This window comes from Pandoraea iniqua (genome assembly GCF_902459685.1).
Classification (GTDB): domain Bacteria; phylum Pseudomonadota; class Gammaproteobacteria; order Burkholderiales; family Burkholderiaceae; genus Pandoraea; species Pandoraea iniqua.
Genome location: NZ_CABPSF010000002.1, coordinates 688,837 through 801,479, shown reverse-complemented (window position 1 = coordinate 801,479; position 112,643 = coordinate 688,837). Strand labels below are relative to the sequence as shown.

Below are 112,643 nucleotides of genomic sequence, written 5' to 3'. Positions count from 1 at the left end.
TGGGGAGAACAGCCGGACTTATATAGGAGAGATTCATGAGCTACATGGACCCACGCCCCGAAGGGCTGAATACCCAGCCAGCGCCGCCTTCAGTGGTGGAGACGCTGACGCGCCGCACCGAGGCCGAGTACCTCACGCATGACCTCTTCATGGGCGAGGAGGCCGACATCAAGTGCCGCACCGTGAAGCTCGTCACGGCTCGCAAACCTCACGCATGCTGGCTTGGTCAGGCCCTCGGCGCAAAGCCGCACGAGATAGCCGTCGGCGAACTGCACCGGTACGAAAAGGCGTTGGTAGACGGCGACTACTGGGGCAGCTATCGCTGCTGCCTTCGGTGCATGGATGCCGAAATCGACGATGTCCAAGGCACGTCCAACGGAGACGACAAATGACCGTCTGTACGCCGATTCAACGCGTAATCGCTGCCGGTCAAGTCGATGTGAACACGCCATCCGAGTTCGAAGGGTGGTGGAGCGACGGCTATTGGATCCGAGTCGCCCAGGATGAGGACTACACCAACGACTGGTACATCACCGTCAAGCATCCGGACGGTGGGTATCTGTACGACGGCTGGTGGAGCGATAGCGGGCACCGGACCGTCGACGAGGCGGTCGCTGAAGCATTTCGCGGCGCCGAACTTCTGGTCGGTGGCGCCAAACAGGAGAACCAGAATGCATGATCTCAAGACCGTGACGTTGGCCGACGCCATCATCAAGCAGATCGCGGACCCGATGTACAAAAACTGGACGATTCCGGATGCTGTGCGCGACGCGATCAAGCGCGTTTGCGAGGACACGCCAGCCGCACAGAGCGCAGGGCAAGAGGCGGTGGCGGAAGTGCGGTCGAAGCACGGTGACCCGGAAGTGTTCGGTGAGCGCGAACTGGTCACGCTCACCGACATTCAGAAACTGCCCTATGGCACGAAGTTCTACGCCGCGCCCGTGAATGGCGGCGAGCGCGAGACCGGCTATCAACCGTATTCCGCGCACGACTTCACGAACTTGGTAGCTGAGAATTCCAGTCTGCGGCTAGACGTTCAGCGCCTCGAAAAGCAGGTGCTTCAGTTGAACGAGGAATTGCACACGGCTGACTTAGTGCGCGCCGCAGATGCGCCGCAGGTGGGAAATTTGCGCGACGACCAAGTGGAATGGGTCGTCAACGATATCGCCGAGCTTGGCGTGAAGATCGGGCAGCAATTTTTCTGGCTATACAAAGGCAGGAGCCTCGTCTACGAAGAAGCCAAGCACGATGACGGTTCGCCGATGCATTGGCGCCATGTCTTCAAGCGCGAGTTCGGCGAATGCGCTCATCCGATCAATCGCATGAACCCGGAAATGATCGGGACTGTTTCTCTTGACGATAGCGAAGACTGGCGACCTCTCCCCGATGCCCTCACGTCTCCCGCGAAGGAGCAAAAATAATGAGCGAAGTGACAATCACGGTTTCCGGCAGGGTCGGCAGCGGTAAGTCGGCGTTGCTGGGTGAAATCGAAATCCTGATGAAAGCGCTTGGCTTGCCGGTGCGATATCAGGATGCTGCGGCCGCCAAGTCCGAGAAGAACATGACGCACGCCGATTGGACGGACTCGCTTGAAATGTACAAGCCGTCAGTCATTCTGGTGGAGCAGGGGCCGTCTCCCGCAAAGGTGGGCGGTGATGAGCATGAAGCGCTTGAATGGCCTGCTCTCCCACGGTTCCCGACGCCTACCATCCGGCACGCCAATGGCAGTGGGTATTTCACCGAGCACCAGATGCGGGGCTACGCAAATGCATACGGCGAGGCGGTACGCGCCGCGCTGTCGGCGGATGGCGGGGATGGTGAACGGCTGTCGCAGATTGCGTGGCTGATCGCCAGCATCTTCGTGCACGGAGGCTTCAAGGCAGAAACTCACAACGAGCGCGAGTTGGAACGCCTGTTACGCGAGAACGGAACGTTCTTCGATTCCATCGAGGAATATGACGCCGCCATTGCCGGCAAGGCGAAGGGGGCGTGATGCGAAACTGGCTCAAGTGGATAGTTGCACGTCAGGAGATGGCGGCACTCGAACGCTATCGAGCGGCAGTGCAATGCGCGGACAGATGGCTTGCCGAGTTCCCCGATGCGGTCGATGCCCTATCGCACGTGAAAGCGTGGGGCGAAGGGAACGGCGGCGACACCGGATACGAACACAGCATCGAGAAGGTTCGCGAGCGTATGCGACGCCGGTTCGATAGCTTCAATCCCAAGGCTCACGGATTACCGCCCTACCCGACCGGTGATGTTGCAGGGCCGTGCGTATGCGGTTCATGGCCCGGCAGCGAATGCCTCAAATGCCCGGTGATACCGGCGAAGGGGGAGTGATGACTGACCGCGAACTGTTGGAACTGGCAGCACGGGCCAATTGGGCACGCGAGGTAGCAGACGATGAAATCGGCCTGCGATACAGCGAAGCCGATGATGGGATGCTCTATCTGCATGCCGACAACCAAGACCATAACGGATGCGACCGGGAATTTCGGTGGAATCCGTTGGCCGAGAATCACGACGCGTTCGCGCTCGCTGTGAAACTTCGGTTGGAAGTGGAATTTTTCGATGGGGACGGCGACATGTGGGTCAACGTCACCGGGTCGAAAAGCTACCGTGATTTGGCGCAAGAGAGCGTTTCAGACGATGCCGACTGGGAGCGCGCGGCACGCCGCGCCATTGTTACTGCTGCCGCCTCGCAGGCAGCGGAGGAGCGGAAATCGTGAAGCTGACGAAAGCTCAACGCGAGCAACTGCGCATGAAGTACGACGGCCGGTGCGCCTATTGCGGATGCGACCTTCCCGAGCGTTGGCACGCCGACCACTTCGAGCCGTGCATTCGCGACCTGAAGCGCGTGGACACTCCCAACGGCGGCGTGCGTCTCGCGACAACTACACCGCTCAGACCAGAGCGCGATGTCATCGAGAACATGATGCCTGCCTGCCCGCCGTGCAACATCAGCAAGGCGTCAATGTCGCTCGCATCCTGGCGAAATTGGCTCGCCGGGCACGTCAGCTCGCTGAACAGCTACCACCCGATCTACCGGCTGGCGAAGCAGTACGGACTCATTCAGGAGACCGGCGCGGCCGTCGTGTTTCACTTCGAGCGCGTATTACAGGAGCGGAAATCGTGATCTTCGTCATCGGCTTCGCTCTAGCCATCGTCTTCGGGACGATAGCAAAGGCAATTCAACCCGCGTTCTATGAAGAACCGGACGTACCCGATTTCGTGTGCGTGGCGCTGTTTCTCATCGGGATCATCATGATGCTGGTATCCCTCTGCATGCTGGCGTGGAGGTATCTGCCATGAGACAGAACGAGATCATTCTGGGCGACTGCCGACGCATCGTTATCTCGTGCTTCGACAAGACGGGGAACATGGTCAAGCCGTGGGCGGACGCCGGATACCTCTGCTACTGCGTCGATATCCAGCACCAAGCAGGCAAACGGCATGACGGAAATATCGTCTGGGTGGGTGCTGACATGCTCGACTGGATGCCGCCACGAGGTGATATTGCTGCCGCATTCTTCTTTCCGCCTTGTACCGACGTGGCGGTGTCTGGCGCGCGCTGGTTCAAAGACAAAGGCATCGGCTCTCTCATCATGGCGCTACGTCTGTTCGAGGCATCCGTGAAACTGGCCGAATGGTCCGGCGCACCGTACCTGATCGAGAACCCGGTGAGCACGGTGAGTTCGTACTGGCGAAAACCGGACTACACCTTTCACCCCTACGAGTTTTCCGACCTGTGCGCGGATGACAACTACACGAAGAAGACTTGCCTGTGGACCGGCGGTGGCTTCGTCATGCCGTCGGCACAGCGCGATTTCCTCTTGGGGACGCCGGATGATCGAATCCACAAAGCTCCCCCCGGCCAAGACCGAGCCGATTTCCGTAGCGCGACGCCGATGGGATTCGCACGCGCGGTCTTCTACGCGAACCACAAGCCACAAGCAATCGAGAAGGCAGCATGACCACCCACCTGGCCACGGCCGAAGCACTGGAAGAGATTCTGCGGGTTACGTCCCGCGCACGGGAGATACGATGATGAGCGCCCAACACAGCAACAAACCTGAACGCATGCTCAAGCTGAAAGACGTGATCGATCAGGTGGGTTACGGCAAGACCGCGATCTATAAGCGCGTGAAGGATGGCACGTTCCCCGCGCCCGTGAACGTCGGGTACGCGAGCCGTTGGCTTGAGTCCGAAATTCAGCAGTGGATCGCCAAGCAGGTCGCGGCGGCGCGCGGCGGTTCGGTGGAGGATGCCGATTCAGGTACGGTGCAAGCCGCGCATTGACGGTGGTATTTCTGGTGGTATCTGACAACACCGATACGCCGGGACCACCGTAAATACTGCATCGCAGGCGTTATTCAGATCCCCGCCGGCTCCACCAAAACATAGCGTATCGACGACAACGGAAGATGCGCTGATCGATTGAAAAACGGACCTTCGGGTCCGTTTTTCATTTCTGCGCCGCTATCCCTGATACCGCACAATAAACAGCGTCGCAGCCACCAACGCGGGGCAGACCGTCAGCAATGTGCCGATGATCCAGCGCGTTTGCGACATCATCATCTGACTTATCGTCGTGAATCCGGCGTGCATCTCCGAGCGGACCGCTTTGAACTCGGTGTGCATTTCGGTGCGTAGTGATTGAAGACCGGTATGCATCTCGGTGCGCACCGCTTTGAATTCCGCGTGAACGACCTTGAATTCAGCATGCATCTCCATGCGCACCGCTTGAAAACCGGCATGCATCTCCATACGCACCGCTTTGAATTCAACGTGCATTTCATTTCGCACTGCCTTGAATTCACTGTGCATCTCACTGCGCAGTGCCCCAACCTGCTCATGCAGTTCGACGCGCAAGGCGCCTGTCTCTCGTTGGAGATCGGTCTTCGTGCACAGCGTCGGCAGCACTGCCTCGATGCGTGCAACGCGTTTCGCTAAGGTCATGGGTGCATTGCCCCTCGGTGCAGCGCCCGCGCACGATTCGTCGCGTAACGACATGCGGAAAGGGGCAATGGAGAGTTTACGGAGTGTTCCCAACATAATTTCGGCTCGGGCTGGTTCAGCCCTCGCTCGCCTCGACATTCGGATACGGTGAAATCAACCCGCCAGACGCGAAGCAAAGGCCTTTGCAGCACATTCGCTCACTCGCTTACTGACGGCATTCCGTTACCGTATCGCAGAAAGCCATAGCGTTGCAGGTGCGTAGCTCGCACCTGACCTCCCCGCCAACACCTCCGCCCCGCCGCCGTTCCATCCAATTTCCCGCAACGAAAACGGCAGCGACACCCTGCATCGCATCAATCCACGAGAATCGGGTACAGGGATGCCACCAGCAGCGCCGCCGCCACACCGTTGAAGATGCGGACCGAACGGGCGTCTGTCAGCACGCGGCGCATGGCCGTGCCAAAGCCTGCCCAGAGGCCGATGCAGGGTGCGCCCAGCACGCCGTAGATCGCCGCCAGCAGCAACACATCCAGCAGATTCGAGCCGTTGGGCAAATAAGTGCTGATTGCCCCCACCGCCATCACCCACGCTTTCGGATTGACCCACTGGAACGCCGCGGCACCGAGAAATCCCATCGGCCGAGCCCGCTCGCGACTCGCGTCGTCCATCGGCCCCGAGCGCGCCAGATGCCACGCCAGCCACAGCAGATACGCCGCGCCGACAAACTTCAAGACCGTGTGAATGATAGGAAATTTGATGAAGACCGTATGCAGACCGGTGCCGGTGAGAAACACCATCAAAGCGAAGCCGCAAGCAATACCCGCCAGATGGGGCAGCGTGCGCAGAAAGCCATAATTCAGGCCGGACGCGAGCACCATCATGTTGTTGGGTCCGGGTGTCACCAGCGTGATGACAGCGAAAGCGCAGAAGGCCAGCAGTTGTTCAGTCGTCATGATCGAATACGGTTTTTTGCTGCCCCGGCAAGACCCCACGGGGCGCATCGGACCAGAAACCAGCCCGAGGATTACGGTGAGACAGCATAGGCAGTGCGTCCGCACGAATCCCGGTACAGTTCACCAAAACCGGACAGGCCTGTACTGGCGGCCAGCCATGACAGTTCGTCTTACCCCCTCACCAATCCGCCGCGAATCGGCTGAACCGACTCAACCAACTCAATCGACTCAACCAGTTGAATCGCCCGATCACACAGACCCCGCAGTGTCATGCGAAAATCGACGCCATCCGAAGCCCATTGAAAGCCCATCCAAAGCGCGCGAAATCTCTGGCGCGCCGACCGATGAAACACGCCCCGCCATGCCGCCTCGCCTGCCCCCGCTGTCTGCGCTGCGTTTGTTCGAAGCTGCCGGACGGCATCAAAGCTTCAAACGCGCCGCCGCCGAACTGCACCTCACACCCAGTGCGGTGAGCCATGGCATCGTCGGGCTGGAGCAGACGCTCGGCATCGCCCTCTTCACGCGCTCGCCGCAAGGGCTCTCGCTCACGCCCGAAGGTGTCGACTATCTCGCCTACGTGACCGAGGCATTCTCGCTGCTCATGACCGGCACACGTCGCCTGCCCACACGCGACTCGACACGTGCCATCGCCCTCACCTGCGCACCGACGCTCGCGTCGCGCTGGCTGCTGCCTCGCCTGTCACGCTTTACCCAACGCATGCCCGATGTCGACGTCACACTCGACACCTCGCGCCGGCAAGTCGGTTTCCCGACCGATGGTTTCGACTTCGCCATACGGCTGTCCCGCGCACCGGTCGCCAGCGACACGTGGCACCGGCTCTTCGGCGAACAGTTTGTGCCCGTATGCAGCCCGGCCTATCACGCCGCCCACGCAAACGCGCACGGCAAGATCGACTTGCAAGCCGTCACCCGTATTCACGTGAGCAGCGCCAGCGAAGACTGGCAAGGCTGGATCGAAGGGGCCGGCGTCGACGACTTCGACGCGCGCGGCGGCCTGAGCTTCGACAGCATTCAAATGGCCTTCGACGCGGCGATCATTGGGCTGGGCGTGGTCATCGGCCGCCGCCCGCTGGTCGACGAATATCTGGCGAATGGCGCATTGATGCCGGCACACGACATCACCACCACGTCACAAGGCGCCTACTGGCTGATTTGCGCGGACGATATCGAACCCCATCCGGCATGCACCGCCTTTCGCGACTGGGTCATCGAAGAAGCCAGCCAAGCCCTGCGATAGCCTGAATCATCGCACTGAGTGAATTTTATTCACTCGCTATATCGCATTACTCCTTTGCCACACGGAGATTCCGTTGCGAAACTTCGGTGAGGAGGATTCACCATATGACACAAACCGCATCGGCATCGCCATCGCTGCAAGGCCGCGTCACGCTCATCATTCTCGCTGGCGCACTCGTGCTGAGCGCCGCCATGGGCACCCGGCAGACGTTCGGGCTCTTCATCAATCCGTTTTCCTACGACCGTGGCGTGCCCGTCACGTTAGTCGCCTTCGCCATTGCGCTGCATAACCTCGTATGGGGGTTTGCGCAGCCGTTCGCGGGCGCCATGGCCGACCGCTATGGTCCTGCACCGGTGGTCGCCTTCGGCGCCTTTGCTTTTGCGGGCGGACTCGCGATGGCGGCCCTCGCGCCCTCGGGTGTCTGGCTCGTCATCGGGCTTGGCGTGCTGGTCGGACTGGGCATCAGTTGCACGACATTCGGCGTCGTTCTACCGGCGGTGAGCCGCGCCGTGTCCCCCGAAAAGCGCTCGATGGCCATGGGCCTTGTGAGTGCGGGCGGCTCACTCGGGCAGGTCGCCCTCGTGCCGGTAGCACAGGGACTGCGTCAGGCGTACGGCGTTTCAACGTCGCTGTTCGTCCTCGCGCTGATCCTGTGCTGCGCCGCGCCGCTCGGCTTCTTCATGACATTGCACCGACGCAAGGCGTCCGCCACGAAGGCCACGAAGGCCACGATGAAGGCCACGACGAGCGCCGCTGCATCGTCCTCATCAACAACGACGACAACCCAGCATAACGACGGCGAACACGTCTCCTTACGCGACGTCCTGTACCAAGCACGCACCCATCGCGGCTTCCAGTTGCTCACGCTCGGCTTCTTCACCTGCGGCTTCCAGCTCGCCTTCATCGCGACGCATTTGCCCGGCTATCTGCTCATGTGTCACATGCCGGTCGGGCTCGGCGCCACGGCACTCGCCCTGATCGGTCTGTTCAACATGGCCGGAAGCTGGGCCTGCGGCTGGCTCGGCGGACGCTATCGTCAACATCACGTGCTCGGCTGGCTGTACCTGATCCGGGGCGGCGCCATCGCGCTGTTCTTCCTGCTGCCGAAATCCGACACGAGTGTGGTGATTTTCGCGGCCGTCATGGGGTTGACGTGGCTGGGCACGGTGCCACTGACAAGCGGTCTGGTCGCCAAAGTATTCGGTGCACGGCACTTGGGCACGCTCTTCGGCGTGTGCTTCATGAGCCATCAGGTGGGCTCGTTTCTCGGCGCGTGGCTGGGCGGCTATGTGCTCGACGTCACCGGTTCGTACAACCTCATCTGGGCCGCCACCGCGATTCTCGGGGCCGTCGCCGCTGCACTGCACTTCCCGATTGACGACGCCAGCGTCGTGCCGCCCATGCGCCAGCCGGTCCCGGCAACGGCATAGCCTCATCAGGACATCGGAAGGTCGGGATACAGCGCCATAGCGACACACGGTCATTACCTCCGAGGTAATCGACCGTGTGCACACCGCCCGAGACAATGGCTTCACGTTTTGCCGGATTCCCCGGCCTTGTGGAGCCTGATCATGCTGACCCGACTGCCGCTTTCCTCGAATACGCTCACTGCCCGCCATCCCGCTGCCGACCACGACGCGGGCGTCGCGAGCCCCGGCAACACACCGCCGATCACCGCCTCCGGCTACCTCGCCGGCAGCGATGGCACCGCACTCTTCTACCGCGACTGGGGACACGGCAAACCCGTGGTGTTTCTCTCGGGATGGACGCTCGCCAGCGATATCTGGGCCTATCAGATGACCGCCCTCGCCGGTGACGGCTTTCGCTGCGTGGCATACGACCGTCGCGCACACGGACGCTCGGCCGACACCGGACGCGGCTATGACTACGACACCCTCGCCGACGACCTGCATGCCGTGTTGGACGCCCTCGATCTGAGCGATGTGACGCTCGTCGGCCACTCGTTCGCGGGCGGTGAAATCGTGCGCTATCTCACGCGCCACGGCATGCGACGCGTCTCACGGATCGTCTTCGTGTCACCGGCCGCCACGCCGTATCTCGTGAAGACTGCCGACAACCCCACTGGCGTGGACGCACAACTCTTCTACGCATCACTCGACGAAATGCTCACCTCGTTCCCCGACTGGATCGAACGTCGTGCCGCGCCCTATTTCGGGCCGGGCACGTCGCAAGCCGTGATTCGCTGGACGTCAGACCTGATGCTGCGCACCTCGCTGGACGCTGCCGCCGCGCTCAACCGCGTGCAAACATCGACCGACTTCCGGCCCGAGATGGCTGCGCTCGACATTCCGGCGCTGGTACTGCATGGAGATTGCGACGCGAGTGCGCCGCTGGAGGTCACCGGCCGACCGACGGCGCAGGCGATTGCGGGCGCCGTGCTCAAGGTCTACGAAGGTGGCACGCACGGCATGTACTTCAATCAGGCCGCCCGAATGACACGCGACATTCGCGAGTTCGCGAATCGCTGATCGCTGATCGCTGATCGCCGATGGTGAGAATCGGCACACCTGACACCGCCACTCGCGACGGGAGCATTCAAAGACGATGAGAATTCGCCAGTCGAAAGATCTTCGTCCAGCGTTGCGCGAGTGTGCGATTTGCCATCGGGACCGTCCACTGCGCCTGTGCGTTATGCGCGAGTTCGAGCACGAGCGTCCAACGCCCGTTGTCGGTCACCGGGTGTGCTGACGTCACATCGGAGAACACAAAACGCGACGCGTTCTCGCCCACGCGAATGGTGCCCATCTTGCGATCGGCGTCGAGGCGAAGTGCGCCCCACTCGCCTTCGATGCTCACGACGCGCTCGCCGTTGCGCCGCACGCCGTGCACCGCACGATATCGACGCACCGCATCGACTATCAGCCAGACGACGATCAGCACGCAAACGACAATCGTCACGACCGCCGCCGGCGTGCCAAAGCGCATCGCGACCTCGCCATAGAGCCGCACCGCGCCGTAGACGATCCCCGCCAGCACCACCAGTCCCAACAAAATAAACGGCACGACAACCTCCTGCATTCCACGCGATCGATCGCGCGATAAAAAAGCCCTGCCGGCAGCGCCGCCCGGCAGGGCTCCATTTCACCACAGGCGCATGGCACTTGCCCGCGAGGGCGCGCACCGTCACACCGTCATAACATCACAAGATCACCGTGCAGGCTGCGGTGCAGCGCCCACGTCCTTGCGCACCTTCGCGACCTGCGCGGCCGTCACGGCGGGTGCCGTGTTGCCCCAGCTCGTGCGCACGAACGTCAGCACATCGGCCACGTCCTGATCGGTCAGGCGATCGTCGAAGCCCGGCATCGCGTAATGCGTCGGCGCCGACTTCGTCCACGGCATTTCGGCACCGCGCAGCACGATGTGAATGAGCGAGGTCGGATCGGCCGAATTCACCGTCGAACTGAGCGCCAGCGTCGGGAAGGTCTGCGTGTAGCCCTTACCCGTGCTGCGGTGGCAGGCCGCGCAGTTGTCGATGAACGTCAACGCCCCGTTGCTCTTGTCAGACCCGGCACGCAGCGCCTTGGCCGCCGTCTCGTCATACGCGAGCGCCTTGGCGTTCGGGTCGACGGGTTTCAGCGTCTTCAGGTACTTCGCAATCGCCGTCAGGTCGTCGTCGCTCATGTACTGCGCACTGTGCTGCACCACGTCGGTCATGCCGCCGAAGGCTGCCGAATGGTCGTTACGGCCGCCCTTGAGGAACGCCGTGATATCCCCTTCGCTCCAGTTGCCCAGACCGTCGGTCACGTCGCCCCGCAAGTTCTTCGCGAGGAAGTTATCGACCACGCCACCCGAGAGGAAGGCAGTGCTGTCGTCGGTCAGCGCCTTCTCCTGCAACGCCACGCCACGCGGGGTGTGACATGCGCTGCAATGGCCCAGCCCTTCAACGAGATAGCGACCGCGTGAAATCGGGTCGTTATCCGTCGACGCAGCATCTGCCGCCACGGCCGGTGCAAACATCTTGCGCCAGAACGACAGCGGCCAGCGCATCGACATCGGCCACGGAATATCGGTCGCCTTGTTCGCCTGCGCCACCGGCTGCACACCCGACATGAAATACGCGTAGAGCGCCTTCACGTCCGCCGGACGCACCTTCGCGTACGACGTGTACGGCATGGCCGGATACAGCGTCGAGCCGTTCTTCGCAATGCCATGACGCACGGCTTTGTCGAAGTCCTCGAGACTGTAATTGCCGATGCCGGTGTCCTTGTCCGGCGTGATGTTGGTCGAATAGATCGTGCCGATCGGCGACGCAATCGGCAGACCGCCCGCAAACGGCTTGCCCTTGGGTGCCGTGTGACATGCCGCACAATCGCCCACGCGCGCCAGATACTCACCTTGCTTGATGAGCTGCGCCTGCGGGTCATTGGCCGCAGGTGTCTGCACCACCACCGCAACCGGGCCCGGCGTCGGAACCGGTGTTACAGCAGGTGCCGCCTCCTGCGCCCACGCATCGAGTGCCACGAGGGCGCCAAAGGTCAGCGAGCCTGCGGCCAGAACCAGAGCAGAGCGCTTGAGCATTGATTTTCGGATCATGGTCGCTCTCCTCAGGCCTGCACCAGCGGGCCGGCGTTCTTGAGGTACTGTTCGCGAATCGCCTTCGCAGACCAGTACGCCAGCGCCGCCACCACGCCCGTCGGGTTGTAGCCCATGTTCTGCGGGAACGCCGACGCCCCCATCACGAACACGTTCGACACGTCCCAGCTTTGCAGATACCGGTTGACCACGCTGTTCGACGGGTTCGTGCCCATGATGGCGCCACCGGTCGTGTGCGTGCTCTGGTAGACGCGCGTGTCGTAATGACTGCCCTTCTTGCGAATGGCGCGGAACACCTTCTCGGGGTTCATCGCACGGCCGACCTCTTCCATGCGGTCGCCCATATAGCCGAGCATGTTGTATTCGTTGTCATGCCAGTCGAACGTCATGCGCAGCAGCGGAATACCGTAGGCGTCTTTGTACGTCGGATCGAGATCGAGGAAGGCGTCCTGATACGACATGACCGAGCCCGAAATGCCGATGGTCATGTAGCGCTGATACGCATCGGCGATACCGGCCTTCCACTTGCTGCCCCACGACGGCGTGCCCGGCACGGTCGGCGTCATCTTGATCGGACGCCCGCCATAGCGGATGTGACGAATGCTCGCGCCACCGAGGAAACCGAGTGGCCCGTGGTCGAACTGGTCGCCGTTCAGGTCGTCCATCGACACCCCGCCCGCGCCCGTGCCGACAAACGGATTCAACTGCGTGCCCTTGGGCAGCAGCACGTTGACCGCGCCGTTCATCTGGTACGCGTAGTTCTTGCCGACCACGCCCTCGCCCGTCTTCGGGTCGTACGGCTTGCCGATACCCGAGAGCAGCAGCAGCCGCACGTTGTGCATCTGATACGCGGCCATGATCACGATGTCGGCCGGCTGCTCCACCTCGCGGCCCTGCGCGTCGATGTAGGTCACGCCCGTGGCCTTCTTGCCGTCGCTGTCGAGATTGACCTTGGTGACGTACGAATGCGTGCGCAATTCGAAGTTCGGCTTCTTGAGCAGCACCGGCAGAATGGTCGTCTGCGGCGAGGCCTTCGAATACATGTAGCAGCCGTAGTTCTCGCAAAATCCGCAGAAGTTGCACGGGCCCAGACGCACGCCGTACGGGTTGGTGTAAGGCTCCGACGTATTGGCCGCAGGCGCCGGATACGGGTTGAAACCGACCTCTTTCGCCGCCTTTTCAAATAGCGTGGCGCCGTAAGTATTTTGCAGCGGCGGCGTCGGAAACTCGCTCGAGCGCGCCCCTTCGCGCGGGTTGCCGCCCGGCACGATCTTGCCGTTCAGATTGCCCGCCTTGCCCGACGTGCCGAACACCTTCTCGGCGAAGTCGAAATGCGGCTCCAGTTCTTCGTAGCTCACGCCGAAGTCCTGAATCGTCATGCCTTCGGGGATGAACTTCTTGCCGTAGCGCTCTTCGTAGTGACTGCGCAGCTTCAGCTCTTCGGGCAGCACGCGGTAGTGCATGCCGTTCCAGTGAAAGCCCGCCCCGCCCACGCCATTGCCCAGCAGGAACGAGCCGTTCTGGCGATACGGCACGGCCAGATCGTCCGGCGCGTGACGAATCGTCACGGTCTCGCGCGCCAGCTCCTGAAAGAGCTTGCCGCGCACCGAGTATTCGAGTTCGTCGATGACCTTGGGGTACTGCGCGTCGGTCGGCGTGTCGCGCATCGCGCCGCGCTCCAGCGCGACGACGTTCAGACCGGCATCGGTGAGTTCCTGACCGAGAATCGCCCCGGTCCAGCCGAAGCCCACGATGACGGCGTCGACTTTATCTTTCTTGATCGCCATGACTTAACCCCGCTTTCCGGAAATCGACACAGGCCCGTACGGGTACTTGACGTTCGGTTGGTCGACCCAGTCCATGAAGTCGGCACGTGCCCCGGGAAAGCCCACGAGCTTCCAGCCCACCATGTCTTTGTTGCCGCCGTGAATCGGGTCGGCGAGAAAGCCTTCCTTGGTGTTGGCCAGCAGGTAAGAGAAGAAGGTGCGTGCGGGCACGCTATCGAACTCGACCTTGGCGTGCTCCATGTCGCCCAACACCGTCTCTTGGGTGGCGTGATCCAGATCGGCAAACGCCTTGTTGTACTGCTTCTTGCAGTACGCGTCGCACGCCGCGATGCCGTGGCGATAGATATCGCGCGGCGCCAGACTCAACTGGTAACCCAGCTCGGGCGGTTGATCGGTATGGAACGGCCCCTGCATATACCAGAGCTTGCCGTGACCGAACGGCGTTTCCATCTGGCCGTCGATGAACCGGGGGACATCGGCTTGCAGCGCACCCGGACCGAGTTCGTCGGCGGGAATCAGACGGTCGACCGCAGCACTGACAAAGCGCCACTCGTCGGCGGTGAAGTACTTGGGCTCGTAGGGGGTGTTCGAAGCGGCGGGCGTAGCAGGTTTGTCGCTGCTACAGGCGGACTGTGTGAGCGTCGCACCGGTGACAAGCGTCGTGGCAGGCACGATCGCCAGCACCTGACGCAAGAAGCGCCGGCGCGGTTCCTTGTCCTGTGACATGGAATTCTCCGTTTTTGTGGGGACGAATCACGCATGACAGTCAAGCGATAGCTCGCCATGCGTGAGGAAAACCTGACAGGCTATTCACCTCGCGTAGCGCATATGACGCGGGTCATTCTACCCACAAGCTACGTACATGGCAAAGCAAGAGACTATTGCGCAAATCGCGCAACATATTGATTGGAAAGGCTTGCAAATAATTAAAATATTTACTATTACGCACGCGCGATCTGTTTCGGAACACAAAACATGCGGCATGTCGGCGCGACCCCGCGTCATGAAAATGAGAACGCGCGCCGGTGAAGGCGCGCGTTCTTTTGTGTGACAGGACGTCGGGCCCGCCCTCGCTCAAGAGCGGTCCCAAGCGGACATGACGACACGGCGATGGATGACATCGCCGCGCGCTCCGGACGCGGTAGCTGCCGACGCGCTGGCAAAGTCATCGGGAAATGCAGGCAGGCGAGCGCCGGCTGGGCGACTGAGGGTGTCGAGCGTCTGCAAATGCCCGTTGACCGTTTGCAACCGGTCTCCTAGCAGAGCGAGACGATCTTCGAGAAATCCGGCGCCGCGTGGCCGTTCAACCTGATGGGCATCGCGCGACGGGCTCGACGCATTGGAGTGCGCACTGGGGCGCGTGTGTCGCAAATGCCTCAACGTGACCGGCGTCTCGGCCGGCAGTCCGACCAGTACGGCAAGTTGCTCCGCCTGAACGCGCGCGACCTTCTGCTTGACGGAAAACAAGGAGTGACTCGCGGCGGGTTTCAGAAAATAATCTCGGCCCTCCCTGACGATGCGCAACGGCGTTTCCGTGCCGCACAACGCCGGCGGAAACTGCGTCGAGGCCTGCACGCCCGTCAGCGCTTTCATCTGCGTGGTAATTTCGGCCGCCGCGTCGGACAGTGCCTGCCGGGTATGCCAGACCATTTCCCCAACGAGACGCAGCGATGCCTTGAGGTGGCGATCCGCACCGCCGCCAGACGACACCGGCATGGCTGTCTGCAACCGGGCACATAGCGTCACGAGGGCGTCCATTTGACGGTCGAGTCCATCGACGCCCACCGACACGGGATTGACCCTCACCTTTGTGAACGTGCCGGACGCAGCGGCCGACCGGCCTTGCGGCACTCGTATCCAACCGGTGCTGTCGTGCGCATGGTCTTGCATGGCGAGCGCCCACTTGCCGATAGCGGACGTCGATTGCGGCGTTTCCAACCCCCATTTCGCGGCATGCCCCGATGACGGGGGAAGCGGCAATTTGTGCAGCCGCAACGCGTCGGCAAAACGGAGGTGGCGCGCCGTGCGGGCCGACATATCCGTCGACGCCACTACCCCTCCTAGCGCTTTGCGATAGACCGCGGCCCCGGCCCCGCCGCTTTCCGTGTTCAACGACGGCCGCGAAGCGTTGGACGCGTATTTCGGACGTTCCGTCGACGTTGCACTTGCCGAACGGAAGTTCTCCGAGAACACTGCCCTGCCCATCGCGCGGCGATCGCTACCTCCCGGTACACGCCCCAGCGGCTCACTCGCCGGCAGAACGGGCCCCGGCATGCCCCTCACACTATTCGTCATATCGCTCAACTCCACGCGGGCAAACCGACGGGCTTGCCACCTCGCGCAAGGCTATGTCGATTGTGAGGGAGCGATTTTGGAAAACGGGGCGTCAGTTGCGCAGACGCCCCGCAAGGGGGCATTGCCCAAGCGCCATGCAGAACAAGCAGGACGACGCCGGGCAACATCACGCGCACGCCCCCCCCACGGATCACAAGCGCGTAGACGGCCAGAGTTTGGAAAACTCGTCATCGGGCAGCTTCGATTCGCACTCCGTGAAGGCGTCCCACATCGTGCGGGCGGGATCGATCGCCTCGGCAGCACGCAACATGATCTCGTCGACTTCAGCCATCGAGACGTCTTTTGTCATCGCCGCTTCGGCATCGAAATACAAGTCGAGCCACATCCGGTCCCGCCCACATTGGAAGAGCTGATCGTTCGCGTCGCAGCGCAGAAAGTATTTATCCAACCAGGCGTGCAACGCCAACAGTCGGCTCAGCATTTCATAAACCACCTCATCGCTCGCCCGGTAGTGCTTGTCGATCATGGTGGCGAACGGACCATAAGGGGCTCTGTCGCTGGCCAGCGCATTGGCCTCGGCTGCCGTGTGCGCAACGCCTTGCACCCGGTCTCTGGTCTCCCGTTCAGTGCTATCTCCCTCCGGAAAGCGTTTGAGTGCCTGCGCATGCGCCCGCGCGTGGGCGCCCCCGGTTTTCCAGTCGCCCGACAGGAGATCACAGAGATATCTGACCGATGATTTATCCCGTCTGAGCGGTTGCCGCGCGGTTGGCGCGACGGCCGGCGACTCGTCGTCCGATGGCGGCAGCGATCTGGGCGGCGGCGGCGGGGGTGGGGACTTGGGCCGCGATACGCGGGATAGGCGCGATGACTGGGGTTGCCGCGAGGCCGGATCCGCTTCGGGTGCGCCCATTTTAGGCAAGCCCGACATCGCGATCGTCTGCCGGCGTGCCGCCCGAGACGCCGCCGAGCGCTGTGCCGCCGGCTTGCGTGTGCGAGCACCGCCGGCCACCGGCGTCGAACCCTCGCGATGACGGGCGGCACCGCTTTGCCGATGCGGGCCGGCCTCGGCCTCGGCCTCAGGTTCGTCGTCTGCCCGATGCACCGTCACGATGTCCTCGCGTAGCGCCACGGGCGCAGGAGCCTCGATCACGTTGTCCTCCACCATGGCGTCGTCCGGTACCAGATTGGGACTGCTGTCGACACCTCCGCCGGCGCGCATTTTCTCGATCCCCTCGAGCACGGCTTCGCTCTCCTCGCGCCAGCCGACCAGCGCCGCCTCGCGTGCCTGCAACCATTGCGGGCCGTCGCCATTCCCGCCGCAGAAGCCGCGCGAACGCAGCACATCGAGCGTCACCGGCGTCGATGCGGGCAGACCCAGCAACAACGCAAGACTGGCGGTCTCCGTGCGTGCGCGCTTTTGTTTATCCGAAAAAACGGAATGCGTTGCCGCCGGCTTGAGTACAAAGTTGTCGCCTCGCCGGGCCAATCGCAGGGGGACACTCTCCCCCCCGCTCGTACGCTCCGGCTGTGCCGCGGCGGTCAGTTCGTTGAGCGTCCTCACCTCGGTGAGTTCGCGATTCAGTAATGCCAGTTGGCTGCGCAACGAGACCGTCGTCATATCGAGCGCCGAATCGCGCAAGTCGGCCAGATGATTTCGCATGCGCGCGAAATAAGGCGCGTCGACACCCCCCTCCTGCTCGCTGTCGAGTTCGCCCACACCCGCCACAAAAACGGACAGCCGACGTATCGCGTCCAACTGCGCGATATGCGCCGTGACGGGGAATTCGCGTGCATGGCGCTTCGTCGCCCAAGTGCCGGCGCGCACGTCCAACAGCGTCACGTAGCGCCCGCCCTCGAACGCGAGGACCGACGTCTCGCGGCCGGTGAACGCCTCGCGCCATTCACCCAATTGGTCGCGAATCATCACCGGCACATCGTCATCGGCCTTCAGGCCCATCGCTTTGACTTGCCGGCCGGCGTTCTGATTGGCCCACTCACGGAACGGCACGCAGACGTCGCCGTCCGGCATTCGGTAAGCGCGGGACGGATACGTCGACCACGCCTTGCGATGCGGCGCCACCAGTTGCACAACGCCACTCAGGTCGTTGTTCAGCGTGCGAGCGCCGTCGTCGCGCATCGCGAGGCTCGAGATCAGAGGGGGTGAGTCGCGCCGTGCGCCGACACCGGGGGTTTGCTCAATCATGCGATTCAGTCTCCTTGTCATCCGACCGAAGGGTCGTCTTGGCAAGGGAGACTAAATGTCTTCTCAAGTGCGGGATATCGTCCCCGAGCGCGGATTTTTGTGTTTCGACTTAACCCGCTAACCCACTAACCCGCGGCTTTGCACGGCGAAGATGGCGGCGCAGGCATGCGCCGCGCAGGGTGTGCGCTCAGAATCGCGCGAGCAATTGCCCCAGCAAGGCAGCGCCTTCCTTGCCTTTGGCGGAGTCGGCCCACAAGCGGTCGATCATCGCGCGATACATGCCCACGCCATCGGGTGACGTGGTGATGGTGGCGATGCCGGTACGCAAGTTCGGCAGCTCGCCCAGACGGAACGGCGACACTGCGACATACGCTTCACCTTCCGCCTCGAATATCTGGAATGACTCGTTGGGCATGTTGTCGCTCACGATGCCGATCTGCACGCCCGACGTATCCGCCTCGAGAAACTCGATAATGCGCGTCACTTCGCGGCGCGCCGCCATCTTGCGTTCAAGCTGCACGCCCGGCGGCAGCCCGAGCCGCCCGACAAGTCCGTGATGCAGAAACTGCTCGATCTGGCGCAGCCCGATCAGGCTGGTGACGGCCAGACGATGGCGCGAAAAACTCGCCTTGCGCTCTTGCAGAATGCCGAGCACACGATCGATCGTCGTTGCCCAATGCTTATCGGAGAGTCGCGGGGGAATGCTCTCTTCGAGCATGTGACGCAGCCATACGTCGTAATCGCTCGACGTCAGCAGAAACGAGATCGGGTCGAAATGCGCGACGATGCGCTCCGAACGGCTTTCCAGTTGGCGCATGCGCTCGAAGTAGCTCACCGCCGAATCGTGATACTCGACCTCGACGCCCAGCAGGTTCGCCAGCGACACGCCCAACAACGCCGCGAGCCGCTCCAGCGTATCGATCTTCACGATCTCGCCGCGTTCGAGCTTATAGATGGCCGCGCGCGAAATATCGAGCCGTTCGGCAACGTCTTCGCTGCGCAGTTCGGCCGCGAGCCGGTAGGCACGCAAGCGCTCGCCAATGGCCCGGAAGTTGAAACGCGCGCCTCTCGGCGCCCGGGATGTCGTCGCGGTTCGGTTCAAATCTCCCCCTGTTGGAATGCCTCGGAATGCCGCGCCGCTTCAGGGCGCTCTCACTGATGAATCAAGGACGCACAACGTCGTCGCGCGCCCTCGCAACATCGTGCCGGGATTATACCGACGCACTCTGCGCAGGTGACGACGTCGCGCCCCGCACCGCCATCTCATCGGCATTACCACGCCGTTGCTCCCCCGCTACGCCACCGTGACGCCACTGCCACGCCATTATTTTTCCGATTGTCTATTTTTTTAGACATCGGCACGATGCCGTGCAGGTCTGCCCCACACCACGGGAATGGCCGGTAGGGATCGACGTCCAGCGCAATTTTGGGGATGACCGGGCGAGCCGGCAGTGATAGCCTGCGCGCCGTCCAGAAATTTGTACACATAACAGAGGGAATGATGAAAACCTGGCACAAGGTGGCAAAGGTAGCGAAGGTGGCTGGCGCCGCCGCATTGGGCGCGGCCGCACTCGCGACGTCTGCCCATGCGCAATCGAGTGTGAGCTTCTACGGTCTGGCCGACGCCTACGTCGGCTCGGTGAAGAACCCCGGCGGCCAAGCGGCAGCCGTGCAGCAAGGCGGCGGCATGACCACGTCGTACTGGGGCATGGCCGGCACCGAAGATCTGGGCGGCGGCAACAGCGCCCTGTTCGTGCTCGAGAGCTACTTCCAGCCGAACAACGGCACCTACGGCCGCTTCTCCGGCGACAGCTTCTTCTCGCGCAACGCCTACGTCGGCCTGTCGAACACCACCGCCGGCACGTTGCGGCTCGGGCGCATCACCACGCCGCTGTATCTGGCGACGATCCAGTTCAACCCGTTCAACAACTCGTACACGTTCTCGCCGATGATCTTCCACACCTACAAGGGTCTGGGGACGCAAGGCGTCGTGGGCGACTCGGCGTGGAACAACGCCATTGCGTACACGTCGCCGGGCTACGCCGGGCTGGCGGGCACGCTCATCTACGCGACCGGCAACAGCCCGACGGACCACAGCGCCAAGAAGTGGGGCGCTGCCCTCACCTATGGCAACGGCCCGTTCGGCGTGGCCGTGAATTATCAGTACGTGAACTTCAGCAACGCCCCGGGTGACTTCGGTACCCAACTGCCGGGCGTGACGGGGCTGACGAACCAGAACACCGCGCAGCTCGGTCTCTCGTACGACTTCACCGTCGTGAAGCTGTTTGCGCAATACATGCTGGTCGCCAGTCAGGCCGCCAGCGGCAACTTCCACAGCAACACGGGGCAGCTGGGCGCCTCGGTGCCGCTGGGCCGCGGCAGCGTGCTCGCCTCGGTCGCCTACACCGGCTCGAACGGCTCGGGCGACAACCAGCGCCGCACCACGTGGGCACTCGGCTACGACTACCCGCTGTCCAAGCGCACCGATATTTACGCCGCCTACAAGTACGACCATATGAGCGACTTGTCGACCGGCCAGACCTACGGTGCCGGCCTGCGGATGAAGTTCTGAGCCTTGCCGGGGGCGCCTCGCGCGCCCTCTTCTGCGACGGTGCACGTCATGTTTAGCGCCGTCGCGGCGTCTTTCGCATCAGGGTTTCACCCAATAATTTTCGTCTTGCCTGACCCTTTAGGTTCGTTTAGTCTAAATATTTAGACAAATGGAGCACGTGATGGATTTGAAGCTCGCTTGTGCTTGGTTGCAGCGCGACACCGTCGGCCTGTCCGACATCGAAGACTTTGCCGCACGCTGCCTGAATGCCTCCCGCGCCGCCACCCGTGAATCGGCCGCGTTGCTGTTGCTCGCTCAGGCAGCGCAGGCATTTACGGAACGGCAGTCCGGCATTGCCACGAACGGCGAAACCTTTCATGCGTTTCTCGCCCACAGCAAGGCCTATGCGACGAAGCTGCGCGATGCGGCCGAAGCGTCGGACGCCAGCTTTCTCGCCACGCTCAACGATTTTGCCGCACAGTTCACCCGCGACGTTTATGCGTGAGTCTGCGGGTCAGCGCACTGTCCGACAATTTTTTTAGCCTATCCGTCTAAATATTTAGACAATTTGACGATCACTGCGGCGGCACAGCTTCGGGACTCGTCCATTCGTTCATTCGATCACTCGCTGCCCCACAGGACACGACCATGGAAGTCAACCTGAACACCCCGGGTTCGCAACGCGCCGCTGCGGCGCCGTCCGACACCGTGACGCCCTACGCATGGAAAGCGCTCGCCGGGTCCGCCATCGGTTATGCGATGGACGGATTCGACCTGCTGATTCTCGGCTTCATGCTGCCAGCGATCACGGCCGGTCTGTCGCTCACACCCGGGCAGGCAGGTGCGCTGGTCACATGGACACTCATCGGCGCGGTCGCCGGCGGCATCCTGTTCGGCGCCCTCTCCGATCGCTACGGGCGCGTGCGCATGTTGACGTGGACGATCCTGCTCTTTGCCGTCTTCACCGGACTGTGCGCATTTGCTCAGGGCTTCTGGGACTTGCTGGCCTATCGCACCATTGCCGGCATCGGCCTTGGCGGCGAGTTCGGCATCGGCATGGCACTTGCCGCCGAAGCATGGCCGGCCGCCAAACGCGCCCGCGTGTCGTCGTATGTGGCACTCGGCTGGCAGACCGGCGTGCTCGCTGCCGCCCTGCTCACGCCGATGCTGCTGATCCACATCGGCTGGCGCGGCATGTTCCTCGTCGGCGTGCTGCCGGCGCTCGTTGCTTGGGTGCTTCGCAACAAGCTGCATGAGCCGGAAGTGTTCGTGCGCCGCACCGGCAATGCCGGGGCCAACCGTTCGAATGCGTTCCGTCTGCTCGTGAAAGACGCGCAAACCACGCGTGTCAGTCTGGGCATCGTGATCCTGTGCTCGGTCCAGAACTTCGGCTACTACGGGATCATGATCTGGCTGCCGACGTTCCTCTCGCAGAAGCTCGGTTTTTCGCTGACCAAATCGGGGTTGTGGACCGCCGCCACGGTCGTCGGAATGATGTTCGGCGTGTGGGCATTTGGCCAGCTCGCCGACCGCATCGGACGCCGCCCCACGTTCCTGCTCTATCAGGCAGGCGCTGTCGTCATGGTGCTCGTCTACGCGCAACTGACCGATCCGACCGTCATGCTGTTTGCCGGCGCGCTCATGGGCATGTTCGTGAACGGCATGGTCGGCGGCTACGGCACGCTCATGTCCGAGGCCTATCCCACCGCCGCACGCGCCACCGCACAAAACGTCTTGTGGAACATCGGCCGCGCTATCGGCGGCCTGGGGCCTCTCGTCGTCGGCGCACTCGCCGTGCGCTACTCCTTCCAGATCGCCATCGCATTGCTCGCGAGCCTCTACGTGCTCGACATGATCGCCACGCGCTTTCTGATTCCCGAACTCAAGGGCACCGAACTCGAATGATTCAAGACGCACCCTGCCACTCGCCTACGGTCGCGACGCATCGCTGCCGCGTGGTGACCCATCGCGCTGTGAATGCCCGCTATCGCTATCTGCGTCTGCACGCCGACGCGCCGCTTGCCGACACCACGCGCCCCGGCCAGTTCTATCAACTCAAGTGCCCGGTGACCGATCAGGAAGCGCCGTTTTTGCTGCGCCCGATGAGCGTCTACGGCACCGGCCCCGAGCCCGGCACGATCGAGTTTCTCTACAACGTCACCGGCGTGGGCACACGTGCGCTCGCCTCGCTGGCGGAAGGCGCATCGCTCGATATCGTCGGCCCGCTCGGCAATACCTTCACGCTCGACACGCGCTGGCAGCGTGTGATGGTGGTGGCGCGCGGCGTCGGGCTGGCCACGATGGCACCGCTCGTGCAGCGCGCTGCCGCAGCGGGCATTCGACTCACTGTGGTGATGTCGGCACGCAGCGAGGCCGACCTGATGCGCGACGAGTTCCTGCGCAGCGACATGGCCCGTGAGCTGGCCGACGTGCATTGCGTGTTCGATAGCGACGGCTCGTCGTCCGTCGAGGCGGTAGAAGCGCGCGTGTGCGCCCTGCTGAGCGCCGCCCCGCACGACGCCGTCTACACCTGCGGCTCGCACCGGCTGCTGATGCTCTTGCAACGTGTGGTCGCCGGGCACCCGCAGATCGTTGCAGAAGTGGCGATGGAACAGCGCATGGCGTGCGGCATGGGCGTTTGCCTGTCGTGCGTGCGCCTGTTCGATTGCGACGGCGATAAGCAATTCCTGCGCGTGTGCCGTGAAGGCCCCGTGTTTCCGATTCGCGATGTGATTGGGGAGGTGGATTTTGGCTGATCTCCAAATGACGACGCGGCGCGCGTCCGACGACGACCAACGCACGCTTGCCGAGCTGGATCTGAGCGTTCGCATCGGCGCACTCACGCTTCGCAATCCAGTGATGCCGGCGTCGGGTTGCTTCGCCATCGAGTACCGTGAAGCACTCGATCTCAATCGACTCGGCGCGCTGGTCATCAAGAGCGTGTCGCCCGCCACCCGCGCGGGGAACCCGACGCCGCGCGTGGCCGAGACACCCGCCGGCATGCTCAACTCCATCGGCATTCCGAGCAAGGGGCTCGACGCCTATCTGCGCGACGTACTGCCGCCGTACACGCAATTCGACACGCCCGTCGTGGTGTCGGTCTCGGCCGATACCGCCGAGTCGTTCGCCGAAGCCTGCGAGCGGTTGTCGTTGCCCGAAGTCGCCGCTATCGAAGCCAATATCTCGTGCCCCAATCTCGAGGCGGACGGCATGGCGTTCGCCATGCTGCCCGAGACGACTTACAAGGCGGTGAGCGCTATCCGGCGGCGCACGAAACATCCGCTGTGGGTCAAGCTCACGCCGAATGCCGGGCAGATTGCGCAGATCGCACGGGCGGCGGAAGACGCCGGGGCCGATGCCATCGTCATGGGGAACACCGTGCTCGGCATGGCCATCGACGTGCACACGCGCCGCCCCAAACTCGGCAACGTCATGGGCGGCCTGTCGGGCCCGGCGATCAAACCGCTCGCCGTGCGGCTCGTCCATCAATGCCATCGCGCCGTGCGTATTCCGATCATCGGCTGCGGCGGCATCGAGACGGCAGATGACGCCGTCGAATTCATGCTCGCGGGCGCCACGGCCGTGCAAGTGGGCACGGCATCGTTTCGCGATCCGGCCGCGATGGGCCATATCGTCGACGGCCTCACCGCGTATTGCGCGCGGCACCAGATCGACAAACTGGCAGCACTCACGGGGGCCGTCGCCCTCGACGCCCAGCTCACCGATCGCTGGCTGCGTTTTGCCCAGCAGTCCGGGTGACAGGGGACCCCTGACGCACGCCTTCGCGATGTGTTGCGAAGCGTGCGTTGCGCCCCTTCCCCATTGATTTCGTCATTGCAGAAAACACGCTCATGAGTCTTACCGCGCTGGCCTCGCTGGCCGATCAACTTTTTACCGACCTGCGCCGTCTCGGCGACGACGGTGTCGGCGTCTCCCGCGACAGCTACGGCGCGGGCGAGAACGCTGCGGCGTCGTATCTGACCGAATGGGCCGGTCATCAGGGGCTGACGGTCACGCGCGATCGCGCGGCCAACCTGATCTTCTCCCTGCCGGGCGATGCCGGGGAACGCGACAAGCTGCCCGCCACATGGATCGGCTCGCACCTCGATTCCGTACCTCAGGGCGGCAACTACGACGGCATGGCCGGCATCATTGCGGGCCTGCTGTGTCTCGTCGAACAACAACGTAGCGGCCGCCCGACGGCGACGCCGGTGCGCGTGCTCGCATTACGCGGCGAAGAAAGCGCATGGTTCGGGAAGGCTTACATGGGGTCCGGTGCGCTGTTCGGCAAATTGAGCGACGCCGATCTCGCGATGCCCCATCGCACGCATGGACGCTCGCTCGGCGAGTGCATGGCCGAGGCCGGCGCAGACGTCGATGCGATTCGCGAAGGGGCAATGCTCTTCGATGCGTCGCGGGCCAAAGCGTGGCTGGAACTGCATATCGAACAAGGCCCGGTGATGATTGCCCGCGACATGCCGGTGGCCATCGTGCCCGGCATTCGCGGCAACGTGCGCCACAACCGTGTGTCGTGCGTGGGAGAAGCCGGTCACTCGGGCGCGGTGCCGCGCTGGCTGCGGCACGATGCGATGTTTGCCGTCGCAGACCTCATCACCCGGCTCGATGAACATTGGCGTGCCCTGCTGGAACGCGGTATCGATCTCGTGGTGACGACAGGCATCGTCGGCACCGATCCGGCGGAACATGCGATCTCGCGCATTCCGGGGCGCGTGGACTTCAGCCTCGAAGTGCGCAGTCAAAGCGCCGATACGCTCGACGTGTTCTATGAGTTGATGCGCACCGAATGCCGCGCCATCGAACGCGATCGCGGCGTGCAGTTCGTGTTCGACCGGCGGCTGGCATCCGCGCCGGCGATCATGGATGCGCAGGTGTCGTCGCTGCTCACCGAAGCGTGCCGTGCGCTCGATCTGCCGCAAGAGCGCGTGCCGAGCGGCGCCGGTCACGACGCCGCGATCTTCGCCAATGCAGGTATTCCAAGCGGGATGGTGTTCGTGCGCAACGCGAACGGTTCGCACAATCCGCATGAAGCCATGGATATCGATGACTTCATGCGGGGGGTACAAGTGCTCGAGGCGACAACGCATCGCCTCTGAGCGATACGATCGCGCGCGTGGGTTACGGCGCCAGCGCAATCACTTCGGCAACGGCGGCGGTCAGCTTCTTCGCGTAGGGCACGTGAAGGAATTCGTTCGGACCGTGGGCATTCGACTTCGGTCCGAGCACGCCGCACACCATGAACTGTGCGCTCGGGAAGCCCGCTTGCAACGTGTTCATCAGCGGAATCGTACCGCCCTGCCCGATAAACGCCACGTCCTCGCCATAGTGACGTTGCGACGCCGTGTTCAATGCGGACGACAGCCACGGCGCCACTTCCGGCGCATCCCAGCCGGAGGCCGCACCGGCATCGGACTTGAACGTCACCTTCGCGTTGTACGGCGGATCGAATTCGAGCAACGCCTTGAGTTCGGCCACCGCCTGCGCGGCATCGATCAGCGGCGGCAGGCGCAGCGACAGCTTGAATGCCGTGCGCGGGCGCAGCACGTTACCCGCGTCGGCCAGTGCCGGCAGACCGGCCGCCCCGGTCACCGACAACGAGGGGCGCCACGTCGAATTCAACAACGCCTCCTTCGGATCGGTCGTCGTCGGCAGCACCGACAGGCCGTCCTGACCGCAGGCCCACGGCATCTTCTTCCAGACGTCATCGCCGAGAATGGCGGCGGTGGCTTCGGCCTCTTTCAGCCGTTGCAGCGGGATCGGGCTGTGAAAGCCCTTGGGCAAAACGTTGCCGGTGCCCGCGTCTTCGAGCCGCTCGAAAAGCTGACGCATGATGCGAAAGCTCGACGGCGCAATACCGCCGTAGCCGCCCGAGTGAATGCCTTCGTCGAGCACCTGCACTTCCAGACTGCCGGAAATCAGACCGCGCAGCGACGTGGTCAGCCACAACTGATCGTAGTTACCGGCGCCCGAATCCAGACAGACGACCAGACTCACCTTGCCCAGCCGATCGCGCAACGCGTCGACATACGGCAGCAAGTCGTAGCTGCCCGACTCTTCGCACGTCTCGATCAAGCCGACGCAGCGCGGGCGTTCCACGCCTTGCGCATCGAGCGCGGCGAGTGCCGTCACGCTGGCGTAGATCGCATAGCCGTCATCCGCACCGCCGCGGCCGTACAGCTTGCCGTCTTCGAATTTGGGCGTCCACGGGCCAAGGTCTTTGCGCCAGCCGTCGAATTCGGGCTGCTTGTCCAAGTGACCATAAAGCACGATGGTCTCGTTGCTGCCTGAGCGCGTCGCCGGTGCTTCGAAGAAGATCACCGGCGTGCGGCCTTCGAGACGAATCACTTCAAGCTTGAGGCCCTTCACGGGCTGACGCTCGGCCCATTGGGCAGCGTCGCGCACCACGCGGTCGATATAGCCGTTGCGCGCCCAGTCGGCGTCGAAGCCCGGGCTCTTGGCAGGTACGGCAATGTAATCGGTGAGGGCGTGCAGGATTTCGTCGTTCCATTTGCGTTCGACGAATTCACGCAATGCGGCCGTGTCGAGCGACGGCTGGGTCGAGGTGACGGAGTCGTTCATGGGGGTCCTCGGAGGGTGTCCTTGGCGGATCGAGTGTCTCGGGTGCGCACGTGCGCCGGTACTGTCAGCGTCGCTCGCGAACGAGCGGCATGGCGCCATGATAGCCATTCCGGACAACTGTGGCGACCGGCCGGCCGGTCAGTTGCCGGTACCCGGCGGCCCAAAGCGGAAGATGATCTCCCCGGCGGCACCGGTGGCCTTCACGCACGTGGCGAGTTGGGTGCCCTGACCTGCCACATCGAGCGAGTGCTCGGTGTCCGACGTGTTGCAACGCCAGCTAAAGGTAATCGGCCGCTGGCAGCGGTTCTTCACCTCATAGCGGTAATTGGTCACGTCGGCAGGCAGTGCGCGAACGTTGCCACAGGCTTGTCCGGCGGCGTCGAGCGGCTCGGCCGCCATCGGCATGACGGGCGGCGGCGGGGCTGGCTGGAGTGGCTGCGCATGCGCAGACGCGCCCGCCATGGCGGCGAGCAGCGCCAGCATCCCCGTAGTCAGAATGTGGTGATAACGGCGGGCAGGCATCAGATCCAGCGCCACGCGATGGCGACAGCGCCCACCGCGACGGCGACCGAAATGGCAATGCCGAACCACGCCAACTGCGCTCGCCGTGCCCGGCGGCGGCTCGATTCCGAAGTGTCGTAAAAACGACCCAATCCGCCCGAATACAACTTTTCCCAGCGAATTTCCATGGCGCACCTCACAAATCAAACAAACCGGCCCGCAATGCTTTTCTTTTCTTCTTTATCGAAAATTTAGAGACGCAAGGCAATTCGGACAAATCCTCAGAGCCAACTACCTTGAATTCCTACATCCCGATGTCGCTTCAAGATGTCACTATTCTTGGGGAATTGCAATAGCGTCGACTTACAGGATGCCGCGCCAAAACGACGCCAGCCGACGTTTATCACGATGAGTGAAAACGTGCTTCACGCGGCATTGCGATTGTTTCCAATGGATTTTTTACGATTTGGCGGGGCGTGTGCGATTCAACCCCTTCGACACTTCAAACATCTGTAACAAAACGTTTCAAAACGGCACGAACGTTCGCTTTGATAGTTTGGCGTGACAGGCGCAGCTAAGCCGCCCGCAGAGGCGGGGGCGCTCAAATCAGAAGGGGAATGCAACGATGCGCGGCAAGCCGTCGGAAGGCGGTGCCGCGCGCGAAAGGAAGATTGGGGACTTTAGCGCCCTAGAAAGGCCGCACCAATTGACAGAAGAACGAATCCGCCGACACTACAGGCGATCGCTACCGCCAGAAGGCGTTGAAAGAGTTGCTCGCGCTCAATGGCGCTGCGGTTCGAACGGGGTTGAATGTGATGAACCGAACCCCATCCACTCGAATACACTTTTTTCCAACGGATGTGCATAAGTAACCTCGCGTTGTTTAGTGCTCGTGGCCTTTCCCATCACCGACTCCCTGATATCGAAATCGACGGGACGCAGGGCTAGTATGCGCTTCGCAAGAAAGTCGTAAACCCCTTATCGGTGTTGCGTCGCCACAAGAAAACCACCCGCTTCGAACGTTTTTCGAGACGAAAAAAGACCTCACCGAAAAGCGATTGAATGACGCGAAACCGGATTTTTGACCAAGAGTGTCAATGCGACACTTTGTCGCAGGTGCGACAAGTTGTCGCGCAACCCGCATGGATTGGGGAACGACGAGAAATGGCCGGGGTGCGCGAGGTCATCGCGACACGCGGCATGCCGCCCGATGAATTTCGGGGCGCAGTGGCCGTTGCGGCAGGTGATCCGTCGAACCGAATCACCTAGTGCGCCGCAACATCAAATGTTTGAATTAAGCATCAACACCGGGTAAATCCGGAGCGATCAGTCTGCGAAGGGATTCTTCACCTGCCGCGAGGGGGCGTCGGCGACGGGCTCGGCGTGCTCCGGCAGCTTGCCGGCCGACAGCGCCGCCACCACGGCGTCGAGCACCGTCTTCAGCGCCTGCGCCTGCCGCAGCCCTTCGGCATCGCGGCGAATCGTCAGACTTCCAAAGATGGCAACGTTGTCCGTATGGTTCTCCACGCTGAGCTCACCCAGCGAGAGCGCGTCGGCATCGTTGGCGAACGGTTGAAAGGTCGTGCTGGCCGGGGACGAAGCGGTCATCGAAGACTCCTGTGTCGGGGGAAACATCGGTTAGCGAATGATCGTGCGCAAAAAGTCGAGCACCGTCTGCACTTCGCGGTACGACGGCACCTCGGGGTCACGCTTGCGTTTGCCACCGCCCGCCGCCTTGGGTGTCGGCAGGCGCATCGCGGTGGTTTTCACCGAAGCCGGCATGCCGGGAAAGAAGTCGATGCCCGCCAGCTTCTCCAGTTCTGCCACGCTCACCACCGAATAGTCGCCGGTTGCTTCGTTGGCGACAAGGTAGGCGCCGGCCTGTCGCCGCTTCGGGTCGTAGACCACCTTATAGAGCTGCGTGGGCACCATCACCCGATTGCCGATCTGTGTGATCGATTGCCCTTTGTAGAGCGGCCCCGTGATCACGAACAACTCGCCACGGTCCTTTGCCAACGTCCGCACACTAGACTCGATACCGGCCCAGAGATAGCGATTGTTCTCGCTGTTCTGCGGCACCATGTTCGACAGCGAAAAACTCTCCGATTGCGCGCGCGCATCGGGCATATCCGCCGACGGCGCCATGTGCCCGCGGTCGTATCCCGAACGCAGGTAGTCGCGCAGTTCAGCACGCTCGCCGACGGGCAAATTCGATTCGGCGTGGAAATTGTTGACGCGGGTCATCTCGCGCGCGTCGGCCAGCCTGTCGCGTGTGAGATGTTCGGCCGACCAGAGCGGCGTACGCGTCACGCCCGAGTGCATCACGCCGAACGCACTGAAGCACACTTCGCGTGCTGCCCGTGTCATCGACGTGTTGGTGATATCGGGTGCGGTGCCCGAGAAGTAGTGATCGCCGCAAGCGGTCGTCGCGGCGAATGCACTGCCGGAGATCGCGAAAAGAGGACTGACTGCGAGTGTTGCCAATTGCCGGGCCATCGCGCGCAAGCGAGTTGCGCGCACTGCGGTGGCCGTCCGTTCAGACTGCTTCATCGCACTACTTACGGTAAGACTTGGGGGTGCGATTGTATCGGAGGAACGCTATTCGGGGGACACGTTTCCCACGCCGTAGGCGGCGCATTGCAGTGTCTGGTCCGGTGCGAGGTTGCCGCACTCGTCGGCTTGCGCGCTCGGCACGTCCCCCTGTTCCAGCAGGAAGAGGCAGAGCAGCAGCGCAAGCATGGCGAGCAATGTTTTCATCGCGGCACCTGAGTCGGGATGCCGCATTGTATGCGGGGACACTGACGGCAAACCTGTCTGAAACCCGCGAAATTGTTTCCTTTCGTTACTTTAGGGACGGCCGGGCACGCCGGCCGGACGCTCGCGTCTTCAGGGCTTCGGCACGTCGCCACGCTGTGCGACGAGGGTTGCCATCGGTTCGCTCAACGGCCCTTGAGCGCGAAGCCCTTCGACCACGCCGACGCGGTCTGCCATGGCCCGGTTCTGCGTCGCCTTGAACTTGCCTTCGATGCGACGAATCGGAATTTCCACACCGACAATTGCACGCAGCATGCCGTCGATGAACTCGGCCGGCGCATCTTCCACTGCCCACGGCGCAAGCCTGCCCTGCTCCTGCGATGTCGTCAGATCGCCGACCAACCGACGAACCCACGCAGCGTCGTCGATCAGGCGCGGCTTGCCCCAGACATGCACCGCGGCATAGTTCCACGTTGGCACCACCTTGCCGTGCTCCGCCTTGGCCGCGTACCACGATGGCGTGATGTAGGCCTGTGCACCGGTGAATGCCACCAGACAATCGTCGACATCGTTCAACGTCGGGCCGTGCGGATTGGCGCGCGCCAGATGGGCACGCAGCGTGCCGAACTCGCCTTCATCGGGATAAATCAGAAACGGAATCGGATCGGCCACCAGCCCGAGCGCACCGGCGCTCACGAGCAGGCCAAGCGGATTGGCGCGAATCAGATCGTGCAGAACTTCGGGACGATCGTCGGCAAAGGCGGCGGGCAGATACATCGATGACTCCGGGCGGAAGCGGTGGGGATGGAATAACGCCTAGCGTACGCCCAGCCGTGGCCCATCGCAAAGACCCAAATTCGATGAATTTTTTGGTACCACCGAGGGGTGGATAAGACGCGGCGGACGGCCAAAATCCTGCCGTCCGCCGTGAGAAGATGCGCAGCGGCGTCAGTCCGACGCCAGCCGATAGCCGTTAGCCGATGACGCTGGTAGACAGCGATCAGGCGTCAGAGGAACGACTTCGCCTGATCGAGCACCTTGTCGCAGACCTGACGCGTGAGTTGTTCTTTGAGCCCGCCGCCGTTCAGGTCGACGGTTTTGCCATCCGGCGAGGACAGCAGGCCCTTGGCACCATCGAGATAGCCCGGGCTTGCCGCGGGCGAGCCCGACTGCGTGCCGAGCTTGCCGAGCAGCTTGTCCTTGACGTCGGTCGCTGAACTCAGATTGCCGCCGTTGAGGTAGTTGTTCTTGATGCAGAACTGCAACACGCCGGTCGCGTTGCCGATACTGCCCGACGTCAGCGAACTTGCCGAGCCGAGTCCGCCCAGACTGCCGGCCAGACCGCCCGAATTGGACCCACCGGAATTTCCGCCGCCAATGGCGTTCTTCAGCGCATCGAGTTGCGCGTGGGCCAGCGTGGGTGCGCCGAGTGCCAGCACCAGGGCCGTGCCCATGGCGCCCATCGTGCTCAGGACTGAAAGTCGTTTCGTGCGTCGCGACATACCAACCTCCGTTATGGCGTAATGGCGAAATGGCGTAATGACGTTGCCGTGGGAAAGTCCGGCCCACTATAGCAGGCCGAACTTTCACCGGCGATCTCGCTCATCGCGGGGATTGGGTGCGCCGGCGACGCGCCTCGCTTACACCGGCAACGTGGCCGCCCCGGCAGCGCCGGTGGCATCGGCAGACTCGGGTGCCGCCACACTGGCGTCGACGCCCGCGTTTTCCTTCAACTGGAAGACGAGATGCTGACCGCCGAGCAGTTCGATACGACGGTCGCGTGCAAACTCCGCCACACCGTCGTCGAACTCCCCGGTCGTAATCAGCATGCCGCGCGCCGCGCCGATCTGCTGCATTTCGGCCAGCATGGCGCGCGCGGCGTTCATCCCCAGCCGGGGCGTATCGCGGCGGATATGCACGACCACGTCGCCACCGAAAATCGGATGCGGGTCCCACGCCCGGCAAGCCAGCATGCCGTCCTCCGTGGGCAGCAGCGGCGGTCCTTCGAAGCCATGCGAGCGCAGCAGATGGAACATCACCTGCGTGAAGTCCTTATCCGAGAGCGTCATCAGATTGAAGCGTCGATCGACGGCCACATCCGCATCGGTGACCGCCTGCGTCATATCGACCCCGGCCACCGGCGTGACGGCCTGCAACGCCTCGGGGCGTGCCGACACGCGTGCGCCGAGCGTCGTCAGATGCGTGGCCGCATCGCCCTCGGTCAACACGAGCGCAGCAAAATCGGCGCGCGATACGTGCGCACTCGCCAGGCAAAGCCGCTCGTCGCCAGCGTTGACGTAGATATTGAAGACAACGGCATTCACATGCCGCAGCGGGTCGGCCGCGAACAACTCGTACAGCGAACGCAGCAGGATCTGACGTAACGCGTTGGCGTACACCTGCGCGCGCAGCGCATCGCCGGCCGGTACACCCTGAAGCGCCTTCTCGATGCTGTCGTAGCGGTAGTCGAGCGCAATCGGCACGGCAGCGTCGAGCGTCGGCACGTCGTAGCCAATGGCGAGCAACTTGTGGTTTTCGACGTAATGCGCTGCGAGCGTCTGCTCGAACGCTTCGGGATACGGACTGCGGCTCAGCACGATGCGCGCGTAACCGGTCACGGCCGCCGCTTCACCGCGCAACAGCGCGCCTTCGAAATCGGCAACGGCGGCGTTCTGGCGAGACGCTTCCGCCCGCGCCGCCTCGGTGGCCTTTTGCTGCGCGATTTGCAGAATCATCGAGCCCTGCGTACGGCGGATCTTCGAGCCTTCGTATTCACGCTCGGCATGCACGAACTCGCTGCGTGCCTTCGAGACCGCCTGTTCATAACGTGCCGACGCACCGGGCATGGCCAGCGAGAGCCGGCCGGGCTTCTCCGGCGCGAACGTCTCCCATTCGGGCTTGGCAAGAATCTTCGGCAGATGACGGGTGTCGAGCACCGGCGGCGTGTTGCGCGCGCGCAGATCGGCCGGCGGAATGCGCAAGTCGCGCGCGAGGCCGTCGGCCAGCAGGCGCTCCAGACGTGCGACTTCGAACTTGGCGCGGGCGCCCTCGGCGGCGGCCTCGGCTTGGCGCAGGGCCAGATGCAGCCGCTCCCGCGCGGCCACGTCGGCGATGGGCGCTTCCTCAAAAGCGCGCTGGGCCTGCTCGACGGCACGGACTTCTGCCAGACTTCGCATTTGCGACTGCGCGTGCTGCTGCTCGCGCGTATGCGCGGCGCGCCAGAAGTCTCGCGCCAGACGGTCGATGATGCTGTTGAATCCCCGAATCACTGCTGCCCCCGCATGCGTTATTGATTTTGTTTTGACTGGCAAACTACCCGCACGAAAACGATAGATCTGAACTGTCTGGCCACCGCCCCTCATGACCCGCTCATGACCCACGCCATGCAGGGGACGATTGTAGGACGATGGGCATCGATCTCGCAAAAAATCTTTCCATTCCTTGCGGCAGAACAATGTCATGAGCGCAACGCGTGCGTACTGATCGTCATCAAATCGCCATGCCGCTGCCTCAGGCTTTCGCCCGGAAGTTGCATTACCGCCCGACTTACCCGAACCTGCCTCATGACTGAATTCACCCCCGGCCACGCCACCTCTACCCCGCCTAACCCGCCCAACTCGCCCAACTCGCCCAGCGCCCCCGCCTCGCCGCCGGCCGCGCCTCGCGTCAGTTTGCGCGCCGCTTGGCTAAGCGCCATCGGCTGCCTGTTGCTCGCGCTCGTTGCCATTCCATGGCTTGACCGGCCCATCGTCGAATTCGCGCATCTGCACACACAGGGCACGCGCTGGATGCAGCACATGGCCGAACTGCCCTCGCCGCTGTTCGTCGCCGGGTGGCCGGTGTTTATCGTGTTGGGCGCCGTGCTGTTCTGGCGCCGCACGTTGCCCGACTGGCTCGTCACGCTGTGGCTGGCGGGTGGCGCGGTCGGTGTGGCGAGCGTCGTCAAGCAGGCGCTGAAACTCCTGTTCGGCCGCACGTGGCCCGACACATGGACGCACAACAACCCGTCGTATCTGCATGACGGCGTCTTCGAATTTCGGCTGTTCGGCGGCGACGGTGTGGCGTATGCGTCGTTCCCGTCCGGCCACCTGACGGTGATGCTCGCCTTCGCAACCGTCGTCGCGCTGCGTCACCGCGCGTTGCGCTTGCCGTGTGCACTGGCCGTCGCGGCGACCGGCTTCGGGCAGATAGCGTCGGCGTACCACTGGACGAGCGATGCGCTCGCTGGTGCCGCGCTCGGCATTTCCATGGGGACGGTTTTCGTCGCGGCATGGGGGAAGTGGTCGCCAGCGGTGCTGGGCAAGCGCTGATGTAACCGCTGATGTAACCGCTAACGTAAGCGTTGAGCGAATCGGCGAGATCGCCGCATAATGCCGCCTTGATCTGCTGCACGGCAGAGGCCGGCACCGGGCCCGGCAGCACTGTGCGCTCGCCCGATTCATGACATTCGACCCCATACTTCCGCTTATCGTCGGCGCCTGCGTGGCCGGCTTCGTTCAAGGCCTGTCCGGCTTCGCCTTCGGTCTGGTCGCGCTGTCGTTCTGGGCATGGTCGCTCCCGCCCACCCTCGCGGGCCCGCTGGTCGCCTTCTGCTCGCTGATCGGCCAGATTCTCGGGCTGCGTGCCGTGCGCCGGTCCGTGCCGCTGGACCGATTGGCGCCCTTCGTCGTTTGCGGCCTCGTCGGCGTGCCGGTCGGCGTATGGATTCTTCGCTATCTCGACCCCGTATGGTTTCGCGCGGGCATCGGCGCCATTCTCGTCGTGTACTGCACAATCCTGCTGCTCTCGGCCCACCTGCCCCGCATCACGCACGGCGGGCGCGCTGCCGATGGCGTGGTCGGGTTCGTCGGCGGGGTGATGGGCGGCATCGGCGGGCTCGTGGGCGTCGTGCCGACGTTGTGGTGCACGTTGCGCGGCTGGGACAAAGACTTACAGCGCGCCGTCATGCAACTCTTCTTCATCGTGATGCACACGCTGACGATCATCATGTACACGGTGCATGGCGTGATCACCACGAAGACCCTCCACCTGTTCGCGATTGCCGTGCCATCGATGATCCTGCCGACGCTGGCGGGCGCGTGGGCCTACAAATTCCTCTCGGATCACGCCTTCCGCCGTATGGTGCTCGCGCTGCTCGCCTGTTCGGGTGTGACGCTGCTGGTCGGCACCGTGCCCGAATTGCTCGCGCGCTAAACAAACGGGCATCAGGCTGCGGCGTTACGATGGCAGAATCGTCCCTCCTGCCGGGCTTGCCCCCGCCGCCGTCATGCCGTTCCTCGATCGCGCCGCTGCCGGCAACGCCCTCGCCGAAGTTCTCGCCTCGCACGCCGTACTCTCGCGCTGCGCCCCGCCGCTCGTGCTGGCGATCCCGCGCGGCGGCGTGCCCGTCGCCCTGCCCATTGCCAGACAACTGAACGGTACGCTCGACGTGCTGCTCGCCCATAAACTCGGCGCGCCGCATCAGAGCGAGCTGGCCGTGGGCGCGGTCGACGAATTCGGTGGCATCTTTCTCGCCGACCATGCCTTGTCGCTCGGCGCCACCGGCGTCTATCTCACACGGGAAACGTCGCGTCAGCGGGCGTTGTTGCAGCAACGGCGTCAGGCCTACACACCGGGGCGCGGGGCGCCGCGCGTCGCGGGACAACCGGTCGTGGTGGTCGACGACGGCATCGCCACCGGCGCGACCATGACCGCCGCGCTGCGCGCCTTGCGACGGCTCGGTGCCGGGCCGCTCGTCGCCTGTGCGCCGGTCGGCGCGCACGACGCCGTGGCACGGCTCCAGCCATTGGCCGATGCCGTCATCTGCCTTGAGATGCCGCAACCGTTTTACGCCGTCAGCATCGCGTACAGCGATTTCGCACAGACCGACGACGCCACCGTCATCGCGTTGTTGCGCATGGCTGACGCGGGCCCCTGAGCACGCCGCCGCCATGAGGGCGGCAAGCACGGCCATAGCGGCGACTGGTGCGATTGCACTACACTTGAGCTTCGCGCGCTAATTCGACGGAGCCTGCTATGACGACGTCCCTGATTCTCAACGTGATCGGCCCGGACCGCCCGGGGCTGGTCAACGCCATCGCCGATCGCGCCACCGCTGCCGGTGCCAACTGGCTCGAAAGCCGACTCGCCAATCTCGCTGGGCAGTTCGCCGGCATCGTGCATCTTCAGGTCGCCGACGAGCGCGTCGCCACGCTCACGCAAGCCCTGCAAGCCCTCGAAACCCACGGGCTGCGCGTATCGGTCACCCATGCGCAAAGCGCCGCCGCCGATCCCGGTGCACGTCTGCTCCAGCTGGATCTCGTCGGTCAGGATCACCCCGGCATCGTCAAGGAAATCTCGCACGTGCTCTTTGCACGCGGCATCAGCATCGACGAGCTCGACACCGAGTGCGTCGAAGGATCGATGTCCGGCGGCACGCTGTTTCGCGCCACTGCGCGCCTTCGCGTGCCCGCCAGCGTCTCGACCGATGCGCTGCGTCAGGTACTCGAGGGGCTCGCCAACGACCTGATGGTCGACGTTGAACTCGATTCGCCCGCCGGTGCCTGAGCGCGCGCCGATGAAGAGAGCCTTCCTGATCGTTCTCACCGCCGTTGCCATCATTGCCGTTCTGTCGCTCGCCCCGCTGCCGTTCGAGCGCCAGACACATGTGACCAACGTGATCACCCTGCGTCAGCCGCCGCAGGTCGTCTACAACTACGTGACCACCCCTGCCAACTGGCCCAAGTGGCATCCGGCGTCGCTCGCTGTCGAGGGCGCGACCGATCATCCGCTCACGCTGGGCGAAGAGGTCGCGGAAGAATTCCGTCTCGCCGGACGGCACGGGATCATTCACTGGAAAGTGGTCGAGGCGCAGCCGCCACTGGAATGGCGCATTGAAGGCGAAGTCAACCGCCGCCCATCAGGCGAGGTGCGCTATAAGCTCACGCCCGACGGCACGGGCACGCGCTTCGAACGTGACTTCATCTATCGCACACCGAATCTGCTGTTTCTGGTGCTCGACCCGATCTTCATCGGGCCTCGCGTTCGGGCGGAATCGGCACAAGGCGCCTTGCAGTTGACGCAGGCCTTCGATGCGATGGCCGCTACGGCGACCGAGCCTGCCAAACCTGCTGAACCTGCTGACCCTGCCGGGCCTACTCGTTGAACGTAGCGGCCATCGTCTCGGCGGCGGCCTGAAGTTCCGGCAGATAGGTCATGAGCTTGTCCAGCGTCGAGTGCTCGGCGCTGGCTTGCACCGCAATCGCCGCACAGGCGCGGTTGCGGTCGAGCATGACCGGCACCGCGACTGCGATCATGCCCGGCACATGTTCCTCGTTATTCGTGCCCACACGGCGCTTGCGCGTCTCGGCCAGTTCGGCCCGCAAATCCTCGAGATCGGTAATCGTGTTCTCTGCCCGGGGACGCAGCGGCAGATGCGCAATCAGCTTCTCGCGCCGCGTGCGGGGCAAAAATGCCAGCAGCAGCTTGCCGCTCGCCGTGCAGTGCAACGGCACGCGCGAACCCGGCGAGAGCTTGAGCTGGCGCGACCATTCGGTCTCCACACGATCGAGATAAACCAGATCGTCGCCCGAGAGCATCGACAGGTTGCAGGTCTCGCCGAGCTTATCGACCAATTGCTGGAGAATGGCGTGCCGCGCCGCAGCCGGGCCGGCATGCATCAGCGCATTGACCGCCAGCGCACGCACGCGCGACGACGGCTCGTAGTGCCGGCTGCCCGCCTCGCGCGTCACCAGCCACGCGGCTTCCAGTTGCTTGAGAATGCGGTGCACGGTCTGTTTGGGCAGACCGATGGCGGCGACGATCTCCGCCAGCGTCATGGGCGCGCCTGCGGCGCAGAGAATTTCAAGAATGCGGAATGCGCGGACGGCCGCGGCGTTCGACTGATTGCTCATGCCGGTTTTCGGATCTTTGTAAGTGTCGTTATCAATCGCGGCGGTCTCCTCCCGCACGACACCGGCCTCGCACACCTACCGCGTTACCCGCCGCCGTGCCGTCGCACCACGACGTCCCGTTTTCCGCATTCTAGTGCCAACCGGCAGGTGCTGACGATTGGAGATAAACCCGAAGGCTGGCTCCAAAACAACACCTGCTCACCGATCCACGAATCGAACGCCATCGATTGGCATCGATCGGCCAAGCGATCAGGCCTTGCCCGACAGCACGCGCAGACGGTGAATCAGGCTGGACGTGTCCCAACGGCGGCCGCCCAGTGCCTGCACATCGCCATAGAACTGATCGACCAGTGCGGTGACCGGCAGCGACACGCCATTACGCTGCGCTTCCGCCAGACACAGGCCGAGATCCTTGCGCATCCAGTCCACCGCGAAACCGTAGTCGAACTTACCGTCGATCATCGTCTGGCCGCGATTGTCCATCTGCCAGCTGGCTGCCGCACCCTTGTTGATGACGTCGAGCACGGCCTTCATGTCGAGACCGGCCTGCTGACCGAAATTGATCGCCTCGGACAACCCCTGCACCAGCCCGGCGATACAGATCTGATTGACCATCTTGGCCAGTTGCCCGGCGCCCGCTTCACCGATCCGGGTGACGGCACGGCCATAGGCATGCAGCGTCTGCGCCACTCGATCGAAAGCGTCGGCATCGCCACCGCACATGATCGTGAGCACACCGTTCTTTGCACCGGCTTCACCGCCGGAGACCGGCGCGTCGACAAAATGCAGGCCCTGCTCGCGGGCCACGGCGTAGAGCTCGCGCGCCACGTCGGCCGATGCCGTCGTGTGATCGACGAACACCGCGCCCGGCTTCATGCCGGCATACGCGCCGTGCTCACCGAGGACCACGCTGCGCAGATCGTCGTCGTTGCCCACGCAGGCAGCCACGATATCGGCGTCGCGCGCGGCTTCGGCCGGGGTGGCCGCGTGCTTGCCGCCGTAGTCTTTCGCCCACTGCTCGGCCTTAGCGGCAGTGCGGTTATAGACAGTCACCGTGTGACCGGCGCGTTGAAGATGACCGGCCATGGGATAACCCATGACGCCCAGTCCGAGAAATGCGATGCGAAGGGGATTAGAGCTGACGGCAGCTTGCGTTTCGGGGGAAGTCACTTCGAAGGGCCTCGCAGGTAGTTTTACAGACTGAAATCCGGCGATTGCATGATGCATGCATGCGCGTGCCGGATTCGTTCGAATATCAGGGGGCTTGCGAGCCGTCATTATAGGGACGCCCGGCCCGGGCGCGCCAGCGTGATCGCCCACCCGACGGGGCATTGGGGCGATTCCGCCCCACTTTGGTGCGAACCGGCAACGGGATAAATCGCGCGTTGAAGCACCGTTGTTGCACGTAGTTGAAAAATTCTGTTTCCGTGACTGGCGTTGTTGCCGCGTTCCGATACAATGCGCGGCATGGCTGATTTTGATACCAGTTGGTCAATCCGCGTTTACTACGAGGACACTGACGCCGGCGGCGTCGTGTTCTACGCCAACTACCTTAAATTCTTTGAACGGGCCCGCACCGAGTGGCTCCGTTCGCTCGGCATCGAACAACTCCAACTGGCCCGCGATACCGGCATGATCTTCATCGTGCGCGCGACAGCGCTCGACTACCTGAGCCCCGCCCGGCTGGACGATCTCGTGGTCGTCAGGAGCCGGATCGAGCACCTCGGCGGCGCGACTGTCGAGTTTCTGCAAGAAGCCTGGCGCGATGCGCCCGACGGCAGCAGCGAACTGTTGGCGCGCGGCAGCATCAAAATCGGCTGTGTGTCGGCCGACACATTGCGTCCGGGCAGAATCCCGGCGAACGTGCGGCTCGCCATGCAATCGGCCATTGTTGCCAACAAGTCCGTCAGTGTTGCTGCACACGCCGGGAGCGGCGCGGCAGCCGCCTGATCCCAGGGACAAGAATTCCGGTCAGTCAATAACCACACCATGCCCGATCAAGACCTTTCCATTATTACGCTGGTCCTGCATGCCAGCGTGCTCGCACAGGCCGTGATGGCCCTGCTGTTGCTGCTGTCGTTGATGTCGTGGACGCACATCTTCCGCAAGATCTTCGCGATTCGCCGTGCCCGTGCCCAGACCGAGCGTTTCGAACGCGACTTCTGGTCGGGCGGCGATCTTCAGGCGCTCTACCAGAGCGCGCTCAACAACCGCCATCAGACTGGCGCGCTCGAGCGAATCTTCGAATCGGGCATGCGCGAATACATGAAGGCGAGCGAGAAAGGCCTGAACGATCCGCATGCGATTCTCGACGGTGCACGTCGTGCCATGCGCGCTTCCTTTCAACGTGAAATGGACTCGCTCGAAGCCAATCTGCCGTTCCTCGCGTCGGTCGGTTCGGTGAGCCCGTACATTGGTTTGTTCGGTACGGTGTGGGGTATCATGAACGCTTTCCGCGGCCTGTCGAACGTGCAACAAGCCACGCTCGCCAATGTGGCGCCGGGTATCGCGGAAGCGCTGGTGGCCACCGCCATCGGCCTGTTCGCCGCTATCCCTGCCGTGGTTGCCTATAACCGCTTCGCCACCGACATCGACCGGCTGTCGATCCGCTTCGAAAGCTTCATCGAAGAGTTCTCCAACATCCTGCAACGGCAGATTCACTAAGCACTCCGGGAGCGCCGAGACATGGCAGGTTCAATGCGCAACGCTCGCCGCGGCCGTCGCGCCATGGCAGACATCAACGTCGTACCGTACATCGACGTGATGCTGGTGCTGCTCGTCATCTTCATGGTGGCCGCCCCGCTGGTGGCCCCGTCGATCGTCAATTTGCCCAGCGTCGCCAACGCAAGTCCGCAGCAACAAACGCCGCCGGTCGTCGTCAATATCGAGGCCGACAACCGCGTGCTGATTCGCTATAAAGATGGTCAGAACACCATCGAACAACGCATGAGCGCGGGCGACCTGACCGGTTTCCTGCAAGGCCGTCAGGCGGCCAACCCGGATCAACCGGTCGTCATCGCCGCCGACAAGTCGGTGCGCTATGAAATCGTCATGAACGTGATGTCCGATCTGAAGGCCCAGGGTGTCAAGCGCGTGGGCCTGCTCGTCAAGCAAAAATGAGCAGCTCCGTAGCCCGTTCCGACCGCCCCATTGGCCCGCGCAAAGATGAGCGCGGCACGGGGCGGGCATTCCTCCTCGCGCTGTTCATGCACGCGCTGCTGTTTGCGCTGCTCTTCTACGGCATGCGCTGGCAGAACAGCTCGCCCGCAGGCTCCGAAGCCGAATTGTGGACACCGACCGAAGTCGCCGAGCCGACGCCGCCGGTGGTGACACCGCCGCCGACGCCAGCGCCGCCCGCCATCGCGGCGCCGACGCCGCCGGCCGAAGACGCCGACATCGCCCTCCAGCAGAAGAAGCGCAAGCAAGAGCAGCAGGCCGCCGAACAGGCTCGCCTGCTCGAAGCGCAGCAGGAAAAGGCGCGTCAGGAAGCCCTCAAGCAAAAACAGTTGGCCGATCAGCAGGCCGCCGCCGATCTCGCTCGCAAGAAGGCTGCCGCCGATGAAGCGGCGCGCCAGCAAAAACTTGCCGATCAGAAGAAGGCCGACGACCTGAAGCGTCAGAAGGAAGACGAGGCCAAGAAGGCAGAACAACAGAAGCAGCAACAACTCGCCGACGCCCAGAAGAAAGCGGACGCCGAGAAGAAGGCTGCTGAGGAAAAAGCCGAGAAAGCGAAGGCGGCCCAGCAGGCCGCCGCGCAGAAGGCCGCCGACGCCGCACGTGAGCAACGGCTTTCCTCGCTGCGCGGTATGGCCGGTGGCACCCCGGGCGCGACAGGCAATGGCCTGGGCTCGCAGGCGGGTGGCACGGGTTCGGGCGCGGGCGGCACGGCGTCTGCCGGTTATGCTGACCGTGTGCGCGCCAAGGTCAAACCGAATATCGCTTATGGCGGCGACACCGATGGCAACCCCACGGCCGTCGTCGCGGTACGTCTTGCGCCGGATGGCAGCGTACTTTCCATGCAGTTGGTGAAGTCAAGCGGCAACCCTGCCTGGGATGCCGCCGTTCAGGCCGCCATCAGCAAATCCGACCCCTTGCCGCGCGACACTAACGGCAAAGCCCCCCCGAGCGTCAACCTTCGCTTTAGTCCGAAAGGATGAGTATGTTGTCCAACGGGAACGAAAACCGAGCGTTGCAGGTCCATTTCCATCTGAGTATGGTAAAAATGGCGCTTGCCCCGCGCAACTGACCAATCGAACGCATGCGAATTTCCAGTAAATATGCATGGCGTGCGGTGGTGGCCACCTGGCTCACCGCGGCTTGCACGATCGCCCATGCGCAGACACCGCTGACTGTCGACATCACCGGCGTGGGTACCAACCGGTACCCCATTGCCGTGTCGAATTTCAAGGGCACCGCGCCGACGGACATCGTTGCCGTCGTCAAATCCGACCTGAGCAATAGCGGCCGCTTCAATCAAATCGATACGGGCGGTGCAACGGTTGGCGTGGACGACTCGGTCGATCTCGGCACGTGGAAAGCCAAGGGCGCCAACGCATTCGTCTCGGGCACCATCGCCCCGGCCGGCAATGGCAACTTCCAGGTGAGCTTCCGTCTTTACGACGCCGTGAGCGGCCAGCCGCTGGGCGGCCTCGCACTCACCTCGTCGGCGGCCAACCTGCGCCTGACCGCCCACAAGATTGCCGACTATATTTATCAAAAGCTGCTGGGCGATCGCGGCGTGTTCGCAACGCGTCTGTCGTACGTGCTGCATACCGGCTCGACCTACCAGCTCCAGATTTCGGACTCCGATGGCCAGGATGCCCGCGTCGCGTTGAACAGCCGCGAACCGATCATCTCGCCGGCGTGGTCGCCGGACGGCACCAAGGTGGCGTACGTTTCGTTCGAGAAGCGCAAGCCGGTGGTGTACATCCACGATCTGCCGACGGGCCGTCGTGCCGTGCTGGCCAATGAGAAGGGCAACAACTCGGCACCGTCATGGTCGCCGGACGGCAGCCGTCTGGCCGTGGCTCTCTCGCGCGATGGCAACACGCAGATCTATCAGGTCAACGCCAATGGCGGCGGCCTCAAGCGTCTGTCGCGCAGCGGCGCGATCGACACCGAACCGCAGTATTCTCCCGACGGTAAATGGATCTACTTCACGAGCGATCGTGGCGGTGGTCCGCAAATCTACAAGATGCCGGCCGGGGGCGAAGGTGATGGCGCTGCACAGCGCGTGACCTTCAAGGGGAGTTACAACGTCAGCCCGCGAGTGAGCCCCGATGGGAAGTTGCTCGCGTTCATCGCTCGCCAAGGCGGCGGGTTCAAGCTGTGCGTGCAGGACATGAGTACTGGCGATGTTACGGCTCTGACCGACACCAGCCACGACGAGTCACCGAGCTTTGCCGCGAACGGCAAGTACATTCTTTATGCAACGCAATCCGGGGGCCGTAAGGTTCTCGCGGCAGTATCGGTGGACGGGCAAACCCGGCAGATTCTTCAGGTTCGGGGAGGGGAAGTTCGCGAACCCTCCTGGGGCCCTTTCATGCAATAACATCAACAGCAACATCAATGGAGGCTCATATGAGTTCCCTGCTTCGTAATATCCTCGCCATCTCTTCGCTGGCCGCTCTGGCAGCTTGCTCGTCGGGCGTGAAGCTCGACGACCAGGCTAACGCCAACAAGGGTCAGACCACCACGGACGCCCGCGCTGTCGCCCCCGTCGACGCATCGGCTGACGAACTGAACAACCCGAACGGCCCGCTCGCCAAGCGCAGCGTGTACTTCGGCTTCGACGCGTACTCGGTCGATGCACAGTACACCCCGCTGCTCCAGGCACACGCTGCCTTCCTGGCCAAGTACGCACAACGTCACGTGCTGGTTCAGGGCAACACCGACCCGCGCGGCACGAGCGAGTACAACCTGGCCCTGGGTCAGAAGCGTGCTGAAGCTGTCGTGAAGGCCATGTCGGCACTGGGCGCCAACACCAACCAGATGGAAGCCGTTTCGCTGGGTAAGGAAAAAGCCACCGGTACTGACGAAGCTAGCTGGGCGCAAGATCGTCGCGCCGATCTGGCTTATTGATTGAATCGCCATGACGTCTCGTTTGCTTAAAAACCTGATCTGTGCAGCGACGCTCGGCACGACGTTGCTGAGCCCGCTCGCACATGCCGGATTGTTCGACGACGACGAGGCGCGCAAAGCGATCCTCGATATCCGCAGCCGTCTGGATTCAGACAAGCAGCGGATCGAGGGGCTCACGCGCAACGTGCTGGATTTGAACAACCAGATCCAGCAGTTGCAGCGTGATCTGGCCGACCAGCGCGGTCAGAACGAAGATCTGAAAAACCAGCTTGCGAACCTGCAACAGAGTCAGAAGGACTTCTACAACGACCTCGACGGTCGTCTGAAGAAATTCGAACCGCAGCAGATGACCGTCGGCGGCGTGACAGGCACCGTCCAACCGGGCGAGAAAGATGTCTTTGACGCCGCGCTGACGAAATTCCGCAACGGTGACTACAAGGGTGCGCAAGTGGCATTCCGGACCTTCGCGGCCAAGTATCCCGACAGCCCGTATCAGCCCGAAGCACAGTTCTGGCTTGGCAATGCGCAGTATGCCAATAAGGATCTGAAGGGCTCGACTGCGACGCTGCAAGGGGTCGTGGCGAAGTATCCGACGAGTCCGAAGGCGGCCGAATCGATGCTGGCAATCGCCAGTAATCAGGCCGAATCCGGGCAGACGGCGGCAGCTAAGAAAACGTTGCAGGATCTGGTGGCCAAGTACCCGGACACCGAATCGGCAGCGGAGGCCAAGAAGCGTGCGGCCAAGCTGAAGTAAGACGCCCCTCGGGAGGTTGTGCGAACCTGCTTCCCGTGTCAGGTCACTCGTCAAAACGTATGACGCCGCCTCAGGGCGGCGTTGTCGTTTCAAGGCGCGACACACGAGCTCAAGTAGAATACGGACTTTCCAAGCGTACGAGGCGCGGCGTCTCAGGGGATGCGCACAGGTCAACGGCCTGCGCGACATGGCGACCGCACCCGCGACGTGCATTCACCGATCGTGAAATGCGCGTCAGATAACAACAATAGCCGGCTGCGCCCCGCGGCTCGCGACCATGCATTGAACGGCCGGGCACGGCCGGTCTCGCCTCATGACAGACGTCGATCTCACTGCCATCTCCCACACCGTTGTGTGGCTCACCTTCGGCCTAGCCTTCGTGTTCGGCGCCGTCTTGCAACGCACCCACTTCTGCACGATGGGCGCCCTTTCCGACATCGTGAACATCGGTGACTGGAACCGCATGCGCATGTGGTGGCTGGCCATTGGCGTAGCCACCATCGGCACCGGCGTACTGGCCTCGCTTGGCATCATCGATCCGATCAAGGCGATCTACACGACGCCGCGCTTCACGTGGCTCTCGTACCTTGTCGGCGGCTGGTTGTTCGGCTTCGGCATGGTGCTGGCGTCCGGTTGCGGCAGCAAGACGCTCGTGCGCATCGGCGGCGGCAATCTGAAATCGCTGCTCGTGTTCGTGATGATCGGCCTGTCGGCGTACATGACGCTCAAGGGCTTGTTTGCGGTCTGGCGTGTTGCGGCACTCGACAGCGTGCAGACGACGTTTGCCACGTCACAGGATCTGCCGACGTTATTGAATGGCGTGTTTGGGGGCGACCTGCATCGTGCACAGCTGATGCTGGGCTTGGTGATTGGCGGTGCGTTTGTGATCGCCGCGCTCGCGCGCCGAGAATTCTGGACGTTCGACAACTTGCTGGGCGGCCTTGTGGTCGGCGCCATCATCGTGGCGTTGTGGTACGTGTCGGGCAAGATCGGTTACGTCGCAGAAAATCCGAACACGCTGGAAGAGAGCTTCGTCGCCACCAACTCCGGCAAGATGGAAGCGTTGTCGTTCGTCTCGCCGCTGGCCTACACGCTGTACTGGCTGATGATGTGGAGCGACACGAGCAACGTGATCACGTTGGGCATCGCGAGCGTGCTGGGCGTGATCGTCGGGTCGTTCGCTTATGCGCTAGTATCGCGCACGTTCCGGTGGGAAGGTTTTCACGGCACCGAGGACACGGCCAATCACATGGTGGGCGGCGTGTTGATGGGCTTCGGTGGCGTGACGGCGTTGGGCTGCACGGTGGGCCAAGGGTTGTCGGGCGTGTCGACGCTGGCGTTGGGCTCGTTCGTGGCGATCGTGGCGATTCTCGTGGGCGGCGTCTGCGCGTTCAAATACCAAATGTGGCGTATTGAGCGCAGCGTTTGAGGAAATTCCGCGCAGTATGCGAGTAATCATGGGCGAACTGACATATTCGCGCCATACAAGTATTGACACTATAGCGAAGTCATCGCTATAATCTTTTTCTTCGTTGGGTCGTTAGCTCAGTTGGTAGAGCAGCGGACTTTTAATCCGTTGGTCGCAGGTTCGAGTCCCGCACGGCCTACCAAACGAATTCGAAGGGCTGCACATCGTGCAGCCCTTTTTCTTTTCTGCCCGCCGCCGCACCGCCTCCCGCTTTCTTCGCAAGTCCCTCCCCTAAAGTTTCCATCGCACATGCCGAAGTAACGTTCTGGCTCCGGACGACGTGTCGGTAGATATCAGGCTGTCTGATGGAGAAGCGGGTGCGGGAAGTCGCCCCGATGAATCAATGCTGCGGAGAATAAGCATGTCGGTAAAAGCGGTACTGGGGGTTCTGATGGGCGTTGCTATCGTCAACACGGCGAGCGCCGCCGATTCGGGAAGTTGGATCACCGCGGCGGAGTCGCCCGGTTACACGTGGCAGGCAAAGAAAGGCAGCGGCGGTCTGATGAACGTCGATGGCAAGAAGAACAACGGCTACAAATATCTGTACCAGACCCGCAACAAATCGAAAGGCACTTACGAGTACGGTCAGGCCTTCGTGTTGCTGGAATCCTGCAAGAAGGGCTACGGCTACGTCTACTACAACGGCATGGAAGGTCAGTTCTTAGGCAAGGATGCCTTCGTGCGCTTCGGCCCCTCCGTCGCCGACAATCTCGGCAGCCTCGCCTGCCTCAGTTGGGATGACGACACCGGTAAGGTCTCGCGACAAGACAACGACAACGTATGGGAAGTGGGCTCGGTCGCGGAGAAATCCGGCAATCGCTACATGCTCAAGACCGATACGGTCCAACGCCGCAGCTTCAAAGGCAAACCCTCGATCGCTGCGTTGTCCCGCAAGGACGACCTGAGCAAGAAGACCTTCGCGTACAGCGAATACGTCATCGCGGTCGCCGACTGCCAACGCGGCTTCGGCACCATGTACGAACTGAATTTCGACGGCACCGTCATCGATAAATCCGACGTCGCCCTCAACGGCGACTCCGTGATCTCCGGGCTCACCGGCGCACTTTGCGGCAAGCTGTAATCCACTCCGTTCAGACTGCCGGCCACCCTATCACCCGGCCGGCAGTCCCGTCAGAACTACCTCGCTGGCAACCCGCCGCGACGGCCTCGCAGATAACCTAATACGCAAATATTGGTTTGGTTCATGTGTCGCGCTCCCTATAGTGCGTCGGGTGGCTGTTCATGCCTGTTCAGGCCACCCCGGACTATCAGACAAGCATCAGACGAGTAGTGGAAGCATGGATGAGCCTTTCCTTGACGAATGGGTGCCAGCACACCAATTCGGTGAACATGCCGCAGAAGTCATCCGCGTCGCGAACGCGCTGAAATCTTCGGCCGCGCAACGCGATCGAGACGGCGGTACGGCTTGGCACGAGCGGGAAGTGCTTCGCAACAGCGGCCTTCTCGCGCTCGCCGTCCCGCGCGACTTCGGTGGTCTCGGTGCCGACTGGCCGCTGATCTTGCGCGCGGTACGACGTCTGGCCGTCGAAGACAGTTCACTCGCTCATCTCTTCGGCTTCCAGCACCTGCAAGTCGCGTCCATCCGCCTGTTCGCCTCGCCCGAACAGCAAACCCACTATCTCGGCAACACTACTGAACATCGCTGGTTCTGGGGCAACGCCGTCAATGCCCGCGACACGCGGCTCACCGTCACACGCACGTCGACGGGGTTCGAGCTCAACGGCATCAAGAGCTTCTGCTCGGGCGCGCAAGGCTCCGACATGCTCAACATTTCGGTCACGCTGGGTGACGCCCCCGGCGATCGCCTCTTCCTCGCGATCCCCACGCAACGCGCCGGCATCACCGTCAACGACGATTGGGACAACCTCGGGCAGCGACAGACCGACAGCGGCACGATCACCTTCGATCGCGTCGCCGTGAGCGCATCGGAAGTGCTCGGCCCTCCCGGGGTCGCCAGCAGCCCACGCGCCACGCTGCGCAATCTGATCGGGCAACTCATCCTCACAGAAATCTATCTTGGCAACGCACTTGGCGCGCTAAGAGACGCCGTCGCCTACGTCAGAGAACGCGCCCGCCCGTGGGCCATGGCGGGCGTCGCTGCCGCCAGTGAAGACGCGCTACTGCAACTCCGCACCGGTGGTCTGTGGCCGCGCCTGAAAGCCGCCGTACTGCTCGCCGACGACGCGCTCGTCGAATTCGAACGCGCTTGGCAAACAGGCCTCGACCTGAGTGCGCAAGCGCGTGGCGAAGTTGCCCTGCGCATCAGTGCAGCACGCTTGCACGCCGGTCGCACAGCGCTCGACATCACCGCCGACATCTTCGAACTCATGGGCGCGAGCGCCACCACGCGCCGCGACGGCTTCGACCGCTATTGGCGCAACGTGCGCGTGCACACGCTTCACGACCCGCTCGACTATCGGCAGAAAGCGCTCGGACAGTGGCTGCTCACGGGGCAGCTTCCCGACCCGTACGGCTAATCGCCGCGCCGATGAATCGTCATGTCGACAAGACGGCATGACAAGAGAACAGTCCATTCCGGGCTGCGAAGACTGACCACGGTAACGATAAAAGAAGGTTGATCATGAGTGAGAAGTTGAGCATGGATCGTCGGGGATTCGTCAAAACGCTGGGCGCACTCGGCATGGGGTTGAGCCTCACACCGGTTGCCCGCGCCGCCGACAAAATTGTGGTCGCGGAAAGCCAAGGCTTCAGTTGGGCGATCCCGTATCTGGTGTCGAGCAAGAACTACTGGCAGCCGCAAGGCATCGAGGCGACAACGCTGGCCTTCACGTCCGGCCGACTCGCGTTCGATGCCGTGCAGGCAGGCAAAGCTCAGTTCGCCACCACCACCGACAGCGTCGTCGGGCTTGCCGGTGCCAACGGCGTCAATACCGTCATCGTGGCCGAGTTCACACGCCTGTCGAGCGGCATGGTGGTCGCAGCCCGCACCGACCGTGGCATCGACACCCCCGCGCAACTCAAAGGCAAGCGTATCGCCACCCCGCTGGGCACCAGCGGGCATTACTTCCTGTCGCGCTATCTCTCGCTGTGGGGTCTCAGTCTCAAGGACGTGACGTTGGTGAACGTGGGCGGCGGCGACGTGGTCACGGCGATCGGAAAGAATGGCGTGGACGCCTTCGCATGGGGATTCGATTCCGGCCAGAAAGCTGTGGCCGACTACCCCGGACTGGTTCGCCTGCTGCCCGACACGGGCTTGGAAAAAGTCTTCGTGAGCCACTACGTGCTGACGGCCCCGGAATCGGTCGTACGTCAGCAGCCCAAGCTGGTGGAAGGCGCCGTGCGCGCGCTGCTGGCCGCGGAGAAGTTCTATCGAGGACAACCGCAGGAAGCCGTCGCACTGGTGGCAGAACGCACGAAGACCTCAATTGCCGCCACACAAGCCGGTTTTGGCACCATGCAAGTCGGCGTGCGCCTGGACAATCGCCTGCTCGATGACCTCGTGCTCAACGGCGAATGGGCGATCAATGCCGGCTTGGCCCAGCGCCCGAAGGAAGATCTGCGCACGCTGTACAAGAAGCTCGTCTACACCGACGCGCTTAAAGCCGTCGCGCCAGACCGGGTGACACTGTCGTGAGCGCCGCCCCGCGCGCCGCAGCGCTTGCGCCGGCGACACCTGCGATCTCGATACAAGGCGTTTCGCAGCTATACACCACGCGAACCGGCGACCTGAACTGGGCGCTGACCGACGTCGATCTGGACATCAACGACCGCGAGTTCGTCTGCGCCATCGGCCCCAGCGGCTGCGGCAAAACGACGTTGCTCAACATGATTGCCGGGTTCATCAAACCGACCTTGGGCACGGTCACGGCGCACGGCCAACCGATCGAGGGGCCGGGCCCCGACCGTGGTGTCGTCTTTCAGGAATACGCGCTGTTCCCGTGGCTGTCGGCACGACGCAATGTGGAATTCGGTTTGAAGCAGCAAGGCGTCGACCGTTCACAACGGCGCGCCCGCGCAGAGGCATTGCTCAAGCTCGTCGGTTTGGCGCATGCGGGCGATCGCTATCCGTTCGAGTTGTCGGGTGGCATGCGCCAGCGTGTTGCCGTTGCGCGCGCGTTGGCCACCGAGCCACGCGTCCTGCTCATGGACGAACCCTTCGCCGCCATCGATGCACTGACGCGTGCGCTGCTGCAAGACGAACTGTTGCGCGTCTGGCGCGAGCTGAAACTCTCGATCTTCTTCATTACGCACAACATCGAAGAGGCGGTATTCCTCGCCCAGCGTGTCGTCGTCATGAGCCCGCACCCGGGACGCATCCACGACATCATCGACGTGCCCCTGCCCTACCCGCGCGAGCGCGGCGATCCGGCGTTCGGTCAAATCTACGAACGCATCAGCCGGGCTTTCGAATCACTGAACACGACGGAGAGCGCAGCGTGAGCGCCAACCCTCAATCCAATGTCGCGCACGTCGCCCACTTCACGGACACCCCTGAAGTGCGTGCGAACCCAGCGCCCCAAAGACAGGTAAGCCATCAGGACACTCTCAAACGCCGCGCCATCGAGGACGCCGTGCGGCAAAAGCGCCGCACCCGCCATTGGAGCGCCGTCGGCAGGCAGTCGCTGCTGGGCGTGCTCGGCTGCCTGATCTTTCTGGCGGTCTGGGAGGTCGGCCCCCGCTTGATCCCGGGCATCAACCTCAACATGTTCCCGCCGCCCTCACGCGTCGCGGGCGTGTTCGCCGAAATGACTTGGGGAACGGGCGAAATATGGCCACACATCGCCGCCAGCCTGCAACGCGCGCTGTGGGGCTTTCTGCTGGGCTCATCGCTCGGCGTCATCGCGGGCGTACTGACCGGTCATTTCGCCACGCTGCGTCACCTGAGCGATCCGGTGCTGCACGGGCTGCGGGCCATCCCGTCCATCGCCATCGTGCCGTTGGCGATCGTGTGGTTCGGCTTAGGCGATCTCTCCAAGGTCATGCTCATCGCATGGGGCGCGTTCTTCCCCGTGTGGATCAACACGTTCTTCGGCGTACGCGACATCTCGCCGGCGTACCTGCGTTCGGCGGCATCGCTCGGCACGCGGCCGATCGCCATCGCCCTACAGGTGGCGTTGCCAGCGGCACTGCCATTCGTGTTCGCCGGACTCCGGCAGGCGACGTCGGTCTCGTTCGTGGTCCTCGTCGCGGCCGAGCTGGTCGGCTCAGAGAAAGGACTGGGCTATCTGATTTCGTTTGCGCATCTGGTATTTCGCGTCGACATCATGTTCGTCGGCCTGATCTATCTCGGCGCGGTGGGTTTCGTGGCCGATCAGCTGTTTGCGTGGCTGCTGCACCGCATGTTTCCGTGGTACGGGGCGGAGGCGAAGCGATGACCGCCAAAGCCGATCTCATCCTGCATAGCGGGCAAGTCCTCACCATGGAGCGCGGCGCCGCACCGGCACAGGCCGTTGCCATCGGAGGCGATCGTATCGTCGCCGTGGGCACCGACGCCGAGGTGCGAGCGCAATCGCAGGCGCCCCATACCCGATCGGTGAACCTCGATGGCCGGACGGTCATCCCCGGCGTCATCGACGCGCATGCGCATATGGAGCGCGAGGGGCTGAAAACGCTGCGCCCGTCGCTTGCCCATGCGCGCCAGTTGTCCGACGTGCTCGACGTCATTCGACACGAAGTACAACGCGTTCCCAAAGGCGAGTGGATCATCACCATGCCGGTGGGCCAGCCGCCGTTCTATTTCGACGGCCCGCTGACGCTGGCGGAAAAGCGCATGCCGGACCGCTACGAGCTGGACGCCGTTGCGCCCGATCATCCCGTGTACATTCCCGGGCTGTTCGGTAACTGGGGCGTTCCGCCGGGCTTCAGCGCCCTCAATTCGCTGGCACTCGCGCGCAATGGCATCCATGCCGACACGTGCCCGGACTGCGATGGGATCAACATCGAAATCGGCGCCGACGGCAGACCTTCCGGCGTAATCGTGGAGACCAACAAGCGGCCGTTGATCGAGTTCTCCGTGTTGTCTCAGGTACCCGCCTTCGGCTTTGCCGATCGACTCGAAGGACTGCGCCGCTCGCTCCCGCTGTACCACGCCTTCGGTACGACAAGCGTGTACGAGGGCCACGGCTCCGCGCCGGAAAGCATCGCCGTCTACCGCGCGCTGTGGGAGGCGGGAGAACTGACGATGCGCACTCGCCTGTGCGTCAGCCCCACGTGGAACGATGCCGCCGAAGCGCGTCTGGCCATGCGCGACTGGTTGTCGTTTGCACGAGGCAACGGGCTGGGCGACCCGTGGTTCTCGGTTGCCGGCGTGTTCATCGGACTGGGTGGCTCGCCTGCCACCGCGCGCGCCGTGCGCAAGGTGCTGCCGAATACCGGATGGTCGGGCTTCGTCGAATGGGCCAATCGCATTGAAGATTTCAGCGACTACGCGTGGCTCGCCGCAGAATTCGATCTGCGTGTCCACAGCGTCGTGATCGACCGGTTGAGCGAGGTACTCGACGTGTTCGACGCCATCGACAAACGCTTCCCGTTAGCCGGACGGCGCTGGGTCGTGGAGCATGTGGGCCGCACCGATCCGGCAGACTTCGCGCGAATCAAACGTCTCGGCCTGCGCGTCACGACCATTCCGTTCTACATGCTCTGGAAGAATGGCGCGTCACGTCTGCAAGAACACGACAACGGCAATCACTTCGTCCCGCAGCGCACGCTGCTCGAAGCCGGCATCGACATCGCCTCGGGGAGCGACAATATTCCCGTGAGCCCCTTCAGTGCAGTGTGGGCCAGCGTCGTCAGAACAGAGCGCACGACCGGCCAGATCATTGGACTGGACCAACGGCTCACTCGCATGCAGGCGCTCGAGACGGTCACGCGCAATGGCGCGTACCTGAGCTATGAGGAATCGCTGAAAGGCACCCTCGCCGTCGGTAAATGGGCCGATCTGGCCGTTCTGAACACCGATCCGCTGACGGCTTCCGACGAAGCGCTGCTCACCGTGCAGGCCAGCCTCACACTCGTTGGCGGCCGGGAAGTTCATCGAGCCAGTGAATAGAAAAGAGGGGGCAAGCTCGCGCTAGCCCCCTCTTTCTACACAACCCGTTGCCTTCAGGCGTCCGGCTGCACACCCTTCACCGTTACCGCAGCGTGCCCGGCGGCGTCGCCATGGCGGCGCCCCGCCACTTCGCTGCTGCCCGGATCGTTAGCGGGCAGGCGGTGTTGTTCGATCCCCTGCACCACCTGAATCGCCGTCGCATCGATGCCGTCGGTGAGCGGCTTCGGATCAAGGCCGATGGCCAGCACCATCACCGCCATGGCCCCGAGCAGCGCGAATTCGCGACGGCTCACGTCCTTGAGCGACGCCACGCTCGCATTGCCAACGCGCCCGAAAATCACGCGCTTGTACATCCAGAGCGTGTAGGCCGCACTGAGCACCAGCGTCAACGAGGCGAGCGCGCCGATCCAGAAGTTGGCCTTGATGGCGCCCATCAACACCAGAAACTCGCCGACGAAACCCGACGTGCCCGGCATGCCCACGTTAGCCATCGAGAACAGCATCGCGAACGCGGCGAAACGCGGCATCGTCGCGGCCACACCGCCGTATGCGTCGATCGACGAGCTACCCGTGCGGTCGTACAACATACCCGTGCACAGCAGCATGGCGCCCGAGACGATGCCATACGAAATCATCTGCATCACCGCGCCGTCGGTGCCCATCTCCGAGAACAGGAAAAGGCCGAGCGTCACCAGCCCCATATGCGCCACGGCCGAATACGCCAGCAGCTTGCGCAGGTCGGTCTGCACGAGCGCCACAAGGCTTGCGTAGATCACCGCGATCAACGACAGCACCACCATCACCGGCGCGACGAAGTGGCTCGCATCCGGCAGCAGCGGCAGATTGAATCGCAGCAGGCCGTAGCCGCCCATCTTCAACATGCCGAGCATAACGGCTGCGCCCGTCGGACCATCGAGGTGAACGTCGGGCAGCCACGTATGTACCGGCCACATCGGTACCTTGACCGAGAACGCGCCGAGGAATCCGATGAACAGCATCACTTGCACCGCCAGCGGCAGATGCAGCTCGTGCCAGCGCGCGAGATCGAAGCTCTGCGTCTGCATGTACAGATACAGCATCGAGAGCAGCATCATCAGCGAGCCGGTCAGCGAGAAGAAAAAGAACTTCACCGCCGCGCGCGTGCGATTGGCGCGCCCGTACACACCGATCAGCAGATACAGCGGCAGCAGCGTGGCTTCGAAGAACACGAAGAACAACATGCCGTCCTGCGCCGTGAACACGCCCTGCATCAGCCCGGAGAGCACGAGGAAGCTGCCGAAGTAGGCGCTCATGCGCGTGGTCACCGCGCGCCACGAGGCCAGCACCACGATGATGGTCGTCACGCCGGTCAGCGCCACGAGCCAAAGCGAGAGGCCATCGATACCGACGTGCCACGATGCATCGAACGACGAGATCCAGCGGAAGTGCTCGACGAATTGCATATCCGCCACGCGCGTGCGAAAGCCGCGCACGAGCGGAATGATCGGCAACGCAGCGACCACGGCGGCGGCGAGCGATGTCCAGCGTACGGCGTTGGGATGGCGGTCCTGCCCGAGCAGCATGATGAGCGCGCCGGCCAGAATAGGTGTCCAGATAAGAAGCGACAGGATGGGAAACATGGGGGGAGAGTCCTGGTGTGCTGCAACAAAAACAGAGAGCAGAAGCTCTCCATCGACGCAGCCAGGCACGAATCGACCCCGCACGCATCACCCGTGGCGATGCGCGCTAATCAAGGCATATCAATGCCCGCAGGAAGGGACGCCAGGCGCGGCGGCGTCAATGAAGGTCGCAAGCATACGCGGCTCGAAAACATTTTGCACCGCAGCAAATTTTACAAATGATTGCGAGCGCATTTTCCGACCGGCCGGTCGATGAATGAGGGCGTACGTGCAGCCCCGCCCCGCAATGTCCACCGGTGGACGCCGTGCAACCCGTGACGATGTCAATCGTGCGCCGCGTCGATTTCGTCAATAGCGCATTGCGGAAAATGCAGGGATTGGGGGGTGACGCGTGGGCAGAGAAACGCCCACGCCGTGCGGAGGATGTTGAAGCGGTAGGCGGTAGGCGGTAGGCGTTACGCCTTCGGCCGGCGCAGATCGAACATCGGGCCGATTTCGGCATAGTCGCCGAGATAGCCGGCGCGCATCACCGGATGCGCCTTGAAGGTATCGAAGGTGCCGTCGTCGCGCAGAAACTCACGGCGGATATGCACGCCGACCACTTGCCCGAGCGCCAGCCAGTTGTTCATCGGCTTGCCATCGAGATCGTGCAGCCGAACCACCTGCAACAGCTTGCACTCGAGCGAGGCGGGCGACTCGGCCACGTGCGGCACGTCCACGTTGACGCCGGGGGCTTTCGTCAGCCCGGCCAACTCGAACTCGTCGACATCGCTCGCCACCGGTGCGGAGGACTTGTTCATCTGCTCGACGAGCGACTTGCTGGTCAGATTCCAGACGAACTCGCGCGTCGCTTCAATATTCGCGATCGAATCCTTGAAGCCTTCGCTACAGAAGCCGATGATCGGCGGGAACGTCGCGAACGCACCGAAGAAGCTGTACGGCGCGAGGTTAACCTGCCCTTGCGCGTCCCGGCTGGAAATCCAGCCGATGACGCGCGGCGCGACAATCGCCTTGAACGGGTCGTGCGAGAGGCCGTGGCCTTGGGCCGGGTCGTAGAAATGAACGTCGTTTGTCATGGGGGCAGAAAAAGAGTCGACGGAGTCAGCGGATTCAACGGAGTCCGCGCAATGTTCCGACGATGCTAACGCATCTGGCCCCGGACGGCATCAACGCTGCCGGCCCTGCCTGCACGCGAGTCCGGTCCGGGCGCGATCAGGCGATTTGTGCGACGATTGCGAAGTTGCGTCGCGCCAAGGCGGCGCGTTTTTCATTGCACGCGCCGCCACGGCGCCGTTAGCCCATGCCAGCCACCCTCAACATCGATTTTGTCTCCGACGTCGCGTGCCCTTGGTGCGCTATCGGCCTTGCCTCCCTGAAGACTGCCCTCGGCCGTCTGGGCGACGAGGTCAACGCCGACCTGCACTTCAGCCCCTTCGAGCTGAACCCCGATATGCCCGTCGAAGGCGTACCGCTTGCCGATTACATGTCGCGCAAGTACGGTCTCTCGCCCGAGCAACTCGCGCAGAATCAGGCCAACATCAGCGCCCGCGCGCAAGCGGAAGGCTTCCCGATGCGCATGGATCTGCGCACGCACGCCTACAACACGTTCGACGCGCATCGTTTGCTCCACTGGGCACAGACCGTCGGCAACGACAAGCAACTCGCGCTCAAAGAAGCCTTGTTCCGCGCGTATTTCGTTGACGGCAAGCGCACGAGCGATCCGGAAGTGCTGGTCGATGCCGTCAGTCAGGCCGGGCTCGATCCCGCGCGCGCTCGCGAAATTCTCGCCACCGATGAATACGCCGAGCAGGTGCGTGCGCTGGAGCGTCATTATCAGAATCTCGGCATCAGCTCGGTGCCCGCGATCATCTTCAACAATCGCCATCTCGTGAGCGGCGGTCAGCCGCCGGAAGTCTTCGAACAGGCCATCCGCCAAATTCTGGCCGAGGGCTGATCCGTCATGTCATCGCTGCCCCCGACCGCCGCCACCCCGGCGGCGAGCGCCTCCGCTGCTGCGAGTGTGACCCGCGCAACCCAGACGCACGAACCGCCGGCCAACGGCCGCGGTCTGGCCATGACGGCGATTCTGCTTGCCGTCTCGCTGGCCAGCCTCGACACCGCCATCTGCAACACTGCGTTGCCGCAGATGGCGATCGATCTGAACACCACGCCGTCGGCTTCCGTATGGATCGTCAACGCCTATCAACTCGCGATGGTCGCCACGCTGCTGCCGTTCGCGTCGCTGGGCGAGCGCGTCGGCCATAAGCGCGTGTTTATGGCGGGCGTAGCGGTCTTCCTGATCTCGTCGATACTGTGCGCGCTGTCGCCGTCACTCGCGTTTCTCGCCGTGGCGCGTTTGCTGCAAGGCGTGGGCGCGGCCGCGGTGATGAGCGTGAACATCGCGCTCATCCGGTTCCTGTATCCGCCGCATCAGTTGGGGCGCGGCGTCGGGTTGAACGCACTCATCGTCGGGATCTCGTTCGCCATCGGGCCGACCATTGCGTCGCTCGTGCTCTCGGTGGGCAACTGGCCGTGGCTGTTCCTGATCAACGTGCCGACCGGCCTGCTCGCACTCGCTTTCGGACGGCGTAATCTGCCCGACACGCCACGCAGCGAACACAAACCCGACACGGTAGCTGCGCTGCTCAACGTCATGACGTTCGCGCTGCTGATCTTCGCGCTGGGGCAAAGTGCGCAACAGGCCGACTGGCGTCTGACGCTCGCGTGTTTCGTGGGTGCGGTGGTTTGCGGCTGGGCACTGATTCGCCGCGAACGTGGCCATCGCGCCCCGATGCTGCCGGTCGATTTGCTGCGCCTGCCGGCGTTCGCGCTATCGACCGTGACGGCCATCTGCGCGTTTGCGACGCAAGGCCTCGGACTCGTTTCGCTGCCGTTCTACTTCGAGAATGTGTTGCATCGCAGCCCGATCGAGACCGGTTTTCTGATGACGCCGTGGCCGTTCTTCGTGGCGGCGATTGCGCCGGTCGCGGGACGTTTGTCGGACCGTTATCCCGCCGGCATGCTGGGCGCCATCGGTCTTGGCATGCTGAGTCTCGGCATGACCTTGCTGGCCGTGATGCCCGCGCATGCCGAAGTCTGGGACATCAGTTGGCGCATGGCGTTGTGCGGTCTGGGTTTCGGTTTCTTCCAGTCGCCGAACCTGAAGGCGTTCATGCATAGCGCACCGCCCGAGCGCAGTGGCGGCGCGAGCGGCATGGTCGGCACGTCGCGCCTGCTCGGTCAGGCCACGGGCGCGGCACTGGTCGCGCTGGCGTTCGGACTCGTCGGCACGCATGGCTCCACGCTGGCGCTTGCATGGGGTGCCGCGTTCTCCGCGGCCGGATGTATCGCGAGCGGCCTGCGGCTGGTGCGCCGGGCAGCCTGAACTGCCCCAACGCAAACGACACTCCCCTGACGCGCGCGGCTCACACGCCGACGAGCGCCGCCTCGGGAGTGTCGTGAAGATACGGCGAAATATTTGCCATCGCGCGTGTCACGTATTCGACTTTCTCGCCGACTGGCGCCACGTAGTGCATCGCGCTGCGCGCCGCTTCGAAACCTTCCAGACGCGCGATCATCCACGCCGCCAGATACTGTGAGGCGAGACATCCGCCAGCAGTCGCCACGTTGCCTTTCGCCATGAACGGCTGATCGAGCACCGGCACACCAGCCTCTTGCACCCACGGCTTCGTCGTGAGATCGGTGCACGCGGCGACCCCATTCAACAGCCCCAGCTTGGCAAGGACCAGCGTGCCCGAGCACTGCGCGCCGATCAACTGACGCGCCGGGTCGAGACGCAGCCGCGACATCAACGCAGGATCGGCCACCACGTCGCGGGTCAGCAAGCCGCTGCCCACTAGCACAGCGTCGGCCTCACACGCGTCCTCCAGCGACGCCTGCGCTTCCATCACTACGCCGTTCATCGACCGCACCTTGCCGGTCGGGCACGCGATCGACACGCGCCAGCCGGGACGTTTGACCCGATTGAGAATACCGAGCGCAATCAGCGAGTCGAGTTCGTTGAAACCTTCAAAAGTCAGAATGGCAATGTGCGTGGAGCGCATGGGGGCCTCGTGGGTTGCAGCGTTGTAGAGCGGCGTTGTAGAGCGACGTTGTATTGCGGCATCGTAAAACCGATAATCATGACAATCAAATAATTGTCATGGATACACTTTCCCATGCCGCAAGCACGCTACAAGCAGTTGGTCGACCGGCTGGCGGACGACATCAGGACACAACGGTTACGCCCGGGCACGCGCCTGCCGACCCACCGTGAACTCGCGGCGCGTGAAGGGCTGGGACTCGTCACGGCGACACGCGTCTATGCGGAGTTGCAGGCGATGGGGCTGGTGAGTGGAGAAACCGGTCGCGGCACATTCGTGCGAGAGGCGCTGCCCAGCGCCCAAGGCAGTTATCTGTACGGATGGAGTACGGAGCGCGTCGATCTGACCTTCAACGCCCCCACCTTGCCGGAGCAGGCGGGGCTGTTACGCACGGCACTGCGTCAGTTGGCGGCGGGCGGCGATCTGGAGGCACTACTGCGCTATCAGCCACACGGCGGACGCGATCACGAAAGAGAGATCGTGGCGCGACATGTTCGCCTTCGAGGGTTGACGGTATCGCCGGAATCCGTGTTGATCGTGAGCGGTGGCCAGCATGGGTTGGCGACCACGGCCATGGCGTTGCTTGAACCCGGTGACGTCGTGGCCGTAGACGCACTGACTTATCCCGGCTTCAAGTTGGCGGCGGAAGCCTGCCGGCTGGAGCTCGCGCCCCTTCCTTCGGCCGGTCATGGGCCGGACCTCGATGCGCTGGCTGCGCTGTGCCGGCAACGCCGCGTGCGCGCGGTGTACACCATGCCGACACTGCACAATCCGCTGGGCTGGGTGATGAGCGCGACACGGCGCCGCGAGTTGGTCGCTATCGCGCGTCAGCATGACCTGCTGCTGATCGAAGATGCGGCGTACGCGTATCTCGCGGAGGATGCGCCGCCACCGTTGGCCGCGCTCGCACCGGAGCGGACGGTCTACGTCTCGAGTTTCTCGAAGAGTGTGTCGACGGGCCTTCGCGTTGGCTTTCTCTGCGCGCCCTTGGCATCGGTACCGAAGCTCGAACGGGCGATTCGCGCCACGACGTGGAACACGCCAGCGATGATGACGACGATTGCCTGCGGGTGGGTCGAAGACGGCACCGTGGAACGAATGGAAGCCGAGAAGCGGCGCGATGCCACGATGCGCCAGACGCTCGCAGCCGACCTGTTGGGCCGACTCACGCGCATCGGCCACCCGGCGTCGTACTTCGTCTGGCTTCCGCTGCCAAACGAGGTGCGAGCCGACGCGATCACCCACGCGTTGATGCAGGAGAACATCGCAGTGTCCACCGCCGAGCCGTTCGCGACATCGCCGCAGGTGCCGCACGCGATTCGTTTGGCGCTTGGTTCGGTGGCGTTGCCCGCCCTGTCGCAAGCCCTGCAAACAGTGGCCCGGGTGATTGCAGATCAGACGTATTGACGGTGCGAAATCGGCGTTGCGACGCCTTCCGTCCCTTGCATTTTGTTGGGCTTTGCGTATAGTTCAATACTGTATAAAAACACAGTATTTAAAAGCCATCCGATATCCAATTCCCGACACCGGCGCTAGCGCAGAGACGGGATCTAAAGGAGTGAGACGATGAATCAATCAGCCAACGGGGCATTTCATGTCCAACTCGGCCCACAGTCATTGAGCAGCGTTGCCGAGAACACGGGGCTTGGCCGGCTGTCGCTGGACAAGCAATACAGCGGCGATCTGGACGCCACCAGTCAGGGCGAGATGCTGGCGTTCCGAAGTGGTGTCCAGGGTTCTGCCGGGTATGTGGCGATGGAAACCGTACGCGGCAAATTGCACGGGCGCAGCGGTAGTTTCGTGCTTCAGCACAGTTCGACGATGACACGCGGCGCCCCCGCGCAGTCGATCACTGTCGTTCCCGATTCCGGCACTGAGGCCTTGGTCGGTCTCACGGGCAGCATGGTCATCACGATCACCGATGGCCGCCACACTTACGCGTTCGATTACACGTTGCCAACGAACTGAATCGAACGGCGCCATTGATCAATCGCATCACATTCAGCAAGGGGACAACCATGGGTATTCGCGGCAAGGACAGACAGATCGATAACATCGAGTTCAATGTGAGCGACATTGCGCGGAGCAAGGCTTTCTACGGCGACGTTTTCGGCTGGACATTCACCGACTACGGCCCGGCTTATACCGAGTTCACGGATGGCCGGCTGACGGGCGGCTTCACGACCGGTGAGGCCGTTCGCCCCGGTGGCCCGCTGATCATTCTGTATGCGGACAATCTCGCTGAAACGCAGCAGCGCATTGAAGCCGCAGGTGCCACGATCAACCGCCCAGTGTTCGAATTTCCGGGCGGCCGCCGCTTTCATTTCATTGACCCGGACGGCTACGAGCTGGCGGTGTGGTCGGCGACGGCATAGGAAGATCAAGACGTTGCCAGACGGAAATGGGCACATCTCCATTCGGGCGCGGCGTCACGCGATAGCTCAGTTCGCGGCCGTTTAACGCATAGCTTCGCGTCTGCTGCTCCCCTTCCCAGTTGGGAAACGAAGCGTTCTGAATGTGAAACGTCAGCGTCCCCGCCGCCGGGTCGATGCTGAGTGTGCCGAAGTGCGTGCTGGCCCCCATAACGGCCGCTTTGTACTCGACCGGCGTCGCGACGCCTTTGTCGCCTGACGCAAATTTCGGTCGCTCCGATTTGAAAATTTGCAGCGAGTAGCGGCCTTCGTTGTCGATCACGAGCAAGCCCTTGGGCGCGGCCCCGTAGTCACTGGTTCGCGTGCCGTCGGGATGCTGGACGTCCGCAGCGACCAACGTCCAAGTCCCGGCGAGCGGATTGCGGGCGGCCGACGCGTCCGCATGCACGACACTCGTCACCCCCGCGCAGGCGGCAAAAACCGCGCTCAGGATGCCGCGCTTAAAAATCATCTGACCATTCATACCTTGCGTTCCTCCGTGATGGCATATGCGTACTTGCGCGCGTCACAACGACGCGCTGCCATCGATAGTAGAGATATGAAAGTTCAGTGGATGCGATAATTCGGCATCGACCATTCAGAATAACTGAATCATGTCATTGCCCAACCTCGATATGGATGCGTTGCGGACGTTCCTGGCGACGCAACAGCTTGGCAGCCTGAATCGCGCTGCCGAGCGCATCGGCCGTTCGCAATCGGCCGTCAGCCAGCAAATGCGCAAGCTTGAGGAACAGGTCGGCATGCCGCTGTTTCGCCGCCTCGGGCGAGGACTCGCGCTGACAGAGTCTGGTGAATTGGTTCTGTCCTATGCGCATCGCATTCTGGATCTGAATGACGAGGTCGTACGCGCGGTGCGCGGCGCGTCGATCGAGGGCGTGGTGCGGTTCGGCTTGCCGGGCGATTTCGCCGAGAGTTGGCTTCCGAAGGCGCTGGGACAGTTCAAGAAGACCCATCCGGGGGTACGGGTGGAGGTCGCGGTGGAACGTAATGGCGCGCTACTTGAGCGACTTGACCGAGGCGAACTCGATCTTGTGCTTGCGATGGGTTACGAGCGTCGTGCCGATGCGGAGCACTTGGCAACGCTGCCGATGACATGGATCGGACCGGTCGATGCCGATGTAGTCCTGAGTCCGGGTATGCCGCTGGATTTGGCGCTTTACCATCCGCCATGCTTCTTCCGCCGAGCCGGCATCAGCGCACTCGATAGTGCGAATATTTCGTGGCGACTGGCCTATTCGACAGCCAGTCTCCAGAGCCTCTGGTCTGGGGTCGCGGCAGGTTTGGGCATCACATTGCGAACGGCGGCAGGACTGCCCGCCACACTAAAACGACTTGGGGAGAAAGATGGCCTCCCTCCCCTGCCTTCGGTCGAACTCTGCCTGCACACCGCGCCTGCGGAGATGCCACCTGCGCTGGCACAACTGAAGCGAGCAATCGTCGAGAATGCGGCGGCGAATCTTATTGCCTAGCCTTGAACGGCCCCCTCACTCCACCGTCACCGACTTCGCCAAATTCCTCGGCTTGTCGACATCTGTCCCGCGCGCCAATGCGGCGTGAAACGCCAGCAACTGCATCGGTATCGTGTGAAGAATCGGCGACAGCATGCCGTAGTGCTCAGTCAGTCGAATCACATCCAAATCCGGCCCCGGCGTAATACCGCAGTCCAGATCCGAGAACACATACAGTTTGCCGTTGCGGGCGCTCACCTCGTGCATGTTCGACTTCAACTTCTCCAGCAACCGATCGTTCGGCGCCACCGCCACCACCGGCATTTGATCGCTGACCAGCGCCAGCGGGCCGTGCTTCAACTCCCCTGCGGCGTAGGCTTCCGCATGGATGTACGAAATCTCTTTCATCTTCAGCGCGCCCTCCATCGCCACCGGGTAATGCATGCCGCGTCCGAGGAAGAGAATGTCCTGCCGGCGAGTGAGTTGCTCCGCCCATGCGATGATTTGCGGCTCCAGTGCGAGCACCTTGCTCATGGCATCCGGCAAATGACGAAGCGCTTTCAAGTGATGCTGCTCATCCTCTTCCGATAAACGCTTCCTCGCTTGCGCCAGCGTCAACGCCAGAAGGAACAACGCCACCAACTGCGTCGTGAACGCCTTCGTCGACGCCACACCGATCTCCACGCCGGCCCGCGTGAAGAACGTCAATTCGCATTCACGTGCCAACGCGCTCGTTGCCACATTGCAGATCGCCAACGTGTGCGACATGCCCAACCGCTTCGCCACATGCACGGCGCCCAGCACGTCCGCCGTCTCCCCGCTCTGCGACACCGCGACCACCAGCGTGTTCGGATTCGGCACGCTTTCTCGGTAGCGATACTCGCTGGCAATCTCCACGCTCACCGGCACCTGCGCGAGACTCTCGATCCAGTACTTCGCCGTCAACGCCGCATGGAAACTGCCGCCACATGCGAGCAACAACACCGACTCAACCTTGTTGAACACCCGCCACGCGTTGTCACCAAACAGCTCCGGCATGATCGCCGTGACGTCCTGCAACGTGTCGGCCACCGCACGCGGTTGCTCGAAAATCTCTTTCTGCATGTAGTAGCGATACGGCCCAAGATCCGCCGCGCCGCTATGTGCCGCCACCGTATTGACGGCACGCTCCACGCGCTGCCCCGCCGCGTCGACGATCCAGTAGCGATGCAACTGCACATCCACGACATCGCCGTCTTCGAGATACACGATCTGGTCCGTCACGTTCGCCAGTGCAATCGCATCGGACGCGAGGAAATTCTCCCCATCGCCCACGCCAACGATCAACGGCATGCCATCGCGCGCGCCCACGATGCGATGCGGCTCGTCCCGGCAGATGACGGCGATGGCGTAGCTGCCGCGCAAGCGGGACACCGCCTCCTTCACCGCGTCGAACAGATCGCCGTTGTACAAATGGTCAATCAAGTGCGCGATGACTTCGCTGTCCGTCTGACTCGTGAACACGTAACCCTGCTGCTCGAGCATGGCGTGCAGTTCTTCGTGGTTCTCGATGATGCCGTTGTGTGAGAGCGCAATGCGCGCAGCGTCTTCGCGCGGCGAAAAGTGCGGATGCGCATTCTCGGTCACTGGCTTGCCGTGCGTCGCCCAACGGGTGTGGGCGATGCCCGTGTACCCCGTCAGCGCATCGCGCGCTACGGCGTCCTGCAAGTTGGCAACACGCTCGACACTGCGTGCCCGCACCAGTTGCGCGTCGTTGTAGAGCGCGACGCCGCACGAGTCATACCCGCGATATTCGAGCCGCTTCAGGCCATCGATCAGGTTCGGCACGATATCCCGCTGCGCGACGGCGCCGATAATTCCACACATGACGCTTCTCCGTGAATGCTGTTCAAAAGAACCAGTGAAGCGATGGTAGAGTCGATGAAACGAAATTAACGATCAAAAATCTACCATTCATGAAATAAAATAACGCACACTGAATCTCATGAAATATTATTTCACTGCAATTTCCCGGAGGCCTCATGGCGGGCGTATTTCTGGATGACCTTGATCTGCGGATCCTGCGGGCGCTGCAAGAGGATTCATCGATCACCAATCTCGAGCTGGCCTCACGCGTGCATGCGTCGGCCCCCACGTGTCTGCGCCGTGTACGCGCACTCAAGGAGAGCGGCGTCATCCAGCGCGAGATTGCGGTGCTCGACCGGACGAAGCTCGGCCCGACGCTCACCGCCGTCGTCGAAGTGAGTCTGGACCGGCAAACGGCGGAAGACTTCGATACGTTCGAAACATTCATCTGCGCCGAGCCCGCGGTCACCCAGTGCTACCGCGTCTCGCCGGGGCCCGACTTCGTGGTGGTCGCCGAGGTCGCCGACATGCCCGAATACGACGAACTGGCGCGACGGCTCTTCAAAAGCTCGTCCAACATTCGCAACGTGCGCACGTTCTTCTCCACGCGCCGGGCCAAGTTCGAGGCGAATGCGCCCATTCGGCTGGCGGCAGAGCGCCAATGAACCTGTCTCACCGGGTAGAAATGTTCATTTGAACATTTAGCACCGTCATTTGAATGTCATGCATCGCTGTCAAGCTGGCGCCCATTCCAGAACGAATGCGTCAGCTACGCCAGCCAGATGGACCTTTCCGACCGCCAGACCCGCATCGTTTCGCTCTTTCGCCAGCATGGCGAAATGAGTGTCGATGCACTCGCCGAGCACTTCGGCGTCGCCACGCAAACCATTCGCCGCGACGTGAACACGCTTTGCGATGCCAACGTGCTTCGCCGTTACCACGGCGGCGCACGGCTGCTGACACCGGGTCCGAATCAACCGTACGAAGTTCGCCGTGTGCGCAACCTCGAAGGCAAGATTCGTATCGGGCTCGCCGCAGCTGACCGAATTCCCGACGGCGCCACCGTCCTGCTCGGCATCGGCACCACGCCCGAGCAAGTCGCCGTCGCACTCGTCCACCGCAAGCGCCTGACGGTCATCACCAACAACCTGCGCGCCGCGCTGGTACTGGCAGCGAACCCCGAACATCGCGTCATCGTGCCCGGCGGCGAACTGCGCTCGCCCAACCCCGAGATTCTGGGCGACGAGGCCAACCGGTTGTTTCGCGCCTATCGCGCCGACGTCGGTGTGTACAGCGTGGGCGGCATCGACGACGACGGCGCCCTCCTCGATTACGACCGTCAGGAAGCCGCCTCGCGCGAAGCCCTGCGCGAAGCGAGCCGCTACCGGATTCTCGTCGCCGACGCCTACAAGTTCACGCGCAAGCCCAACGTGCGTGGCGGACAACTCGACGAGCAAGACCTCGTCATCACCGACGCCCCCCTGCCCGCGCCGCTGTGCGACCGCGCGCAGCAAGTGCCCGAAATTCAGGTCGTCTGATCCGCCGACCATGGTCACCACCGCCAACACCGTTCGCCTCTACGAGACCGCCCCCATGCCTGCCGCTTCGTCCATGTTGTCAATCTCGCGTATTACCGCTGCCGCATTGCTCGCGCTCACCTGCACCGCGGGCGCCCTGATGCCGTCCGCTGCGCAAGCCTCACCGCTGATCGTCGCGCATCGCGGTGGCACCGGCGACACCCCCGAGAACACGGTACAAGCCTTCACGAACGCCCTGCAAAACGGCGCGCAAGCGTTGTGGATGACGGTGCAAGTTACGCGCGACGGGGTGCCCGTGATGTACCGCCCGGCCGACCTCTCGGCCCTGACAGATGGCAAGGGCAAGCTGGCCGATCTCGATTACGCCGACGTGCGCAAGCTCAACGCCGGTTACAGCTTCTCGCGTAAGAGTGCCGACGGACAGACGGTCTATCCGTATCGAGATCATCCGCTGCCGATTCCGACGCTGCGTGAAGCGCTGGCTGCTGCCCCCGCCAATGTGCCGGTGCTGCTCGACATGAAGCAGACGCCTGCCGCGCCGCTCGTCGAAGCCGTGATCAAGGTGCTGGACGAGACCAACGCCTGGTCGCGTGTGCGCCTGTACTCCACCGAAGCGGAAGCCACCGACCGCATGCGTGCGCGCCGTCCGCAGGCCCAGTTGTTCGAATCGCGTGACGCCACGCGTAACCGTCTCGTGGCCGCCGCGCTCGGTGGTCAGTGCGTGACGCCGCCGGCACCGGGCACGTGGGCCGGTATCGAATTCCATCGTCAGGTCGAAGTCATCGAGCGCTTCACACTCGGCGAAGGCATCTCCAAAGTCGTCGCGAACTGGTGGACACCGGCTGCGGTGCAATGCTTCAAGTCGCAGGGCAACGTGCATCTCGTCGCCTTCGGTGTGGAAACCCCGCAAGACTACGAAGCCGCCTCGCAACTGGGCTTCGATGCCGTGATGACCGACTCGCCGTCGCGCTTGCGCGCTGCCCTTGCTCAACCACAGGCGGCGGCCCCGGCGAAATAACACAACAAAGCAACGCAACAAAGCAACACAACAAAGCAACGCTGCATCAAACCCCGGCTGCGCGTGAACACGCCTCACGCGTAGCCAAAGAGGACAGGAACCTGAACACGGACTGACATTGAGACGTCCCGCAACGGACATCGCTTCGTCATATTTTTAGGATTCCTAATTTTATCCACGGCAAATCGACTCGGGGAACGACAACCCGTGCGATGCGTCGTGCCAATACCGCCACGCTAGGAAATGCACACATGAAGGCTTACTCTCGCTCCCCCCTCGCCCGCGCCGCCGCGCTGGCCATCGGCTGCGGCATTGCATCGCTCGCCCCGCTCGCGCATGCGCAATCGAACGTCACGCTTTACGGGATCGTCGACGGCGGCATCGGTTATGCCAGCAACGTCGCCTCCGTCACGAAAGCCGGTGCCGCAGGCCGTCCGGCCGTCATGAGTGGCGCATCCAACACGGCTTTCCAGAGCGGCACGTGGCAAGGTAGCCGCTGGGGCCTGCAAGGCACGGAAGATCTCGGTGGCGGGCTGAAAGCGCTGTTCCGCCTTGAGAACGGCTTCAGCCTCGCCAACGGTACGGCAAGCCAGAACGGCGCCGAGTTCGGCCGCCACGCGTATGTGGGCTTGCAAGACCAGAAGCTTGGCACGATCACCATCGGCCGCCAGTACGATCCGCTGATCGACCTCGTCGGCTCCGTGGGCGGCACCGCCCTGCTCTCCGGCGTGGCGGCACACCCGGGCGACGTCGATAACCTCGACCACAGCTCGCGCGTGAACAACAGCGTGAAGTACCGCTCGCCGACGTGGGCCGGGTTCACGTTCGGTGCCATGTACGGCTTCGGCGGTCAGGCAGGCACGATGGGACGTCAGAACACGTGGGGTCTGGCCGGCCAGTATGCAGGCGGCCCGCTCGTGTGGGGCTTGGCGTACTCGCATGCCAACAACGACAAGGCGAGCGCCACCGACACCACCATCGGTAGCTGGGCGGGCTCGTCGGAGTCGGCATTCGGCTCGTCGATCAACGCCGGTTACGCCAGTGCCAAGTCGCGCGACATCATCGCCACGGCCATGACGTACCAGATCGGCAACAACACCACCTTGGGCGCGAACTACAGCCACACCGAGTATTCGCCCGGCACCTACTCGCGCTTCACGCGCACGGCCAAGTTCGACACCGTCGGCGTGCTCGCGATGTATCGCTTCACCAATGCCTTCCGTCTGGGCGGCGGTTACAGCTTCACCAACGTGAATGCACCGGCCGCGAACGCCTCGGGTGCGAAGTACCACCAGTTCAATCTGGCGGCGTTCTACAACCTGTCGAAGCGCACCGAGTTGTATGCACTGGTGGGGTATCAGAAGGCGTCCGGCGCGACGCTCGATGCATTCGGCAACGTGATCGACGCCACCGCTTCCGTGGGCGATGCCGCCAATGGCATGTCGTCGGCGACCAACACGCAGACGATCGTGCGTCTGGGCGTCAGCCACGTGTTCTAAGCAGGGTCAGCCGTATCGGGTCATTCGCCAATGCGTCAGCGCAGGCGCGAATGGCCCACGGCATCGTCGCCGGTCATCCCCGTCGCTCAGGCGGCTTGCGCAGGCAGCGGCGGCACCAGCGTCACGCGCGGGGGCGGCAGCATCGTGACAGCGTGCATTTGTGCGCGCAGCCAGTCGCGGGGGCTTGCACCGGTTTTACGGCGGAACGCACGCGCCAGTGCCGAGGCGCTGTCGTAGCCGACTTCATCGGCGACGCGGGCGATAGGTTGTCCGTCGCGCAGGCGTTTTTGGGCGAGTCCGATGCGCCAGTCGAGCAGGTAATCGGCGGGCGATTGCCCGATGACTTCACGGAACTGCGCGGCGAAGTTTGCGCGGGACATGTTGGCCGTGTTGGCCAGCGACTCCACCGTCCATGCGTCACCGGGCTGGTGGTGAATGACGTGCAGCGCGCGGGCGAGCCGCGGATCGGCCAGACCGGCCAGCATGCCGCGATTGACGATGCGCTTCTCCAGCACGTGCCGGAGCAATTGAATCACCAGCAATTCGAACAGACGATCCATCACGGCAAGCCGGCCGCACTGCGAGCCGAACGCTTCGGCGAATAGCCAGTTCAGCGTCAGATCGAGTGTGGAGAGCGACTGCGTGGGCAGCACGAGGTATTCGGGCAGCGCGGCAACCAGCGGGTTGTTGTGTCCACCGTCGAACGAGAGAGAGCCGCACACGAGTTCGGTGCGATCGCCTTCGCCGGAGAGTAGTTGGTGGTGGTTGCGGCGGGGGAAGAAGATCAGCGAGGGTTCGACGATGTCTTGGCGGGTGCCGTCTTCCAGCACGAGGGCGACTTCGCCGGTTCGCAGCAGGTGCATGTGGCCCCCGTCGTGCGAGTCGATGCCGTAGCTGGCAACGCCGCAAAGGCCACCGCTGTGAAACACACCGGCGCGAACGCCGAAATTCGAAATAAGCGTAGAGAGCCGATCCATGGCGCACTCATCATGAAGACCCGGTGCGCCGATTATGGAGGATTTGGCCGCCCCTTGCTCGTCACCCCCGAAAAGCCAAAAGCACTCACCGAAGCCAACGGTTTCGCTCGAAGCACAGGCAGACATGACGAGGCCCGGCCGGAGCCCCTTCCCGAGGCGAGTTGAACTTGTCTGAGCAGCGGGAAGGGGCTTCGGTCGGGCCTGAGGGAAAACGCGTCTGAGCGTCAGCCCGGCACCACCAACAACAGCATCAAGCGCGGTTATCGCCAACCGTGGCGGCCGTACCGATTTGCGAGCGAACTTGCGCGCGCGACAGGCCGGCTGACGTGCGTTGTTGCAGCAGCGACGGGTAGGTTTCCAGCGATTGGTCGAGTTGCCCCGAAGCACGGGCTTGACGCAGTTCTTCGCGGACTTGTGCGCGGGTCAGGCCTTGCGGGCTGGCTTGCGCGACGGTTTGCGAGTCGCCGGTATAGGCTGTTTGGGTTTCTCCGGCGAAGGCCGAAGCGGAGACGAGCGTTGCGGTAGCAACCAGAGCAGCAGCGAAGAGGCGGGTATTCATGGTGAAACTCCTGTCGATTGGCATCTGAAGCCATGTTTTTTCCAGTCGTACCGAAGAGGCTTGGTTTCTCTTGGAACGGTGCAACTGGGCACGACTCAAGATTAGGGAAATCGAGAGGGAATTTCGCGGCTGGCCGTCTGCAAGATGCGACCAATCGTCCAAATCAAACGATAGCCATTGGGCGTGGCTATGACGGCGATAGATACCGTCGATTGAGGTGGTGAAAAGCACCGCCGGCCGGCGGTCGCAGCAACGCTCAACCGCCGCGTTTTGCGCCGCGATTCACCTTGATTTCGCTCACGGGAATGGCGGCTGCGACTACGGCGTCGCCGAGCAGTTGGCGCAGTGCTGCAGGCTTGTTGACCAAATCGGCCAGCGTGTAGCGATCGAGCACGGCGAAGTAAGCCCGCAATGCGTCGCCCAGTATCCCTTTCAGGTGGCATGCCGACGTAATCACACACGCGTTGTCGCCCTGATGAAAGCATTCCACCAGCGCGAAATCCGGTTCCATCGCGCGCACGACTTCGCCAAGCCCGATGCGCTCCGGCGCCCGCCCCAGACGGATCCCGCCCGCACGCCCGCGCACGGTATGCAAAAAGCCCAGTTGCCCGAGCTTCTGCACGATCTTCACGAGGTGATTCTTGGGAATGTCGAAGGCGTCCGCCACCGCCTGCACGTGCACCAGCTCGTCGGGATGTACCGCAACGTAGATGAGCGTGCGCAGGCTGTAATCGGTGTAGTCGGTCAGTCGCATGACAGTGGGGACAAGGGCGCCGCGAAGGCGCAGGCAGCTCGACCGGCCGCCGCAAAAGGGTTGCGGGGCAGTTTAACATGGCCCCGCAATACATCTTATGCCCCTGATACCCCTGATACCCAGCTATCCCGCTGCCATCAGTGCAGGAGCTTCATCAGAATCGTCGCCACCACGATCATCGCCGCCCCGCCGATGCGCGTAGAAATCTGCGCGAACGGCATCAGCCCCATGCGGTTCGACGACGACAGGATTGCCACATCACCCGTGCCGCCCAGACCGCTATGGCACGCCGTAATGATCGCCGCTTCGACCGGATACATCTTGAGCCACAGCCCGACGAAAAAGCCCGACGCGATCATCGCCAGCACCGTCACCGTCACGATCACGAAGTACGCCGGTGTGAACGCCGCTACCAGTTTGTCCCAAGAGACGAACAGCGTGCCCAGACCGACCAGAATCGCAAACGTCAGGTTCGTCGACATGAACTTGTACATTTGGTACGCGCCGCTCTCCATCGATGCCGGGATCGCCTTGCAGACCTTGAGCACCGCGGCCGCAACGATCATCAGCACCGGCCCCGGAATGCCCGTCACCGGCGCAAGCAGCGAGCCGAGAATGTACAGCGTGCAGCCCAGCAGCAACCCCGCGCCCATCAGGCGAAGATCGAGCGACGTGTCTTCCTTTTGCAGCTTGAGCAACTCAAGATCGTCACCCGTGCGCACCAGCATGCCGTCGCCACTGTATTTCGTGTAACGCTCGCCAAACCGGTTCAGCACGCCGCTGGCGAGAATCGCCACCACGTTGCCGATCAGCGCCGCCGGTACCAGCGTGGCGACCAGATGCGCCTGCGACTCGCCGAGAATCTCCGAATACCCGATGGACAGCGGCAGCACGCCTTCGCCAATGCCGCCGCCGAGAATCGGCACCACGATGTAGAAGAACGTGTGCTTGGGGTCATACCCGAAGCAAAGTCCCACCAGCATGCCGGCGGCCACCGCCGTGATCGTGCCCACGAACAACGGCACGAACATCTTCAGGAAGCCCTGAATCAGCACCCGGCGATTCATGCCGAGAATGCTGCCCGCCACCAGACACGCGATGTAGAGGTATTGCAGGTTCGCCGTCTTCATCGTCGTGGTGATGGCCTTCAGCGACGCGTCATCCATCAGCTTGTAGCCCAGCAACGCCGACGGCACGAACAGACACAGAATCGCCGAGCCGCCGATCACGCGCAGCACGGGAATACGACGGCCAAGTTCGCCGAGCGCGGCTCCCGCCAGCATCAGCACGGCAAAGCCGCCGATCATGTCGTTCGGCAAGCGGTTGGTCATGGCGGCCAGCACCACGACCACGGCAATCGCCACGAACATCGGCAGCGGCAGACCGCCAATCGAAAATTGGGTCAACGCAGACAGACGGCTCGTGGGCTTGTCTTGTCCGTTCGGGTTCGCGCCAAGTTGCGCGGATGGCATCTCCATGGGGTGTCTCCTTGAGAGGAAGCGTCAAATCGATTCGTTTGACGTGTTATGCCGCCGCCCCGCCGGACTGTGCCGGCTTCAGGGCAAGCGGAGTGTTAGCGACTACGTGCCGGCGTCGATGGCGTCGATGGTGTCGATGGCGTCGATGGCGCCGCGCGTTGCTGCGCCGGCAAATCGATCGACATCCACGGATGACGCGCCTGATGGCGCGCTTCGAAGGCATCGATGGACGCACGCTCCGCGAGCGTCATGCCGATCATGTCGAGCCCTTCGACGAACATGCGCTTCTGCCGAGCCGGCATCTCGAAACCGAAGCGCTCGCCGGTGGCCGTGAGCACGCCCTGCTGCTGCACGTCGATCGTGAGCAGGCTGTGACGCGGGTCGCTCACGATGTCGTTAAGCCGTGCCACATCGGCGGGCGGCAACGTCACGAGCAACAGCCGGTTGTTCTGCGCATTGAAGTAGAAAATCTCACCGAAACTCGGCGCGATCACCGCGTCGAAGCCCGCTTGCATCAGGCCCCACACCGCGTGCTCGCGGCTCGATCCGCAGCCGAAGTTCGCGCCGGCAATCAGAATGCGCGCGCCACGATACTCATGCCGATTCAGCACGAAGTCCTCACGCGGCTCGCCCTGCGGCGTCATGCGCAGGTCGTACAGCACACCGCGCGCCAGCCCCGCCTTGTCGATGCCGAGCAGAAACTGCTTCGGCATGATCTGATCGGTATCGAGATTTTCCAGCGGCAACGGTGCCGCGATGCCACTCAACAGGTCATGACTGGCCATAGCCAAACTCCTTGCGTACGTCGACGATTCGTCCGGCCAGCGCAGCGGCAGCGGCCATGGCAGGGCTCATCAGATGGGTGCGCGCACCGCGCCCCTGACGGCCCTCGAAGTTGCGATTGGTCGTGGATGCACAGCGCTGCCCGGGGGCCAGCACGTCGTCGTTCATCGCGAGACACATTGAACAGCCCGGTTGCCGCCACTCGAAACCCGCGTCGAGCAGCACCTGCGCGATGCCTTCCGCTTCCGCCTGATCGCGCACGCGTCCGGAACCCGGCACCACCATCGCCCGCACCGACGACGCCACCTTGCGCCCGCGCACTACCGACGCCACTTCGCGCAAGTCTTCGATACGTGCGTTGGTGCACGACCCGATGAACACGTGATCGATCGCCACGCCATCGATCGGCTGCCCCGCCGTCAGCCCCATGTAGGCCAGCGCTTTCGTTGCGCTGGCGTGCGTCTGGGCATCGCCCGACAACGCCGGAATGCACTCGCCGATGGCAATCGCCTGATCGGGGCTGGTGCCCCACGTCACGAACGGCGCCACGTGGGCGGCATCGAAAACATGCTCGATATCGAACGCGGCATCGTCGTCCGAACGCAATTCCCGCCACGCGTGCGCGGCCGACGCCAACGCGTCGGCATCCATGTCACGAATGCGCGGAGCGACGTAGCTCACCGTGATGTCGTCCGGCGCAATGAGTGCCCCGCGTGCGCCCGCTTCCACGGTCATGTTGCACAACGTCATGCGTGCTTCGGCGCTCAACGCGCCAATGGCCTCGCCGCAGTACTCCACGACATAACCCCGCGCGCCCTGCGCACCGATGCGCGCGATGATGTGCAGCACCAGATCCTTCGCCGTCGTGCCGCCCGGCAGTTGCCCGTCCACACGAATGCGCATGTCCTGCGCGACGCGATAGACCAGCGTCTGCGTCGCGAGCACGTGCTCCACTTCCGACGTGCCGATACCGAACCCCAGCGCACCCAAAGCGCCGTAAGTCGTCGTGTGGCTATCGCCGCACAGCACCACCATGCCCGGGCGAATCAAGCCGATCTCGGGCGCCACCACGTGCTCGATGCCCTGCTCGCGATCCTGCACGTCGAACAGGTGAATGCCGTGTTTCTCGCAATTGCGTGTGAAGTTCGCGGCCTGATGCGACGCCGCCTCGATGGCGATCGTGCGGCGCGATGTGTCGACCGGATGCGTGGGAATCACGTGATCGACGACGCCCATCTGCTTCTGCGGGCAGCGCACGGGCAGTTGCTTCTCGGCCAGCCCGGCAAACGCCTGCGGGCTGGTGTACTCGTTCATGATGTGCAGGTCGGCATACAGCGCGACGTGCTGCGCATCGATCGGGAAGACCGTGTGAGCGTCCACGATCTTGCGATACATCGTTTGCCCCATGGGGCCCTCCTTGCGGGTGTCTCCTGTCACGGGCAACGCCCATTGATCCAGTCCCGCCAGTTTAATTTCGCGATGTTCCGTGCATAATGCAGACTTATCTAAACCATTCTTAGATTTTTCTTAACAATGAACGCGATCGCCGATCTGGAATTCTTCGTGCGGCTGGTGCGCCACGGCAGCCTGTCGTCGCTGGCCCGCGATCTCGGCGTGACCCCGCCCGCCGTCAGCGCCCGCTTGGCGTTGCTGGAAAAACGGCTCGGCGTGCGGCTGCTCAACCGCACCACGCGACGTATCACGATGACCGAGGAAGGCGAGCGCTATCTGCGCGCCGGCTCATCGCTGCTCGAAGAAGTGCAGGAACTGGAGCGCATGGTGTCGAGCAGCCGCAACGTGCCGCAGGGCTTGCTCAAGGTGAATGCCACGTTCGGCTTTGGGCGGCGGCACATCGTGCCGGCGCTCTCGGCGTTTCGGCAGCGCTATCCCGACGTGGAAGTGCAGTTGGAACTGACCGACCGGCCGATGAACCTCGCGGAATCGGCGTTCGATGTGGGCATCCGGCTGGGCGAATTGCCCGACTCCCGCCTTGTAGCGAAGCGGCTGGCCCATAACGAGCGCTTTGTGTGCGCGTCGCCGAGCTATCTGAACGGACGCACCCTGCCGCGCACGCCGGAAGACCTGCGCCAGCATCTTTGCATCGTGCTGCGCGAGAACGACACGGCCTACGGCACGTGGCATTTCAATAAAGGCAAGCGTCAGCAGCCCGTGAAAGTGCACGGTGCGATGAGCAGCAACGACGGGGAAGCCACATTGAAATGGGCGCTCGATGGGCACGGCGTGCTCATGCGCTCGGCATGGGAGGTGCAATCGTTCATCGACGCAGGCCGACTCGTCCGGCTGCTGCCCGACTGGCACCTGCCCCCGGCGGACGTCTACGCGGTGTATCCAGAACGACTCAACCTGTCAGCAAAAGTGCGCGTGTTCGTCGACTTTCTGGAGGGGCACATGCGGGATGTTGGCGACTGGAGCCGCTATCCTGCATCGGTGTGATCTTCGGTGTGATCGTCGGTGTGGACGTTGGCGTGGACGTCAGTAGACGTCGCGGCGATACCGGCCCGTTTCGGTGAGGGTATCGAGCATTGCGTTGCCGTCATGGCCGGACGTCCCGAGGGTCTCGACGAGCGCGGCATGCACGGCGGGGGCCATGCCCTGCAAGCTGCCGCAGACATAGATCGCGGCACCGGCGTCGATCCATGCGCGGATGTCGGGCGCAGCATGGCGCAACGCATCCTGCACATAGCGCACATCGCCGCCATCGCGCGACCACGCAAAATCGACACGTTCGAGTACGCCGTCGCGTTGCCATTGCGTAATGTCGTCGGCGAAGAACGCGTCGTGACGGGCATTGCGCTCACCGAAGAGCAACCAGTTGCGACGCGCTCCCCGCGCCGCACGCGATTTCAGATGCGCGCGCAAACCGGCCAGCCCCGTGCCGTTGCCGATCAGAATCAGCGGCACGTCGTCAGCAGGTGGATGAAACGCGCGGTTGGTGCGCACGCGCATTGCGATGCGCGTGTCGATGGCGGCGTGCTTTGTGAGCCAACCCGACGCCAGCCCCAGACGGAAACCGTCAGGCTGTGTGGCATCGGTATAACGCGCCTGACGCACAAGCAATTCCAACCGGCCATCGGCGGGCAGCGACGCAATCGAATATTCCCGATGCGGCAACGGTACAAGCGCATCGACGAGCGCCTGTGGTGTATGCGCAGCCATCGCGTCAGCCGCATCCGAAGCCGGCATGCGAGACGCCAGCGCCTGCGCAAGCGTCATCGGCCTTCCGTCGCATTGCACAGCCGCGTCGGCCGAAAAGCCGGTATCGCGCAACCAATCGGAGACGAAGGCTTCGGAATGGCGCGGACCGACTTCCACGATATCGCCCGCCTGCCAGTCGAGCGAAGCGGCACCGTCTTCCGGCACGAGCGACAGATGAAACGCCGGTGCGCCAACGCTTTCCGGATTCAGCAGCACGCGCGATTGCAGACGCCACGACGCGTAGCTCGGTGGCTCCCAATCGGCAATCTCGGCGCCGCCAGCCATTGACGAAAGCTGGTGCTGCCAGTGACGAATGGCACCGGCGTCGCCGTTGTCGACCTCGATGGTGTCGAACAATGCCCGTGCGCCGCTCGCCTCCAGCCAATGCGTCAACCGATGCCCGAAGGCACAGAATTCCGTATAACTTCGGTCACCCAACGCCAGCACGCCGTAGCGCAAGCCCGTCAGCGCGAGCGCATGGCTCATCACCTTGCGTGTGAACCCGGAGGCGCTATCCGGAACATCGCCCTCGCCCGTCGTGCTGACGACGAAAAGCGCTTGCTTGCACGCCATCAATGCGTCGGCGTTCAGTGCATCGATCGAGATCGGACGTACGGCCACGCCTGCATCGCGCAAAGCCGTGGTCGTATTCACCGCGAGGAGTTCTGCGAAACCGGTCTGGCTTGCATAGACGACAAGCGTGGTTGATTCCGGCGGCGTCTCTGAACTCACGACTTCAAACGCGGACTGACGCGAGCGGCGTCGATGCGCGCCGACCACGGCGAGGCTTCCTGCGAGATAGGCGAGCAGCACGCCACCGGCCATCAACGGACGTGCCGGACTCGCCCACGCCAGCGCGGCACCTGCCACGGACGTTGCGCTCAGTCCCAATGTCGACCAGTGGAACGCTGCGGATTTAACGGCATTCATGAATACATCGCCCGATAGGCCGGCGTCACCGTCTCGCGAAAACCGTCGGGCACACGCATCACAAAACGTGCAGCGATGTCGCGTGCGGCAGCGAGTTGCATGCCCGCCTGCGGTCCGAGCACAGTGAGGGCCGTCGACCACGCATCGGCCATCATGCACTCACGATGCACGACGCTGACCGATGCCAACGCATGACTCGCCGGATAGCCCGTGCGAGGATCGAGCGTATGCGCATATCGCTTTGAAGGTGCGCACGGCTGCGATGCCTCCATGAAGTAACGGCGATAGTCGCCGGACGTCGCCACGCTCAGCCCGTGCAGCGCGACGAGATCCTGCGCGATGCCTTCGGCTGCGGACTCGGCCTCAGTCTCAGTCACCGGCGCTTCCAGTTCGACCCACCACGGCATGCCATCGGGTTTGACGCCTTCACCACGAAGCTCGCCGCCAATCTCGACAAGATGGTGCGCAATGCCCACGTCAGTAAGCGCCAACGACACGGCGTCGACCGCGAAGCCCTTGGCAATCGCGCAGAGATCGAGTGAGATGCCACCGGGTTGCTGTGCACGCTTGCCCTGAACATCCAACACCACACGCGCCCAACCGCAGCGCTCGCGCGCGGACATGACCTCATCCACACCCGGCGCGACTTCGCGGCACGGTGCGGGGCCGAAACCCCACAGATCAACGAGCGGTCCCGCGCTGGGATCGTATGCACCGCCGCTCTCGCGGGCGACACGCAACGCGGTTTCCAGCACATGAAAGGCATCGTCCGGCAGCGCAATCCATTGCCCTGCCGCTGCGCGATTGAAGGCGCTAATGTCAGAGTCGTCGCGCCAATTGCTCATCTGCGCGTCGACGCGTGCAAGGACCGCTCGAATGCTTTCATCGATCCAGGCCTCGTCTAGGGCATTGGCAACGTCTGGCGGCTGCACATACGCGACCGACCATGTCGTGCCCATGGTCTGCCCGGCCAGATGCTTGAGCCGGCCACCGGCGTGCGGCTGCACACCGGCAGACGTCATCTGCAACGGCACGAGCACACGTGGCTCGTGCCGTACTTCGGCAGGCAGGTCGATGCGAGTCATGGGCGCGAAGTGAGGACTAACCGGGGGCAGATTGCCGGCTTACTGCGGCAGCACTTCCACCGTTGCGGCATAAGCCGCGCGGCGCGCCTTAGCCGGCTTGATGGAGACCTTGTCGTCACGCACGTCGGCTTCGAGCCAGTACATGCCCGGGGCGGGCCATTTCACGCTGAACTTGCCGTCGGCATCGGTCGTCACCGACAGGTCGTTGAGCTTGTCGCGATAGCGAATGCCGCCCGGCACCACTTCCACTTTCACGTTGGCCGCCGGCTTACCGTCGTGCAGCAAGCGGAAGCTCGCCGTGCTGCCGTCGACCAGATCGTTCGGATGCGAGATGGGTGCGAGTTCGAGCCCTTGACCGGTCGTGGCCAGTGCCGTCGTCGTGGGCTTGCCACGCGTCACAAACGACTCGACACGCGACAGGCCTTCGGTCACTTGCAGGTCTTGCGCGTTAGCGGGTACTTCCTTCGCAAACGCTTCCGGCGAACCGCGCCAGCGCTTGGTCTCGTTACCCACCTTGTAGCTCGCCGACAACCCGTGGTTCAGCACAGCGATCTTGTACGTTCCGTCTTGCGTCAGATGCACATCGAAGACGCTGCGATAGCGGCCCGTCGATGCGTTTTCGGCCTTCACCGGCTTGCCGTCCGGCGCCGTCACGACGAGACCGTCCAGACGCATCGGGAAATGCTCGAAGTAGAACAGGTCATTCGAGACCGCAGCATCCACCGTCACCCACGGATCGTTGCCCGACAGCACGGTGGCCGACGGCAGCAACCACTGACGGTGAGCCTGTGCGGCGAGCGGTGCCAGTGCAGCGATGGCCAGCGCGGAGACGAGGGACAGCTTCTTCAGGGAGAACTTCATGATCAGCTCCTATACGGCAATTCGGGAAAGAGGAATTCGGTAGTGAGGCGGTAGGCGGCCGTGGCTCAGGGCTTCACGCTCAGCGACACGGCGCCGAGTTCGTGTTCGCCCTTGACCTGCGCCGACTTCGCGTCCGCAGGCGGCCATGTGAACGGCACGCGAATCAGTTCGCGACCGCCCACTTCACGGGCCGCTTCCACCACGAGCTGGTACTCACCAGCGGCCAGCTTGCCCAGCGGTGCCTTGCCGTCGACAAATGTCAGCGAGTGCTCACCGGGGGCCCGCGTCGCGCCCGACACACCGTCGGCCGGCATCGTCATGTCGCGCCCTGCTTTGCGCCACCACTGGCGCATGTCCTTGAGCCACTTGGTGCCTTCGGCATTCTTGAGCTTGCCGTCGTACCAGACCGACAACGTCGTCACGGGCGACTGATCCGCCTTTTCGATCCACATCGCCACATACGGACGGTGATACTCCGCCACGTTCAGACGCGGAATTTCGACCTTGACGGTCATCTCGGCGGCCGCCGCATTGCCCGCGAATGGTGCTGCCACCAGACCGGTCAACGTGACGGAAAGCATTCGACGCATGGCTATCCCCTATCGAGCAAACCTCGGGTTGAGTTCAGATTGAAGTACTAAGAAAACGATATCGACACTGTCTGCACTGTCGACGCGCGCCCCGATTAGGTCGCTGCGTCTCAGTGAATGAACAGGATGACGAGCAGCAGCGGAATGACCAGCCCAAGACCGACCAGCGGCCATGTCGCCACGCGATTACCCGCATGCAGCTTGAGCAAGAACAAGCCGGTCACGCTGAACACCAGACACGCCAGCGCGAACACGTCGATAAAGAGGCCCCACGCGTTGCCGGTATTGCGGCCCTTGTGCAAATCGTTCAGATAGGAAATCCAGCCGCGTGTGGTCAGTTCGTACTGGGTCTCACCGCTCTGCAAATCCACACTCACCCAAGCATCGCCACCCGGGCGCGGCAACGCGACGTAAATTTCGTCGGCCGACCACTCGGCCTCGCGGCCCTCGGCATCGATGGCGAGCGACGTGTGCAACCAATCGGCGAGCGCCGCCGGTACCGGGCCCTTGTCTTTGTGAGGTGTCTCGCTGAGCTGCGTCAGCAGGGCGTCGGGCACCTGCGCCGCGCGCTTGACGACTTGGGGGTGAGCTTCGATCTGTCCTGCGTGGTTGAGCGTGAAGCCTGTGATCGCGAACAGCATCATGCCGAGCAGACAGATCGCCGAACTGATCCAGTGCCACTGGTGCAGATGTTTGAGCCAGAACGCGCGCCGCTGCCGGCCGGCACCGAGCTGGAGTTCGTTCATTGCGGAATTCGGGACATCGAGGCTGGCCTAGGGATGGCGGGCATGGCAGTCATCGTAGTGTCATGGCGAGCCGACATTCGCACGCCGCACTATCTCAGGGAAACTGAAAAGTGCAATGATAATCGTTTGCATTTAACAAGACAATCGTCTTGATGTGAAGACGACCATAAGAAAAGCCGGGGTGCCGGGTCATCGCTGACCCAGTGCCCCCGGCAGGTGAAATCGTCGCTGCCCGTGTGATGACAGCGACGAGTACGGTTGCGCGACGGTTGCGCGAGATTCGACGCGCTATCGATTTACCAGCGCACCGTCACCCCGGCCAGCCACGAGTAATCGTAGGTCTGTGGGTTGAGCCCCCGGCGATAGCCCACGTCCAGATCGAGCCACGGCTTCGGGCTGTAGATGGCGCCGACGATCATGAACGCCGGGCTGGTCGGCTGCGCGAAGTCGGGGTTCTGCGACGTACCGATATCGAGCAGCAGGCGGGTCGTCGGCAGCACGCGATACAGCACAGCCCCCGAGACTTTCCAGACCGTTTCGCGCGCGCCCTGCCGGTTCGGTTGATACACCGCGCCGCCGTTGACGAGGAACGTCCAGTCATCGATTTCGTATTGCGCGAGCAAGGTTGCGCCGGCGTTCACGCGACCTGTGCCGAGGCCGCGCGAATCGTTGCCGGTCGGGAGCGTGAGGTAAGGCTTGAGGCCGAGACTGAAAGCGCCGTCGTCATACAGCCGCCATTTCGCGCCGAGTTCCAGATCGGCGATGCCGGTTGCTGCGGTATCGGAGCGTTGCTGAACGTGCGTGTACGGCACGTTGGCGTAGAGGTCCAGCGCTTCGCCAAAGCCACGCGTGAGCGTGCTGTTCCAGAGAAATTGGCGGCCCGTGTCGGGTTGCTTGGCGGTGGCTTCGCCATTCGTTTCGAACTGCCAGTTGCCGTCGCCTTGGGTACCCGTGTCGTCGGTCACGAGCGGATGCGCGGCGAAGGCGCTGAGGGGACAAGCCAGTGCCAGCGAGATGAGTTGCTTCTTCATGAGTCGTTCGCTCTTTTTTGATGCCGCCCCGCGTGCGCTGCACGGGGGCTTGTGTGGGTGGTCAGGTCTGCGTGAGACCTCAGATCAGAACCAGCGGCCGAAGCGGCGGATGTAGATCGTCTTCACCGTCTGTGCGAGCGCGATGTAGCCGAGCATGGTGGCCGCCAGCCAGTAGAAGTACGAGCCCGGCAGGCTGACGAAACCGAGTGTTTCGGCAAACGGCGAGTACGGCAGCCAGCAGGCGATGCCGATGGCCACGGTCGTCGAGAGCATGATCGGCAGCGCCGGCGTGCTTTGCAGGAACGGAATCTTCTGCGTGCGCAGCAAGTGCACCACCAGCGTCTGCGAGACGAGCCCTTCAATAAACCAGCCCGAATTCATGATGACCTGACCGCCGCTGCCGCCGTGCAGGTGATACATCGCACCGGCACCGAAGACCGTCCACAACAGCGCGTAGGTCGTGATATCGAACACCGACGAGGTCGGTCCGATCCACAGCATGAAGCGGCGGATATTGCCCGCGTCCCACTTGCGCGGCTTCTTGAGGAACTCAGGGTCCATGCGGTCCCACGGCAGGAACATCTGCGAGATGTCGTACACGAGGTTCTGCACGAGCAACTGCATCGCGAGCATCGGCTCCCACGGCAGGAACGCGCTCGCCACCAGCACCGAGAACACGTTGCCGAAGTTGGAGCTGGCCGTCATGTTCAGATACTTAAGGATGTTGCCGAACGTCTCACGGCCCTTGACCACCCCGGCCTCGAGCACCATCAGGCTCTTTTCGAGCAGGATGATGTCGGCCGTCTCTTTCGCAATATCGGCACCGGTGTCGACCGAGATACCCACGTCGGCATCGCGCAACGCCGGGGCGTCGTTGATACCGTCACCCAGGAAGCCCACCGTGTGGCCGTTGGCCTGCAATGCCTTGACCACGCGAGCCTTGTGCAACGGCGCAAGCTTGGCAAATACGGTGGTGTGCTCGACGGCGGCACGCAGCGTGTCTTCGTCCATCGGCTCGATGTCGGCACCCAACAGCGGCGTGCCCGGTTCCAGCCCGACCTCGCGGCAGACCTTCAGCGTGACGATCGGGTTATCGCCAGTGAGCACCTTCACGGCGACGCCGTATTCACGCAGCGCGGCAATGGCCGGGGCCGCCGAGTCCTTCGGCGGATCGAGGAACGTGAGGAAGCCGCAGACCGTGAGGCCCGTCTCATCGGACGTCTTGTATTGGGTTTTGGTCTCGCCGGCCGGAATATCGCGCGTGGCCACCACCAGCACGCGGAAGCCGTCTTCGTTATAGGCTTCGGCGCGTGCGAGCAACATGGCACGGGCCGTGTCGTCGAGCACCCGCACGCCTTGGGCGGTCTTCACGTGCGTGGACACTGCCAGCATCTCTTCGACGGCACCCTTCGTGACCATCAAATGCTCGCCGCGCTCATTGGCGACCACCACCGACAGGCGGCGACGCACGAAATCGAACGGCAGTTCATCGATCTTGGCAAAGGTGCGCGGCTGCACCGATTCACCGATTTCGTTGGCCCGGCGAATGATCGCCACGTCGATCAGATTGCGCTGGCCGCTCTGGTGATAGCTGTTGAGCCAACCCAGTCGCAGCACGTCTTCCTGCTCGTTGCCGACCACATCGAGATGCTGCTCGAGAATGATCTTGTCCTGCGTGAGCGTGCCGGTCTTGTCGGTACACAGCACGTCCATGGCACCGAAGTTCTGCACCGAGTTCAGACGCTTGACCACCACCTTGCGGCGCGCCATCGCCAATGCACCACGTGCAAGGTTGGCGCTCACGATCATCGGCAGCATTTCGGGCGTCAGACCCACGGCGACCGCCAGCGCGAACGTCAGGGCGCTCACCCAGTCGCCCTTGGTCAGGCCGTTGATCATGAAGACGATCGGCACCATCACCAGCATGAAACGAATCAGCAGCCAGCTCACGCTGTTCACGCCGCGATCGAAGCTCGTCTCCACGCGCTTGTGACTGACCACGTTCTTGGCGAGCGCACCGAAATACGTGTCGCTGCCGGTGGCCACCACCACGCCGAGGGCCGTGCCGCTCACTACGTTCGTCCCCATGAAGCAGACGTTCGACAGATCGAGCAAGCTGGCGCTGTTCTTCTGAACCGGTTTGGCCGGCCCGGTGTCGACCGACTTCTGCGCAACGGCGCCGAGCGTGTCGTACTTCTCCACCGGCAGCGCTTCACCAGTGAGTACCGCCTGACTGATAAACAGATCGCGCGATTCGATCAGCCGCAGGTCGGCGGGAATCATGTCCCCCGCCTGCAACGTCACGATGTCGCCCACGACGAGCTCGCGCATGGCGACTTCGTGCCGCTCCGGCTTGCCCGACGAGACCACACGGCGGCGAACGCTGGCGGTGGTGCGCACCATCGCCTTAAGCTTCTCGGCGGCACGCAGCGAATGGAACTCGGTAAAGAACCGCAACAGACCGCTGATCGTCACCATCGTCAGCAAGATGATGATGCTCTTGAAATCCCGGTCATCGGGATCGGCAAAATAGACATCGGTGAAGAAGCTGATCGTGGCGAGCACGAGCAGCACCATCACAAACGGATTGTTGAAAGCGCGCAACAGTTGCACGGTCCAGTGCGGTGGCTTGTCGTGGGCGATCTCGTTGGGGCCGTAGCGCGTATGGCGCTGCCCGACTTCGGCGAGCGTGAGCCCGCGCAGGTCGGTGCCGAGGGTGTGGAGCATGTCGTGCAGCGGCTCGGTGGCGAGCTTAGCGACGGCATCGGGGCCGGTAATGGCGCGCTCGGTGGCTGTCGGATGATCGACAAAGCCACGCTGTTTCTGGCGCGAGCGAAGGTTCTTGTTCATGACGATTTCCTGGGCGCGGCTTACGCTGACATGGCGGCCGGCCAGAGTCGTCAGTCGCTACCGGACTTCTAAAGCGTCCCGGAAAAAGCGCGAACGTACCCCGCCGCGCCGCGCTGCGCGCGGTCGGTGATAAATGGGTGCTGCCGTTGCAAGGCTGTGGTCGCCCGCCGGAATCCCGCACGCGTCGCGTGCGGCCCCGACGGGCGCTATTCGACTACTTCCATCGTCCATATCGGACTCCTTATGATCGTTGGCTCGCCATCATCGGCGGCACGTGGCCGCCCGAGACGAACTGCAATGGTTTGAAAAGAAAACTCAGGCCGGGGCGGCAAAGCCCGCCATTCCCCCGGCAGCAGGATGAGAAGCAGGGTGAGAAGCAGGATCGTTAGCGGAGCGATCGGAGCGATCGGTACGGTCGACAGCCGCCCGGCGATCGGGTCGATTCGCGTCGTCCGACCAGAACACGCGGCGCACGCTGTTCTCGCCCGACAGGCGCATGACCAGCGCCGTGAGCGACGCACGCGAGGCCTGCGAGCAATCTAGCGTGACAGTGGCTGAAGCCACGTCGCGATCGCTCCAGCGCGTAATGCTGACGTGCGTGGCCCGCAGACCGAGCGCGGTGAGATCGGTGAACATCTGCTTGCGAAGCGTATTGAGGGCTTCTGCGAGGCAGACGATGGTCAGACGCGACACCGGCGTGGTTCGCGTGGGCTGGCTTTGAAAAGCCTGAAATGTTTGAAAAGCGCGCATGGTTTCCTCGCATGGCTGCGAACGCCCGTGCCGTAAGCGACAGGGCGAGTCGGCACACACGTGCGCACGCGTTGGCCAATGCAGATGCGCAGGCAAATGCAAAGCACGCAACGACAGCGCCCGGTATGGGCACGACGGTAGAAATTTCTGCGGGAATGGCGCCGGAAACGATTACGTTCGGACGAACGTCGATGGCGCGCTAGACACCGCATCCTGCATGAGGACGCGGCACAGGGAAGGCTGTGGATCCTCAGGCAATCAGTCGATCAAAGGTCGACTACAACTGGCATCAGAATTCACGAACAAACCCCTTGGATGGAAGACAGGGCGGATAGTAGCCGAGCCCTAAATGCACCGTCAAGCATTAATTTCTGCGTACCCCATCGCACTCCGAACTTCCCGCTCAAGGCCGCGCGACGGGCTTCCCGGGCATTTCACCAGATCCCGCTTCCCGCACGCTCTCAAGGGTTTTTCATTGACGGGAATTTTCCCATCTGTTATTAATAATGATTATCATTAACATTCCTTGAGTATTCGTTTCAACTGCTGCATGACCTGCCAGTGTTCTCGCTGGACCAGCGTGTCGTGAGTGGACCGAACATCAGGCTGGATCATGCAAACGTCGGGCACCCTCCTCCCTTCCACTGTCGAGTTGCTTTACAGCAACCATCACTCATGGCTCAAGGGTTGGCTGCACCGGCGTCTGGGCAGTGCCGAACAAGCGGCGGATATCGCGCACGACACTTTCGTGCGTCTGCTCGGCAGCGAACGCGTGCCCGCAGCCTTCGACGAGCCGCGCGCTTATCTCACGACGGTTGCGCAGAATCTCGTCTCCAACCACTGGCGGCGCGAAAAGCTCGAGCGCGCTTATCTCGAAGCGCTCGCCCAAGCCCCGCGTGAAGTCGAATGGTCGCCCGAAACACGCGCCATGCTGCTCGAAACCCTGATCGAACTGGATCGTCTGCTCGACGGCCTGCCCACCATCGTGCGGCAGGCTTTTTTGCGTTCGCAGCTTGACGGGCAGACGCATGCACAGGTAGCCGACGCGCTGGGCATCTCGGTGCCCACGGTCAAACGGTATCTCGCGAAAGCGTTGCAGCGCTGCTACTTCGCCGATCTGTCCTTTATCGGATGACCGACGCATGAGCGCTATGTCCTCCGCTTGGTACGAGGCCACCCGAGGGGCGGCGACCGTGCCTGCGCACGTTGCCGAGCGCGCCGTCGAGTGGCTGATCGAACTCCAGAGCGACGACGTGTCGCCGGCGGTCATCGCGGCGTGGCACCAATGGCGCAATGCGCATCCCGATCACGAACGCGCATGGAAGCGCATCGAGTCGGTCAAGGGTAAGTTGCAACCGCTCGCCTCGCCGGTCGAAGCAAGCATCGCGCAGGCGGCACTGACGCCCCCCGCCTCACCTGCCCGGCGACGCACCGTCAAGACGCTCGCCGTGCTGTTCTTTGCGGGCAGCGGCGCATGGGGTGTCATGCACTCGTCGCCGTGGCAACGATGGTCGGCGGACTACCGCACGAGCGTCGGCGAGCGGCGCACGCTAATGCTCGCCGACGGCACCCGGCTGGTGATGAATACCGGCAGCGCAGTCGATATCGTTTTCACCGAACAAGAACGGCGCGTGCGACTGATGGCGGGCGAGGTGCTGATCACCACGGCCCCAGACACGCACGAGCCTGCACGCCCGTTCCTCGTCGAAACAGCGCAAGGCACTGCGCGTGCGCTGGGTACCCGTTACACCGTGCGCGAATGGGACGGCGGCACACACGTGAGCGTGTATGAAGGTGCCGTCGAAATCCGGCCGAGCCGAAGCCCATCGCAATCCCTCGTGCTGCGCGCCGGGTTGCACGCGAGCTACACGGGCGACGCCATTTCAGCGCCGGTTGCCGTACCGAATTCAGAAGCCACATGGGCCGAAGGTTTCATCGTCGCGCGCAGCATGCGGCTGGCCGATTTCGTGGCCGAACTGGCACGCTACAGCGACACGTCGCTCACCTGCGATTCGCGCGTGGCCGACCTGCGGGTCTCGGGGACGTTTCCGCTCGACGACATCGGCAAGGTGCTCGACACCCTCGGCACGACGCTTGCCGTGCGCACCGATTCGGTGACGCGCTTCTGGGGCGCGCGCGAAATCCGGCTCGTGCCGGCGTGATCCGGTGACTTGCCCGATGACTTGCCACGTTTGCCAGCAGCGCACGCCTGCCCACCGTCATTCGCAAAATATTTTGAAGAAAGGTGATCCGTTTCGACATTTCGCGGGTCATGGAGGACGAGCACCAACACTCTTCTTCCACACGAAAGGTCAGATCATGGGTCACGTTCGGGGACGGCAACACCAGCCGAGCCAACCACATTGGGTACTTCGCCGCACGCGCATGGCGTGTGCGCTGGGCCGTATCGTACTGGGCACGGCCGCCGCATCGCCCGCGCTCGTCCTGCCGCTTTCGGCACACGCGCAATCGTCATCGGCACCCGCCGCCCGCGCTTACGACATTCCTGCCGGCACGCTGGAAGATACGCTGAGCCGCTTCGGCCGCGACGCCGGCATCATGCTCTCGTTCAAGCCCGAGGTGACCGCCGGTCGCCATAGCAGCGGTCTGAAAGGCACGTATACGCCGCGTAACGGCCTTGAAGCACTCGTGGCAGGCACAGGGGTGGAAGTCGTCCCGCAATCGAATGGCAGCTTCCTGATCCAGCCGGCGACACATGCCGGCGTGGCCGACACTGCCGCCATGCTGCCCACGACGCACGTCACGGCGACTTACGACAACGGTCTGCAACCGGCCTACGCCGGTGGCCAGATCGCGCGCGGCGGCAGCCTCGGCATTCTCGGCTCGTCCGATGCCATGGACGTGCCGTTCAGCACGATGAACTACACCGAGCAGATGGTGCGCGACCAGCAGGCCCGCACGCTCGCCGACGTGGTCATCAACGAATCGTCGGTGCGCATGCTGACCTCCAGCGGCGGCTTCGGCGAAGACTTCCAGATTCGCGGCTACACCGTATCGAGCAGCGACGTGGGCCTGAACGGCCTTTACGGCATGGCGTCGGCCAGCCGCGTGCCGGCGGCTATCGTCGAGCGCGTGGAAGTGCTCAAGGGCCCGGGCACGTTGATGAACGGCATCGGCCCGAGCGGCAGCATCGGCGGCGCGATCAACGTCGTCACCAAGCGCGCAGGCACTGAACCGCTCACGCGTTTGACGACCACCTTCCAAAGCAAAGCACAGCTTGGCGTTGAAGCCGACGTTGGCCGCCGCTTCGGTGAACAACAGCAATGGGGCATTCGCGTCAACGGCGTCTACCGCAACGGCAAAACCACGCTCGACGACGGCAAGCAGAATGTCGGCTTCGGCTCGGTCGGCCTCGACTACACGGGGCAGCGCCTGCGCTGGTCGCTTGACGCTTACACGCAGCATGAAGGCACCGACAACTTCCGCCCGCAGGTCGGCTTTCAGTCGTCGGTCACGAAGATTCCCGATGCGCCGTCCGGCTATCGCAACTTCTATCCGGGCAGCGAGCTGCATCTGCACGACTCCGCCGTCACGACGCGACTCGAATACGACGTCCTGCGTAACGTGACGGTGTGGGGCGCCGTCGGCTACCACTACGCCACGGCGTATCAGACGTTCCCGATCGGGGGTGCCGATTCGTTGGGCAACATGAACGTCACGAACTCGTACTACGACTCGTACACGCGCTCGCGCACGGCAGATGTCGGCGCGCGCGCCAATTTCAAGACGTTCGGTATCGGCCACACCGTGACGGTGCAGGCCAGCCGTCTCGAGCAGGACTCGGGCAACGCGTACGTGCCGGGCACGACCTCGGTCGCCTCGAACATCTACAACCCGGTGCCGCTACCGCCGGTCGGCGCGGCACGCACCGAGCCGAAGAAGGCGTCCGAGTCCGCGCTCACCAGTTTCGCCATCACCGATACGCTGTCGTTCCTGAACGATCGCGTGTTGCTCACCGGCGGCCTGCGTCAGCAACGCGTCGCGCTCGACAACTTCAACACCACGAGCGGCGCCCTGTCGTCGAGCTACGACCAGAGCGCCGTCTCGCCGCTGGCAGGCATCGTGGTCAAGCCGCTGCAAAACGTCTCCGTCTACGCGAACTTCACCTCCGGGTTGTCGCGCGGTGGCGTCGCACCGGTCGGAACGGTCAATGCCGGGCAGGTCTTCCCGCCGTTCAAGTCGAAGCAGTACGAAGCGGGGGTGAAGGCCGACTGGGGCACCGTCACGACGATGGTCTCGGTGTTCCAGGTGCAGCGCCCGAACTCGGTCACCGACCCGGCCACGCGCGTGTACAGCTTCGACGGCGAGCAGCGCAACCGCGGCATCGAACTGTCGGCGTACGGCGAAGTGATGAAAGGTCTGCGCCTGATGGCCAGCGCGACCTTCTACGACGCCAAGCTCACGAAAACGGCCGGCGGCGTGAACGACGGCAACGACGCCAACGGCGTGCCCAAGCGCGCGTTCAACTTCGGTGTGGACTGGGATACGCCGTGGGTGCAGGGCCTCTCGCTCTCGGGCCGCATCATCAACACGTCGCGCATGTACTTCAACGCGGCCAACACGCTTGAACTGCCGGCATGGACGCGCTACGACATCGGCGCCCGCTACCGCACCCGCGTGGCCGGCAAGTCGGTGGTGTTCCGCGCCAACATCGAGAACCTGTTCAATTCGAATTACTGGCTCATGAGCGGCACCTACGCCACCGTGGCCGCACCGCGCACGGTGCTGCTGTCTGCACAGATCGACTTCTGAGGACGATGGCTGTTATGCCTCGCCTCGCTTTTAAGGAAACCGTAATGAAAAAGACTGTTCCGCACGCCATCGCCCTGCTCACCGCCGGCGCCCTCACCGCGTTTGCCGGTGCCGCGCAAGCGCACCAGATCTGGATCGAACAGCCCGCCGGTCAGAATGCCGTGATCCGCTTCGGCGAATTCGGCGAGAACCTGCGTGAAGCGTCGCCGGGCCTGCTCGACAAGTTCGTGGCGCCGAGCGCGACGCTCACGTCGGCCTCTGGCGCGAAGACCGCCGAGGCGACCAAGTCGGCTGACGGCTTCACGCTGCCGTTCAAGGCCACCGCCGGTGAAACGCTGGTGGCCGAAGACGCTAAGTACCCGCTCTTCACTTTCAAGCGCGACGGTCAGGAAGTCACCAACTGGTACCGCCCGGCGGCGCGTCTCGTGACGGACTTCTCGGCGCAGAAGCCGCAACTGCCGCTCGATCTGGTGCCCGCCGGCAAGCACGGCGAGTTCCAGCTGTTCTTCCAAGGCAAGCCTCTGGCGAAGACGAAGGTGTCGCTGGTCACGCAATCGGGCTGGGCCAAGGAGGGTCATACCGACGCGCAGGGGCATGTGAAATTCGATATGCCGTGGAAGGGCGTGTACGTGGCCGAAGTCAGCCACACCGACAAGACGCCGGGTGAGCGCGCGGGCGCCAAAGGTGCCGAACGCTATCAAGGCGTGAGCTACGTCACCACCACCACGTTCGTGCAGGCCGACGGCGTCGAGCCGATTCCGGCAGGCCCGGCGGCAACGCCGAATAAGTAAGCGGTTCGCATCATGGCTCAGGTTCGCAGCAGTGCCGGTCTCTTTCGCGTCGGCGCACTCCTCTCCCGCATCGTGGCCGCCATGCTTGGCGGCTACGCCATCGCGGCGCTCGCCAGCGTGGCGGTCCTCGCTTTGCCGATGGACAAGTCGCAGGCCGTGATTACCGGCATGCTCGCGAGTTTCGCGATCTATGCCGGGGCGGTCGTGTGGGTGTTTGCCGTGCGCAGTGCGTGGCGAGCCTGGGCAGGTCTCATTGTGGTTGCCGTACCGCTCGCGCTGGCCGCGTGGGCGGTGTCGGCAGGCGTTACCGGGGGTGCCGCATGACGGCCGCGAAGAAAACCGTGGATGCGGTGAATACCGGCCGAGGTATCCGTCAGACCATGTCCGACCTGCATACATGGGCGGGCCTGCTGGTCGGCTGGCTGCTGTATGCCATGTTTCTCACGGGCACCGTGAGTTACTTCAAAGACGAAATTTCGCAGTGGATGCGCCCGGAAGTGCCGCATCAGCAACAGGCCCCCGACGTTGCCGTCGTCGCACAGAATGTCGCCGACCGGCTCTCGACGCTTGCGGCCGACAGCCCGCAGTGGAGCGTGTATCTGCCCACGGAGCGCAACCCGGTTGCCAATGTGTTCTGGCGCAACGCGCCCGCCCCCAAGGTCCCCGGCGCGACGGGGGCCACCAGCACTCGCCGCGCCTTCGATGAGGCGACGTTCGATCCCGCGACGGGACAAATACTCAAGGCGCGCGACACGCTGGGCGGTGAATTCTTCTATCGTTTCCACTTCCAGTTCCATCCGTTGCCGGTGCTGTGGGGACGTTGGCTGGCAGGTTTTTGCGCGATGTTCATGCTGGTGGCGATCATCAGCGGCGTGATCACGCACAAGAAGATCTTTATCGATTTCTTCACGTTCCGATGGGGCAAGGGGCAACGCTCGTGGCTCGACGCGCATAACGCGCTGTCGGTCTTCGGCCTGCCCTTCCATCTGATGATCACCTACACGGGGCTCGTCACGCTCATGGCGATGTACATGCCATGGGGCGCGCAAGTCGCGATCAAGACCCCCATGGACCGCGCGCAGATGAACGGGCAACTCAGTGCGTTCCCGCCGCCTGCGAAGGCCACCGGCGAGAAAGCCCCGCTGGCGCCCATCGACGCGATGGTGCGCGAGGCACAGGCGCGCTGGGGGAAGCATGACGTTGGCCGCGTCACCGTGACGCTACCGGGCGATGCGGCCGCGCGCGTGGCCGTCACCCGGGGCGAAACGTCGCGCGTGTCGATGAGCCCGCAATACCTGCTGTTCAACGGCACGACCGGCAAGCTGATCGAGACACACGACTCGGTCAGCGCGGCGGCCGAAACGCGCGGCGTCATGTACGCGCTGCATCTGGGCCGCTTTAGCGATCTACACCTGCGCTGGCTGTACTTCATTGTGAGTCTCGGCGGCACGGCAATGGTCGGCACCGGCCTCGTGATGTGGACGGTCAAGCGCCGGACCCGGTTGCCCGACCCCACGCGTCCGCACTTCGGTTTTCACGTGGTAGAGCGCCTCAACATTGCGGCCATCGCGGGCCTGTCGATCGCGATGACGGCCTTCCTGTGGGGCAACCGGTTGCTGCCGGTGGGCACCGCCGGGCGCAGTGCTACCGAAGTCGATCTTTTCTATTGGGTGTGGGCCGCGACGCTGCTGTACGCGCTGGTGCGGCCGGCAAAACGCGCGTGGGTCGAGTTGCTGTGGATTGCCGCCGCCGTGCTCGCGTTGCTGCCAATTGCGAATGCACTGACGACTTCGCGCGGCTTGTGGCACAGCCTCGCCGCAGGGGACTGGGCGTTTGCCGGTGTCGATCTGATGTTGTGGGTTTTTGCCGCATTGCATGCGTGGCTTGCCGTACGCACCGCACGCCATCGTCCGAAAACGAAGCCCGTGCGAAACAAGCCAGCCGCCCCCGTCGCATCGCCGACGTCAGCGACATCCCCATCGGATGTGCCGGTCAACGCCACGTTGAATGAGGAGCGCGCGTGATGCATCTCACCACCTTCCTCATTTGTCTGGCGGGCTTTGCTGCCTTGGCGTTAGCGACGGAGCGACAGCAGCAGACATTCTTCAACGCCATACTCTCGCGCTCGCGGACTCGCCGGTTACGGATTGCGGGATGGGGTGCGTTGATCGTGGCGCTGGCCGTGATCGTGACGCGTCAGGGCTGGGGGATGGGACTGGTGAACTACAGCGGCCAGACCAGCGCGGCGGCCGGTCTGGTGTATCTCGCCCTCATCGTGGGCGAGCGCCGCCGTTAGGGGCACAGAACGTAGGCTTATTCGTTCTCTTCGAAGTAGTGCCCGAACTTGACCTGCTTGGTGCGGATGTAGCGTTGGTTCTCTTCGCGCACCGGCACGTCCAGCGCCACGCGTTCGCACACGGGGATGCCGTGCTTGACGAGCGTGTCGAACTTCTTCGGATTGTTGCTCATCAAGCGCACCGAACTCACGCCCAGAATGCGCAGAATAGCGGCGGCCGAATCGTACTCGCGGGCATCGTCGGGCAGGCCGAGATCGAGGTTGGCCTCAACCGTATCGCGCCCCTGCTCTTGCAGCAGATAGGCGCGAATCTTATTGCTCAGGCCGATACCACGGCCTTCATGGCCGCGCAGATACAACATGACGCCCCGGCCTTCGGCGGCGATCTTGCGCATGGCCGCATCGAGCTGTTCGCCGCAATCACAGCGATACGAGCCGAAAACGTCGCCGGTCAGGCATTCGGAGTGCAGACGCACCAGCGGTGCCGGCGTTTCGTCCGTGATTTCGCCCGCGACATCGCCCATCACCAGCGCGAGGTGTTCGTTATCGCTGTCTTTGACGCGAAATGCATGCGAAGCGAAAGTACCGTAGCGGGTAGGCAGGGTCGCCGTGGCGACGAGCGTGACGCATTCACCGGCGTCATGCGCCGGTGCGGGGGAAGCAGAACCAGGGGACTTCATGATGTCGTTCAAACGGGCAGAAATCTGAGAAGCGCCGACAGGAAAAACAGGCGTGTCGCAGGAGTGTACCGCCATTTGAAAATTTCGGCCGACGGCGGCTTCGCAGTACCGAAGCACTGCGGCCGCCCCCGTGCAGCCCATGCCACGGGGGAAGGCAGCGTCGCCGGGGCAGCCTCCGCTCAATAGTCGGCCCGCAACGTGAGCATGAAATTACGGCGCTGGCCGTACTCGCCGTAGAACGTCGACGGCACCCGCGCGTAATACTCGCGGTCGAACAGATTGTTCACGTTGAACTGCGCTTCAAGGCGACGGTTAAAGCGATAGGCCACCATCGCGTCCCACACCGCATAGCCGCCCTGCACGGCGCCCACGGTGCGATACGTCGCGCTTTGCACCCGCACGCCACCGCCCAGACGCAGCCCGTTCAACATGCCGTCCGAGAAGCGATACGTCGTGTACAGCTTGAACAGGTGCTGCGGCTCCTCGCCGTCCAGCGACTGACCGGCCTGCTGCGGATCGTTCTCAAAGCGCGAATTCAGCAGCGTGTAACCGGCATAGACATTCCAGTTGCGCGTGATCTGGCCGTTCACTTCGGCTTCCCAGCCCTGACTGCGTGCCGAGCCTGCCGCCACCGACCCCGTCGGATGCAGCGGGTCGGCCACCGCACGGTTGACGTCGGTCATGCGGAACGCCGCCACCGTCGCATTCAGACGGCCATCGAGAAACGCGCCCTTCATCCCGATTTCGTACTGCTGCCCCTCACGCGGCGCCAACCCCTGACCGTCGAACGTGGTCGCCGTTTGCGGCGCGAAGATCTTCGAATAGTTGAAGTACGCGTTGATCAGCGGCGTAATCGCCAGCACGACGCCGCCATACGGAATGAACTTGTGATTCGCCCGCGACGTCGTGGTCCATGGCGTTTCCGTCGGGATCAGGCTCTGGCTCTGCTGCTGATACCACGCCTCGCGCCCGCCCAGCACGACGGTGAGCGGGTCGAGCACGCGTAGGCGCGCCTGACCGTACACACCGAACTGCTGCATGCGCAGGTTGTTGCCGTAATCGAACGGAATCGTCGGCTCGACGCTCGGCGGCGCGAAAATGCTGAAGTTGCCCAGACTCTCGTAGCCCGACAGGCTGCGCTGCTGCGTCATCTGATAGTTCACCCCGGCCAGCCATTCATGCTTTCGACCGAACGCCTCGACCGGCCCCGAGAGATGCGAGTCGACGCCGAACAGGTTGTTCTCCATGCGCTGCGACTGCCCGGCATAGTTGGCCGTCAAGGTCACCGGGTTGATGCCCGGCCCGAGATAGGCGTACTTGCTGTTGCTCAACAGATGCCGGTAGTTGACCGTCGTCGTGGAGACGACGCCGCCATCGAAGCGGTGTTCAAGCTTGGCGTTGACCTCCTGCATCGCCGTCCAGCTGTAGTTCCAGTCCGGCGAGAAGTTGGAATTGACCGGCGCCTTCAAGAACTGACGGTTGGTCAGCAGCGACTGGCCATAGTCGAACGCGTCGAGCGGGTTGACCTGATACGAGCCCGAGAGCGAAAGCAGCGTGCGCGGCGTGAGATCGAATTCGAGCGCGCCGTACGCGAGAAACTTGCGCTCGCTCGCCCGCGTGATCGACTTGTTACCGGTGTCGCCCGTGAGCACGGCGCGGCCGCGAATCGTGCCGCTGTCGTTGAGCGGACCGGTCACGTCGATCATCTGGCGGTAGTGCGCCCACGAACCGAGGGACGTCTCGCTGCGCACGGCAAACGTGTCGCCCGGGCGCTTGCGCACCAGATTGACGGTGCCGCCCGGCTCGCCCGTGCCATCGAGCAACCCGGCCGGGCCACGGAAGACTTCCACGCGGTCGTACATCGACAGATCGAACTGCGGCTGGTACTGAATGCCGCTCAGAATCGACACCCCGTCGAACTCCACGCCGACGTTATACCCCCGCGCATTGAAGTAGTACGTGCCGTCGCCATAGTTCACTGCCGTGATGCCGGTGGTGTATTGCAGGGCATCCGACACCGAGGTCATGGCCTGATCGTCCATGCGGGCGCGGGTGACGACCGACACCGAATTCGGAATGTCCTTGAGTGCCTGTTGCGTCTTGCCGATGGTGGTCGTCGGCGTGCCGTACGAATCAGTCCCTTCCGTCTGTGCATCGCGCTGGGCGTTGACGGTCACGGCCGGCAGCGCGGCAGCAGTGCCTGCGGGTGCCGTCGCGGCAGCCGTCTGCGCTTGTGCAGCTGTCGCGGTGAACATCAGCATGGCGAGTGCCATGGGCGTGTAGCGAAACGCGCGGTGCGACTGCCCTGCCCTCGCACCGTCAGTCATACGGCCCCGAGCCGCGCGGTGAGGTTTCTGGTTCTGATTCGTTTGCATCGTTGACAACACTTCCCCTTATTGCCGGCCTCAGCCGGCGATCGATGATTCGTGACCCTAGGGTCTGACGGGTATGACGGATGTTTTGTAGTGGACGGCCGCGCCAGCCCCCGAAGGGCTAAATCCCGCTACACTGGCGGGAAATATCGCAAATGAGACTCATTACTAAATTTGCGTGTGGTCCGGCGCAACACATTGATGGCTATGGAGAATATCGGGTTAAGAAAAAGCAAGGACGACAATAAATATCGATTTTTTGACATTCAACGTCCGATTGACGACACCCGAAAACAGTAACGCGTATGAACGATTTTTTGCGCAAGCGATTCCCCGATTCGGTGCGTCCGCTGCCTCGCGATGTCTTTGCGCAGGTGACGACGTATCGCCATGGCGAGCGACTCATCTGGCACCGTCATCGGCACGGTCAACTGGTGTTTCCCGTGCGCGGCGTAGTGCGCGCGCTCACCCCGCTCGCGATCTGGACACTGCCGCCGACACGTGCGTTGTGGCTGCCCTCAGACGTCGAGCACGAGCTGCATGCGGTGGGCGACACGCAGATGTGCAACGTCTACTTCGAGCCGAAGCAATTCCCGTGGGACTGGACCCGCCCCAATGTGATTGCGGCGACACCGCTCATTCGCGAATTGGCCGCGACCGTGGGCCGCGAAGGCGACAGCTACGGTCCCACGAGCCGCGCGGCGCTGTCGGTGCCGCCGCTCATGGGGGTGCTGCGCGAGTCTGCGGCGACGCCGGAGCGGGGTGTGCCGGTGCCACGCGATGCCCGCCTGCAAGCCATCTGCGAACACCTCATGAACGACCCCGCCAGCAAACTGACGCTCGACTTCTGGGGAGAACAGTTCGGGGTGAGCGGGCGCACGCTGGCTCGTCACTTTCAGGCGGAGACGGACATGACGTTCGTCACGTGGCGTCAACACCTGCGCGTGGCGGAAGCCATTTCTCAGCTCGCGCATGGCGCGTCGGTGGCCGCCACAGCGGATGCCTTCGGCTACGCCAGCGCGAGTGCGTTCATCGTGATGTTCAAACAGATCACGGGGCGCACCCCGCAGCGCTATCTGGCCGACGCGTGATGGTCCTGCGGGAGACGTCGGCCTTCAGCGCGCGTAGCTCACCGGCATGCCGCCGTCGGGATTAGGCAGCACGCCCATCGGCACACCGTAGATGGTTTGCAGCGTGGCTGGCGACATCAGTTCTGTCGGCGTGCCGCGCGCAATCGGTTTGCCTTGCTTGAGCGCCAGCAGCGAATCGCAGAACCGCGCGGCCATGTTCACGTCGTGCAGCACGATCACCACGCCCAAGCCATGCGTGTCGGCCAATTCGCGCACGAGCTTGAGCACGTCGAGTTGATGCGCCACGTCGAGCGCCGACGTCGGCTCGTCGAGCAACAGGCATTGCGCCTGCTGCGCCACGAGCATCGCGAGCCACACCCGCTGGCGCTCGCCGCCCGAAAGCGATTCGACCAGCCGGTCGGCAAACACCGCCACGTCGGTCTGTGCCATCGCGTTCTGCACGGCCTCATGGTCCTTCGCATCGAAACGCCCGAGCGCACCGTGCCACGGATAGCGCCCCAGCGCGACCAGTTCGGCCACCGTCATCCCGGCAGCCGCCGGCGGCTGTTGCGGCAGATATGCCACCCGGCGCGCAAACTCGCGCGCGCCCCAAGACGAGAGCGTCTTGCCTTCGAAATGAATCTCACCGCTGACCGGGGAGAGCTGGCGGGCGAGCAACTTGATCAGGCTGGACTTGCCCGAGCCGTTGTGGCCGATCAAACCATGCACCTGCCCGCCCGCCAGTTGCAGCGTGAGCGGCGCGAGCAGCGTGCGGCCTTCAACGGCGAAAGAGACCTCGCGCAGGTCGAACATCGGAGTATCAGTCATGAGCGTTCAGGAGGTGCCGTGCCGGTGGCATGGGTGAAATCGGTCGAATGAGGCGGCTGCGGCGCACGAAGCTGCCCGTAGTCGAGTTGAATCAGGCGATCAGCAAGATCGAAGTAACGGTCGTCGTGCGTGATGACGAGCACCGTCTTGCCGCGCGCCTTGAGTGCGGGCAGCATCTGCCGGTAGAACACGTCCTTGAAGAGCGGGTCTTGATCGGCGGCCCATTCGTCAAACACATAGAACGGACGGTCTTCCAGATACGCGACCAGCAGCGCGAGCCGTTTGCGCTGCCCTTGTGAAAGATCAAGCGTCGAGAAGCGGCCGCCTTCAATCGAGACCTTGTGATCGAGTTGCAGCGCCTTGAGCAGTGCGCTCGCCTGCGCATCCAGCCCGTCGGCAGGCAACCCAAGCAGGTGTTCGAACAAGAAGAAGTCGCTGAACACCACCGAGAACCGCTGACGATAGCGGTCTCGCCCGGCTTCATCCACCGGCACGCCATCGACCGTGATCCGGCCATGTTCTGGGCCATACAACCCCACGATCAGCTTGGCCAGCGTGGTCTTGCCGCTGCCGTTGCCACCGACCAGATACACGAGTTCGCCCGGCCGGAACGTCAGACTGATCGGGCCCAGTGTGAACATCTCGTTCTCTTGCTCGCGATAGTAGCGATGCGTCACACCTTCGAGCGCTATCTCGTGGAACGCGGGCGCATCGGGCACCGGTACCGCCGGGAGCAATTCACGCGGCAGTTCGCTTTCGACTTGTGCGATCCGCTCGAACGCCACCCGCGCCGTGCCCAATGCGGGCAGCGACGAAAGCACGCCCTCGATCGGCATGATCATGTACAAGAACACCAGCGCGTAGCCCGACACCACGGCTGGCGGCAAGTCGACGTGACGCAACACCACGAACAGCGTCAGGCCGATGAACGCGAAGAGGATGAAGCTGCCCCAACTGGCCGCGGCGGCATACAGCACGTACCCGCGCGTGCGCTGCACACGCACCGCTTCGACATTCTCAGCCAGCCGCTCTTCGATGAACGCCTCGCGGCGACCGCGATGCAGCTTGAGTTCCTTGGCGCCGTCGAAGAGCGCGCGAAAGTCCTTCACCAGCGATTCTTCCCGCTTGCGCGAGCCGCGCAGATGCAGCAGCGCCCGCGTATTCGCCATGCGAAAACCCGCCGCGCCAATGAAGATCGTGACCACAGCGAACACCAGAATCTGCCACGACAGATAACCGAGATACGCGAGACAGCCGACAATCACGGCGCCCTGCATCGCCAGCACCGGCAGGCTCACGAACAACACGACGACCGCATCGAGATCCTGTGTGAGCACAGCTAGCGCACGGGCAATGCCATGCCGTTCCAGACTGGCGTACGGCGCCGCGCCGATGCGACGCAGCACCTGCATACGCAGCGTCGCCTTGGCTCGCTGGCCGAGCGACATGAAAAGCGTTTGCGACAGCGCGCGCGTCACCAGCACGAGCACGCCGAGCCCGAGAAATTGCAGGCCGAGCGTGCCCAGCTGTTCGTGCGACGCGGTAAGCGCCTGATTGATGAGGGCGACTAGACCGGCGTTACCGAAGCCGCTCACGAGACTGCCGATGAACGCGATGGACAGCGGCCATCGGGATGAACGCACCAATTGCCAAAACAAGGACATAGGAGGGGGACCTCTCTTTTGTTATGTGATTTCTTATGTGATTTCTTATGTAATTTTTGGGGACTTCAGGCCACCTGACGGCGCAGGTGCCACAACAGATACGGCGCACCGATCAGCATGGCGAGTACCCCCGCAGGCAACTGCTGCGGGAACATCAGATTGCGGCCGAGCCAGTCGGCCACGATCATCAGCAGCGCGCCCGACACGCCTGCTGCCACCGCCTGCGAACGCGCCTTGCCGAAACCGGCCATGCGCGCCAGATGCGGGGCCAGCAGGCCGACAAACGACAACGGTCCGATCACCAACGTCGCTACGGCACTGAGTACCGCCGCCAGACACCAGATCCACAGACGCGCCCGGCGCACGTTCATACCGACCGCGCGCGCCGTCGCGTCGCCCATCGGCAACAGATCGAGCCAGCGCGATGCCAGACACGTCAGCACCAGACCGGCGATGGCCGCCAGCGCCGCGCCCGCCGCAATGCCCGGCCCGACGATGTAGGTGAGCCCCAGCATCAACGAGCGCAGCAGAAATGAATTCGCATTGCCGCTGGCCGTGGCAAGCGCCACGAGCGACTGCGCCATGCCCGAAATCGCCACGCCCGCCAGCAGCATGCGCGTTGGCGAAAAGCCGCCACTTCGCCCCAGCCAGAGCATGACCGCCAAACTGATCGCGGCCCCGGCAAATGCCGCACTGAACAACGTCGTCGCCGCCGGACCGCTCACCGTCCACGTCAGAATCAGCACGCCGAGCATCGCCCCGCCGCTCACACCAAGCAATTCGGGACTGGCCATCGGGTTGCCGCTCACGCGCTGCAACAGCGTCCCAGCCAACGCCAGCGTCATACCCGCCGCCGCCGACGCGACAAGTCGCGGCAAGCGCCACGGCAACGCGTCGGCCCACTGCGTGCCGCTCAGCCACTGCCAGCCGTCCAGCGTGCGGCCGGTGTGCAGCGCAATCCACACGAGCACCAACCCGCCGGCAAGCGCCAGCACGAGCCAACGCCAGCGATGACGGGCACGCGCCGGCGGCGCAGCGTCCGGGGAGGTGATCTCGCCGGCACGCGTGCGCCGAAGCAGCCACAACAGCAACGGCCCGCCAAAGAGCGCCGCCGCCGCGCCCGTCGGGATCACCGCGCCGTCGAGCAATGGCAGGCATTGCACGACCTGATCGGTGAACACCAGCAGCAGCGCACCGATCATCGGCGCCCAGAGCAATTGATCCCGCAGGCGCCGTGCACCGGCCAGACGCACCAGTTGCGGGCCAGCGAGACCGATAAAACCGATGATGCCGACCGCACTCACGATGCAGGCCGAGAGCACCACGGCGACCGCCAGCCCGGCAGAACGAATCCACGCCACACGCGCGCCGAGTTGCCCCACGCTGCGATCGTCGAGCACGAAGAGCGTGAGCGGACGCAGCAGCAGCGCGGCGGCCACGGCACCGACAACCACGCGTGGCAGTAACCAGAGCGTGTCGTTCCAGCCGTTCTGCACGAGCGAGCCAGCGCCCCACGCGAACACGCCGACCAGCGCGCGCTCATGGGTCATCGACAGCATGATCGTCAGACCGCCGAAATACAGGTTGACGATCATGCCCGCGAGAATGACCGGCACCGCGGCGAAGCGGCTGCGCCACGTCAGCCCCATCACGATGCCGATGGCCAGTGCCGCCCCGCCGAACGCCAGACTCGCGCGCCATGCCAGCGCGAGCGTCGGCAGCCAGATCGCCGCAGCGGCAAGCACCAGATAAGCCCCGGAGGCGACGCCGAGCGTGAGCGGTTCGGCGAGCGGATTGCGCAGCACCTGCTGGAACATCACCCCCGCGAGTGCGAGCCCCGCGCCTGCCAACGCCGCCATCACCAGACGCGGCAACCATGCGTAGCTCACGAGCAGCGCCGACATCGCGCTGGCGGGCGTCTGCCCCGTCGCATCCGTCGCGGGCACGCCATGGTTGAGGGCTTGCCAGACCGCTGCGCCAAACGCGGGCATATCGACACCGGCGGGCCGCAACGATGTGAACGTCCAGACGATCAACAACAATGTGGGGAGCCCGACGATCAACGCCAGCCTGACCAAATGGCTTTCCGTCCCCCCGGCACGTGCACCGCGCGAGAGGTCTGCTATCAACGGCCCTTGAGAATTCGAAGCGCTCATGCCGCACCTCCGGTCAGTACGGCCGTCAGGGCGTCAGCCAGACGCAGTGCCGTGGGCGTGCCGCCCGTGGGCAGCATCATCGGCAAGGTACTCATGCGACCGCCATGCACGAACGGCAAGGCCTGCCAGAGCGGGCTTTGCCCCAGCATTTTCACCACCTGCGGCGACGATCCGATCAGCATGGCGCGCGCCGACGCATCGCCGCCGATCTGTGTGTAATCGACCTGCGCCATGCCTTCCGTATCGCTCGGACGACGCCATGCATTGGTGAGACCGAGCGCGTTCAGCGTGCCGCCGAAGACGCTCTCGCTCCCGAACACGGCGGTCAGGCGCGTATCGATCGGTGTGATGAGATAGATCGGCCGATCCGCCGCGCCGTGTTGCGCGATGCGCGTGCGTAAGGTCGTCAGACGCTCGTCCGTTTGCTCGATGAGTTGGGTCGCGGCAGCCGGCCGGCCGAGCGCTTCGCCTAGTGCCTGAACGCGACGGCGGGCGAGCAGATAGCCGTCCTCGTGACGATGCGCCGCCGGGGCGACGAACACGCGGGCGATCCGCGAGAGCGAATCGAATAGCGGTGCATGCAATGGCGTGACGACGATCAGGTCGGGCCGCAACGCCTGCACCACCTCAAAGTTCGGCTGGAACAGCAGACCGGTATCGACCACCGACGGCGGCATCTCCGGCGTGCCCGCCAACGCGCGATACCAAGGCGGGCGAGACATACCCACCGGCACCACGCCAAGCGCCAGTATCTGCGCGCCCAGTCCCCAGTCCATCACGACGACGCGCGGTGTTTTGCCAGCGTCCGTGGCCGCCTGCGCAATCGCCGGCATGAGGATCGAAGCGACCGGCGGCACCAGCGCACCAACGCCAAACGCCGCCAGAAGGCGGCGGCGGGCGGCAAACGATTGTCGTTGCATCACCATTGATAACGGGCAGTCCCTAAGACAGTTCGCGTGGCGCCCCAGTAACAGAGCGACGCTGACGTGCAATACGAAACGTATTCGCGGTTAAACAGGTTGTTGACGTTCACGGCGAAGCGCCATTGCTGCCAGTCGTAGTGCACGGCGGCATCGACCAGCGTGCGGCTCGGCACTTCGAACGAATTGGCCGCATCGCCCGCCGACGAACTCATGTAGCGCACCCCCGCGCCGAAACCAAGATTGCGCAGCATGCCTTCGTGCAGCGTGTAGTCGGCCCACAGCGCCAGATTGTTGCGCGGCGCGATCTGCGGACGCTTGCCCTGTGCCGTCGTGCTTTGCATGACGATCTGATTCAGATACGTGTACGACGCGATCAGCATCAGGTCGCGCGTCACATTGGCGCGGGCTTCGGCTTCCAGCCCGCGCGAGCGGACCTCGCCGGTCTGCGTCGGGAACGTCGGATGCGCCGGGTCGACCACGCTCACGTTTTCCTGACGAAGATCGAAGGCCGACAGCCGGAACGACGCGTCGTAGTTTTTCGGCTGATAACGCACCCCGATCTCGTATTGCTTGCCTTGCGTGGGTTGCAACGGTGCGCCCGAGAACGTCAGGCCCAGCACCGGCGCGAACGACTTCGCATAGCTGATATACGGTGCCACGCCATTGTCGAACGCGTATGACAGCCCCGCCCGCCACGTGAACGCGTGGTTGTCGGCCTCGCTCTTTGCACCGTTGTTGACCGAGCGCGTCGTGGCCCAGTCTTCGCGCATGCCCAGCGTCAGCACCCAGCGTTGATAGCGAAGCTCGTCCTGCGCGTAGAGACCGGCCTGCGCGAGCGAATAGTCGAGGCGCGTGTTCGGCGCAATGCCGGTGAGCGACGCGTAGTTCGGGTTGAACAGATTCAGTTGCCCCGCGATCCCGCCGCCGTACATGTCGCCTTCGAGCACGCGGCGATAGTCGAAGCCGAACAACATCGTGTGTTCCACCGGGCCGGTCGCGAATTTGGCCTGCGCATTCGTGTCGATCTGCCACTGGCTCACATGCTCGTGATCGGTGTTGCCCCACATGTAGACCGTGCGCTGGTCCGGACTGAAACCGCTTGTGACCGACGTCTGGTAATAGTTCTGATCGATGTGCAGATAGCGCGCGTTCTGCGAAATACGCCACGTATCGTTCAGTTGCTTCGCAAACTGATAACCGAACCAGTACTGCGTGCGCTGCATGCCGTCACGCGTCGGATCACCGAAGTACTGATCCGGGCCGAGCCGGCCGTTCGGATTGACGAACACCGTGCCGCTCGTAGGTACCGGGTTGAACAGACCACCCGCCGGGTCGCGCTGATAGCCGGCCAGCAGCGTGAGCGACGTGTCGCGATCGGGCTTGAAGGTGATCGACGGCGCGATGGCCAGACGCTCGTCCTTGATCGCGCTCACTTGGGTCTTCGCATCGCGTGCGAGACCGACCACGCGATACAGCACCGTACCGTCCTGATTGAGCGGCCCGCTCAGATCGAAGCCCGCCTGATAGGTGTTGTGATTGCCGATTTGCAGCGTCACTTCGTGCTGCGCCTGCTCGGTGGGCAGCTTGCTGCTGTAGTTGACCAGCCCGCCCGGGTTGCCCTGACCGTACAGCACCGACGACGGGCCGAACATCACGTCGATGCGATCGAGCAGATACGGGTCGACTCGCGCCGTCGCGAAACGCGGCGACTGGAAGATCGCCAGTCCGTCGAGGTAAGCGTCGAGATCGAAACCGCGTGCACGCAACTGATCGAAGCGCACGTCGGTGCCGTCCTGCGTGTTCACCCCGGTGGTGTAGCGCAACGCCTGATCGATGGTGATCGCGCCCTGATCGTCCATTTGCTGGCGGGTCACAGTCGACGTAGCCTGCGGCAATGTGAGCGTATCGGCATCGGTCTTGGTACCCGTCCTCATGCGCTTGGCGACATAACCCCGGCCCGGACCGCTCGGATTCTCCGCGAGCGAGGTGTCGGTCACCTGCGTCGCCGGCAGCGCAGCGGTGGCATTGGCCGCGGCCGCTGTTCCATTCACCGCGCCATTCGCGGCATTACCGGCGCCATTGGCAGCAGACGCGCCCACGGTCGCCGAATCCACCTCCGCTGCCCAGCCGTACTGGCCGAATACCGTGCTGCCCATCACCAGTGCCATGGTGGTCAGGCGTCGGGCGTGTGCCCGCTTCCCCGTATTGTTCTGATTCACTTTACCGATCTTCCCGCGTCAGAGTCATTCCGTCTGAATGAATGTAAATAAATGAGACGCATTACTATTATCACTCGTATCCGTCCCTAAACCGCCATGGCTATTGGTAGAATACCGGGGAACTTTTTGCTGTGAATCACAAAAAATGTTGAGAAATGGACATTTTCTGTCCATTTCTCTAAGCTTTTGCGCAGCGAGTGCCTCATCAGGGCACTCGCGGTGAGCCCAGAGTTGTCGATCGGTCCGGTTGGGAAGATGTCATGAAGGAATTGCTGCTACGCCGCTATCCGCAAACGCGCCGACATTTGTCGCGTGACGTCACGTTCGTTGGGATGGAATGCGAGGACGGCGAGCGACAGCCGTGGCACCAGCATCAGCACGGTCACGTGGTCATGGCGTTGCGCGGCGTGGTGCGCGTGCTCACGCCGGCGCATACGTGGACCCTGCCCGCCTCGCGCGCGCTGTGGCTGCCACCCAATACGCCGCACGAGTTGCACGCGGTCGGACGCATGCAGTTCTGCACGATCAGCATCGAACCCGGTTCCGTGTCGTGGTTGTGGCCCAACGCGCTCGTGCTGACCGTGGGCCCGCTGCTGCGCGAGTTGGCCGTCGACATGCTGGCCGACGGCATGCATTACGCGCCGGACAGCCGCACAGCGCTCTCTGTCCCCCTGCTGCTTCGCCTGCTGCGCGAAGCCGCTGCCCCCGGCGAACACGGTTTGCCGCTGCCCAGTTCAGCCAAGCTTCTTGCGATCTGCGAGCACATGATGATGGCGCCCGCGACGGACTACTCGCTGGAGCGTTGGGGAGAAGAGATGGGGGCGAGCGGCAAGACACTCGCACGCCGGTTCAAGGACGAGACCGGCATGACCTTCGGGCGGTGGTGCCAGCATATGCGCGCGTCGGAAGCGATCACGCGGCTGGCCCTCGGTGCGTCGGTCGGGGACGTGGCACTCGCGCTCGGCTATCAGAGCCCGAGCGCGTTCATCGTCATGTTCAAGCGTCTGTTCGGGCGCGCACCGCAGCAGTATCTGGCGGTGGCGGAACGCTGACGCATCAACACTTCAACACTTCAACGTTTCAATCTCAGTGCACACCGATCACCGGTGACGCACTCGCGGCGAACGTGTCGCGAATCGAAGCAATCGCGGCCACGGTTTCGTCGATGTCGTCGTCGCCGATATGGCGGTGCGTGACCAGCCGCAGCATCGACTGACCGCTGGCACGCGCCAGAATGCCGTACCCGGCGAGCGCCGCCTCCCACGCATGCGGGTCGCTCTCACGCTGCTCACCGACGCGCAGCCGCACGATATTGCTGTGCGACGGTATCGAATCGACGAGTAGCGGATCGATTTCCGCCAGACCGGTCCAGAGTCGATGCGCGCGGTGATTGTCGTCGGCCAGACGCGCCACCATCGTCTCCATCGCCACCTTGCCCGCCGCGGCCATGATGCCCGCCTGCCGCAACCCGCCACCGACCATGCGCCGGAACGTGCGCGCCTGCTCGATCAGCGCATGCGAGCCCACCAGCATCGCGCCCATCGGCGCCGACAATCCCTTCGACAGACAGAACGTCAGGCTCTCGCAGTGTGTGGCAATCGTTGCAGCATCCACGCCAAGCGCTGCCGCTGCGTTGAACACGCGCGCGCCATCCAGATGCACCGGCACGCCCGCACGCGACGCGAGCGAGTGCACGTCCGCCAGATAGGCCAGAGACGGCACGTAGCCGCCGGAGTGATTATGCGTCGACTCCACGCCGACCATCGCCGTGGGTTGCCCATAACGGGAAAAGCCGGGGCGCAGTGCCCCGGCCAGTGCATCGAGATCCATCTCGCCGCGCACCGACGGTATGGTGACCGGATAGAGATGCGCGAGGCGCGACATGCCGCCAGCCTCCGACTTGGCCATGTGCGCCTGCGCATCGATCACAGCTTCTCCGCCGCGCGTGGCGTGGCACAGCGAGGCGATCAGATTGCCCATCGTGCCGGAGACGACGAACATCGCCTCCTCCTTGCCGGTGGCGACGGCCGCCAGATGTTCGAGGGCGCGTACCGTCGGGTCGCCCTCCAGCGTGTCGTCGCCGAGCGACGCGGTTTGCATCGCTTCCCACATCAGCGCGGTCGGCCGGGTAACGGTATCGCTGCGCAGATCGACGACGTGTTCGGTATTACGTTGGGTCATGCGGGGAACTCCTGACCGTGCGCATGGCTGCCGACTTGGCCCGCCTGCCCCGCATTCGACTCGGCGAGCGCCGCTTGCACGGCCTCGGGCGATTCGTACGGAATACCGGCGAGCTTCATCACGAGCTTGATGGCCACGGTGTTGCTGAAAACGTTGATCGCAGTACGGCCCATGTCGAGGAACGCGTCGACACCGGCGATGATCGCGAGCGCCTCGATAGGCACGCCGATCGTGGTGAGCACCATCGCAATGGCAACCAGCCCGCCCGACGGCACGTTGGCGCTACCCTTGCTGGCCAGCGTCGTCACCAGCACGATGGAAAGCAACGTGGGCATATCGAGCGGCACGTGATACGCGTCGGCCAGAAAGCCCACGGCCAGCGCGAAGTACATGATCGAGCCATCGCGGTTGAACGCGTAGCCCAGCGGCAGCACGACCGAAGCGATGGCTTTGGGCACGCCCATGGCGATCAGCTTCTCCATGTGCAGCGGCAACGTGGCCTCGCTGGAGCGCGTGGCGAACGCGAGAATCACCGGTTCGCTGATCGCACGCGTGGTCGCCAGCGGCTTTTCGCCGATGGCCTTGAGCAAGATCCAGAACAGCACCAGCAGCACGCCGAGGCCCAGATACATGGTGCCCACGAGCTTGACCAGCGCCAGAATCGTGCCGACACCCTGCGTTGCGAAAAGCCACGCGATGATCGCGAAAATGGCGATCGGCGAGAGCGAGATGATCCAGTCGGTGAGTTTGAACACGGCGCCCATCAAGGCGTCGAGCACGCCGACGAGCGGCTTAGCGCGCTCGCCGATGGCTGACAGCGCCATGCCGAGCAGCACCGCGAACACCAGCACCGGCAACAGGTTGCTGCCGCTCATGGCCGCAAAGATGTTCGACGGAATCATCTCGAGGAAGAACTTCGTCCAGTCGACCGACGCCGCAATCGGCTTGGCCGAGGCGTGCGCGGCGGCAAGGTTGGCACCGAGCCCCGGATGGAAGATCGCATTGAGCCCCAGACCGATCACGATCGAGACGAGCGTCGCGATGAAGAAGTAGACCATGCTGATGGCCGAGACACGTCCCAGCGCGCGCGCGTTGTGTCCCATCTGGTAAATGCCGAGCGTGATGGCCGTGAACACGAGCGGCACCACGATCATCTTCACGGCTTGCACGAACGCTGTGCCCACCGGCATCAACTTCGTGGCCAGCCCCGGCGCGACCATACCGCAGACGACACCGAGGGCCAGACCGATGAGCATCTGGACGGGCAATGGAATGAGGCGTTTCTTGCTGGCAGAACGGGACGACATGACGGCAATCTCCGAAAAAAACGTGACGGCTTGGCGGGCGTGATCGATCCGATCAGCGCGAAGCACCGGGCGATCCGGCGGGGACGAGCGCCTGCAAACGGGTTTGCATGGCGTGCGTAAGGTGGTCCCAGACACTGCGCTGGGCCTCCTCGGGACGCCCGGCGGCGATGGCGTCGAAGATCGCGAGGTGTTCGCGAACTGCGGCGCGCGTGCGCTCGGCGTCGTAATGCGGAATGCGTTGCAGCGCCAGACCGTTCTGGGTGCGCAACGCGTGATAGGTCTCGACCAGCCGCACGTTGTCGGCGGCGGCAAACATCGCTTCGTGGAATTGCCAGCCCACGCGCTGCGTGATGTCGACGTCGAGCGGCACGGCTTCGTCCTGCGCGTCGAGGGCGCGCAAGCGCTTGGCCACCTCTTCCAGCGCCGGGGTCACGCCCTTTTGCGCGGCGAGCCACGCGGCCATGCCTTCGAGTGCCAGACGGACTTCATGAATTTCGCTCAGATCGCGCACCGACAACTGGCGTACGAAGGTGCCGCGCATCGGCACGATCTCCAGCAAACCGTCGTTGGCGAGCGCCCGGATGGCCTCGCGCACAGGTGTGCGGCTAATACCGAAGCGCTCGGACAGCGCGCGCTCGGAGAGGGCCTCACCGGCGCGAATTTCGCCGGAGACGATCAGGGCGCGAATGGCGTTGTAGGCCGAATCGCTCAGGGCTGGGGTGCGTTGGGTCTGGTTCATAACTGGTATACCAGCAAAAAACAATTTGCCGGTCAACGCGAAAATCTGTGAAGTGGCGGCTTTTGCGGGTAAACGATGACCGTGCGGGCGGTCCCGTCGGCATCTCATTGGCAACGACGCCACACGGCTGCCCCCGGCATGCCGCTCAGTGACGTGTTGCTCCGCAGCATCACGTGCCCCGCAATTCAGCGAACGATTAAATTACAGTTTATTAATTGAAAAACTCGGCGATCCCTTATCCGGCTGTGAAACGGCTGTGAAATCACAAATATCGAATCACACTTAGTTTTATCGAACAAAACCAGAAGAAATGGCACCAAAAATGGGCCTAACAATTGCTTGACGCGCCTAATTCACGCGCGTACATTCCGCCACGAATCAATCATCAGGGGACACCCCAATTGGACAGTTGTAGTTGCCCGTTACCGCTTGAACGGTAGATCCCGGCCCGACGTCCGTCCCTTTTGGTCGCCGTCTCGCCGGAGTGCGAGAGGTGCGCCATATTTGCGCTCAGTTGATTGACACCGGAAGCCTTCCCGGTTCGACTGACCAGATCCCCGCCTTCCCCAGATCGTCATGCGCTTGAAGTCTGCTCGCCTGTAACGGCAAGCCGAGACCTGTGCGCGTGTTCACCGTGAACGCTTGCAAGCTGCTGCGCCGATGCCGGTCGCGGCAGCGCGGCGTACGCACGTTCTTGCCCGCGAGTCGCCACTGCTATCCAACGGTTCCCTAGCCTAAGGAGAAATCGATGCCCGACCCTGACAGTTGCTTATGTCGGTCGCATGTCATTGACACATACGCACTTCAAATCACCTTTAAACCGGAAATTCCTTCGAATTACCGGCAGGTATTGCGTCGCGTGGCGAATCACGATTTACGTTGCCGGATTAAATCCCGACTGACGTGACCCGACTCGTCTTTCACGTGAACGCAATGCCATTGCCTCCCTCACGTGAAAAAAGAGATTCGGGAAATGAACAAAATCCATCTATCGGGCGCGAACAAACGGATTGCCCTCGCCGGCCTCGGCGTGATCGCAACGCTCGCCCTCTCGGTCGAAGCCGTACGCTGGATGTCGACGACCAGCCACGCTTCCGTCAAGTCCGACGCCACCGAGCACGCCATCGTGCTGCGTGAAGGCGACAAATACATCGTGCCGCCGGACTCGGCGTTGCGTTCCCGGTTGAGCGTTGCCGCCGTGGGCCTGCGCGACGAGCCCCGCATGGTGCAACTGCCCGCCACCGTCGAAGCCGACCCGGCGCGCACCGCCAACATCCTGCCGCCGGTGGCCGGTCGCATCGTCGAGCTCAAGGTTCATCTGGGCGATCACGTCACGAAAGGCCAGCCGCTGCTGACCATCGACTCGGGCGATCTGGCACAGGCTTGGTCCGATAACGACAAGGCGCGCGACGCCTTCACCCACGCCGGCACCACGCTCAAGCGCGTGCAGGGCCTGCGCGATGCGGGCGCGGGCGCTGCGAAGGATCTGGAACAAGCGCAAAGCGATTACACGCAAGCGCAAGCCGAGCTCACCCGCTCCGAGACCCGCCTGCGTGGCATCGGTGCCGACGCGCACACGCGCGGCCGTCAACTCACGCTGGTTGCCCCCTACTCCGGCACGATCACCGCACTGTCGACGTCGCAGGGCGGCTATGCCAACGACCTGACCGCGTCGCTCATGACCGTGTCCAATCTGGATTCCGTCTGGGTGACGGCCAACGCGCCCGAGAGCAACGTCGCGCTGATCGCCAAGGACCAGCCGGTCGACGTGGTCTTTCAGGCGTATCCGGGCCAGACGTGGCACGGCAAGGTGAGCTTCGTGAGCGAAGTGCTCGATCCCGACACGCGCCGCGCCAAGGTGCGCATCGCGTTCCCCAACACCGACGGCCGTCTCAAGCCAAACATGTTCGCCACGGCGACGTTTGCCGTGCCGCAGCAGCGTTCGGTCTTCGTGCCGAACTCGGCGCTGATCATGAACAACGACAGTACCGTGGTGTGGGTGGAAGTGGCCCCGTGGACCTTCGTGAAGCGCACGGTGCAGCCGGGTTACGGCGAGCCGGACGGTGCGCGCGTCGGTGCCGGGCTGACGGTAGGCGATCGCATCGTCGTCAAGGGCGGGGTACTGCTCAATGATTAACCGCCTCATTACCTTCTGCCTGCACAAGCGCGTCGTCATCTGGGTGGTGGCGCTGCTCGTGGCCGCCTTCGGCTGGTACAGCTGGACGCAAATGGCCGTCGAAGCCTACCCGGACATCGGCGACGTGACCGCGCAGGTCACCACGCAAGCCCCCGGCCTTGCTGCCGAGGAAATCGAACAACAGATCACCGTACCGCTGGAGCGTGCGCTGGGCGGCACGCCCGGTGTGGTGTCGATGCGCTCGTCGTCGACCTTCGGCCTGTCGCTCATCACGCTGGTGTTCCGCGATGGCGTCGAAGACTACTGGGCCCGTCAGCGGATCAACGAACGCATTGCAGGTGTCACGCTGCCTTCGGGCATCACGCCGGGACTCGACCCGGTGACCGGCCCGGCCGGCGAGATCTATCGCTATACGCTGGAGTCGGATACCAAGAACCTGATGGAGTTGTCCGAGCTTCAGCGCTGGGTCGTGATCCCGGCGCTGCAACAGGTCGCGGGCGTGGTAAACGTCGACAACTTCGGCGGCTTCACCATGCAGTACCAGCTTGAGCTCGACCCGGTGCAGTTGCAGCGCTACAGCATCGGTCTGAACGATGTCACCACGGCCATCAACAACAACAGTGCCAACGCCGGTGGCAGCCGCATCTCGCGCGGCGAGCAGGGCTATGTGATTCGCGGCATCGGCATGGTGCATTCGCTCACCGACCTCGGCAACATCGTGGTCACGCAGCGCAACGGCGTGCCCGTGCTGGTGAAGG

Annotated in this window: 108 protein-coding genes and 1 tRNA gene (1 of these 109 running past the window's edge); 60 read left to right on the top strand and 49 right to left on the bottom strand. The window is 63.3% G+C overall.

The features are described from left to right. Window positions 1–35 precede the first annotated feature (35 nt). The 9 genes from PIN31009_RS09290 to PIN31009_RS09250 all read left to right on the top strand — a co-directional run bounded on the left by PIN31009_RS09290 (window position 36) and on the right by PIN31009_RS09250 (window position 4,299). Window positions 36–392 (top strand): hypothetical protein, encoded by a 357-nt coding sequence (locus tag PIN31009_RS09290; RefSeq protein ID WP_150790036.1) that lies wholly within the window; start codon window positions 36–38, stop codon window positions 390–392. Next, complete coding sequence (locus tag PIN31009_RS09285) at window positions 389–679, top strand: hypothetical protein (RefSeq protein WP_150790035.1); 291 nt, start codon at window positions 389–391, stop codon at window positions 677–679. The genes PIN31009_RS09290 and PIN31009_RS09285 overlap by 4 nt, the downstream gene beginning before the upstream one ends. A 16-nt stretch (window positions 680–695) precedes the next feature. Further along, on the top strand, window positions 696–1,421 hold the full coding sequence (locus PIN31009_RS09280) for a hypothetical protein (protein ID WP_150790034.1): 726 nt from the start codon (window positions 696–698) through the stop codon (window positions 1,419–1,421). Beyond that, a complete protein-coding gene (locus tag PIN31009_RS09275) occupies window positions 1,421–1,993 on the top strand; it encodes a hypothetical protein (RefSeq protein ID WP_150790033.1) in 573 nt (190 codons plus the stop codon). The genes PIN31009_RS09280 and PIN31009_RS09275 overlap by 1 nt, the downstream gene beginning before the upstream one ends. A 316-nt stretch (window positions 1,994–2,309) precedes the next feature. Next, complete coding sequence (locus tag PIN31009_RS09270) at window positions 2,310–2,729, top strand: hypothetical protein (RefSeq protein WP_150790032.1); 420 nt, start codon at window positions 2,310–2,312, stop codon at window positions 2,727–2,729. Then, complete coding sequence (locus PIN31009_RS09265; protein ID WP_150790031.1) at window positions 2,726–3,136, top strand: HNH endonuclease; 411 nt, start codon at window positions 2,726–2,728, stop codon at window positions 3,134–3,136. Before PIN31009_RS09270 ends, PIN31009_RS09265 begins: the two co-directional genes overlap by 4 nt. After that, a complete protein-coding gene (locus PIN31009_RS09260) occupies window positions 3,133–3,312 on the top strand; it encodes a hypothetical protein (protein WP_150790030.1) in 180 nt (59 codons plus the stop codon). The genes PIN31009_RS09265 and PIN31009_RS09260 overlap by 4 nt, the downstream gene beginning before the upstream one ends. Then, entirely contained in the window at window positions 3,309–3,974 is a 666-nt protein-coding gene (locus PIN31009_RS09255) for a hypothetical protein (protein WP_150790029.1), read from the top strand. Before PIN31009_RS09260 ends, PIN31009_RS09255 begins: the two co-directional genes overlap by 4 nt. A gap of 70 nt (window positions 3,975–4,044) precedes the next feature. Then, window positions 4,045–4,299, top strand: coding sequence for a helix-turn-helix transcriptional regulator (locus tag PIN31009_RS09250; RefSeq protein WP_246185577.1), 255 nt, complete (start codon window positions 4,045–4,047; stop codon window positions 4,297–4,299). Window positions 4,300–4,479: 180 nt separating this feature from the next. On the opposite strand, the gene PIN31009_RS09245 is transcribed toward PIN31009_RS09250, so the two are convergent. Next, entirely contained in the window at window positions 4,480–4,959 is a 480-nt protein-coding gene (locus tag PIN31009_RS09245) for a hypothetical protein (protein WP_150790028.1), read from the bottom strand. Window positions 4,960–5,312: 353 nt separating this feature from the next. Beyond that, window positions 5,313–5,912: a LysE family translocator gene (locus PIN31009_RS09240; protein WP_150790027.1), complete on the bottom strand. Its 600-nt coding sequence runs from the start codon at window positions 5,910–5,912 to the stop codon at window positions 5,313–5,315. A 361-nt stretch (window positions 5,913–6,273) separates the two neighbouring features. Here PIN31009_RS09240 and PIN31009_RS09235 point away from each other — a divergent pair, with 361 nt between their 5' ends. The 3 genes from PIN31009_RS09235 (at window position 6,274) to PIN31009_RS09225 (ending at window position 9,659) form a co-directional block, all read left to right on the top strand. Continuing rightward, on the top strand, window positions 6,274–7,170 hold the full coding sequence (locus tag PIN31009_RS09235; RefSeq protein ID WP_150790026.1) for a LysR substrate-binding domain-containing protein: 897 nt from the start codon (window positions 6,274–6,276) through the stop codon (window positions 7,168–7,170). Window positions 7,171–7,274: 104 nt separating this feature from the next. Next, window positions 7,275–8,600 carry an MFS transporter gene (locus PIN31009_RS09230; protein ID WP_150790025.1) on the top strand — a complete coding sequence of 442 codons (1,326 nt, stop codon included), beginning with the start codon at window positions 7,275–7,277 and terminating at the stop codon, window positions 8,598–8,600. Window positions 8,601–8,741: 141 nt separating this feature from the next. Next, window positions 8,742–9,659 carry an alpha/beta fold hydrolase gene (locus PIN31009_RS09225; RefSeq protein ID WP_150790024.1) on the top strand — a complete coding sequence of 306 codons (918 nt, stop codon included), beginning with the start codon at window positions 8,742–8,744 and terminating at the stop codon, window positions 9,657–9,659. Between the two features lie 67 nt (window positions 9,660–9,726). Here PIN31009_RS09225 and PIN31009_RS09220 read toward each other — a convergent pair whose 3' ends face one another. From PIN31009_RS09220 to PIN31009_RS09190, 7 genes are all read right to left on the bottom strand, one after another. Further along, the gene (locus PIN31009_RS09220; RefSeq protein ID WP_150790023.1) at window positions 9,727–10,194 is read right to left on the bottom strand and encodes a hypothetical protein; all 468 of its coding nucleotides are present in this window, start codon (window positions 10,192–10,194) and stop codon (window positions 9,727–9,729) included. 144 nt (window positions 10,195–10,338) lie between these two features. Continuing rightward, a complete protein-coding gene (locus PIN31009_RS09215; RefSeq protein WP_246185576.1) occupies window positions 10,339–11,724 on the bottom strand; it encodes a c-type cytochrome in 1,386 nt (461 codons plus the stop codon). Window positions 11,725–11,735: 11 nt separating this feature from the next. Further along, window positions 11,736–13,511: a GMC family oxidoreductase gene (locus PIN31009_RS09210; protein ID WP_058379497.1), complete on the bottom strand. Its 1,776-nt coding sequence runs from the start codon at window positions 13,509–13,511 to the stop codon at window positions 11,736–11,738. A 3-nt stretch (window positions 13,512–13,514) separates the two neighbouring features. Further along, a complete protein-coding gene (locus PIN31009_RS09205; protein ID WP_087688299.1) occupies window positions 13,515–14,237 on the bottom strand; it encodes a gluconate 2-dehydrogenase subunit 3 family protein in 723 nt (240 codons plus the stop codon). Between the two features lie 348 nt (window positions 14,238–14,585). Next, entirely contained in the window at window positions 14,586–15,785 is a 1,200-nt protein-coding gene (locus tag PIN31009_RS09200) for a hypothetical protein (RefSeq protein WP_150790022.1), read from the bottom strand. A gap of 211 nt (window positions 15,786–15,996) precedes the next feature. Then, window positions 15,997–17,835 (bottom strand): hypothetical protein, encoded by a 1,839-nt coding sequence (locus tag PIN31009_RS09195; protein ID WP_150790021.1) that lies wholly within the window; start codon window positions 17,833–17,835, stop codon window positions 15,997–15,999. A 361-nt stretch (window positions 17,836–18,196) separates the two neighbouring features. Further along, a complete protein-coding gene (locus tag PIN31009_RS09190) occupies window positions 18,197–19,111 on the bottom strand; it encodes a helix-turn-helix domain-containing protein (protein ID WP_150683925.1) in 915 nt (304 codons plus the stop codon). Window positions 19,112–19,510: 399 nt separating this feature from the next. On the opposite strand from PIN31009_RS09190, the gene PIN31009_RS09185 reads away from it, so the two are divergent. The 6 genes from PIN31009_RS09185 to PIN31009_RS09160 all read left to right on the top strand — a co-directional run bounded on the left by PIN31009_RS09185 (window position 19,511) and on the right by PIN31009_RS09160 (window position 25,674). Continuing rightward, complete coding sequence (locus PIN31009_RS09185; protein ID WP_425495479.1) at window positions 19,511–20,581, top strand: porin; 1,071 nt, start codon at window positions 19,511–19,513, stop codon at window positions 20,579–20,581. Window positions 20,582–20,741: 160 nt separating this feature from the next. Then, window positions 20,742–21,065, top strand: coding sequence for a hypothetical protein (locus PIN31009_RS09180; protein WP_150683923.1), 324 nt, complete (start codon window positions 20,742–20,744; stop codon window positions 21,063–21,065). Between the two features lie 143 nt (window positions 21,066–21,208). After that, the gene (locus PIN31009_RS09175) at window positions 21,209–22,465 is read left to right on the top strand and encodes an MFS transporter (protein WP_058379504.1); all 1,257 of its coding nucleotides are present in this window, start codon (window positions 21,209–21,211) and stop codon (window positions 22,463–22,465) included. Further along, window positions 22,462–23,316, top strand: coding sequence for a dihydroorotate dehydrogenase electron transfer subunit (locus PIN31009_RS09170; protein ID WP_150790019.1), 855 nt, complete (start codon window positions 22,462–22,464; stop codon window positions 23,314–23,316). The genes PIN31009_RS09175 and PIN31009_RS09170 overlap by 4 nt, the downstream gene beginning before the upstream one ends. Window positions 23,317–23,323: 7 nt before the next feature. Beyond that, entirely contained in the window at window positions 23,324–24,319 is a 996-nt protein-coding gene (locus tag PIN31009_RS09165) for a dihydroorotate dehydrogenase (protein WP_150790280.1), read from the top strand. Between the two features lie 92 nt (window positions 24,320–24,411). Further along, window positions 24,412–25,674: a hydantoinase/carbamoylase family amidase gene (locus PIN31009_RS09160; RefSeq protein WP_150790018.1), complete on the top strand. Its 1,263-nt coding sequence runs from the start codon at window positions 24,412–24,414 to the stop codon at window positions 25,672–25,674. A gap of 22 nt (window positions 25,675–25,696) precedes the next feature. On the opposite strand, the gene PIN31009_RS09155 is transcribed toward PIN31009_RS09160, so the two are convergent. The 9 genes from PIN31009_RS09155 to PIN31009_RS09125 all read right to left on the bottom strand — a co-directional run bounded on the left by PIN31009_RS09155 (window position 25,697) and on the right by PIN31009_RS09125 (window position 33,681). Then, window positions 25,697–27,157: a M20 family metallopeptidase gene (locus PIN31009_RS09155; protein ID WP_150683919.1), complete on the bottom strand. Its 1,461-nt coding sequence runs from the start codon at window positions 27,155–27,157 to the stop codon at window positions 25,697–25,699. Between the two features lie 138 nt (window positions 27,158–27,295). Continuing rightward, window positions 27,296–27,679 carry a hypothetical protein gene (locus tag PIN31009_RS09150; protein ID WP_150790017.1) on the bottom strand — a complete coding sequence of 128 codons (384 nt, stop codon included), beginning with the start codon at window positions 27,677–27,679 and terminating at the stop codon, window positions 27,296–27,298. Next, on the bottom strand, window positions 27,679–27,846 hold the full coding sequence (locus tag PIN31009_RS27875; RefSeq protein ID WP_157125820.1) for a hypothetical protein: 168 nt from the start codon (window positions 27,844–27,846) through the stop codon (window positions 27,679–27,681). Before PIN31009_RS27875 ends, PIN31009_RS09150 begins: the two co-directional genes overlap by 1 nt. A gap of 1,138 nt (window positions 27,847–28,984) precedes the next feature. Continuing rightward, the gene (locus PIN31009_RS09145; RefSeq protein WP_150790016.1) at window positions 28,985–29,266 is read right to left on the bottom strand and encodes a hypothetical protein; all 282 of its coding nucleotides are present in this window, start codon (window positions 29,264–29,266) and stop codon (window positions 28,985–28,987) included. 30 nt (window positions 29,267–29,296) lie between these two features. Beyond that, window positions 29,297–30,208: a DNA/RNA non-specific endonuclease gene (locus tag PIN31009_RS09140; protein ID WP_246185575.1), complete on the bottom strand. Its 912-nt coding sequence runs from the start codon at window positions 30,206–30,208 to the stop codon at window positions 29,297–29,299. Window positions 30,209–30,256: 48 nt separating this feature from the next. Then, window positions 30,257–30,415 (bottom strand): hypothetical protein, encoded by a 159-nt coding sequence (locus PIN31009_RS27870; RefSeq protein WP_174996046.1) that lies wholly within the window; start codon window positions 30,413–30,415, stop codon window positions 30,257–30,259. 129 nt (window positions 30,416–30,544) lie between these two features. Continuing rightward, window positions 30,545–31,189 carry an FMN-binding negative transcriptional regulator gene (locus PIN31009_RS09135; protein WP_150790015.1) on the bottom strand — a complete coding sequence of 215 codons (645 nt, stop codon included), beginning with the start codon at window positions 31,187–31,189 and terminating at the stop codon, window positions 30,545–30,547. A gap of 230 nt (window positions 31,190–31,419) precedes the next feature. Then, window positions 31,420–31,875 (bottom strand): DUF2501 domain-containing protein, encoded by a 456-nt coding sequence (locus tag PIN31009_RS09130; protein ID WP_150684268.1) that lies wholly within the window; start codon window positions 31,873–31,875, stop codon window positions 31,420–31,422. A gap of 177 nt (window positions 31,876–32,052) precedes the next feature. Continuing rightward, window positions 32,053–33,681: a restriction endonuclease gene (locus PIN31009_RS09125; RefSeq protein ID WP_174997059.1), complete on the bottom strand. Its 1,629-nt coding sequence runs from the start codon at window positions 33,679–33,681 to the stop codon at window positions 32,053–32,055. 294 nt (window positions 33,682–33,975) lie between these two features. Here PIN31009_RS09125 and PIN31009_RS09120 point away from each other — a divergent pair, with 294 nt between their 5' ends. From PIN31009_RS09120 to PIN31009_RS09100, 5 genes are all read left to right on the top strand, one after another. Continuing rightward, window positions 33,976–34,722: a phosphatase PAP2 family protein gene (locus tag PIN31009_RS09120; protein ID WP_174997057.1), complete on the top strand. Its 747-nt coding sequence runs from the start codon at window positions 33,976–33,978 to the stop codon at window positions 34,720–34,722. Window positions 34,723–34,852: 130 nt separating this feature from the next. Beyond that, on the top strand, window positions 34,853–35,605 hold the full coding sequence (locus PIN31009_RS09115; RefSeq protein WP_150683913.1) for a sulfite exporter TauE/SafE family protein: 753 nt from the start codon (window positions 34,853–34,855) through the stop codon (window positions 35,603–35,605). A 73-nt stretch (window positions 35,606–35,678) separates the two neighbouring features. Further along, window positions 35,679–36,329, top strand: coding sequence for a phosphoribosyltransferase (locus PIN31009_RS09110; protein WP_150790012.1), 651 nt, complete (start codon window positions 35,679–35,681; stop codon window positions 36,327–36,329). Window positions 36,330–36,427: 98 nt separating this feature from the next. Next, complete coding sequence (locus PIN31009_RS09105; RefSeq protein ID WP_150683911.1) at window positions 36,428–36,958, top strand: glycine cleavage system transcriptional repressor; 531 nt, start codon at window positions 36,428–36,430, stop codon at window positions 36,956–36,958. Window positions 36,959–36,968: 10 nt separating this feature from the next. Continuing rightward, a complete protein-coding gene (locus PIN31009_RS09100; protein ID WP_150790011.1) occupies window positions 36,969–37,556 on the top strand; it encodes an SRPBCC family protein in 588 nt (195 codons plus the stop codon). Here PIN31009_RS09100 and PIN31009_RS09095 read toward each other — a convergent pair. Both PIN31009_RS09095 and PIN31009_RS09090 read right to left on the bottom strand, forming a co-directional pair. After that, entirely contained in the window at window positions 37,546–38,304 is a 759-nt protein-coding gene (locus PIN31009_RS09095) for an IclR family transcriptional regulator (protein WP_058379519.1), read from the bottom strand. The genes PIN31009_RS09100 and PIN31009_RS09095 overlap by 11 nt on opposite strands. 249 nt (window positions 38,305–38,553) lie before the next feature. Beyond that, complete coding sequence (locus PIN31009_RS09090) at window positions 38,554–39,531, bottom strand: NAD(P)-dependent oxidoreductase (protein WP_150790010.1); 978 nt, start codon at window positions 39,529–39,531, stop codon at window positions 38,554–38,556. A gap of 231 nt (window positions 39,532–39,762) precedes the next feature. Between PIN31009_RS09090 and ybgC the strand changes: the two genes are divergently transcribed. The 15 genes from ybgC (at window position 39,763) to PIN31009_RS09015 (ending at window position 53,637) form a co-directional block, all read left to right on the top strand. Continuing rightward, window positions 39,763–40,254, top strand: coding sequence for a tol-pal system-associated acyl-CoA thioesterase (gene ybgC / locus PIN31009_RS09085; protein WP_087688321.1), 492 nt, complete (start codon window positions 39,763–39,765; stop codon window positions 40,252–40,254). A gap of 39 nt (window positions 40,255–40,293) precedes the next feature. After that, the gene (gene tolQ / locus PIN31009_RS09080) at window positions 40,294–40,968 is read left to right on the top strand and encodes a protein TolQ (RefSeq protein ID WP_150683908.1); all 675 of its coding nucleotides are present in this window, start codon (window positions 40,294–40,296) and stop codon (window positions 40,966–40,968) included. A 21-nt stretch (window positions 40,969–40,989) separates the two neighbouring features. Further along, window positions 40,990–41,424, top strand: coding sequence for a protein TolR (gene tolR, locus PIN31009_RS09075; protein ID WP_058379523.1), 435 nt, complete (start codon window positions 40,990–40,992; stop codon window positions 41,422–41,424). Beyond that, a complete protein-coding gene (gene tolA, locus PIN31009_RS09070) occupies window positions 41,421–42,461 on the top strand; it encodes a cell envelope integrity protein TolA (protein WP_058379524.1) in 1,041 nt (346 codons plus the stop codon). The genes tolR and tolA overlap by 4 nt, the downstream gene beginning before the upstream one ends. Window positions 42,462–42,562: 101 nt before the next feature. Then, window positions 42,563–43,855 (top strand): Tol-Pal system beta propeller repeat protein TolB, encoded by a 1,293-nt coding sequence (gene tolB, locus PIN31009_RS09065; RefSeq protein ID WP_150683907.1) that lies wholly within the window; start codon window positions 42,563–42,565, stop codon window positions 43,853–43,855. A gap of 29 nt (window positions 43,856–43,884) precedes the next feature. Further along, entirely contained in the window at window positions 43,885–44,385 is a 501-nt protein-coding gene (locus tag PIN31009_RS09060) for an OmpA family protein (protein WP_087688323.1), read from the top strand. Window positions 44,386–44,395: 10 nt separating this feature from the next. Further along, on the top strand, window positions 44,396–45,139 hold the full coding sequence (gene ybgF / locus PIN31009_RS09055; RefSeq protein ID WP_058379527.1) for a tol-pal system protein YbgF: 744 nt from the start codon (window positions 44,396–44,398) through the stop codon (window positions 45,137–45,139). Window positions 45,140–45,452: 313 nt separating this feature from the next. Next, the gene (locus PIN31009_RS09050; RefSeq protein ID WP_150790009.1) at window positions 45,453–46,568 is read left to right on the top strand and encodes a YeeE/YedE family protein; all 1,116 of its coding nucleotides are present in this window, start codon (window positions 45,453–45,455) and stop codon (window positions 46,566–46,568) included. Window positions 46,569–46,673: 105 nt separating this feature from the next. Continuing rightward, window positions 46,674–46,749: transfer RNA gene (locus PIN31009_RS09045), tRNA-Lys, on the top strand. Between the two features lie 219 nt (window positions 46,750–46,968). Then, complete coding sequence (locus PIN31009_RS09040) at window positions 46,969–47,688, top strand: hypothetical protein (protein ID WP_150790008.1); 720 nt, start codon at window positions 46,969–46,971, stop codon at window positions 47,686–47,688. A 217-nt stretch (window positions 47,689–47,905) separates the two neighbouring features. Continuing rightward, window positions 47,906–49,105 (top strand): acyl-CoA dehydrogenase family protein, encoded by a 1,200-nt coding sequence (locus PIN31009_RS09035; RefSeq protein ID WP_150790007.1) that lies wholly within the window; start codon window positions 47,906–47,908, stop codon window positions 49,103–49,105. Between the two features lie 122 nt (window positions 49,106–49,227). Then, window positions 49,228–50,223, top strand: a complete 996-nt coding sequence (locus tag PIN31009_RS09030; RefSeq protein ID WP_174997055.1) for an ABC transporter substrate-binding protein — start codon at window positions 49,228–49,230, stop codon at window positions 50,221–50,223. Continuing rightward, window positions 50,220–51,029 carry an ABC transporter ATP-binding protein gene (locus PIN31009_RS09025; protein ID WP_150790005.1) on the top strand — a complete coding sequence of 270 codons (810 nt, stop codon included), beginning with the start codon at window positions 50,220–50,222 and terminating at the stop codon, window positions 51,027–51,029. The genes PIN31009_RS09030 and PIN31009_RS09025 overlap by 4 nt, the downstream gene beginning before the upstream one ends. Then, entirely contained in the window at window positions 51,026–51,964 is a 939-nt protein-coding gene (locus tag PIN31009_RS09020) for an ABC transporter permease (RefSeq protein WP_246185573.1), read from the top strand. The genes PIN31009_RS09025 and PIN31009_RS09020 overlap by 4 nt, the downstream gene beginning before the upstream one ends. Beyond that, window positions 51,961–53,637 (top strand): amidohydrolase, encoded by a 1,677-nt coding sequence (locus PIN31009_RS09015; protein ID WP_150790004.1) that lies wholly within the window; start codon window positions 51,961–51,963, stop codon window positions 53,635–53,637. Before PIN31009_RS09020 ends, PIN31009_RS09015 begins: the two co-directional genes overlap by 4 nt. A gap of 53 nt (window positions 53,638–53,690) precedes the next feature. On the opposite strand, the gene PIN31009_RS09010 is transcribed toward PIN31009_RS09015, so the two are convergent. Together PIN31009_RS09010 and PIN31009_RS09005 are read right to left on the bottom strand one after the other, a co-directional pair. Further along, complete coding sequence (locus PIN31009_RS09010) at window positions 53,691–55,256, bottom strand: complex I subunit 4 family protein (RefSeq protein WP_150790003.1); 1,566 nt, start codon at window positions 55,254–55,256, stop codon at window positions 53,691–53,693. Window positions 55,257–55,711: 455 nt separating this feature from the next. Further along, the gene (locus PIN31009_RS09005; protein WP_150790002.1) at window positions 55,712–56,332 is read right to left on the bottom strand and encodes a flavin reductase family protein; all 621 of its coding nucleotides are present in this window, start codon (window positions 56,330–56,332) and stop codon (window positions 55,712–55,714) included. Window positions 56,333–56,556: 224 nt separating this feature from the next. Between PIN31009_RS09005 and PIN31009_RS09000 the strand changes: the two genes are divergently transcribed. Together PIN31009_RS09000 and PIN31009_RS08995 are read left to right on the top strand one after the other, a co-directional pair. Next, window positions 56,557–57,210, top strand: coding sequence for a DsbA family oxidoreductase (locus PIN31009_RS09000; protein ID WP_150790001.1), 654 nt, complete (start codon window positions 56,557–56,559; stop codon window positions 57,208–57,210). A gap of 6 nt (window positions 57,211–57,216) precedes the next feature. Beyond that, a complete protein-coding gene (locus PIN31009_RS08995) occupies window positions 57,217–58,641 on the top strand; it encodes an MFS transporter (protein ID WP_150790000.1) in 1,425 nt (474 codons plus the stop codon). A gap of 40 nt (window positions 58,642–58,681) precedes the next feature. On the opposite strand, the gene PIN31009_RS08990 is transcribed toward PIN31009_RS08995, so the two are convergent. Continuing rightward, complete coding sequence (locus PIN31009_RS08990) at window positions 58,682–59,320, bottom strand: DJ-1/PfpI family protein (protein WP_150789999.1); 639 nt, start codon at window positions 59,318–59,320, stop codon at window positions 58,682–58,684. A gap of 114 nt (window positions 59,321–59,434) precedes the next feature. Between PIN31009_RS08990 and PIN31009_RS08985 the strand changes: the two genes are divergently transcribed. The 3 genes from PIN31009_RS08985 to PIN31009_RS08975 all read left to right on the top strand — a co-directional run bounded on the left by PIN31009_RS08985 (window position 59,435) and on the right by PIN31009_RS08975 (window position 61,734). Continuing rightward, window positions 59,435–60,766: an aminotransferase-like domain-containing protein gene (locus tag PIN31009_RS08985; protein ID WP_150789998.1), complete on the top strand. Its 1,332-nt coding sequence runs from the start codon at window positions 59,435–59,437 to the stop codon at window positions 60,764–60,766. A gap of 159 nt (window positions 60,767–60,925) precedes the next feature. Further along, window positions 60,926–61,327 carry a DUF3224 domain-containing protein gene (locus tag PIN31009_RS08980; protein ID WP_150789997.1) on the top strand — a complete coding sequence of 134 codons (402 nt, stop codon included), beginning with the start codon at window positions 60,926–60,928 and terminating at the stop codon, window positions 61,325–61,327. A 50-nt stretch (window positions 61,328–61,377) separates the two neighbouring features. Further along, window positions 61,378–61,734, top strand: a complete 357-nt coding sequence (locus PIN31009_RS08975) for a VOC family protein (protein ID WP_150790277.1) — start codon at window positions 61,378–61,380, stop codon at window positions 61,732–61,734. On the opposite strand, the gene PIN31009_RS08970 is transcribed toward PIN31009_RS08975, so the two are convergent. After that, a complete protein-coding gene (locus tag PIN31009_RS08970) occupies window positions 61,685–62,254 on the bottom strand; it encodes a lipocalin-like domain-containing protein (RefSeq protein ID WP_150789996.1) in 570 nt (189 codons plus the stop codon). The two genes, PIN31009_RS08975 and PIN31009_RS08970, sit on opposite strands and share 50 nt — an antisense overlap. Window positions 62,255–62,384: 130 nt before the next feature. Between PIN31009_RS08970 and PIN31009_RS08965 the strand changes: the two genes are divergently transcribed. Continuing rightward, window positions 62,385–63,260: a LysR substrate-binding domain-containing protein gene (locus PIN31009_RS08965; RefSeq protein WP_150789995.1), complete on the top strand. Its 876-nt coding sequence runs from the start codon at window positions 62,385–62,387 to the stop codon at window positions 63,258–63,260. 15 nt (window positions 63,261–63,275) lie between these two features. Here PIN31009_RS08965 and glmS read toward each other — a convergent pair whose 3' ends face one another. Then, window positions 63,276–65,105 (bottom strand): glutamine--fructose-6-phosphate transaminase (isomerizing), encoded by a 1,830-nt coding sequence (glmS, locus tag PIN31009_RS08960; RefSeq protein ID WP_150789994.1) that lies wholly within the window; start codon window positions 65,103–65,105, stop codon window positions 63,276–63,278. Window positions 65,106–65,260: 155 nt separating this feature from the next. Here glmS and PIN31009_RS08955 point away from each other — a divergent pair, with 155 nt between their 5' ends. The 4 genes from PIN31009_RS08955 (at window position 65,261) to PIN31009_RS08940 (ending at window position 69,139) form a co-directional block, all read left to right on the top strand. After that, a complete protein-coding gene (locus PIN31009_RS08955) occupies window positions 65,261–65,749 on the top strand; it encodes an Lrp/AsnC family transcriptional regulator (RefSeq protein ID WP_150789993.1) in 489 nt (162 codons plus the stop codon). 117 nt (window positions 65,750–65,866) lie between these two features. Then, window positions 65,867–66,622, top strand: coding sequence for a DeoR/GlpR family DNA-binding transcription regulator (locus PIN31009_RS08950; protein ID WP_150789992.1), 756 nt, complete (start codon window positions 65,867–65,869; stop codon window positions 66,620–66,622). Between the two features lie 55 nt (window positions 66,623–66,677). Further along, window positions 66,678–67,640 carry a glycerophosphodiester phosphodiesterase family protein gene (locus tag PIN31009_RS08945; protein ID WP_174997053.1) on the top strand — a complete coding sequence of 321 codons (963 nt, stop codon included), beginning with the start codon at window positions 66,678–66,680 and terminating at the stop codon, window positions 67,638–67,640. A 251-nt stretch (window positions 67,641–67,891) separates the two neighbouring features. After that, complete coding sequence (locus PIN31009_RS08940; RefSeq protein ID WP_150789991.1) at window positions 67,892–69,139, top strand: porin; 1,248 nt, start codon at window positions 67,892–67,894, stop codon at window positions 69,137–69,139. Window positions 69,140–69,225: 86 nt separating this feature from the next. On the opposite strand, the gene PIN31009_RS08935 is transcribed toward PIN31009_RS08940, so the two are convergent. From PIN31009_RS08935 to leuC, 6 genes are all read right to left on the bottom strand, one after another. Then, window positions 69,226–70,116: an AraC family transcriptional regulator gene (locus PIN31009_RS08935; RefSeq protein ID WP_064675104.1), complete on the bottom strand. Its 891-nt coding sequence runs from the start codon at window positions 70,114–70,116 to the stop codon at window positions 69,226–69,228. 250 nt (window positions 70,117–70,366) lie between these two features. Beyond that, complete coding sequence (locus PIN31009_RS08930; protein ID WP_174996042.1) at window positions 70,367–70,675, bottom strand: DUF4148 domain-containing protein; 309 nt, start codon at window positions 70,673–70,675, stop codon at window positions 70,367–70,369. Between the two features lie 256 nt (window positions 70,676–70,931). Next, the gene (locus tag PIN31009_RS08925) at window positions 70,932–71,429 is read right to left on the bottom strand and encodes an Rrf2 family transcriptional regulator (protein ID WP_150789989.1); all 498 of its coding nucleotides are present in this window, start codon (window positions 71,427–71,429) and stop codon (window positions 70,932–70,934) included. A gap of 137 nt (window positions 71,430–71,566) precedes the next feature. Beyond that, window positions 71,567–72,907 carry a 2-hydroxycarboxylate transporter family protein gene (locus PIN31009_RS08920; RefSeq protein WP_150789988.1) on the bottom strand — a complete coding sequence of 447 codons (1,341 nt, stop codon included), beginning with the start codon at window positions 72,905–72,907 and terminating at the stop codon, window positions 71,567–71,569. Between the two features lie 95 nt (window positions 72,908–73,002). Beyond that, the gene (gene leuD, locus PIN31009_RS08915) at window positions 73,003–73,692 is read right to left on the bottom strand and encodes a 3-isopropylmalate dehydratase small subunit (RefSeq protein WP_150789987.1); all 690 of its coding nucleotides are present in this window, start codon (window positions 73,690–73,692) and stop codon (window positions 73,003–73,005) included. Further along, window positions 73,679–75,097, bottom strand: coding sequence for a 3-isopropylmalate dehydratase large subunit (gene leuC, locus PIN31009_RS08910; protein WP_150789986.1), 1,419 nt, complete (start codon window positions 75,095–75,097; stop codon window positions 73,679–73,681). The genes leuD and leuC overlap by 14 nt, the downstream gene beginning before the upstream one ends. Window positions 75,098–75,223: 126 nt before the next feature. Between leuC and PIN31009_RS08905 the strand changes: the two genes are divergently transcribed. Beyond that, entirely contained in the window at window positions 75,224–76,144 is a 921-nt protein-coding gene (locus PIN31009_RS08905; RefSeq protein WP_150683881.1) for a LysR family transcriptional regulator, read from the top strand. Window positions 76,145–76,183: 39 nt separating this feature from the next. On the opposite strand, the gene PIN31009_RS08900 is transcribed toward PIN31009_RS08905, so the two are convergent. From PIN31009_RS08900 to PIN31009_RS08865, 8 genes are all read right to left on the bottom strand, one after another. Then, complete coding sequence (locus tag PIN31009_RS08900) at window positions 76,184–77,836, bottom strand: sulfite reductase subunit alpha (RefSeq protein WP_150789985.1); 1,653 nt, start codon at window positions 77,834–77,836, stop codon at window positions 76,184–76,186. Continuing rightward, a complete protein-coding gene (locus PIN31009_RS08895) occupies window positions 77,833–78,921 on the bottom strand; it encodes an FAD:protein FMN transferase (RefSeq protein WP_150789984.1) in 1,089 nt (362 codons plus the stop codon). The genes PIN31009_RS08900 and PIN31009_RS08895 overlap by 4 nt, the downstream gene beginning before the upstream one ends. A 39-nt stretch (window positions 78,922–78,960) precedes the next feature. Continuing rightward, window positions 78,961–79,782, bottom strand: coding sequence for a DUF4198 domain-containing protein (locus PIN31009_RS08890; RefSeq protein ID WP_150789983.1), 822 nt, complete (start codon window positions 79,780–79,782; stop codon window positions 78,961–78,963). A 65-nt stretch (window positions 79,783–79,847) separates the two neighbouring features. After that, window positions 79,848–80,372: a DUF2271 domain-containing protein gene (locus PIN31009_RS08885; RefSeq protein ID WP_058379558.1), complete on the bottom strand. Its 525-nt coding sequence runs from the start codon at window positions 80,370–80,372 to the stop codon at window positions 79,848–79,850. A 110-nt stretch (window positions 80,373–80,482) separates the two neighbouring features. After that, the gene (locus PIN31009_RS08880) at window positions 80,483–81,118 is read right to left on the bottom strand and encodes a PepSY-associated TM helix domain-containing protein (protein WP_150789982.1); all 636 of its coding nucleotides are present in this window, start codon (window positions 81,116–81,118) and stop codon (window positions 80,483–80,485) included. A gap of 296 nt (window positions 81,119–81,414) precedes the next feature. After that, window positions 81,415–82,149, bottom strand: a complete 735-nt coding sequence (locus PIN31009_RS08875) for a transporter (RefSeq protein ID WP_150683875.1) — start codon at window positions 82,147–82,149, stop codon at window positions 81,415–81,417. An 84-nt stretch (window positions 82,150–82,233) separates the two neighbouring features. Next, window positions 82,234–84,999 (bottom strand): magnesium-translocating P-type ATPase, encoded by a 2,766-nt coding sequence (gene mgtA, locus PIN31009_RS08870; protein WP_150789981.1) that lies wholly within the window; start codon window positions 84,997–84,999, stop codon window positions 82,234–82,236. A 315-nt stretch (window positions 85,000–85,314) separates the two neighbouring features. After that, entirely contained in the window at window positions 85,315–85,749 is a 435-nt protein-coding gene (locus PIN31009_RS08865) for a hypothetical protein (RefSeq protein ID WP_150789980.1), read from the bottom strand. Between the two features lie 613 nt (window positions 85,750–86,362). Between PIN31009_RS08865 and PIN31009_RS08860 the strand changes: the two genes are divergently transcribed. The 7 genes from PIN31009_RS08860 to PIN31009_RS08830 all read left to right on the top strand — a co-directional run bounded on the left by PIN31009_RS08860 (window position 86,363) and on the right by PIN31009_RS08830 (window position 93,609). Beyond that, the gene (locus PIN31009_RS08860) at window positions 86,363–86,884 is read left to right on the top strand and encodes a sigma-70 family RNA polymerase sigma factor (protein WP_150684264.1); all 522 of its coding nucleotides are present in this window, start codon (window positions 86,363–86,365) and stop codon (window positions 86,882–86,884) included. Between the two features lie 7 nt (window positions 86,885–86,891). Further along, the gene (locus PIN31009_RS08855) at window positions 86,892–87,911 is read left to right on the top strand and encodes a FecR domain-containing protein (protein WP_246185572.1); all 1,020 of its coding nucleotides are present in this window, start codon (window positions 86,892–86,894) and stop codon (window positions 87,909–87,911) included. A 157-nt stretch (window positions 87,912–88,068) separates the two neighbouring features. Continuing rightward, window positions 88,069–90,522 carry a TonB-dependent receptor gene (locus tag PIN31009_RS08850; protein WP_150789979.1) on the top strand — a complete coding sequence of 818 codons (2,454 nt, stop codon included), beginning with the start codon at window positions 88,069–88,071 and terminating at the stop codon, window positions 90,520–90,522. Between the two features lie 44 nt (window positions 90,523–90,566). Next, window positions 90,567–91,313 carry a DUF4198 domain-containing protein gene (locus PIN31009_RS08845; protein WP_150789978.1) on the top strand — a complete coding sequence of 249 codons (747 nt, stop codon included), beginning with the start codon at window positions 90,567–90,569 and terminating at the stop codon, window positions 91,311–91,313. A 12-nt stretch (window positions 91,314–91,325) separates the two neighbouring features. Continuing rightward, window positions 91,326–91,637 carry a DUF3649 domain-containing protein gene (locus tag PIN31009_RS08840; protein WP_150789977.1) on the top strand — a complete coding sequence of 104 codons (312 nt, stop codon included), beginning with the start codon at window positions 91,326–91,328 and terminating at the stop codon, window positions 91,635–91,637. Further along, window positions 91,634–93,337 carry a PepSY-associated TM helix domain-containing protein gene (locus PIN31009_RS08835; protein ID WP_150789976.1) on the top strand — a complete coding sequence of 568 codons (1,704 nt, stop codon included), beginning with the start codon at window positions 91,634–91,636 and terminating at the stop codon, window positions 93,335–93,337. Before PIN31009_RS08840 ends, PIN31009_RS08835 begins: the two co-directional genes overlap by 4 nt. Beyond that, window positions 93,337–93,609: a DUF3325 family protein gene (locus tag PIN31009_RS08830; protein ID WP_246185571.1), complete on the top strand. Its 273-nt coding sequence runs from the start codon at window positions 93,337–93,339 to the stop codon at window positions 93,607–93,609. Before PIN31009_RS08835 ends, PIN31009_RS08830 begins: the two co-directional genes overlap by 1 nt. Window positions 93,610–93,626: 17 nt before the next feature. Here the strand turns inward: PIN31009_RS08830 and ribA are convergent, their stop codons facing one another. Both ribA and PIN31009_RS08820 read right to left on the bottom strand, forming a co-directional pair. Beyond that, window positions 93,627–94,289 carry a GTP cyclohydrolase II gene (gene ribA, locus PIN31009_RS08825; protein WP_150789974.1) on the bottom strand — a complete coding sequence of 221 codons (663 nt, stop codon included), beginning with the start codon at window positions 94,287–94,289 and terminating at the stop codon, window positions 93,627–93,629. Window positions 94,290–94,468: 179 nt separating this feature from the next. Next, entirely contained in the window at window positions 94,469–96,616 is a 2,148-nt protein-coding gene (locus PIN31009_RS08820) for a TonB-dependent siderophore receptor (protein ID WP_150789973.1), read from the bottom strand. Window positions 96,617–96,966: 350 nt separating this feature from the next. Between PIN31009_RS08820 and PIN31009_RS08815 the strand changes: the two genes are divergently transcribed. After that, window positions 96,967–97,752, top strand: a complete 786-nt coding sequence (locus PIN31009_RS08815) for an AraC family transcriptional regulator (RefSeq protein ID WP_150789972.1) — start codon at window positions 96,967–96,969, stop codon at window positions 97,750–97,752. Window positions 97,753–97,776: 24 nt separating this feature from the next. On the opposite strand, the gene PIN31009_RS08810 is transcribed toward PIN31009_RS08815, so the two are convergent. From PIN31009_RS08810 to PIN31009_RS08790, 5 genes are all read right to left on the bottom strand, one after another. Further along, the gene (locus PIN31009_RS08810; protein ID WP_150789971.1) at window positions 97,777–98,559 is read right to left on the bottom strand and encodes an ATP-binding cassette domain-containing protein; all 783 of its coding nucleotides are present in this window, start codon (window positions 98,557–98,559) and stop codon (window positions 97,777–97,779) included. Then, the gene (locus PIN31009_RS08805; protein WP_150789970.1) at window positions 98,556–100,223 is read right to left on the bottom strand and encodes a cyclic peptide export ABC transporter; all 1,668 of its coding nucleotides are present in this window, start codon (window positions 100,221–100,223) and stop codon (window positions 98,556–98,558) included. Before PIN31009_RS08805 ends, PIN31009_RS08810 begins: the two co-directional genes overlap by 4 nt. Window positions 100,224–100,288: 65 nt before the next feature. Then, the gene (gene fhuB, locus PIN31009_RS08800; protein ID WP_150789969.1) at window positions 100,289–102,379 is read right to left on the bottom strand and encodes a Fe(3+)-hydroxamate ABC transporter permease FhuB; all 2,091 of its coding nucleotides are present in this window, start codon (window positions 102,377–102,379) and stop codon (window positions 100,289–100,291) included. Beyond that, window positions 102,376–103,299 carry an ABC transporter substrate-binding protein gene (locus tag PIN31009_RS08795; RefSeq protein WP_217426776.1) on the bottom strand — a complete coding sequence of 308 codons (924 nt, stop codon included), beginning with the start codon at window positions 103,297–103,299 and terminating at the stop codon, window positions 102,376–102,378. Before PIN31009_RS08795 ends, fhuB begins: the two co-directional genes overlap by 4 nt. Continuing rightward, window positions 103,299–105,521, bottom strand: coding sequence for a TonB-dependent siderophore receptor (locus tag PIN31009_RS08790; RefSeq protein ID WP_246185570.1), 2,223 nt, complete (start codon window positions 105,519–105,521; stop codon window positions 103,299–103,301). The genes PIN31009_RS08795 and PIN31009_RS08790 overlap by 1 nt, the downstream gene beginning before the upstream one ends. Window positions 105,522–105,781: 260 nt before the next feature. Between PIN31009_RS08790 and PIN31009_RS08785 the strand changes: the two genes are divergently transcribed. Next, a complete protein-coding gene (locus tag PIN31009_RS08785) occupies window positions 105,782–106,573 on the top strand; it encodes an AraC family transcriptional regulator (RefSeq protein ID WP_087688376.1) in 792 nt (263 codons plus the stop codon). Window positions 106,574–106,607: 34 nt separating this feature from the next. Here PIN31009_RS08785 and PIN31009_RS08780 read toward each other — a convergent pair whose 3' ends face one another. Genes PIN31009_RS08780 through PIN31009_RS08770 form a run of 3 tightly spaced genes read right to left on the bottom strand, consistent with a single transcriptional unit; the run spans window position 106,608 to window position 109,748 of the window. Further along, complete coding sequence (locus PIN31009_RS08780) at window positions 106,608–107,702, bottom strand: GntG family PLP-dependent aldolase (protein WP_150789967.1); 1,095 nt, start codon at window positions 107,700–107,702, stop codon at window positions 106,608–106,610. Further along, window positions 107,699–109,009, bottom strand: a complete 1,311-nt coding sequence (locus tag PIN31009_RS08775) for a dicarboxylate/amino acid:cation symporter (protein ID WP_217426775.1) — start codon at window positions 109,007–109,009, stop codon at window positions 107,699–107,701. Before PIN31009_RS08775 ends, PIN31009_RS08780 begins: the two co-directional genes overlap by 4 nt. 52 nt (window positions 109,010–109,061) lie before the next feature. Then, window positions 109,062–109,748, bottom strand: coding sequence for a GntR family transcriptional regulator (locus PIN31009_RS08770; protein ID WP_058379577.1), 687 nt, complete (start codon window positions 109,746–109,748; stop codon window positions 109,062–109,064). A gap of 973 nt (window positions 109,749–110,721) precedes the next feature. On the opposite strand from PIN31009_RS08770, the gene PIN31009_RS08765 reads away from it, so the two are divergent. After that, window positions 110,722–111,885: an efflux RND transporter periplasmic adaptor subunit gene (locus PIN31009_RS08765; RefSeq protein WP_150683860.1), complete on the top strand. Its 1,164-nt coding sequence runs from the start codon at window positions 110,722–110,724 to the stop codon at window positions 111,883–111,885. Next, a protein-coding gene (locus PIN31009_RS08760) for an efflux RND transporter permease subunit (RefSeq protein ID WP_150789966.1) crosses the window boundary here: on the top strand, window positions 111,878–112,643 show its beginning. It continues 2,342 nt past the right edge of the window; 766 of the gene's 3,108 nt are visible here — the first part of the coding sequence; the start codon lies at window positions 111,878–111,880; its stop codon lies off the right edge, out of view. Before PIN31009_RS08765 ends, PIN31009_RS08760 begins: the two co-directional genes overlap by 8 nt.

What these genes read in the sequence shown, in the direction of transcription:
- PIN31009_RS09290 (WP_150790036.1), top strand. Translation starts at nt 36, where the DNA reads ATGAGCTACATGGACCCACGCCCCGAAGGGCTGAATACCCAGCCAGCG.
- PIN31009_RS09285 (WP_150790035.1), top strand. Translation starts at nt 389, where the DNA reads ATGACCGTCTGTACGCCGATTCAACGCGTAATCGCTGCCGGTCAAGTC.
- PIN31009_RS09275 (WP_150790033.1), top strand. Translation starts at nt 1,421, where the DNA reads ATGAGCGAAGTGACAATCACGGTTTCCGGCAGGGTCGGCAGCGGTAAG.
- PIN31009_RS09270 (WP_150790032.1), top strand. Translation starts at nt 2,310, where the DNA reads ATGCCCGGTGATACCGGCGAAGGGGGAGTGATGACTGACCGCGAACTG.
- PIN31009_RS09255 (WP_150790029.1), top strand. Translation starts at nt 3,309, where the DNA reads ATGAGACAGAACGAGATCATTCTGGGCGACTGCCGACGCATCGTTATC.
- PIN31009_RS09250 (WP_246185577.1), top strand. Translation starts at nt 4,045, where the DNA reads ATGATGAGCGCCCAACACAGCAACAAACCTGAACGCATGCTCAAGCTG.
- PIN31009_RS09245 (WP_150790028.1), bottom strand. Translation starts at nt 4,959, where the DNA reads ATGACCTTAGCGAAACGCGTTGCACGCATCGAGGCAGTGCTGCCGACG.
- PIN31009_RS09240 (WP_150790027.1), bottom strand. Translation starts at nt 5,912, where the DNA reads ATGACGACTGAACAACTGCTGGCCTTCTGCGCTTTCGCTGTCATCACG.
- PIN31009_RS09235 (WP_150790026.1), top strand. Translation starts at nt 6,274, where the DNA reads ATGCCGCCTCGCCTGCCCCCGCTGTCTGCGCTGCGTTTGTTCGAAGCT.
- PIN31009_RS09230 (WP_150790025.1), top strand. Translation starts at nt 7,275, where the DNA reads ATGACACAAACCGCATCGGCATCGCCATCGCTGCAAGGCCGCGTCACG.
- PIN31009_RS09225 (WP_150790024.1), top strand. Translation starts at nt 8,742, where the DNA reads ATGCTGACCCGACTGCCGCTTTCCTCGAATACGCTCACTGCCCGCCAT.
- PIN31009_RS09215 (WP_246185576.1), bottom strand. Translation starts at nt 11,724, where the DNA reads ATGATCCGAAAATCAATGCTCAAGCGCTCTGCTCTGGTTCTGGCCGCA.
- PIN31009_RS09210 (WP_058379497.1), bottom strand. Translation starts at nt 13,511, where the DNA reads ATGGCGATCAAGAAAGATAAAGTCGACGCCGTCATCGTGGGCTTCGGC.
- PIN31009_RS09205 (WP_087688299.1), bottom strand. Translation starts at nt 14,237, where the DNA reads ATGTCACAGGACAAGGAACCGCGCCGGCGCTTCTTGCGTCAGGTGCTG.
- PIN31009_RS09200 (WP_150790022.1), bottom strand. Translation starts at nt 15,785, where the DNA reads ATGCCGGGGCCCGTTCTGCCGGCGAGTGAGCCGCTGGGGCGTGTACCG.
- PIN31009_RS09195 (WP_150790021.1), bottom strand. Translation starts at nt 17,835, where the DNA reads ATGCCGGACGGCGACGTCTGCGTGCCGTTCCGTGAGTGGGCCAATCAG.
- PIN31009_RS09185 (WP_425495479.1), top strand. Translation starts at nt 19,511, where the DNA reads ATGAAAACCTGGCACAAGGTGGCAAAGGTAGCGAAGGTGGCTGGCGCC.
- PIN31009_RS09180 (WP_150683923.1), top strand. Translation starts at nt 20,742, where the DNA reads ATGGATTTGAAGCTCGCTTGTGCTTGGTTGCAGCGCGACACCGTCGGC.
- PIN31009_RS09175 (WP_058379504.1), top strand. Translation starts at nt 21,209, where the DNA reads ATGGAAGTCAACCTGAACACCCCGGGTTCGCAACGCGCCGCTGCGGCG.
- PIN31009_RS09170 (WP_150790019.1), top strand. Translation starts at nt 22,462, where the DNA reads ATGATTCAAGACGCACCCTGCCACTCGCCTACGGTCGCGACGCATCGC.
- PIN31009_RS09165 (WP_150790280.1), top strand. Translation starts at nt 23,324, where the DNA reads ATGACGACGCGGCGCGCGTCCGACGACGACCAACGCACGCTTGCCGAG.
- PIN31009_RS09160 (WP_150790018.1), top strand. Translation starts at nt 24,412, where the DNA reads ATGAGTCTTACCGCGCTGGCCTCGCTGGCCGATCAACTTTTTACCGAC.
- PIN31009_RS09155 (WP_150683919.1), bottom strand. Translation starts at nt 27,157, where the DNA reads ATGAACGACTCCGTCACCTCGACCCAGCCGTCGCTCGACACGGCCGCA.
- PIN31009_RS09150 (WP_150790017.1), bottom strand. Translation starts at nt 27,679, where the DNA reads ATGCCTGCCCGCCGTTATCACCACATTCTGACTACGGGGATGCTGGCG.
- PIN31009_RS27875 (WP_157125820.1), bottom strand. Translation starts at nt 27,846, where the DNA reads ATGGAAATTCGCTGGGAAAAGTTGTATTCGGGCGGATTGGGTCGTTTT.
- PIN31009_RS09145 (WP_150790016.1), bottom strand. Translation starts at nt 29,266, where the DNA reads ATGACCGCTTCGTCCCCGGCCAGCACGACCTTTCAACCGTTCGCCAAC.
- PIN31009_RS09140 (WP_246185575.1), bottom strand. Translation starts at nt 30,208, where the DNA reads ATGAAGCAGTCTGAACGGACGGCCACCGCAGTGCGCGCAACTCGCTTG.
- PIN31009_RS27870 (WP_174996046.1), bottom strand. Translation starts at nt 30,415, where the DNA reads ATGAAAACATTGCTCGCCATGCTTGCGCTGCTGCTCTGCCTCTTCCTG.
- PIN31009_RS09135 (WP_150790015.1), bottom strand. Translation starts at nt 31,189, where the DNA reads ATGTATCTGCCCGCCGCCTTTGCCGACGATCGTCCCGAAGTTCTGCAC.
- PIN31009_RS09130 (WP_150684268.1), bottom strand. Translation starts at nt 31,875, where the DNA reads ATGGGCGCCATGGGCACGGCCCTGGTGCTGGCACTCGGCGCACCCACG.
- PIN31009_RS09120 (WP_174997057.1), top strand. Translation starts at nt 33,976, where the DNA reads ATGACTGAATTCACCCCCGGCCACGCCACCTCTACCCCGCCTAACCCG.
- PIN31009_RS09115 (WP_150683913.1), top strand. Translation starts at nt 34,853, where the DNA reads ATGACATTCGACCCCATACTTCCGCTTATCGTCGGCGCCTGCGTGGCC.
- PIN31009_RS09110 (WP_150790012.1), top strand. Translation starts at nt 35,679, where the DNA reads ATGCCGTTCCTCGATCGCGCCGCTGCCGGCAACGCCCTCGCCGAAGTT.
- PIN31009_RS09105 (WP_150683911.1), top strand. Translation starts at nt 36,428, where the DNA reads ATGACGACGTCCCTGATTCTCAACGTGATCGGCCCGGACCGCCCGGGG.
- PIN31009_RS09100 (WP_150790011.1), top strand. Translation starts at nt 36,969, where the DNA reads ATGAAGAGAGCCTTCCTGATCGTTCTCACCGCCGTTGCCATCATTGCC.
- PIN31009_RS09095 (WP_058379519.1), bottom strand. Translation starts at nt 38,304, where the DNA reads ATGAGCAATCAGTCGAACGCCGCGGCCGTCCGCGCATTCCGCATTCTT.
- PIN31009_RS09090 (WP_150790010.1), bottom strand. Translation starts at nt 39,531, where the DNA reads ATGCATCATGCAATCGCCGGATTTCAGTCTGTAAAACTACCTGCGAGG.
- ybgC (WP_087688321.1), top strand. Translation starts at nt 39,763, where the DNA reads ATGCGCGGCATGGCTGATTTTGATACCAGTTGGTCAATCCGCGTTTAC.
- tolQ (WP_150683908.1), top strand. Translation starts at nt 40,294, where the DNA reads ATGCCCGATCAAGACCTTTCCATTATTACGCTGGTCCTGCATGCCAGC.
- tolR (WP_058379523.1), top strand. Translation starts at nt 40,990, where the DNA reads ATGGCAGGTTCAATGCGCAACGCTCGCCGCGGCCGTCGCGCCATGGCA.
- tolA (WP_058379524.1), top strand. Translation starts at nt 41,421, where the DNA reads ATGAGCAGCTCCGTAGCCCGTTCCGACCGCCCCATTGGCCCGCGCAAA.
- tolB (WP_150683907.1), top strand. Translation starts at nt 42,563, where the DNA reads ATGCGAATTTCCAGTAAATATGCATGGCGTGCGGTGGTGGCCACCTGG.
- PIN31009_RS09060 (WP_087688323.1), top strand. Translation starts at nt 43,885, where the DNA reads ATGAGTTCCCTGCTTCGTAATATCCTCGCCATCTCTTCGCTGGCCGCT.
- ybgF (WP_058379527.1), top strand. Translation starts at nt 44,396, where the DNA reads ATGACGTCTCGTTTGCTTAAAAACCTGATCTGTGCAGCGACGCTCGGC.
- PIN31009_RS09050 (WP_150790009.1), top strand. Translation starts at nt 45,453, where the DNA reads ATGACAGACGTCGATCTCACTGCCATCTCCCACACCGTTGTGTGGCTC.
- PIN31009_RS09040 (WP_150790008.1), top strand. Translation starts at nt 46,969, where the DNA reads ATGTCGGTAAAAGCGGTACTGGGGGTTCTGATGGGCGTTGCTATCGTC.
- PIN31009_RS09035 (WP_150790007.1), top strand. Translation starts at nt 47,906, where the DNA reads ATGGATGAGCCTTTCCTTGACGAATGGGTGCCAGCACACCAATTCGGT.
- PIN31009_RS09030 (WP_174997055.1), top strand. Translation starts at nt 49,228, where the DNA reads ATGGATCGTCGGGGATTCGTCAAAACGCTGGGCGCACTCGGCATGGGG.
- PIN31009_RS09015 (WP_150790004.1), top strand. Translation starts at nt 51,961, where the DNA reads ATGACCGCCAAAGCCGATCTCATCCTGCATAGCGGGCAAGTCCTCACC.
- PIN31009_RS09010 (WP_150790003.1), bottom strand. Translation starts at nt 55,256, where the DNA reads ATGTTTCCCATCCTGTCGCTTCTTATCTGGACACCTATTCTGGCCGGC.
- PIN31009_RS09005 (WP_150790002.1), bottom strand. Translation starts at nt 56,332, where the DNA reads ATGACAAACGACGTTCATTTCTACGACCCGGCCCAAGGCCACGGCCTC.
- PIN31009_RS09000 (WP_150790001.1), top strand. Translation starts at nt 56,557, where the DNA reads ATGCCAGCCACCCTCAACATCGATTTTGTCTCCGACGTCGCGTGCCCT.
- PIN31009_RS08995 (WP_150790000.1), top strand. Translation starts at nt 57,217, where the DNA reads ATGTCATCGCTGCCCCCGACCGCCGCCACCCCGGCGGCGAGCGCCTCC.
- PIN31009_RS08990 (WP_150789999.1), bottom strand. Translation starts at nt 59,320, where the DNA reads ATGCGCTCCACGCACATTGCCATTCTGACTTTTGAAGGTTTCAACGAA.
- PIN31009_RS08985 (WP_150789998.1), top strand. Translation starts at nt 59,435, where the DNA reads ATGCCGCAAGCACGCTACAAGCAGTTGGTCGACCGGCTGGCGGACGAC.
- PIN31009_RS08980 (WP_150789997.1), top strand. Translation starts at nt 60,926, where the DNA reads ATGAATCAATCAGCCAACGGGGCATTTCATGTCCAACTCGGCCCACAG.
- PIN31009_RS08975 (WP_150790277.1), top strand. Translation starts at nt 61,378, where the DNA reads ATGGGTATTCGCGGCAAGGACAGACAGATCGATAACATCGAGTTCAAT.
- PIN31009_RS08970 (WP_150789996.1), bottom strand. Translation starts at nt 62,254, where the DNA reads ATGAATGGTCAGATGATTTTTAAGCGCGGCATCCTGAGCGCGGTTTTT.
- PIN31009_RS08965 (WP_150789995.1), top strand. Translation starts at nt 62,385, where the DNA reads ATGTCATTGCCCAACCTCGATATGGATGCGTTGCGGACGTTCCTGGCG.
- glmS (WP_150789994.1), bottom strand. Translation starts at nt 65,105, where the DNA reads ATGTGTGGAATTATCGGCGCCGTCGCGCAGCGGGATATCGTGCCGAAC.
- PIN31009_RS08955 (WP_150789993.1), top strand. Translation starts at nt 65,261, where the DNA reads ATGGCGGGCGTATTTCTGGATGACCTTGATCTGCGGATCCTGCGGGCG.
- PIN31009_RS08950 (WP_150789992.1), top strand. Translation starts at nt 65,867, where the DNA reads ATGGACCTTTCCGACCGCCAGACCCGCATCGTTTCGCTCTTTCGCCAG.
- PIN31009_RS08945 (WP_174997053.1), top strand. Translation starts at nt 66,678, where the DNA reads ATGCCTGCCGCTTCGTCCATGTTGTCAATCTCGCGTATTACCGCTGCC.
- PIN31009_RS08940 (WP_150789991.1), top strand. Translation starts at nt 67,892, where the DNA reads ATGAAGGCTTACTCTCGCTCCCCCCTCGCCCGCGCCGCCGCGCTGGCC.
- PIN31009_RS08935 (WP_064675104.1), bottom strand. Translation starts at nt 70,116, where the DNA reads ATGGATCGGCTCTCTACGCTTATTTCGAATTTCGGCGTTCGCGCCGGT.
- PIN31009_RS08930 (WP_174996042.1), bottom strand. Translation starts at nt 70,675, where the DNA reads ATGAATACCCGCCTCTTCGCTGCTGCTCTGGTTGCTACCGCAACGCTC.
- PIN31009_RS08925 (WP_150789989.1), bottom strand. Translation starts at nt 71,429, where the DNA reads ATGCGACTGACCGACTACACCGATTACAGCCTGCGCACGCTCATCTAC.
- PIN31009_RS08920 (WP_150789988.1), bottom strand. Translation starts at nt 72,907, where the DNA reads ATGGAGATGCCATCCGCGCAACTTGGCGCGAACCCGAACGGACAAGAC.
- leuD (WP_150789987.1), bottom strand. Translation starts at nt 73,692, where the DNA reads ATGGCCAGTCATGACCTGTTGAGTGGCATCGCGGCACCGTTGCCGCTG.
- leuC (WP_150789986.1), bottom strand. Translation starts at nt 75,097, where the DNA reads ATGGGGCAAACGATGTATCGCAAGATCGTGGACGCTCACACGGTCTTC.
- PIN31009_RS08905 (WP_150683881.1), top strand. Translation starts at nt 75,224, where the DNA reads ATGAACGCGATCGCCGATCTGGAATTCTTCGTGCGGCTGGTGCGCCAC.
- PIN31009_RS08900 (WP_150789985.1), bottom strand. Translation starts at nt 77,836, where the DNA reads ATGAATGCCGTTAAATCCGCAGCGTTCCACTGGTCGACATTGGGACTG.
- PIN31009_RS08895 (WP_150789984.1), bottom strand. Translation starts at nt 78,921, where the DNA reads ATGACTCGCATCGACCTGCCTGCCGAAGTACGGCACGAGCCACGTGTG.
- PIN31009_RS08890 (WP_150789983.1), bottom strand. Translation starts at nt 79,782, where the DNA reads ATGAAGTTCTCCCTGAAGAAGCTGTCCCTCGTCTCCGCGCTGGCCATC.
- PIN31009_RS08885 (WP_058379558.1), bottom strand. Translation starts at nt 80,372, where the DNA reads ATGCGTCGAATGCTTTCCGTCACGTTGACCGGTCTGGTGGCAGCACCA.
- PIN31009_RS08880 (WP_150789982.1), bottom strand. Translation starts at nt 81,118, where the DNA reads ATGAACGAACTCCAGCTCGGTGCCGGCCGGCAGCGGCGCGCGTTCTGG.
- PIN31009_RS08875 (WP_150683875.1), bottom strand. Translation starts at nt 82,149, where the DNA reads ATGAAGAAGCAACTCATCTCGCTGGCACTGGCTTGTCCCCTCAGCGCC.
- mgtA (WP_150789981.1), bottom strand. Translation starts at nt 84,999, where the DNA reads ATGAACAAGAACCTTCGCTCGCGCCAGAAACAGCGTGGCTTTGTCGAT.
- PIN31009_RS08865 (WP_150789980.1), bottom strand. Translation starts at nt 85,749, where the DNA reads ATGCGCGCTTTTCAAACATTTCAGGCTTTTCAAAGCCAGCCCACGCGA.
- PIN31009_RS08860 (WP_150684264.1), top strand. Translation starts at nt 86,363, where the DNA reads ATGCAAACGTCGGGCACCCTCCTCCCTTCCACTGTCGAGTTGCTTTAC.
- PIN31009_RS08855 (WP_246185572.1), top strand. Translation starts at nt 86,892, where the DNA reads ATGAGCGCTATGTCCTCCGCTTGGTACGAGGCCACCCGAGGGGCGGCG.
- PIN31009_RS08850 (WP_150789979.1), top strand. Translation starts at nt 88,069, where the DNA reads ATGGGTCACGTTCGGGGACGGCAACACCAGCCGAGCCAACCACATTGG.
- PIN31009_RS08845 (WP_150789978.1), top strand. Translation starts at nt 90,567, where the DNA reads ATGAAAAAGACTGTTCCGCACGCCATCGCCCTGCTCACCGCCGGCGCC.
- PIN31009_RS08840 (WP_150789977.1), top strand. Translation starts at nt 91,326, where the DNA reads ATGGCTCAGGTTCGCAGCAGTGCCGGTCTCTTTCGCGTCGGCGCACTC.
- PIN31009_RS08835 (WP_150789976.1), top strand. Translation starts at nt 91,634, where the DNA reads ATGACGGCCGCGAAGAAAACCGTGGATGCGGTGAATACCGGCCGAGGT.
- PIN31009_RS08830 (WP_246185571.1), top strand. Translation starts at nt 93,337, where the DNA reads ATGCATCTCACCACCTTCCTCATTTGTCTGGCGGGCTTTGCTGCCTTG.
- ribA (WP_150789974.1), bottom strand. Translation starts at nt 94,289, where the DNA reads ATGAAGTCCCCTGGTTCTGCTTCCCCCGCACCGGCGCATGACGCCGGT.
- PIN31009_RS08820 (WP_150789973.1), bottom strand. Translation starts at nt 96,616, where the DNA reads ATGACTGACGGTGCGAGGGCAGGGCAGTCGCACCGCGCGTTTCGCTAC.
- PIN31009_RS08815 (WP_150789972.1), top strand. Translation starts at nt 96,967, where the DNA reads ATGAACGATTTTTTGCGCAAGCGATTCCCCGATTCGGTGCGTCCGCTG.
- PIN31009_RS08810 (WP_150789971.1), bottom strand. Translation starts at nt 98,559, where the DNA reads ATGACTGATACTCCGATGTTCGACCTGCGCGAGGTCTCTTTCGCCGTT.
- PIN31009_RS08805 (WP_150789970.1), bottom strand. Translation starts at nt 100,223, where the DNA reads ATGTCCTTGTTTTGGCAATTGGTGCGTTCATCCCGATGGCCGCTGTCC.
- fhuB (WP_150789969.1), bottom strand. Translation starts at nt 102,379, where the DNA reads ATGAGCGCTTCGAATTCTCAAGGGCCGTTGATAGCAGACCTCTCGCGC.
- PIN31009_RS08795 (WP_217426776.1), bottom strand. Translation starts at nt 103,299, where the DNA reads ATGCAACGACAATCGTTTGCCGCCCGCCGCCGCCTTCTGGCGGCGTTT.
- PIN31009_RS08785 (WP_087688376.1), top strand. Translation starts at nt 105,782, where the DNA reads ATGAAGGAATTGCTGCTACGCCGCTATCCGCAAACGCGCCGACATTTG.
- PIN31009_RS08780 (WP_150789967.1), bottom strand. Translation starts at nt 107,702, where the DNA reads ATGACCCAACGTAATACCGAACACGTCGTCGATCTGCGCAGCGATACC.
- PIN31009_RS08775 (WP_217426775.1), bottom strand. Translation starts at nt 109,009, where the DNA reads ATGTCGTCCCGTTCTGCCAGCAAGAAACGCCTCATTCCATTGCCCGTC.
- PIN31009_RS08770 (WP_058379577.1), bottom strand. Translation starts at nt 109,748, where the DNA reads ATGAACCAGACCCAACGCACCCCAGCCCTGAGCGATTCGGCCTACAAC.
- PIN31009_RS08765 (WP_150683860.1), top strand. Translation starts at nt 110,722, where the DNA reads ATGAACAAAATCCATCTATCGGGCGCGAACAAACGGATTGCCCTCGCC.